This is a genomic window from Flavobacterium sp., from assembly GCF_044373165.1.
GTDB lineage: Bacteria > Bacteroidota > Bacteroidia > Flavobacteriales > Flavobacteriaceae > Flavobacterium.
The window spans coordinates 1-81,200 of the sequence record NZ_JBILQL010000003.1 but is presented as its reverse complement, the minus strand read 5'-3'; the positions used below and the strand labels follow the sequence as shown (position 1 = coordinate 81,200).

Here is an 81,200-nt window from a genome sequence, read left to right as displayed (position 1 = left end):
TATCTGTTCTTGTACGAACTTCTTTTGGCAACTCACTCATTTCAGCGATACCGCCTGCGTTGTCAGAGATTGGTCCGAAAGCGTCGATGGCTAATTGCATAGCCGTTGTGGCCATCATAGCTGAAGCTGCTAAAGCCACACCGTAGAAACCAGCGAAAGCATAAGAAGCCCAGATAGCACCGGCAAATAATAATACGGTTGGGAAAGTAGAAATCATACCAGTAGCTAAACCTGCGATTACGTTAGTTCCTGCACCAGTTGAAGATTTTTGTACAATAGCCAAAACCGGTTTTGTACCTAAACCTGTGTAGTATTCCGTAACAGAAGAGATAACTCCACCTACTACTAATCCAACGATAGTAGCGTAGAACACTCTCATAGAAGAGATTTGTTGTGCGCCTTCACCGAAGAATTCCATAGTCATAACTTCAGGCAACATATATTGCACTAAGAAGAAACAAGATACTGCTGTTAAAATGATAGAAACCCAGTTTCCAACGTTTAATGCTCCTTGTACTTGTTTTTCTTTAGCGTCATCACTTGATATTTTAACTAACATCGTTCCGATGATAGAGAATAAGATTCCGAAACCGGCGATTGCCATTGGCAATAAAATAGGACCAATTCCACCGAAAGCGTCTTCGATTTTTCCGCCCATATCTTTAATTACGTAGTTCCCTAAAACCATCGCAGCCAATACAGTTGCCACATAAGAACCGAATAAATCGGCACCCATACCCGCAACGTCACCTACGTTATCTCCAACGTTATCTGCAATAGTAGCAGGATTTCTTGGATCATCTTCAGGGATTCCTGCTTCAACTTTACCTACTAAGTCGGCACCAACGTCAGCCGCTTTGGTATAAATACCACCACCCACACGAGCAAACAAAGCGATAGATTCCGCTCCTAAAGAGAAACCGGCTAACGTTTCTAAAACGATAGTCATGTCTTCGGTAGAAGTCCAAACCCCATTCATGAAGTAACGGAAGAAAATAATAAAGAAACCAGTCAAACCTAATACGGCTAAACCTGCAACGCCTAATCCCATCACTGTTCCACCGCCAAAAGATACTTTTAAGGCTTGTGGTAAGCTGGAACGAGCGGCTTGTGTTGTTCTTACATTGGTTTTAGTAGCGATTTTCATCCCCATATTTCCGGCTAATGCAGAAAATACAGCTCCAAAAATAAAGGCCACTACAATTAATATATGTGTAGTAGGAACTACAAAAGAAATTCCGGCCAATACAGCACTGGCAATCAGTACAAACACAGCTAACAATCTGTATTCTGCTTTAAGGAAAGCCAAAGCACCTTCGTAGATGTAATCTGAAATCTCTTTCATTTTACCATCTCCGGCATCTTGCTTCAAAACCCAAGCTCTTTTTGCTGCCATAAAAAGCAGACCAATTATCGCCATAACTATCGGCACATAAATCATCATTGATTCCATAAATATAATTTTTGTTATAAATTTTATCGGTCGCAAAAGTAACAAAACTTTAACAAAAAAAAACAATATCACGAATGAATATTAGTTCAATTGGTATACATGATTTTTACAGCCTCTTTTTTTATTTGAGGTTTTAAAATATTGTGTAGTGATACAAAAAAACTATTTTTGAAAAAATATTTCAGTACTTCATGGACATTAAAACGCTTTCTATCATCATTCCGGCTTATAACGAAGGGCCAACTATTTACAAAATACTGGACAAGGTTAAAGCGGTTTCTTTGCTTAACAGCATTGAAAAAGAGATTGTTATAGTAAACGACTGCAGTACTGACAACACCTCAGAAAGTGTAGAAAATTATATTAAAAACAATCCGTCGCTAAATATTAACTTTGTTCAACACTCTGTAAACAAAGGCAAAGGTGCAGCATTGCATACCGGAATTAAAAATGCTTCCGGAGAAGTAATTATCATTCAGGATGCCGATTTGGAATATGATCCGAATGAATACAATATATTATTAAAGCCTATAGTTGATGATGTAGCCGATGTGGTTTACGGCAGTCGGTTCATGGGTGGAAAACCGCATCGCATTTTATTCTTTTGGCACAGTATCGGGAATAAATTCCTTACTTTTTTGAGTAACATGATGACCAATTTGAACTTAACCGACATGGAAACTTGTTATAAAATGTTTCGTTCAGACATCATCAAATCGCTTACCTTAAAAGAAAACCGATTTGGTTTTGAACCGGAAGTGACCGCCAAAATTTCAAAAGTACCCGGCATTCGAATTTATGAAGTTGGCATCAGTTATTACGGAAGAACCTTTGAAGAAGGAAAAAAAATAGGCTGGAAAGATGGATTCAGAGCTATCTACTGTATTTTAAAATATCGTTTTTTTAAATGATTGTTGTCTCTCGAAATACATTGCTGTTTTGGCTTATAATGGGATTTGTCCTTTTGGTCAAAGGGTACTTTCTCTTCAATACTTTTCACAATGGTGACTTCAGCGAAACAACTATTTCAAAAAGCGGTGATGCCGGTCATTATTTTAAAATTGCCAAAAATATCAGCGAATTTCAAAGCTATGCAGACAACAGCACTTCAATAGCTAACGAATCTGCTACATGGCGCCCACCGGTTTGGCCTTTTACCTTATCGTTGTTTTTTTATATCACTTCAAACCCACTTGTCTTGTTATTTCTTAAAGTTGGTTTTGAAACATTAACATTAATCAGTATCATTTGGTTTTTCAGCAAAAAAAACAACTACTCCATAGTATTTTTCGGGGTTTTATTATTGCTTCTTATAGAGCCTCAATACCTCAAATATTCAGCTACATTTCTGTCGGAAAGTTTCACAGCGGTATTGGCTTTACTACTTACTTTTCTCTTTTTAGATCTACGAAAAGACAAGTCTTATCATATCCTTATCCCTATCATAGCCGGATTAACAGTACTAAGCCATCCGGTTTCCGTTTTTTTTGTGGTGACACTTTTTTGCATTTACCTTTTATGTAATGTCAAAAATAATCTCAAAAAGTGTTTCATACATGGTATTCTTTTCAGTGTAATTGTATTGTCGTGGCCCATTCGAAATGCTGTTGTTTTTCATAAAGGATTATATTTAACCGCTTCCCAAGGCGCAACCTTTGCCAAAGGATGGAATGAAAAGGTAATAACCGATTTTACCAATGTTGACGGTGATTTAGCCGATGAAAGTCTGAACTTAAAGTATGTCAATCCTACTGACTTGAAAGAAAGTGGTAAAGGCGTTTTGGAATACAGTCAGCTGTATCAAAAAGGCACTTGGAATTTCATCAAAAGTTTATCCTTTTCGGAGCAAATTAACATTGCTTTCAAAAAATTAAAATCCAATTTTAATCCTTTTCCTGAAAAGCCAAAAGCCGGCTTTTTTGAGCGTCTGTCGGTAGTCTTCAGAATATTGTATTTGGTAACTTTTAGCCAACTTTTAGCCAGAATCATCAGCCGAAAAAAGTTTGATTTTAATTCCCAACGCGACAAAGCTTTTGCAATAGTCTTAGCGGTATTGTTGGGTCAAACTTTAATGTCAATATACATCTACACGGGTTTCCGATTCAATGCGGTTTACTCTTTGACATTGTTGTTGTGCTTTATCCTTATCAATCACCATTGGGCAACCGACAAAATCTATCGTTTCGTTAAAAAATAAATTGACGGTTTCGTTTTACCAAATAATGGTGCCACAAAAAGTAGGTAGCCATGGTTCGGTATGGTTGCCATTTTTTTGCTATTTCGAGCATAGCATCTTTTTGCTCCAAACCGTAAAGCTCTTTGATGGTATTGACTACGGCTACATCACCTATCGGAAGTATATCGGGTGATTGCAATGAAAACATCAAATACACATCGATCGTCCAATGACCGATTCCTTTAATTTTGATTAATTCATTTCTGACCTCATCAGGCTGTTTTTCAGAAAAAGATTCCAACAGCAAACTTTTATCAATTATTGCTGTTGCCAAAGCTTTGAGGTAAGTGTTTTTTTGTCTACTTACACCACAAGCGCGAAGGGTTTCTTCTGATGCTGACAGTATAAATTCTGGAGAAACTTGGCCTAAAACATTTTCAATTTTAAGATAGCAAGCCCGAGCCGATTCTATGGAAACTTGTTGTTCCAAAATGAGTTTGCAAAGGGTTTGAAAACCTTCAGGTCTGGATGGAATAAAAGGTTTACCGTATTGTTGGTACAAACCGTGAAAAACGGGGTCATTTTCTATCAAAAAGGCAATCGCCGGCTCCATTTTAGAAATAGAATCCGAATGATCCTTTGATTGTAAAGTTGTCGGTATCCGGAATGTTTCTGTAATTGGCTCGCCAAGCAAAATCCAAACGGAACACTTTAAAAATATTTCCGATTCCGGCGCTATATTCCCAATAAGGTTTCTCCGGCGCTTGGTAAACTAAGCCTGAGGCATTGATGGCTCTGTTTTCCTCTGAGACCGTTCCGTAAACACCTCTAACACCAACAATCTCTCTAAGATTCAATTTTCTGATGCCCGGAATTCGAGCAAATATCTTTCCGTTAAAATTGTGTTCCCATTGAAAAGTAGCATACTCATCAGCTACAAACTCGTAGAAATTCAAGTTGCTGAAAGTATTTTGAATAATGAAATACGTTTGGTTTCCCGGAACCACGCTCATTAAACCTAATGGTATTTGACCGAAAGTTTTTCCTAATTCCATGGTAAAATTAGAACGTCCTAACGGACCAATAACAATAGGTTGCTTATAGTACAATTGTATTTTTTGGTAATCAAAATCGCTGTCGATAAAGCCTTTGAAACCTTGACTGTAATTGATAAAGAAGCGGCTGTACGGACTGTCTATTTCACGACGTTCTACACCGTAACCGATGGTTTTTCGTTTAGGCGTGAATTCCACTTGCAAGTTCAACTCTGATTGTTTTACCTCGCTGGCGGTTGTAGTGAAAGTATCATCGGTAAAGTAATTTAAACTAAAAGTATCCGAAGCTGACTCTAAAGTTCGATAGGAAAACCCCAGTTGGAAAATGAAGTTCTTCATCGGTTCCATTTCGATTGCCAAAGTACTCAAATTGATATTGGTTAGCTTGCCATTAGCACCGGTTGTAAACAAACCTGAAGAAGCATAACTTCTGCCTAAAACATCATTGGTCGTGGTTAAACTGGCGCCAATTTGCTCTACATCTCTTCTGTTTCCTCCTGAGATGATGATGCGGTTTTTCTTGTCCACCATCCATTTCCCGGATACGCCGTATTTAAATTTATTATCGTCGAAACCATACGCAGTATAAGCTTGAATTCTCCACAGATCATTCGGCCCGAAATAGGTTCTTCCGCCGGCTCTTAGTCGCCAACCTTCTACCTCATTGAACCCAACTGTAGAAAATATGGGTCCGTAGTCTAATTTCCATTTAGGTATTTCGATGTAACCGCTTCCTAAAATTGAAACCAAGCTGTACATTTGTTTGAAACGCTTGACCGTTTTTAAAGTGTCAATCATCTTATAAATTCCAACCTCATCTTTGTTGAGTCGCTCAAAACGATTCTCTTCCCAGTAGTCATCGGATTTAGCATAAACTGAATTGTCTATATAATTGACTTCCTCTTTATAAAATTTCTCAGGTTTTTTTTCATCGAATTTGAAATTGCGGTACAAAGTGGTTCTTTTGCCGTAAACGCCTTTGGATTCTTCTTTTTTGCGAAGAGCGAAATCCGACATCATATAATCACGAGTCGGCAAGAAAACTGAATCGTTTAATACTTCAAATTCCTGTTCGATATAAATGTCTTTTACCCAGTTGATGTTGGCGCTTTTGGTTACCGCCATATTGATGGTTTTGATGGCAAAAGTGGAATCGTTAACCCAGAAATCGCCTTTAAAAGTCAGTTCGTTTTTACGACGCGGATAAAATACAATATTGTAACACCATTTGTTGTCAATAAAAGCCGTATCGGTTAATACATAATTATATACATCTATTCCGGTACGCGATAACGGACTCACAAAACTCTTATCGAAAAAGTTCAGATAGTTATCGTATACATCAAAATCATTGTACAAGTCTTTGATAAACATATTTACACCATCGCCGTTTCCTAAGCCCGAATTTTTATTGGCTTTGAGGATTTCTTTGGTCTTCTTGGCTTCATTATCCCCGTAAAAATCCGAAAGCGATTCGTTGATAAAAATCGGCAAATAGGTTTTACCCGTAACGCTGGACGTGTCTATGTTTTTGAAGACAAACTCCATGCCTTTGAAGAGTTTGTTTTTCATGAAAGCACTGTCGATGGTATTCATATCAAATTCTACCTTCTCATACTTTTCGTATTGGTATTGTTTGAACATTTTCAAACCGTTTTTACGCCGGCGTTCCCATATTTTACGCAAAATATCTAAGGCCGGATTGTCTTTTTTAGAAGTTTTTCCGGCATAAATCTTCACTTCTTTAAGCGCATTGCCTTCGGTTAAAATGACTTTAAAATCGTAATTAACCAACTTCGGCAATTTCACTTCTTTGTCGGGAAATCCAACAAAAGAAACAATAATAGCGGTGTAAGTATCCGGTGCTTCTATGTAGAATCGGCCGTCTTCATTGGAAACTACTCCAATTTGAGAGCCTTTGAAAACGATGTTGGCGTAAGGTACCGGTTGGTTGGTGTTATCGAGTACAATACCACTAACCTTGGTTTGGGCCGAAAGACCACAAGCCAAAAAGAGAACAAGTAACGTAAATATCTTTTTCATGAGCAAAAAAAAACTTCATCGAATTTTGTAAGATGAAGTTTCAAATATAGTTATTTAGACAATTAGATTTTTGACATTTTAAACATGTTAGATTTTTTTATACTTCTTACAATCTAAACTGTCTTAGGGAATCAAATCAGTCTATTTATAGGTTACTTTTTTCACCGCTTTTATTACATCTTCGGCATTTGGCAACCATTCTTTCAACAAGGTTGGTGAATAAGGAGCCGGTGTATCTGCTGTTGTAATTCTTTGGATAGGCGCATCCAAATAATCGAAAGCTCTTTCCTGAACCATATAGGTAATTTCAGAAGCTACACTGGCAAAAGGCCAAGCTTCTTCTAAAACAACCAAACGATTTGTTTTCTTAACAGAATTGATGATAGCATCGTAATCCATTGGACGCACGGTTCTCAAATCGATGATTTCACAAGATATACCTTCTTTGGCCAATTCATCGGCAGCGGCAAAAGCCTCTTTGATAATTTTACCGAAAGAAACAATGGTTACATCCGTTCCGGCTCTTTTGATATCAGCTACTCCTAACGGAAGTGTGTATTCTTCTTCCGGCACTTCGCCTTTGTCACCGTACATTTGCTCCGATTCCATAAAAATCACCGGATCATTATCGCGTATAGCCGATTTCAATAATCCTTTGGCATCATAAGGTGTTGAAGGTACAACCACTTTAAGGCCCGGCGTATTGGCAAACCAATTCTCAAACGCTTGAGAGTGTGTAGCCCCTAATTGACCGGCAGAAGCGGTTGGACCGCGGAATACCATCGGCATTGGGAATTGTCCGGCAGACATTTGACGCATTTTTGCAGCGTTGTTAATAATTTGGTCAATTCCGACCAAAGAGAAATTGAATGTCATGAATTCTACTATAGGTCTGCAACCATTCATAGCCGAACCTACTGCTATTCCGGCAAAACCCAACTCTGCAATTGGAGTATCAATTACTCTTTTAGCACCGAACTCATCCAACATTCCTTTAGAAGCTTTGTAAGCACCATTGTATTCGGCCACTTCTTCACCCATTAAATAAACTGACTCGTCGCGACGCATTTCTTCACTCATCGCCTCGGCAACTGCTTCTCTAAATTGTATCGTTCTCATATTTCGGTTTGTGTTACTGTCTGTAATTTTTGAAAGGCAAAAATAAAAATTAAATACGATTAAAAAACATTTCTGAAGCTTAATTAACTGTTCCTTCAGATGTCAAATTCATCAAGCCAATTTTAACCCGCTACGAAATCGATTGAAATTTGAAAAAATATTATGCACGCATATAAAAATTAAAAATATATTTTATACTTTTACGGTCAGAAAAAAATTCACTTAATAAACACGACAATGAAAATATTAGTTTGCATCAGTCACGTGCCTGATACTACTTCAAAAATCAACTTTGTTAACGGTGATGCGGAATTTGACACCAATGGCGTACAATTCGTAATCAACCCTAACGACGAGTTCGGACTAACCAGAGCCATTTGGTTCCAGGAACAGCAAGGAGCCAATGTTACCGTAGTGAATGTTGGTGGCGCTGATACTGAGCCTACCTTGCGAAAAGCATTAGCCATAGGTGCTAATGAAGCCATTCGTGTAAACGCTACGCCTACTGACGGTTTCTTTGTAGCCAAACAATTAGCCGAAGTCGTAAAACAAGGTGCTTACGATTTAGTAATCTGCGGAAAAGAATCTTTAGATTATAATGGTGGAATGGTTCCCGGTATGTTAGCCGGTTTATTAGACTACAACTTTGTAAACTCTTGCACCGAATTGACTGTAGATGGAAATTCAGCCAAAGCCGCACGTGAAATTGATGGTGGAAAAGAAACTATTACTGCTGCTTTACCTTTGGTTATTGGAGGTCAAAAAGGTTTGGTTGAAGAAAAAGACTTACGCATTCCCAACATGCGCGGTATTATGACAGCAAGAACAAAAGTATTAACTGTTTTAGAACCGGTTGGTGCCAATGTAAACACCAAAGCAGTAAAATTTGAAAAACCGGCTCCTAAATCGGCTGTGAAATTATTTACCGCTGACGATTTAGACGGATTGGTAAATGCACTACACAACGAAGCAAAAGTTATCTAACAGTCGAAAGTCGAATGTCAAAAGTCGAAAGTCGAAAGAAGTATTTTCTTTATGACTTTAGACATTAAAACTTTAAGACACAAAAATAAAAATTATGTCAGTATTAATATACGCAGAATCGGCCGACGGAAAATTCAAAAAAGTTGCTTTTGAATTGGCGTCTTATGCTAAAAAAGTAGCCGAATCATTAGGAACATCAGTTACTGCTGTAACTGTAAACGCAGGAAATGTATCAGATTTATCACAATACGGTGTAAACAAAGTATTAAAAGTTACCAATGATAAATTAGGTGACTTTAATGCGAAAGCATATGCCGATGTTGTAAAACAAGCGGCACAAAAAGAAGGTGCTAAAGTAATTTTGTTGTCTTCAACTACCGATAGTTTATACATGGCGCCGTTAGTGGCCGTTGGTTTAGATGCAGGCTTCGCTTCTAACGTAGTAGGCCTACCGCTAAGCACTTCGCCTTTTCAAGTTAAAAGAACCGCCTTTTCTAACAAAGCTTTCAATATTACAGAAATTACTACCGAAGTAAAAGTATTAAGCTTGGCCAAAAACTCTTACGGTGTATTTGAAAGCGCAGCTTCTGCTTCTGAAGAAGATTTTGCTCCACATTTGAACGAAGCTGATTTCAATGTGAAAGTAGCTTCAGTTGAAAAAACAACCGGTAAAGTAACCATCGCCGATGCAGATGTAGTAGTGTCCGGAGGTCGCGGTTTAAAAGGCCCTGAAAACTGGGGCATGTTAGAAGAATTGGCTTCTGTATTGGGCGCAGCCACCGCATGCTCAAAACCGGTATCCGATTTAGGTTGGAGACCGCACAGTGAACACGTTGGCCAAACCGGAAAACCGGTAGCGACCAACTTGTATATTGCTGTAGGTATTTCGGGAGCTATTCAGCACATCGCCGGAATCAACTCTTCAAAAGTAAAAGTGGTAATCAACAGTGATGCAGAAGCGCCATTCTTCAAAGTAGCCGATTATGGTATTGTAGGTGATGCTTTCGATATTTTACCTCGCTTAACTCAAAAACTAAAAGAGTTCAAAGCCCAAAACGCTTAAACTTTTAACAATACTTATCAAAGAGCCGTTGAAAACAAAATTTTAACGGCTCTTTTTTTATCTCATCCATTTTCAGAAGCGAAAAGTTTTTGTTACTTTGCAGTCCATATTCCTGCCATACACTGCAATCTTTTTGTGTATTTCCCTTCCGCTTCCGCTACAGGGCAATCCAAAAAAAGGATTTCCGTTGCTGTCAGGGCTAAGAAGGGAATTGTATTGAACTTTTGGAAACTTATTCGTCTAATTTTCAATTCTGAAATCCAAAATCTAATATCAGCAATCTAGAATCTAAATGAGTTTAGTAAAACTAACCATAAAAGGAATATCCTATAGCCAAACCCAAAACGGTGCTTACGCCCTGATTTTAAATGAAGTAGACGGCGAAAGAAAATTACCCATAGTTATTGGTGCTTTTGAAGCGCAATCTATTGCCATTGCTTTAGAAAAAGAAATCAAACCCCCGAGACCGTTAACCCATGATTTATTCAAAAGTTTCGCCGACCGATTTGATATTGTGGTTAAACAAGTGATTATTCATAAATTGGTAGACGGTGTTTTTTACTCCAGTATCATTTGCGAACGCGACAAAATAGAGGAAATCATTGATGCCCGAACTTCAGATGCCATTGCTTTGGCGCTCCGTTTCAACGCTCCGATTTTTACCTACAAAAACATCTTGGATAAAGCCGGTATTTACCTAAATACCAATCCGGCTGACCTTGACAATCAAAATGCAGAAGATGATGGCGTGCTATCAACTCCGGAAACTTTCGGATTAGACAGCGAAGGTAATGCCGGTGACACTTATGTAAGCATGAGTCTTTCCGAATTGCACGAAGCTTTAGAAAAAGCTGTTCAAGACGAAGATTACGAAAAAGCAGCGAAGATTAGAGACGAAATATCGAAAAGAGAATCATAAAAGAGCAATCAGCCATAAGCCTTTAGCAGTTAGCTAAAAGCTGAACGCTGAACGCTGAACGCTAAAAGCTATAAAAAATGAAGCAGTACCACGATTTAATGCGACACGTTTTAGAAAACGGTTGCCAAAAAGGAGACAGAACCGGAACCGGAACCAAAAGTGTTTTCGGCTACCAAATGCGTTTTGATTTAAGCGAAGGCTTTCCGATGGTAACCACAAAAAAACTGCACTTAAAATCGATAATCTATGAATTGCTTTGGTTTTTGAAAGGCGACACTAACATTGGCTATTTAAAAGAAAACGGTGTTAAAATTTGGGACGAATGGGCTGATGAAAACGGCGATTTGGGTCCGGTATACGGGCATCAGTGGCGCAATTGGAACAGCGAAGAAATTGACCAAATCACCGAATTAATTGACACTTTAAAAACCAACCCTAATAGCCGACGCATGTTGGTTTCGGCTTGGAATCCTTCCGTTTTGCCGGATACTTCTAAATCATTTGCAGAGAATGTGGCCAATGGCAAAGCCGCTTTACCACCCTGTCATGCGTTCTTTCAGTTTTATGTCGCCGATGGAAAGTTGTCTTGTCAATTGTACCAACGAAGTGCCGACATTTTCTTAGGTGTACCGTTTAATATTGCTTCTTATGCTTTGTTTACGATGATGATTGCCCAAGTTTGCGAATTGAAAGTGGGCGAATTCATTCACACTTTTGGCGACGCACACATTTACAACAACCATTTCGAACAAGTAGAATTGCAGCTGTCACGCGAACCAAGACCTTTACCAAAAATGATTTTAAATCCGGAAGTGAAAAACATCTTCGACTTCACTTTCGAAGATTTCACTTTGTTGGATTATGATCCGCATCCGCATATCAAAGGACAAGTAGCGGTATAAACAAAAAAATCCGTCTCGAAACCGAAACGGATTTTTACCTAACCAAAACTAAAACCTATAGTGCCAAAACACTATTTTCTGAACCGGCAAATTCGTTATAAGCATAACTGTCTGCCTGTGGATCATTTACATAAGAACCGTCCACTAAATATTTAAATTCGAAAGAATTGTCTTTGGGTAAATCAAAAGTTGCTTTAAAAGTGCCGTTTTTCAATTTAGACAACTCACCTTCAGCCGGATTCCAATTGTTAAAATCCCCGATAACTGCTGCAGCATTTGCTTCTTTTGCTTCGATTGAAAAGGTAACTTTAACAACCGGTTTTGTTTTTATAACTTGTTTCTTGATAGCCATAACTATTTCATTTATAGATTACTGAGGCAAAGTAAAGCGATTTTTTTATAGGTTTTACAAGTCGAATTATTTTTACGAGATTTGTAAAAAGTGTAGTCATTTAAAAGAAGATTTACAATTTATATGCCTATAAATTTTACATCCGCCATTAAGAAATCGGTTTCGTAATGCATTATCACGAAAACAGATTTTCCCATTTTAAAAATAAATTTTACCTTTAAGGCACAAATTTCGTCTTATGGAGCCCAATCAACACGAATTATATGAGTACGCACGTGACCGAATCAGGCAAAAAAAACGTTTATTTCAGCATTTTATAGTTTTTGGTATTGGCTGTGTATTTCTGTTTGCGGCCAATCATTTGCTTTCTTATCACGATGAAACCAATTGGTGGATTTGGGTAGCCAGTTTGTGGTGCTGTCTATTTGTATTTCATCTTATCAAGGTTTTGGTGACCGATAGTTTTATGAATAAAAACTGGGAACGGGCACAAATAGATAAGCTCATGTTGAAGCAACATAAAAAAATAGAGCAACTCAAAAACGACTTAGAAAATTCCAAACCCAATCCATAATGATTACAGTAATCGCCGCTGTGGCGGAAAACAATGCCTTAGGAAAAGAGAACCAGCTGCTTTGGCATCTGCCCGATGATTTTAAAAGATTCAAAACACTAACTTCGGGACATTACATTATTATGGGTCGAAAAACATTTGAAAGTTTCCCGAAACCACTTCCCAACAGAACTCATGTTATTGTTTCCCGCCAGTCGAACTATCAACCGGAAGGCTGTATAGTAGTTAATTCATTAGAAAAGGCAATCGAAGTCTGCCCAAAAACCGAAGAAGTATTTGTGATTGGCGGCGGTGAAATTTACCGTCAATCAATCAAAGTTGCCGACAAACTCGACTTGACCAAAGTACATTTTTCTTTTGAAGCCGATACTTATTTCCCGGAAATCGACTTTACTCAATGGCAATTGGTTTTTGAAGAATTCCATCCGAAAGACGATCGACATGACTATGCTTTTACCTTTCAAACATATTTGAGGAAGTAATGTATACAAAGCGGTTTATTCAAGAACTTATTTTTACTTTTTCAAAGCGCTGAAATTAATGAACTTTGCAAGTCTGTACTTTAATAGCGTATATTTGCAGAAAATTGCAACAATGTCAAAGCAAATCACTCCTTACAAAGAATCTACCCTTGGTAAAAAAGAACAAGTTACCCAAATGTTCGACAACATCTCGGGTGAATACGACGGTTTAAATCGAGTAATTTCATTGGGAATTGATATGAAATGGCGCCAAAAAGTCATTGCTTTGGTCAAAGCCCAAAACCCAAAAAACGCTCTTGATATTGCCACCGGAACCGGAGATTTAGCCATTATGATGGCAGAAGCTACAGCCGCAGAAAAAATCATTGGCTTGGATTTGTCTGTAGGCATGTTGGATGTTGGAAAGAAAAAAGTACTGCAAAAAAATTTAGCCGACAAAATCGAGATGGTGGTTGGCGACAGTGAAAACATTCCTTATCCCGACAATTATTTTGACGCCATTACCGTTTCTTTCGGCATCAGGAACTTTGAAACCTTAGAAAAAGGATTAGCAGAAATTTACCGAGTACTCAAACCCGGCGGTCTTTTTGTAATTTTAGAAACTTCGGTGCCAACAAAATTTCCATTCAAACAAGGGTATGCTTTTCACACCAAAGTGATATTGCCATTGGTTGGCAAGTTATTTTCCAAAGACAACAGCGCTTACGGTTATCTTTCGGAATCGGCCAGTCATTTTCCGTTTGGGGAAGCTTTAAACAATATTTTAAGGAAAGTTTCGTTTATGGACTGTAAAGCCATGCCACAAACCTTTGGTGTAGCCACAATATATACCGCTACCAAAAAATAAAATATGTACTTTAGCCAAAGCATGAAAAAGTTAATTGTCCTATTTATATTGATTACTTCAGCTTCCCAAGCGCAATTCGGGAGAAGTACTTTTGCCAAAGATCCTATCATTAACTTGGAGAATTTTGATAAGCAAAGAGTTTATTGGGGTTATTTTTTGGGCTTTAGTACTTTCGATTTTAAAACCGACTACAAAGTACCGGGACAAGATATCAATGTCAAAGGCAATACCGGTTTTAATGTAGGATTAGTGGGTGTTTTACGACTCCATGAATATTTAGAATTGCGTTTTGAACCCGGATTATATTATGCCAGCCGAACCTTAACTTATGATGGGTTTACAAGCGACAGAGACGCCATTCGAGAAGTAAAAGCTACTTACATAGACTTTCCTTTGATGCTTAAATTTTCCTCGCTCCGAACCGGAAACGTAAGGCCTTATTTGTTAGGTGGCTTAGGAACAACCTTGAATTTGTCGAGCAATTCAAAGTCTAAAGATGATAACTTGGAACAAAAATTCAGGGTAAAGCCATGGACTCAAAATTACACCTTTGGTTTCGGTATTGATTTGTATTTTGAATACTTTAAATTTTCACCTTCTATCCGTGGTGTTTTCGGTTTTAATGATGAACTGATTCGCGATGACGATCCAAACAGTCCTTGGACCGGTAATATAGAATCGTTAAAAACCCGTGCGGTTTTAATCAACTTTACTTTCCATTAAGAATTTCTTCTAAACTCGCTTAAAAATATAGCGGTCGCAGTAGCAACATTTAAGCTTTCGGTTTGTTGAAGGTCTCCAAATCTCGGGATGGCAATTCTGTTTTTGATGTTTTTCTCCAAGGCTGATGAAATGCCATTGGCTTCGTTACCAAAAATTAAAATACCTTCAAAAGGCAAAGTTTCCTTATAAATATTGTTTCCATCCATAAAAGTTCCAAAAACCGGTAAAGGCGTTTGGGCCACAAATTCATTCAAATCCAAATAATTCACCTGAACGCGTGTAATAGAACCCATTGTAGCCTGAACTACCTTAGGATTGAAAACATCAACTGTTTCTTCTGAACACACCAATTGTTTTACCCCAAACCAATCACACAGGCGTATGATGGTTCCTAAATTTCCCGGATCTCTAATATCATCCAAAGCTACTATGAGTCCATTATTAACAACTTCTTTCTGTTTCGGAATATGAAAAACAGCCAAACAGGAACTGGGCGAATGGAGAGCCGAAATCCGTTTCATATCGGCTTCTTTGATTATGGTTTTTTGAGCAGTCGGTACAGTGTCAAAAATACTTTCGGTTACAAATAAATGTTCAAGCATGATATTTGATTGCAACAATTCCTGTATTACTTTTACCCCTTCAGCTATAAACAATTGATGCTCGTTTCTGTATTTTTTTTGTTGAAGACTTGTAATTAATTTTATTTGGTTTTTACTAACCATAAAATACTGTATTTTTGAATTAAATATATACACCTTTTGAAAAAGAGTCTCACAAAAATATTACTATTTATTCTAATTGGACTAATTATCTTTGGATGCAACTCTACTAAAAGAGTTCCAGACGGAAGAAAGCTCCTCACCAAAAATGACATCTATGTTGATGACAAAAAAGACAATTCTGAGGATGTTTTCAATCAATTGTACCAAAAACAAAATAGTGCTATTTTTGGATTTCCGCTTAGATTGAACATTCACAATTTGGCCAAAGCCAAATCAGATTCGCTATTCAAAGCCAAAATGATTCAAAATCCAAAGCGTTACTACAGAAAAGCCAAATGGTTATCCAAAAAACAAGTAAAGCGTCTCGGAGAATCTTTCTTGTATTCGGGTATAGATAACTTTTTAAGAAAAACAGGTGAAGCGCCCGTAATTTTAGACACCAGCAGTACTCGTAAATCCCTCAAAAGATTGCGTTCTTATTACTTTAATCGCGGCTATTTTGACGTTTCAACACAATTCAAAATTGATACCCTTAGTGATAAAAAAGTAAAATTGCGGTATGACATTAAAACCGGCAAGCCTTACATCATAGACAGCTTAAAAAGCTATATTTCGAGTCCGTCATTGGATTCAATTTACCAATCCAAAAAACAAAACTCTTTGCTAAAATCAAAACAAAAGTTTGAAACTGCAGTTTTTGATGAAGAAAGAAAACGAATTACAGAAGACTTCAGAAACAACGGCGCCTATCGATTCCAACAAAACTATGTAACTTTTGACATCGATACTTTAAAAAAGACAAATGTAGCCAATGTTGATTTGGTGATAGAAAACGAATCTATTCGAGTGGAGGACAGTTTAAAAACGCAACCTTTTGCATTGTATAAAATCAGCAAAGTCAATATTTTTACTGATCACAGCCCAACAAATGTTACTGCGCCAATCAAAGATAGTGTGGTGTATAACGATTTTACACTCTACAGCACCAACAAACTTAAATACCGTCCTAAAGCCATTACTGACGGGATTTTTGTAACCAAAGGCAATTATTTCTCCGATTTCAGGTCTTCTATTACTTCAAGGTATTTGAGTAATCTTAAAGTTTTCAATTATCCACTGATTCAATATGTGGAAGACAAAACTCAAAAAAACAGTTTGATTGCCAATGTTTATTTAACCCCAAGAAAAAAATACACTTTTGGTTTTTCGACCGATTTTACCCATTCAAACATACAGGATTTCGGGATTACCGGAAACACTTTTTTAGGCATTCGAAATGTTTTTAACGGAGCAGAAACTTTTGAAATAGGATTTAGAGGCAATATTGGCTCTTCCAAAGATTTGGCCAATCCTAATAATACTTTCTTCAACATCTCGGAAATTGGGGTGGATGCCAAATTGAATTTTCCGCGTATTTTTCTGCCGTTCAAAACAGACAAAATCATTCCGAAAACCATGATTCCTTTCACTACTTTGAGTGTAGGTTATGCTAAGCAAACCAATATCGGTCTCGACAAACAAAATTTCACCAGTTCCTTAACATACAATTGGACACCCAAAAGAAATACCAACTTCAAGCTGGACTTAATCAATATTCAGTTTGTAAAAAACCTTAATCCTTCTAACTATTTCAACATTTACCAATCGTCTTACAATACTTTGAATGAAATAGCCCAAAATTACTTACCGGCTACTTCTCCTTATTTTAATCCAGAAACAGGTACATTATTCATTGAAGAAGGAACCAACGGCTTCTTGAATGATGTCGCTAACGGCAATGTTTCGCTTTCGCTGGCAGACGCCAAATCATTGTTAAGTATAGTAGAAAGAAGACAAAGACTGATTGAAAACAACTTGATTTTTGCTACTAATATTTCCTATACCAAAACTTCCAAAAAAGACATTTTAGACAACGAATTTTACGCCTTCAAAGCCAAAGTAGAATCGGCCGGAAACCTACTTTCCTTTTTGGCACGAGCTGCCAAACAGTTACAAAACCAAAACGGAGCGAATACCTTTTTGGATGTTGAATTCTCACAATATTTTAAAACTGAATTTGAATACATCAAACATTGGGATTTGAGTCGAAAGAAAGTTTTTGCCACCAGAGTTTTTGCCGGAATTGCTATTCCATATGGTAACTCTGAAGACGTACCGTTTTCCCGAAGTTATTTTGCGGGAGGAACTAATGACAACAGGGCTTGGCAATCATATAGTCTTGGACCTGGCGCCAGTGGAAGCTTCCTTGATTTTAACGAAGCGAACATGAAATTGGCCCTAAGTGCTGAATTTCGTTTCAACATTTTCCAACAACTCAACGGCGCACTTTTTACTGATATTGGTAACATTTGGAACGTATTGGACAATTCTAAAAACGAAGCGGCAACTTTCGAGGGCATACAATCGCTTCAAAACATTGCCATCGGAAGTGGTTTCGGCTTCCGATATGACTTTAATTTCTTTATTGTCAGATTGGATTTAGGATTCAAAACTTATAACCCATCAGAGTTTGTTAACGATAAATGGTTTAAAGAAATGCGCTTTAATAAATCGGTTTTAAATATTGGAATAAATTACCCTTTCTAAAATCAGAAATTATTATTTTTGTAACCTTAACTTTTAAAACGACACAAAACAATGGCTCACAATATCAAGCCCGGAGTAGCTACAGGAGACGAAGTTCAAGCAATTTTTAACTACGCCAAAGAAAAAGGATTTGCTTTACCGGCTGTAAATGTTATCGGATCAAGCACAATAAATGGTGTTTTAGAAACAGCCGCCAAATTAAATGCTCCTGTAATCATTCAGTTTTCAAATGGCGGAGCACAATTCAATGCCGGAAAAGGACTTTCAAATGCAGGAGAAAAAGCAGCCATTGCCGGTGCAGTTGCGGGAGCTAAACACATACATACTTTGGCAGAAGCTTATGGCGCCACTGTAATTTTGCATACTGACCATTGTGCCAAAAAATTATTACCTTGGATTGATGGCTTACTAGACGCTTCGGAGAAACATTTTGCCGAAACCGGAAAATCGTTATTCTCTTCTCACATGATTGATTTGTCAGAAGAACCATTACATGAAAACATCGAAATTTGTAAAGAATACCTATCTCGTATGAGCAAAATGGGTATGACTTTAGAAATCGAATTAGGTATTACAGGTGGTGAAGAAGACGGTGTAGACAACTCTGATGTTGACAGTTCAAAATTATACACCCAACCGGAAGAAGTAGCTTTCGCTTATGAAGAATTGATGAAAGTATCTCCTAAATTTACTATCGCGGCAGCTTTCGGAAACGTTCACGGTGTTTACAAACCGGGTAACGTTAAATTGACTCCGAAAATCTTGAAAAATTCACAAGATTATGTTCAAAACAAATTCAACACAGGTCACAACCCCGTTGACTTTGTATTCCACGGTGGTTCAGGTTCTACTTTGGAAGAAATCAGAGAAGCTATCTCTTACGGAGTAATCAAAATGAATATCGATACGGATTTACAATTTGCCTTTACCGAAGGCATCCGAGATTATATGACTTCAAAAATTGATTATTTAAGAACCCAAATCGGAAGTCCGGAAGGCGCCGATTCCCCTAACAAAAAACACTACGATCCAAGAAAATGGATTCGTGAAGGAGAAGTGACTTTCAATACAAGATTAGAGCAAGCTTTTGCCGACTTGAATAACGTAAACACCTTATAAAGTACGAAGTACAAAGTACAAAGTACGAAGTAGAAAAAACAGAATAGTAATAATATAGTGTTGGAACAGAAGAGTGATTACTTCTAACTTCCAACTTCTAACTTCTAACTTAATTATGGCTTGGTTTAAAAGAACAGAAAAAGGGATTCAAACTCCTACTGAAAATAAAAAAGATGTGCCGAAAGGGCTTTGGTACAAATCCCCAACAGGAAAAATTATCGATCAAGACGAATTGGCCAGAAACTTATGGGTTAGTCCGGAAGATGATTTTCACGTTAGAATTGGCAGTAAAGAATACTTTGAGATTTTGTTTGACAACAACGAATTCAAAGAGTTAGATGCGAAAATGACTTCAAAAGACCCTTTGAACTTTGTGGATACTAAAAAATATTCCGACCGTTTAAAAGACGCTATTGACAAAACCGGATTGAAAGATGCAGTTCGCACCGGTGTAGGTAAATCTAAGGGTAAAGATTTAGTAGTTTGTTGTATGGACTTTGCCTTTATCGGTGGTTCTATGGGTGCTGTAGTAGGTGAAAAAATTGCCCGTGGTATTGATTATGCCATCAAACACAACACGCCTTTTGTAATGATTTCTAAATCAGGTGGTGCCCGTATGATGGAAGCCGCTTATTCTTTGATGCAATTGGCCAAAACTTCGGCTAAATTAGCCCAATTGGCAGAAGCAAAAATCCCTTATATTTCTTTGTGTACCGATCCTACTACCGGAGGCACAACCGCTTCTTACGCTATGTTAGGCGATATCAATATTTCGGAGCCGGGCGCTTTGATTGGCTTTGCCGGTCCGCGTGTAGTACGTGATACTACCGGAAAAGATTTACCGGAAGGTTTCCAAACGGCAGAATTTGTTTTAGACCATGGTTTCTTAGATTTCATTGCCCACAGAAAAGAATTGAAGAACAAAATCAATTTATACTTGGATTTAATTTTAAATCAAGACATCAGAGATTAATAACCTCAATCAACTCAAAAAAAAAAGACACAAAATTTTACATACTGTGTCTTTTTTTTTATGCTGAATTATAAATAAACGCAACTACATTCCACTCCGAATAGCCTCCACCGGATCCAATTTAGAAGCAGAGATTGCCGGTAAAATACCGGATATGAGTCCGACTATAACGGACAAGCTCGTTCCTATTATAATATTGGAGAAGCTCAGTACAAATTCAAAATCGAGAATGTTCGTCAACAACATAGCCAATAACCATACTATCAACAACCCGATAGCGCCGCCAATCAAACAGAGAATAATGGCTTCAAATAAAAACTGGAATAAGATGAATTTATTTTTGGCGCCTAACGATTTTTGAATCCCAATTAAATTGGTTCTTTCCTTAACAGAAACAAACATGATGTTGGCAATTCCAAAACCGCCTACTAAAAAAGAAAAAAAGCTGATGATAATACCACCAATTCTCAAACTGCCCAAAAGACCGTCGATAACATCGGTTAAACCAGATAAAACACTAACAAAAAAGTTATCAATATCTCCTTGCTTTACGCCTCTGTAAGTTCGTAACTTTTGAGAAATATCACTTTTTAACGCTTCTATATCGGTTCCTTTTTCGGGTTTAATAACAACAACCGGTAAAGCTTGCGGATTGTTGTCGCCATAAATTCTTCTTAAAAAAGTGGCCGGTAAAAAAGCCGACGTATCATCACCTCCGCCTATTTCAATTGCTGAACTTCCTTTCTTTTTAGTTACACCGATAACCGTAAATTTCTGTCCGTACATTCTAACCGATTTGCCAATAGGACTAAATCCGTCGAATAAATTTTGAGCTATATCATACCCTAAAACCACTACTTGTTTACCGGAATAAGACTCGGCTTCGTTAAAAAAACGTCCTTCAGAAAACTCCATACGCTGAATGTCTACAAACTCAGATGTCACGACCACCATATTTACACTTTCTGAAGTTCTTGATTCAAAAGTGATATTTTGATTAGTGGTAAAATACTGAAAACAAGAGTTTTCTACATTTTTCATAGCCGTTTTCATGTACTGATACTCTTCAAAAGTAACATTGGGGAACTGCTCTCTTTTCCAACGCGGCACATCGGTTGGTCCAAAAGACATACTGGTTAAATACATGGTGTTTTTGTCTAAAGTACTCAAATCACTTTGGATTTTTTGATCTAAAGAGTCAACCGCAGCCAAAACCGCAATGATAGAAAAAATACCAATGGTTACTCCCAATAAAGAAAGCATGGTTCTTAGTTTGTTGTTTCGCAAGGCATTCATGGCAAAAGCAAAACTTTCTTTGAGCAGTCTTAAATAAAGTAACATAGGGTTGATTTATCTACGGGTAAATTTCCATAAAATTAATGGAAATCCCTATTATTTTTTGTTTCGATTTATTTGTGTCAAAAAACAACAGATTGTTACAAATCAAACTTGAATATTGCTTTTAAAAAAACTACTTTTGCGGTCTTATACTAAACAACTTTTTTACACTTACAACACAACACACATGAACACTACAAAAACAATCCAATCGGCATTAATCTCAGTCTTTTCCAAAGACGGTTTGGAGCCGATTGTTCGCAAATTACAGGAGCAAAATGTTACTATTTACTCTACCGGCGGAACCGAAGAGTTTATCAATCAACTCGGCATTCCTGTAGTTCCGGTGGAAGACGTAACCTCCTACCCTTCTATTTTAGGAGGTCGTGTGAAAACCTTACATCCTAAAGTATTTGGCGGTATTTTGAACCGTCAAGACAACGAAAGCGATGCACAACAAATGATTGATTACCAAATTCCACAAATTGATTTGGTGATAGTTGATTTGTATCCATTCGAAAAAACAGTAGCTTCCGGTGCAGGTGAAGCTGACATCATAGAAAAAATTGATATTGGTGGCATTTCTTTAATTCGCGCTGCTGCCAAAAACTTTAAAGACACAGTAATTGTGGCTTCGGTAAATGAATACGGATTTTTATTCGATTTGTTGGACACACAAAACGGCACAACAACTTTAGAGCAAAGAAAAACGTTAGCAACCAAAGCTTTCAATGTTTCTTCACATTACGACGCTGCCATCTTCAATTATTTCAACAAAAATCATGAAGAAGCAGTTTTAAAAATCAGCGAACAAAAAGGTCAAGTGTTGCGTTACGGGGAAAATCCACACCAAAAAGGATTTTTCTTTGGCGATTTCGATGCTATGTTTACCAAATTACACGGTAAAGAATTGTCATACAACAATTTGTTAGATGTAGATGCCGCGGTGAATTTGATATTAGAATTCAAGGAAAACGAACCGACTTTCGCAATTTTGAAACACAATAATGCTTGTGGTTTAGCGACCAGAAACACTATGAAAGAAGCGTATTTGGCTGCTTTGGCTGGTGATCCGACTTCGGCTTTCGGTGGTGTATTGATTGCCAATGGAGCGATTGACGAAAGTACAGCCAACGAAATCAACAGCTTATTTTGCGAGGTGGTAATTGCGCCAAGTTTTGACGAGAAAGCCATAGCCATCCTTTCAGAAAAGAAAAACAGAATTATTTTAGTTTTAAAAGAAACCGCTTTACCGCAAACCAATGTGAGAACCTGTTTGAACGGTGTTTTGGTGCAAGAAAGAAACAACATCACAGACAATAAATCACAGCTAACTTACGTTACTAACACTAAGCCAACCGAGCAAGAAATAGCAGATTTGCTTTTTGCCTCAAAAATTTGCAAAAATACCAAGTCGAATACGATAGTGTTAGCAAAAAACAGTACATTAGTAGCATCGGGTACCGGACAAACCTCAAGAGTAGATGCTTTGAAACAAGCCATTGAAAAAGCCAATTCGTTTGGATTTGATTTGAACGGAGCCGTAATGGCCAGTGATGCTTTTTTCCCTTTTCCGGATTGTGTGGAAATTGCTCACAACTCAGGGATTACGGCAGTTATTCAGCCCGGAGGTTCTATAAAAGACGAGTTAAGCATTAATTTTTGCAACGAAAATAAAGTTGCAATGGTATTTACAGGAACACGTCATTTTAAACATTAATTTGTTTAACTTTGTGCGTTAAAATTTATATAAACATTTAAACCCTTAAAAGACTTATGGGATTTTTTGATTTCATGACCGAGGATATTGCCATTGACCTTGGTACAGCCAATACTCTGATAATTCATAACGACAAAGTTGTAATTGATAGCCCATCAATTGTAGCCCGTGATCGAATATCAGGCAAGATCATAGCCGTTGGAAAAGAAGCCAATATGATGCAAGGTAAAACCCATGAAAACATAAAAACCATACGTCCGTTGAAAGACGGGGTTATCGCCGATTTTGATGCTTCTGAAAAAATGATCAGTATGTTTATCAAAAGCATACCGGCTTTAAAGAAAAAAATGTTTACTCCGGCTTTGCGCATGGTGGTTTGTATTCCTTCCGGTATTACCGAAGTAGAAATGCGTGCGGTAAAAGAGTCGTGTGAACGCGTAAACGGTAAAGAAGTCTATTTGATTCACGAACCTATGGCTGCGGCGATTGGTATCGGTATCGACATTATGCAACCCAAAGGGAATATGATTGTAGATATCGGTGGTGGAACTACCGAAATTGCAGTAATTGCTTTGGGCGGTATTGTTTGTGATAAATCGGTTAAAATTGCCGGTGACGTTTTCACCAACGATATCGTATACTACATGAGAACCCAACACAATTTATTTGTGGGAGAAAGTACTGCCGAGAAAATCAAGATTACCATTGGAGCAGCAACTGACGATTTAGAAACACCACCGGATGATATGTCGGTACAAGGTCGTGACTTATTGACCGGTAAACCAAAACAAGTGGAAGTATCGTTTAGAGAAATTGCTAAAGCGCTGGACAAATCCATACAACGTATCGAAGATGCCATTATGGAAACCTTATCTCAAACACCACCGGAATTGGCTGCCGATATTTATAATACCGGTATTTATCTAGCTGGTGGAGGTTCGATGTTAAGAGGTTTGGACAAGCGTATATCTCAAAAAACAGATTTGCCGGTGTATATTGCTGAAGATCCGTTAAGAGCCGTTGTTCGCGGTACCGGAATGGCCCTTAAAAACATCCCGAAATTCAGAAGCATATTGATAAAGTAATGTTGGTTGTTAAAATACCCAACACTGAATACTGAACACTGAACCCTAGAAAAAGATGCAGCAAATATTTAATTTTATTTTAAAAAACAGTAATCGCTTACTGTTTTTGCTGCTTTTGGTCATATCGCTTTCGCTCACTATTCAGTCGCATTCTTATCACAAGAGCAAAATCATTAGCTCCGCTAATTTCTTTACCGGTGGCATTTATGAAAGAGTGAACAACATAAACGAATACTTCAGTTTAAAATCACAAAACGAAGAGTTGGCATTGGAAAATGCTCGTTTAAAATCGTTGTTGTTCAATCAAAAAGACACTACCAAACTTCCTGAAATTGATACTATCAAAGGCGTCAAAAAAACGGATATTATCGTTTCTAAAGTGATACGAAACTCTTACAGTGTTTTTGAAAACTATCTTACCATTAATAACGGTTCGGCATCTGGAATCAAACGCAATATGGGTGTTATTAATAGTGCGGGGATTGTAGGTATAGTGGATAAAACCTCAAAAAATTATGCGACAATTATCAGCATTTTAAATGTGAAATCGCAAATCAATGCCAAAATCAAAAAGTCAAATCATTTCGGCTCTTTGGTTTGGAACGGAAAAAGCACCGGATTTGTTCAATTGATTGATGTTCCGAGATTGGCCGGCGTGAGAAAAGGTGATACCATCGTAACCGGTGGACAATCTATTATTTTTCCGGAAAATATTGGTATCGGAACCATTGAAAAAGTCTATATTGATGATGTAACCAACTATTACACCTTAGACATTAAGTTGTTCAACGACATGACTAACCTCGGCCATGTTTATATCATCAAAAACAAAGACTCCGATGAGATTACCCATTTAGAAAATCAAACTAAAAAAGATGAATAGTGCTTTACTCGGAAATATTGCTCGCTTCATTTTGTTGCTTTTTGCACAAGTGTTGATTTTTAACCGAATTGATTTATTTGGGTTCATTAATCCGTTTCCTTATATCCTGTTTATTATTCTTTTTCCGGTAAACGGAAACAAGACCGGACTTTTAGCAGCGAGTTTCTTCCTAGGTATATTGATGGATATGTTTTGTAATTCGGGAGGCGTTCATGCCGCGGCATGTATTACTTTAGCCTACTTCAGACCGGCAATTTTTAAATTTTCGTTCGGATTAAGTTATGAATACCAAACCGTAAAACTCAATGACGTCATTACGCCGGAACGTTTTTCGTTTTTATTGATTGCTGTAGTTTTGCACCATTCAATTATGTTTTTACTTGAAGTATTCAAGTTAAGCTTCTTGTGGGAAATATTACTTCGTACTTTTTTGAGTACTATCTTTACCCTTATCACTTGTATTATTATAATTTACATTATAAAGCCCAGTAAGCGATGAGAAAAGTTTTATTGCCTACCATCATTTTAGTGGGAACCTTTTTATTGGCACTGCGATTATTTTATTTACAGGTAATTGATGACTCGCTAAAATTAAAATCCGATAACAACGCCATCAAAATTAAGTATGAGTATCCGGAAAGGGGTTATGTGTATGACCGAAACGGAAAACTGTTGGTAGCCAATCAGCCATCTTACGATATTATGGTAATCCCGAAAGATGTTAAGGATATTGACACTACTGAGTTTTGTAAACTACTCAATATTACCAAAGAAGACTTTCTGAAAAAAATTGCCAAAGCCAAAGTTTACAGTCCGCGTTTGCCTTCTTTATTTTTAGCACAACTGAACAAGAAAGAATACGCCGCTTTTCAAGAAGTACAGCGAAACTTTAGTGGTTTCTACATTCAGAAACGTTCTCTCCGTGATTATCAGGTAGCTTTTGGCGCTAACATCTTTGGTTTTATTACACAAGTCAACGAAAGTATCATCGAAAAAAACAAGTATTACAAAAGCGGTGATTTAATTGGTAAACAAGGAGTTGAAGAAAGTTATGAAGAAATTCTTCGAGGTATTAAAGGCGTAAAATACATTCAACGCGACAAATACAACAGAGAAATTGGCTCTTACAAAGAAGGTCGATTTGACACTATTGCAGAGCAAGGAAAAGACATTAACCTGACCATTGATGCCGTTTTACAACAATATGGTGAGGAATTAATGATTAACAAACGCGGCGGCATAGTGGCTCTAGAACCCAAAACCGGAGAAATACTGGCTTTGGTAACCGCGCCTTCTTATGATCCTGCAATCTTGGTTGGCAGACAGCGGTCTAAGAATTACACGATGTTGTACCACGATTCGATTGCAAAACCTTTGTATGACCGTGGATTATTAGCTCAATATCCACCGGGTTCGCCATTTAAAATTCTTACGGGATTGATTGCTTTACAAGAAGGAGCCATTGATTTGAATACTTCTGTAGTTTGTAATCACGGTTTTAGTTTTGCCCCGGGAAGATTTATGAGATGTCACTGTCATGGTGGTGTGGTTCAATTGCATCGCGGTATTTATGAATCTTGTAATACTTTCTTTTCTACTTCTTACATGCGTACTTTAGACAAGTTCGGCAATGCTTCTGTTGGTGTTGATGTTTGGAGTAAACACTTGAAAACATTTGGTTTGGGAGAATTTATGGGTTACGATTTACCAACCGGAAGAAGAGGAAATATCCCAAATTCTAAAACTTATAAAAAGATCTATCCGGGTTGGCGTTGGAGTAGCAAAACGATAGTCTCAAATGCTATCGGGCAAGGTGAAGTATTGATGACGCCTATTCAATTGGCCAACATGATGGCTACAGTAGCCAATAGAGGTTACTATTATACACCTCACATCATAAAAAAAATCAAAGGTGAAGTCATCGATAAAAAGTTCAGAACAAAACACGTAGCTACTGTAGACAAAGAACATTTTGAAACGATGGTAAGCGGATTGTTTGATGTTTATAATTTTGGTACCGCCAGCGGATTAAAAGTTGAAGGCATTGAGATTTGCGGTAAGACAGGAACTGCGGAAAACTTTACTATTATAGACGGCAAAAGAGTTCAGTTGAAAGACCACTCTATATTTGTGGCTTTTGCTCCCAAAGACAATCCGAAAATTGCGATTGCTATTCTAGTAGAAAATGGTGGTTATGGAGCCACAATAGCCGGACCAATTGCCAGTTTAATGATTGAAAAATACATCAGAGGGAAAATCACTCGCAAAGATTTAGAAACGAGAATATTGGCTCGCGACTTACAACCGGAATACAATCGATATATTAAAAATCCGGTTAGAGATACTTTAATCAATGTTACCAAGACCAATACACTTTTAAAACCTACTGCCAAAGACAGCAGTGCAGGCCAAAAGAGTACCGCCTCACAAGGATAATTTCAGCTTATGAAAAATCAAAGTGTTACAAATAATTTAGATTGGATTAGTGTAGTAATCTACTTGGCATTAGTGATATTGGGTTGGCTGAACATTTACTCATCTTCCCTATCATCTATTGAAGGAGAAACTTCTATTTTTGATTTCAGTCAGATTTACGGAAAGCAGTTTTTATTCATCTTGTTCTCACTGCCAATCATATTTATAGTGTTGTCGGTAGATGCCAAGTTTTACGAAAAATATTCCAGTATCATCTTTGCGGTATCATTGCTATCGTTAATCGGACTTTTTGCCTTTGGAAAAACCATTGCCGGACAGCGATGTTGGTATGGCATCGGAAGTTTTACATTGCAACCTTCAGAGTTTGCCAAGGCCGCCACTTCATTGGCTTTAGCTAAATATTTAAGTGATGTTCAGGTCAATTTAAAAGATTTGAATCGGCAAATTCAAGCCATGGTCATCATCTTTCTGCCGATTTTATTGATTTTACCTCAACCCGATCCCGGAAGTGCTTTAATCTATAGTGCCTTTATTTTGGTTTTATATCGCGAAGGTTTGCCTTCATGGTACTTATGGACAGGATTTATCGCCATAATTTTATTTATATTGGCCTTACTCTTGAAGCCACTGGTGATTATCGGAATTGCATTAGCTATTATTTTGTTTATTTATTATCGCAGCCGCATTATCAATAGAAATTGGATCTTAAGCGCTATTATCTTAGTGGGTATTTCGGGCTTTGTATTCTCGGTTGATTATGTTTTCGAAAATGTGTTCAAGCAACACCACCGCGACCGTTTCAATATTTTACTGGGTAAAGAAGTAGACATGAAAGGCGTTGGATACAACACTAATCAATCGGAAATTGCCATTGGTTCCGGCGGATGGTTTGGTAAAGGCTATTTAGAAGGCACACAAACCAAAGGCGGATTTGTACCCGAACAACATACCGATTATATTTTTACCACTGTTGGTGAGGAATGGGGTTTTATAGGCTCCTTGTTTGTTATTGCCTTATTTGTGATACTAATTGTTCGAGTTATTTATTTAGCAGAGCGACAGAAAACCAAATTCAGTCGGGTTTACGGCTATTGTGTAGCATCCATATTGTTTATCCATTTCTTTGTGAATATCGCCATGGTTGTAGGTGTATTTCCTACCATTGGCGTTCCGTTGCCATTCTTCTCATATGGTGGTTCGGGTTTGTGGGGTTTTACCATTTTGCTTTTTATTTTCTTAAAAATGGATGCTAATAAAGTAAATGAATGGTAAAAGCGGAATAGTTTTTGTAAATTTGAGATTACACTAAATAATACTCATTATGAAAACAAAATTGCCCTTAACGTTTTTGTTGCTTTTAGGAAGTTATTCACTGTCGGCACAAGCAGTAAAAGACACCCTTTCAAAAACAACTGATTCAATCGCGTTAAAACAAATTGAACTGCAAAAAGTAGCCCAAGAAAAAACGTTAACCCCTGAAGAAGCTGCTGCTATAAAAAAAGCTGCGGATCAAAAACAGAAACAAGCAGAGAAAATGAAAGCCGATGCTGAGAAGCAAGCTCAAAAGCTCGAAAAAGAACAGCGCAAACTGGAAAAAGAACAAAAGCGCTTTGAAAAAGAGCAAAAGAAAATTGCTTCCGCCGAAAAGTCGCTGATAAAATCAAAAGAAAAACTGGTTAAAGAGCGAAACAAACTCGAAAAAATGCAAACTAAACTGGAAAAAAGCAAACGAAAAGGCAAACTTTCCGACATTGAGATTGAAAAAGAAAACATCGAAATCAGTAAGCAACAAATTAAACTAAAAGAGATTCAAGAAGACATTGACAAAGCAGAAAAGAAAGTCAATAAACTGAGAAACTAATAAAAAAAGCCACCAAATAAAATTGGTGGCTTTTTCATTTTATGATCAAGAATTAAGATTTAATAACTACCTTTTCTTTCTTTAATTTATTGGAAAGCCCTTTACTGTTTTCCATTTGTAAATCGTTTAAGATGTGAATAGCTTCTTCTATGTAAATATCTTTAGACAAGCCTTCATGCCATCTTTCACGCTTTTCTTTCAACACATTATCCTTATTCATGGCTTCTAACTCATACGGAAGCGAATTGAAAACAAACTCGTTTTTGTAATCGGCTATTGGTTTGTACTTTTTGTTCTTTTCTTCTAAAGCTTTTTGCTCAGCTTTAAATTTATCAATATTTAAACTGAAGACGTTTTCTTTATTTCTTTCGTCTAACCATTTGGCATTGTCATCAATCAATTGCAGCTGAGAATTGGCTTGCATGCGCGCTTTGCTCTTTTTAATGGCTTGCTCAAAATTGTTTTGTTTGTCCCAAATGGTATAATTAGCAGGGTCAATTTTATCCCAAGGCATGGCGTTTTCAATATCGCGCTCACCCATTTTCAAATAAGCATATTTGTCTGGAATGGCAATATCGCTTTTTACACCTTCCAACTGAGTAGAACCACCATTGATACGGTAGAATTTTTGAGTCGTTGTTTTCAAAGCCCCTAAATCGCCATAAGTACTGCCACGAACAAACTGATTCAAATCGATTACATTCTGAACGGTTCCTTTGCCATAAGATTGCTTACTTCCAATAACCACACCGCGTTTGTAATCCTGTATGGCGGCCGCTAAAATTTCGGAAGCCGAAGCAGAAAACTCATTAATCATAACCACCAACGGTCCGTCCCATTGTACTTTTGAATCACGGTCGTATAATACTTCTTTCTTACCAGCAGCCGACTTGATTTGTACTATCGGACCTTGCTCAATAAACAATCCGGCAATATCGACAACGGTTTTTAAAGAACCACCGCCATTATCTCTTACATCCATTACAATTCCTTGTACACCTTCATTTTTCAAACGCTCTACTTCGATAGCCACATCTTTGGCAGCATCTCGGCTATTTTGGTCTTCAAAATCGATGTAAAATTTAGGCAAATAGATAATCCCGTATTTATAACCATCTTTTTCAACCACACTCGATTTAACATAGGTTTCTTCTATCTCTACCTCATCTCTAATGATGGTGATGACCTTGATGGTTCCGTCTTGCTTTTTAACGGTCAATCGAACTTCAGTTCCTTTTGGCCCTTTGATTTTCTTAACCACATCATCCAAACGCATGCCCACTACATCAACCGGTTCGCCATTGGCTTGCGCAACTTTTAAAATGATATCACCCGATTCTAATTCTTTTCCTCTCCAAGCCGGACCACCTGAAATCAATTCAGAGATTTCAGTAAAATCGTTTTTCTTTTGCAAGCGAGCACCGATACCTTCCAATTTCCCACTCATACTCAAATCGAAACGCTCTTTTTCATTAGGCGCAAAATAAGAAGTATGCGGATCAAATCGGGATGAAATCGCATTGATATAAATAGAGAACCAATCATTTCGGTCTAAATCTTTAATGAAATTGAAATTGTCGTTTAAAGAATTTAAGGTCGACTCTCTGGATTCTTTCTCCATTTGCTCGAAAGACTTAGGCGTTTCATTTTTACCTGCCTCAGTATTTTTCTTTTTGTCTTCTTCTAACTTTTGTTTTTCAACTAAAGTGGATAAGGCAGAAAGTTTTACTTGCAAGCGCCATCTTTCTTTCAGTTCTTTGGTCGATTTGCAATAAGGTATTTTTTCATAATCAGCATTGAATGTTTCATCAGCTTTATAATCAAAAGGTTTGGCTAAAACATCTTTGTAGTAACTTTTACTTTCATCCATTCGTTGCATTAAACGGGTATAAGTGAGGTCGAAAAACGACAAATCTTTATTTAGAATTTGGTCGTCGATTTGCGTTTCATAGTTAGCAAACTCATCGATATCCGATTGCAAAAAGAAGCGCTTAGAAGGATCTAAAGCATTCAAATAATCTTTGTAAACCCCTTTAGAAAAATTGTCGTCAATGGCGGCCGGACTGTAATGTCCTTTTTCAATAACAAAAGTCAACAGTTCAATTAACAACTTATCTTTCTCCGGATCAGATTCTTTTTTACTTGGAAATAAACTAAATCCCAACAAGGCTACTGATAGTGCAAGAACTACCAATAGTATTTTATAATTTCTTTTCATAAACTGCATTATAACGTTCATTAATTATTTTTCTAAATTAAACAAAAAACCATGCCAAGAGTTTTCAATCAGACTAAATTTTTGTTAAAAAGCACTTTTTGGTTTGATGACTTTGTCAATTGCTTCAAAGTTATAAAAAAATGTAGCGCTGTAAAGCCTCAAATTGGTTAATTTTGTATGTTCAGTTTGACGCTTATTAGCCAAACTTTGTTACAAAAAAATTCAAAAGATGATTCAAAAACCTACTATATTAGTCACCAACGATGACGGCATCAATGCTCCGGGAATCAGGGCTTTAATTGCTGTTATGGCCGAAATCGGAGATGTTATTGTTGTGGCACCCGACAGTCCGCAAAGTGCTATGGGACATGCCATCACAATTAACAATACCTTGTATTTGAATAAAATTTCAGCTGAAAATGCTATTGTAACCGAATACGCTTGCTCCGGCACACCGGTTGATTGTGTCAAATTGGCGGTGAATGAAATTTTGAAAAAGAAACCCGATTTGTGTGTTTCCGGGGTGAATCACGGTTCGAATTCGTCGATAAATGTGATTTATTCAGGCACCATGAGTGCGGCTGTAGAAGCCGGAATTGAGGGAATTCCAGCCATTGGCTTTTCATTGTTAGATTACAGTTGGAATGCCGACTTTGAAACCATCAAACCTTTTATCAAAAAAATTGCTTTAGAAGTTTTGTATAAAAAATTACCGGAAGGCACGGTTTTGAATGTCAACTTTCCGAAACTTCAATACGAACACATCAAAGGCATTAAAATTTGCCGTCAGGCGAAAGCCATTTGGATGGAGAAATTTGACAAAAGACAAACCCCTTACGGCAAAGATTATTATTGGTTGACCGGCGAATTCATTAATCAGGACAAAGGCGAAGACACCGATGAATGGGCTTTGGCTCATGGATACATTTCGGTAGTTCCGGTACAGTTTGATTTGACTGCACATCATGCCATTCAACAATTAAACACTTGGGATTTATAACCTTTTGGCAACAACAATAAAAAAATGCAATAACGAAAGCTTATGAAATATTACATCATAGCCGGCGAAGCTTCGGGTGACTTACACGGTTCCAATTTAATGAAAGCACTGTATCAGGAAGATGCTTCGGCTGACATTCGTTTTTGGGGTGGTGATTTAATGCAAAGTGTAGGCGGTACTTTGGTCAAACATTATCGCGATTTGGCTTTTATGGGATTTGCCGAAGTAGTGATGAACTTGAAAACCATTTTGAACAATATTAGCTTTTGCAAAAATGATATTGAAAAGTTCCATCCCGATGTCATTATTTTTATCGATTATCCCGGATTTAATATGCGCATCGCTCAATGGGCGAAAAAACGCGGTATTAAAACCCATTACTATATTGCTCCTCAGATTTGGGCTTGGAAAGAAAACCGAATCAAAGCCGTTAAAAGAGATTTTGACAAACTTTTTGTGATTTTACCGTTTGAGAAAGATTTTTTTGAAAAGAAACATCATTTTCCGGTAGACTTTGTTGGGCATCCTTTAATTGATGCCATTCAAAACCGAAAACCAACAGATGAAAATGAATTCCGAAAAGAATACCAGTTAGACGAAAGACCCATTATTGCTTTATTGCCGGGAAGTAGGAAACAGGAAATTGCCAAAATGCTCAGCGTGATGCTCAGTGTGGTGGATGATTTTCCTGCTTATCAATTTGTAATTGCAGGAGCGCCTAGTCAGGAATACAGTTTTTACCAACAGTTTTTATCCCAAAAAAATGTAAAGTTCATTTCGAATAAGACTTATGATTTATTGAGTGTGGCCAGAGCAGCTTTGGTGACTTCAGGCACTGCAACTTTAGAAACAGCCTTATTCAAAGTTCCTGAAGTGGTATGTTATAAAGGAAGTTGGATTTCCTATCAGATAGCGAAACGTATCATTACTTTGAAATATATTTCTCTGGTCAATTTAATCATGGATGAAGAAGTGGTAACTGAGTTAATACAAGAAAAATTCAATACTGAAAACTTGAAAAAGGAGTTGGAGAAACTCTTAGACGAAAGTCATCGAAAATCACTTTTAGAAAAATACCATCTATTGGAAAACAAACTCGGCGGCATAGGTGCGAGTAGCAAAACTGCTAAATTTATTATAAATGATTTAAAGTAGTTTTGATTCCAATACCTAATTTTTAACTTTGCAAAAAAGTTTTCTTTATCAAAAAACACCTTTACATATTGTTCTTTTTCACGCTGCTTATCGCTTGTAAACCGGCGGCTACTATAGTGACTTCTAAAGAAGTTGCCGTAAAAAAAGGGCTGTATACCGAACCTAAACTGGTTACCACAACTGAGGCTAAAAGTCAGGAAAAGAAAAAGAAAAACACCAATACTGTGGTTGCTTCTAAATCTGCGGCACCTTCTACCGTGATCAAAAAAGCAGGCATTGACCCTCAGAACGAACTTGATATTTTTATTGATAATGAAGACACCAGCTATTTAGTCAAGCAGTTAATCAACAGCGCTTCAGATAATTTAGGCGTTGGTTATCGTGGTGGCGGAACCACTAAAGACGGGTTTGATTGCTCGGGTTTGATTTATTCAACCTTTAAAAAATTCGACATTACTTTACCACGCTCTTCTCACCAAATGGCCACTATTGGTACTAAAATAGATTTGAAAAGTGCTAAAAAAGGTGACTTGATTTTCTTTATCAATCGAGGACAAAGAAGAATCAATCACGTAGGTATGGTGGTTGAAGTTACTGACGAAGAAGTCAAATTTATCCACTCCTCTACCCAAAGCGGCGTAATCATCTCTTCCACCAAAGAACCTTATTATAATAGAACTTTCGTACAAATTAATAGGGTTTTATAATAATTTTCTTGTAAGAAAAAGATTTATCATGTAATTTAGTAGCATGAAAATCTTACAATTTCCATTAACCCGTATTTGCCTTTTCTTTGTTTTGGGATTGGTCTTGTATCAAAAAGGCTTCCATCCCAAACCAACGGCTCTTTATTTTTTGCTCTTCATCGGACTGGGTTTGATGATGCTTTTGCATTACCATCAGAAAAAAAGTAGCGCCCAAATTGGTTTCGGATTGATAGTTTCAGTCATCGCAATAACCATCGGATTATCAACAGCGGCTTTTCATCAGGAGAACAAAAGCTTTTATCATTACACCCAACAAACCACAGATCAAGTTCCGTATAACTTTCGGTTAATAATTCATGAAAAATTAAAGAACACGCTCAAAAACGAAAGATACGTTGTGATTTTAGAGCGAATTGAAGACCAAAAAAGCGAAGGCAAACTTATCTTGAACATCCGACATTCTGATCAAAACAAAACTTTAGCTATTGGAAGTTGTGTGAATGTGGATGGCATACTATACAATAATAAACGGCCATTTAATCCGAACCAGTTTGATTATAGTAAGTACTTAGAAAACAAACAGATTTACGCCCAAGTTTACACCTCGTGGCCAAAGCTGAAAGTAATTAAAACCGAAAAAACTCTTTGGTCGAAATTTTCCAATTTCAGGACTACTATCATCGAAAATTTAAAACAGTCTAACTTTGATTCAAAAGAGTTAGCAGTCATGGTAGCTTTGTTACTTGGCCAACAGCAAGAAATTGACGCCGAAACTTTAAAAGACTATCAGTTGGCCGGAGCCGTTCACATCTTGTCAGTTTCCGGATTGCATGTGGGTTTCATCATGATCTTTATTGGTTTTCTTTTAAAGCCCATTCCAAATACCCTCAGGAACAGCTATTTTAAACTGCTGGTCATCATTTTGGCTTTGTGGAGTTACGGTATTTTGGCCGGTTTAGCTCCGTCAGTAGTGCGCTCGGTGACCATGTTTTCCTTTGTAGCCATAGGCCATCATTTGCGTCGCAGCGTCAATGTTTACCATACTCTTTTGGTTTCTATGTTGCTGATATTGCTTTGGAAACCTTCCTTTTTATTTGATGTTGGATTCCAATTGAGTTATTTGGCTTTATTTTTTATCCTTTGGATGCAACCTTTGTTAGCTGATTTTTGGCACCCTAAAAACAAAATCCTTCGGTACTTTTGGGACATCCTAACCGTTTCCTTTGCAGCTCAATTGGGCACTTTACCTTTAAGCCTTTACTATTTTCACCAATTCCCGGGTTTGTTTTTTGTGACAAACGTTGTAGTACTGCCATTATTGGGGATTATTATGGTGGTAGGCTTACTAGCAGTAATCATTGGATGCTTTGGGGTTGTTCCGCAATACCTGATTGTTCCGTTGGAAATGATGATTGCCTTGCAAAACAAATGCATTGAATGGGTGGCTTCATTAGACACGTTTGTTTTTAAAAATATTGGCTTTACCTATGAGATGCTTTGGGCGGCATATCTTATGATTATGTTATTTGTACTTTGGTTAGAAAAACCAACTTACAAAAAAGCCATGATGACTTTGATTGGAATGGTAATACTACAGTCCATTTTTATTCATAATAAATATAGCATAGAAACCAGTCAAGAAATGATTGTATTTCATTTGAAGAAAAACACTATGATTACCGAACGCAGGAATAGCAACTTAACCGTTTACGGAAACGACAGCCTGCAAAATTCGATAAAAGACAATCAGAATTTACAATCTTATTTGACTGCAAATTTTACTGAGCAAACAAAAACCAAATCTTTACAACATTTGTATTACTTCCATTCGAAAAAAATTCTTTTGATTGACAGTAGTATGATAACTTTTCCTGAGATTAAACCGGATATTCTTATTATAGTAAATTCTCCCAAAATCAATTTAGAAAGGTATATTTCAAAGTACAAGCCAAAACAAATTATAGCCGATGGTTCCAACTATAAAAGTTACATCCGGTTATGGAAAGCTACCTGCCATAAAGCCAAAATCCCTTTTCACAATACCGGTGAAAAGGGATTTTATAAGATTTAATTCGGTTTGAATTATGATTTTTTATTGCCCAAAATTTTATTAGCTCCCTCCAACCAAGCACTTGGCCCACCAGCTACATAACCGGTACTTCCTATTTGCTCTAAGTTTGTTTTGCCATCCTTTTTAGAAGCGTTTACAAACCATACCGTAGGATAACCACGAACGCCTAAGGCTTGTTGCAATTCCATGTTTTGTTTTACCAATTCCGGATTTTGCGGTGTTCTTCTTGGAAAATCTAATTCTACCAAAACTACATTGTCTTTGGCCCATTTGGCAAATTCAGGCGTTTTTAAAACCTCTTTTTGCAAACGAATACACCAACCACACCAATCACTTCCGGTGAAAAATAATAGCAAAGGCTTTTTCGTTTTTTTGGAAATCTCCATGGCTTTATTCATATCGGTTTGCCAAGTTAACTCTTGAGCATTTATCGTTAATGATCCTAAAACCAAGCATAATGTAAGGATTACTTTTTTCATTTTAAATTATTTTTTACAAATATATACAAAAACAATACCAAGTACTGTCGACTATTTTACATCTTGCATTAATTTTTTGACTAATGGTGAAATGGCTATTAGTAAGATTCCCGCGGCTAAGGCATAAATTGCCAATTGCTGATAACCCTCAGCATAAGTGTTTAATTTTTCTAAATTGGAGGCGTTTTCAGAAGCTTCAGCGATGTTGGCGCCCAACAATCCGGCAAAATACTGACCGTAAGCACTCGCCAAAAACCACATCCCCATAATTACAGCTTGTGTTTTTTGGGGTGATAGTTTGGTCATGGCTGACATACCGATCGGCGACAAACAAAGTTCTCCGAAGGTAATGATGAACCAGCCGAATGTGAAAATCCCCAATGAGGTTCTTCCATTAACATCGGCAAAGAATTTTGTGTAATAGAAAATCCAAAAACCAGCCGCTAAGAATATAAAGGCTAAACCAAATTTTATAACGGTGTTCGGTTCGATTTTTCTTTTGGCCATCCACAACCAAACCAAACCTACTAGTGCAGCAAATCCGATAACGAACAAAGAGTTGGCAGAATTATTCACCCCGTTAGGGCTGAGTTCTAAACCTAAAATTTCATTGTTCAAATTGTTGGCGGCAAACAAGCTTAAGGAACCTCCACTCTGCTCAAAAAAAGCCCAAAAGAAAATAGAGAAAATGATGAAAACCAAAGCCGCTAACAACTTTTTATTCTCGACTATGGAGAAGTTCTTCATTTCATAAAACAAATACAAAATCGAAGCCGGTCCTATAACCATCATGAAATAATCTGTATACTCTGTGTTGGCCACCATGATGATGATGATTGGTACAATGGCCAAAGAACCCACAAAAGTTAGTATTTCGTATAATTTTCTTTTCGACTGCTCTAAATTCATCAAAGGTGACAAACCTATATTTCCAAGGCTTTTTTGAGTTTGAGTAAAGGTTAGCAAACTGATAATCATTACTATTGCAGCAAATCCGAAACCTACATTCCATCTTAAATTTTCAGGAACTAAAGATTTCCAAAGTGACCCTTCGGCTACGGCAATACAAATGTATCCGCCAATTAAAGCCCCCAAATTTACACCCATGTAGAAGAAGGAAAATCCGGCATCTCTTCTGGGATCACCGTCTTTGTACAATTGTCCTACCATGGAAGAAATATTAGGTTTAAAAAAACCGGTCCCTACTATGGTAAAACCCAATCCGATAAAAAAGAAACTTTTAGGGTCTACGGCCAATATCACACTGCCGATAATCATTAAAATACCGCCCCAAAAAAGCGATTTCCTCAAGCCTAAAATTTTATCGGCAAACAACCCGCCAATAAATGTAAAGGCATACACCCAAGCTTGGGTTGCCCCATATTGCAAATTGGCTACTTTTTCATTCATGGCCAAATGCTGCACCATGAAAACAACCAACATCCCGCGCATGCCGTAGAAACAAAAGCGTTCCCACATTTCACTGAAGAACAAATACCAAAGTTGCTTTGGATACTTTCCTTTAAAATTTTGAATTTCCTCTATTGTTGTCATCTTAATTAATTCCTTTTTCTTTCATTACTTTATTCAACTGTTTCAGCAAAGCAAACATCAATAAGGTGGCAAACATCAACAAAGCAAAGTTGACCCAAAAGAAATTGGCTTTGTCATCATAAGTATCCCACAAACTGGCTAAAACGCCCGACATTTTATTCCCGATAGAAGTGGATAAAAACCAACCGCCCATCATTAAAGAAGTGATGTTTTTGGGAGAAAGTTTAGATACAACAGACAATCCCATCGGACTCAAAAATAACTCTCCAATAGTAATTACACCATAGTTGGCTACCAACCACCAAACCGAAACTTTCTCAGTCCCATTATTACCAATATGAACGGCAGCTACCATAACCAATACTGATAAAGCTGAGATTAATAGGCCGAAAGCAATTTTAGTTGGTGTACTCGGCTCTTTTTTTCTACTGCGCAAAAAGGTGAAAAAAGCCACTACCAACGGGGTTAAAATGATTACCCAACCCGGATTGATAGACTGACTCAAATTAGTGGCCCAAATACTGATTTTACTTCCCTCTTCGGGTTTCTTTTCCTCTTTTACATTTCTGAAATAAATGGGATAATCTACCACTTTTTTGACTTCGCCATTCTCTTTTTGAAGTCGGAATCCGGCGTCATACAATTCGGTTGTATCCTTTTTGTATTCGATTTCTTTGGCTAGTTTTAAACCATTGAAAACTGTTTGGGTTGTCCCGGTAATTTCTCTGTCGGTGTAACGGTCGGCCCAAGTATTTAGTGCGGAACCATTCAATTTGAATACAGCCCAAAATAAAATAACCACCGCAAAAATGGCTAATAAAGCACCTATAGGACGCTTGTCTTCCGTTTTGGCTTTGAAATACAAACTACCGTAGAAGAAAATTACCGGTATACAAGCAAAAATAAAGGCATCTGTACTGTCAGAACCAAAAATATAACTGTTCAAATTTGTCTCAGATTGCACACCTTTAATCAACCAGCCAATTACTCCAAAAATCACAGAAGGTAAAAGGATAAATAATACAATCTTATAGAAAGGCATGTCGCCTTCTTGTACGCCTTTTTTCTCTGTTTTATCACCATAATGTTTGGTTCCCATTAAGAAAACAATCACGCCTATAAACATCCCGACACCGGCAGCCATAAAGGCGTATTGCCAGCCCAGTAATATTTGTAACGCTGCTCCAAAGAAATTACAAATGAAAGCTCCTACGTTGATTCCCATATAGAAAATGTTGTAACCTTCATCTTTCTTATCCTTATATTGCTCGTCGTTGTAGAAATTCCCTAAAAGGGTAGAGATATTGGGTTTAAAGAATCCGTTACCCAGAATGACCAAAGTCATCGCTATATAAAGCATCGTTATATCATGAATTCCCATCAGCATATAACCCGTTCCCATCATCAATCCGCCGATTACAATTGACTTTTTATAGCCAAAATACCTATCGGCGACCAATCCACCAATAAAAGGAGTTAAGAAAACTAAGGCAATAAAAGTACCGTACAAATCGGACGCTTCTTTCTCGGTCATGGCAAATCCGGCCTCGACATCTTTAAGGTATAAGGTAAAAATACCGATCATTAAATAGTAACCGAATCGCTCCCACATTTCGGATAAAAACAAATAAGGCAGTGCTTTAGGATGACTTTTCCACATAATTTTTTCGATTTAAAAAAACAAACCTACAAGGATTACTTGTAGGTTTGAAAGATATAAAAATATTTTAATATGTAATACCTAAGTGATGCCGTTCATCATTTTCTTCAATCTTGGTGATAACAATGCCAATATAATGGCTGCAATACCACACAATACAACAAACACCATGAAAAACTCATACAAGTTGTGAATTTCAAAACCGGCAAATGTAGTGTTTTCAAGAGGCAATTGTTCTTTTTCAAACAAGGCAACTTGTTCCGGAGTCAAAGTGATTTTTTTATCCAAAACATCTTGTAAGTTGATGCCTAGTTTTTCTGCTTTGGCAAATTTATCACCCGTAGCAGGAATGATAGCTCCTAAGGAACCTGCTAAAGCGTAACCGGCCGCATTTGAGATAAAGAACACTCCGTACAATAAAGACGCAAATCTTTTTGGCGCCAATTTACCCACTAAAGACAATCCAATAGGTGACAAACAAAGTTCCCCTAAAGTTTGGATAAAGTACAATAACATTAACCATTTAATGGCCAATAACCCTGAATTCCCTAAATCTTTTACATTGTGTGCAATGATGAAATAACTCAATGCTATCAAGGCCAAACCTATGGCTTGTTTTAAAGGTGATACCGGCTCTTTTCCGTTGGCTCTGAGTTTGTCCCATAATAAACTGAAAGGCAAAGCCATCATCACCACAAAAATTCCGTTAAAAATTTGAACCATTGAAGGCGGCATGTTCCAACCGAAAATATTTCTGTCCGTTTGGTTATCTGCAATAAAGGTCAAAGACGAACCGGCTTGCTCAAAGGCTGCCCAGAAGAAAATAATAAAGAATGAAACTATGTAAATCACCCAAATTCTTTGTCTTTCAATTTTGGTCTCAGCTGAACTCATGATTAAATAAGCTAGTGAAATCCCGGCAGAATAAATAAACGGATAAATAATACCCTTAATCAACTGCCCCATTTCTACGGAAGTAAAACCAAATTCTCCCACCAAAATGTATCGGAAAACAAAAAACAAAGCCGCGAATAAAACGAAAGCAATACCGATTGATTTACCGGTGAATTGTGCTGTTTGTGTTTCTCCTTCTTCATAATCGTCTGCCGTATTATTTTTAGGCAAACCTCCAATTGGTCGACCTTCCGGAGTAACTACATATTTATTTTTCAACAAAAAGAAAGTAATTGTTCCGATAATCATGGCAATTGAAGCTGCCAAGAATCCCCATTTGAAAGCAAAAATATCACGAACCCCGGTTTCAGCATCCTTAACATCTCCAACCCACGGACAAATAAACTGCCCTAAAAAGGCGCCGATGTTAATTCCCATGTAGAAAATAGTAAAAGCGGAATCCAATTTATTTTTTTCTTGTTTTGGATACAAACTACCCACCATTGAAGAAATATTTGGTTTAAAGAAACCGTTTCCAAAGATGATAATAAACAAGGCTATCCACATGAACATTTTAGCACTACCCATACTGGAATCAAAGGTAGAAGCACTGATAAACAACAAAAACTGCCCGATGGCCATTAAAGTTCCACCCAACATAATGCTGTATCTGTTACCTATGTATTTGTCTGAGATGAATCCTCCCAAAAGTGGTGTTAAATAACAAAGCGCTAAAAATCCACCGTAAATAATAGCTGCATCTGCCTCTTTAATCAATAATGAATTCACCATGAATAAGGTCAGAATCGCTCGCATTCCGTAGAAGTTGAATCGTTCCCACATCTCGGTCCCGAATAGCACCCAAAGTCCTTTTGGATGGCCTGTTTTTACTGTAGTTTCACTCATAAAATTGGTTTTAGTTTATTGGTTGATTATAAATTTTCTTTGATGAAATTGGTCATTTTATTGTACAACTGGATTCGGGTTTTGCCTCCGTAAATCCCGTGGTTTTTGTCGGGATAAATGGCCCAGTCGAATTGTTTGTTGGCTTGTACCAAAGCTTCCACCATTTGCATAGTGTTTTGTACATGAACGTTATCGTCGGCGGTTCCGTGAATTAAAAGGAATTTACCTTTCAATTTACTCACATGATTAATAGGCGAATTATCATCGTATCCGCTTGCGTTCTCTTGAGGTGTTTGCATGTATCTTTCGGTATAAATACTGTCATAGAATCTCCAGTTCGTAACCGGAGCAACCGCAATAGCCATTTTGAAAACATCTGCACCTTTAAACAAACAATTGCTGCTCATAAATCCGCCATAAGACCAGCCAAAGATACCGATTCTGGTTTTATCCACATAGGCATAATTTCCGATGACTTTAGCGGCATCAATTTGGTCTTCTACTTCGTATTTTCCTAATTCTTTTTGGGTGCACTTTTTAAACTCAGCGCCTTTAAAACCGGTTCCTCTTCCATCCACACAAGCAACAATATAGCCTTGTTGCGACAACATCATGAACCAATAATCGTTGGCATTCAACCATTGATTGGCTACTTGCTGTGAACCGGGACCGGAATATTGAAACATGAAAACCGGATATTTTTTGGAAGTATCAAAATCTTTCGGTTTGATCATCCAGGCGTTTAACTTATGTCCTTTTTCGGTCGTTAATTCAAAAAACTCTTTAGCCGGCAAATCGTATTTCTTTACTTTTTCCGCTAAATTTTTATTGTCGATGATCGTTTGAATCAATTTGCCGTCTTTAGCATTGTTTAAGGTGTGAACGGTAGGCTGACTTACGCTGGAGTAAGCGTTGATAAAATATTGGAAATTAGGACTGAAAGTAGCATTGTTAGTTCCAATTTGACTGGACAACTTTACTTTATTTTTTCCGTCTAATCCAATTCGGTATACATCGCGAACAATGGAACCATTTTCCACCGATTGATAGAAAACCGTTTTCGTTTTTTCATCAAAACCATAGTAAGCGGTTACTTCCCATGGTCCTTTGGTAATTTGATTTTTTAACTTCCCGGCTTTGTCGTATAAATAAATGTGATTATAACCGTCTTTTTCGGAAGTCCAAATAAAACTGTTGTCTTTCAAAAAGGTAAGATTATCGGTTACATCCACATAAGCTTTGTCTTTTTCATTCAAAACTACCTTGGCTGTAGCGGTATTGCCATCCACAAACAACAAATCTAAATTGTCTTGATGACGGTTTAATACTTGTGCTGAAAGGATATTAGCATCGTTAGTCCATTTTAAACGGGCAATGTAGAAATCCTTATAATTATTCAAATTGACAGTTTTGGCAGCATTCGAAGCCAGGTCATAAATATGCAAAGAAACCAAAGCGTTTTTCTCTCCGGCTTTTGGGTATTTGAAAGTTTCTACAGTAGGATACAAGTCTTTTTTGAAAATATTCATCGAAAACTCCGGCACTTCGCTTTCATCGAAACGAATGTAAGCCAATTTTTTGCTGTCGGCACTCCAATCATAAGCTCTAACGAAGGCGAATTCTTCTTCATAAACCCAGTCGGTAATTCCGTTGATGATACTGTTTTTCTTGCCGTCGGTTGTCACTTGCGTTGTTTTTCCTGAAGCAATATCATAAATGTAAAGGTTGTTGGCTTTAGCAAAGCCAATTTTAGTTCCGTCAGGAGAAAAAGTTGGTTCCTGAACTTGTTCTAATACTTTGGTGAGTTTTTGAGTGGTTAAATTGAATAAAAAATAATCTGCCGTAAACGAATGGCGGAAAATCGGATTGGTATTATTAGCCAAAAGCAACTGTTTTTCGTCAGCGCTAAAAACAAAACTATCGATACCACTAGCTAATTCAGGGAATTTTTGGGTATCGATAATTGTATTTACTTTTTTAAGAGTGGCAAAGTCGTATAAGTCAATTTGCATGCTGCGCGTACTTCTGTCAAAGTTCAAAACAGCATACTGATTGGTGTTTTTCATAGCGAAAAGTTCTTCCATGTTTTCGGCTCTGAAGACACCACCGTAAATTTCTTCTACACTAATTTTTTGTTGAGCTACTGTTACCCAAGCGGATAATAGCAAAAGGACTAGAACTGATTTCGATTTCATTGTTATAATGACTGGTTAAAGATGTCAATTTTAGTGAAAATTTTACAATTGACCTCTTATTTTAATGTTAAATGCAATTTTGTGAAGCTTTTTTACTTGCAAAATTGCTGAAAACAAAAACCCCGATAATTTCTTATCGGGGTTTTAAAGTGGTATCTCCAGGAATCGAACCAGGGACACATGGATTTTCAGTCCATTGCTCTACCAACTGAGCTAAGATACCTTATTTTACTTTACACCGATGGCTATGCCTACTGTGTTGCGGGTGCAAATATAGAATGATTTTTAATTTATCCAAAACAAATAATAAAAAAAATCTATTCGTACCTTAGCCTCATTAAAAACCTTACCATGCTTTTAGCCATCGATGTTGGGAATACCCGAATTAAAAGCGCTGTCTTTGAACACAATACTCTTTTAGAAGTATTTTTTTTCGAACACCAAGAAGTTGTCGAAAAAATAAATTTTATTTTAAAACTATACCCTAAAACCGCAGTAGTAGTTGTTTCGTCGGTGGGACATTTGAATCCAAATACCTTCGATTACCTTAAAAACCATTTCAAGGTTTACTTCATTTCTCGACAGTGTAAATTCCCTTTTCAAAATTTATACAGTTCCCCTGAAACATTGGGAATAGACCGTATGGTTTTAGCCGCCGGAGCGGTTTTGCAATTTCCGGATCAAAACCGATTGATAATCGATGCGGGCACTTGCATTACATACGACTTTATTAATGAGCAAAACCAATATCTGGGTGGAGCGATTTCTCCTGGAATAAGGTTACGCTACGAATCGTTGCATCAATTTACTGCCAAACTGCCTTTACTGGATAAAAAACAACCTGAAAATCAAATCGGTAATTCCACCAACGAATCTATACATTCCGGTGTAGTAAATGGTATTGCACATGAAATTGACGGGTTTATCAATGAGTATCAGTCACAATACGCTAAATTTATCATAATTTTAACGGGAGGCGACGCAGATTTTTTGGCTAAACGATTAAAAAATACCATATTTGCCAATTCAAATTTTCTATTGGAAAGTTTGAACCAAACATTTCAATACAATCAAAATGATTAAAAAAATTGTAGTAAGTTTCAGCTTACTTTTTTCATTGACATCTTTAGCCCAAGAAGGAACCTCTTCTCCCTACTCTTTTTACGGAATAGGCGATATAAAATTTAAAGGTGCTGTAGATACACGTTCAATGGGTGGCTTAACTGTTTTTTCAGACAGTATCCATTTAAACCTTCAAAATCCGGCACATTTAGCCAGTTTAAAACTAACCTCATTTGCTGTTGGTAGTACTTATGCGACCACAAGACTTCAAACTGAAACCTCCGAAGGCAAAGCCCGAAGAACTTCTTTAGACTATTTGGCTGTTGGAATTCCGATTGGAAAATTCGGATTAGGTTTTGGTCTTATGCCCTATTCCTCTGTTGGTTACAAAATTCAAACCCTTACGGATGATGAAACGCCCATTTTTTCAAGACACGTTGGTATTGGTGGCGTAAACAAAGTTTTTGCCGGTCTTGGTTATAAAATGACCAAAAGCCTTACTATTGGTGCCAATGCTCAATATAATTTTGGTACCATTGAAACAACAGGTTTAAGATACCTAGAAAATGTTCAATATGGTACTCGTGAAAATAATTTTTCAGACGTACAAGGATTTAATGTTGACTTTGGATTGGCCTATCAAACAAAATTGACTCAAAAATTATCTTTTTTCAGTAGCTTAATATACACACCCGAATCAGAATTAAGGTTAAACAATTCGAGAAGCATTGAACTGATTCAATTTTTAAATTCCGGATCAGTTAGTGTTGTCCAATCTGAGGACATAGAAGTTAATGACACAAAAATAAAAATGCCTTCAAAATTTACATTAGGAAGTGGCATTGGGCAATTAAAAAAATGGATGTTAGGCGGAGAAGTTACTCTCATTAACAATAGTGTAGTTACAAACCGATTCACAGATATCGAAGAGGCTACTTTTGAAAACTCAACTCGTTATGTACTCGGTGGTTATTTTATTCCTAATTACAATTCTTTCTCAGGATATCATAAAAAGATTGTTTACCGTGCCGGTTTGAGATACGAAAATACCGGTTTGGTATTGCAAAATAAATCCATTACTGATGCAGCTATGAATTTAGGATTCGGGTTGCCTTTGGGCGGTACCTTTTCGAACATCAACATCAATTTTGAGTACGGTAAACGCGGTACAACTTATTATAATTTAGTAGAAGAAAACTACTTCAACATCAGTGTTGGTTTATCCTTTAGCGATAAATGGTTTATAAAACGTAAATTTGACTAAATTCTTGTCTTTATGAAAGCACTTTTTTCTTTTTTGAGTCTATTGGTTTTAACAATATGCCAAGCGCAAAAGTACGATTGTGCAACCAAAGCAAAAGAATATCAAGAGCTTCTCAAAGCCAAAGATTTTGGTGCTTCCTATGATGTTTGGTCTGAAGTCAGTAAAAAATGTCCCAAAGAAAGTGACGCTTTATATACCGATGGATTGACCATTTTACAATACAAAATTGACAATGCAGCTAATCAAGAAAACAAAGAAAAGTTAGTCAGAGAAGTATTGAACCTTTACGATCAATTTTACAAAAATTTTCCCAATGCAATTCCGGCTTATGAAGTTAACAAAGCCATGGCTTTGCACAACAATCAAATAGATTCCAAAAGCGAAATACTGCTTTTGATGGAAAGTGGATTTGCCAAAGCGGCTAAAGAGGTTAAAGATGCCAATGCCATCTATACCTTTTTTAGCATGTGCTACGAAAAACACAAAGCAGGTGACGCAAAATACAATGCTGATACTACTTTAGACAGGTATACTTTAGTTAATTCATTATTGACAGAACTTCAAAATGCTGAAGTCGAAAACACCAATGATTACAAAACTGCGCAACGCGGCATTAATGCATTGGCAAAAGATTTGGTAAGTTGTGACAATTTGGAGGCTTATTTTGATAAAAATTACAACGCCAACAAAGACAATACAACTTGGCTAACTACTGCACTGACCAATATGTCTGCTAAGTGTAGTGCTAAGCCGATTTTTAACACCATGGCAGAAAAATTGCACGCTTTAAAAGTCACTTCTAAGTCAGCTTACTTTATGGCATTAGCCTCCTTGAAACAAAGAAAGTTTGAAGAATCAGTACAATTTTACAACCAAGCAGCCGATTTAGAAACCAATCCACTTGAAAAGGCAAAAATCTACTTTACTTTGGGAACCGGTTTATTGGCGAATGACATGCCTAAGTCGAGAGAAACCTTAAACAAAGCATTACAATTCGACCCGAAAATGGGAAGAGCACACCTTTTCATCGCGCAACTCTATTCCTACAGTGCTGAAGAATGCGGTAAAACAGATTTTGAAAAGAAAGCTGTATTTACCTTAGCTGCTCAAACCGCCAAAAAAGCAGCCCTTGCCGACCCTAAATTAAAAGCCGCAGCTGATAAAATGGCGGAAGATTTTGCCCCTCAAGCATTGACAGCTGCTGATATCAGCCAAGAAAAAATGAATGGCAAAGCGCTAACCATAGGCTGTTGGATTAATGAAACCATTACTTTTCCGTCCAAATAATGCCTGTGTTTTTAAGAAATAGTCTTCTACTGATTGCTGTCCTTTTTTGCCTCCTGATTGTTTCTTGCGAAGGCAATTTTAAAGAAGTGCAAAAAATGGGCGTGTCCGAATTTACACCAAGCGGAGATGCGGATTCTATCAATTTAAAGTATACTGATTCCGGACGAATCACGGCCAATTTAATCAGTCCGAAAATGCTTGATTATGCTACTGTTGAATACCCGTTCACTGAATTTCCTAATGGGATGCATTTGACATTGTTTGACAAAAACGGCAAGCAAACATACATTGATGCCAAATATGCTATTTCGCACAAAACCACCAATATCATTGATTTGCAAGGCGATGTTAAAATCTCCAACCAAAACGGTGAACTTTTGGAAACCGAGCAATTGTATTACGATCAAAAAAACGAATGGTTTTTTACCGAAAAAAAGTTTAAATTTACTTCACCAAAAGGTGTTTCTTACGGAGAAGGAATCGACTTTAGCAAAGACTTTAAAAAAGTAAACTCACAAAAAATATCCGGACAAGTCCAATCAGAATAGTTATGAATTATCTAAAATTTACACAATACGCCTATTTAATTGCTGCTGTTTTATTTGCAGTTGAAGCTTTCACTCAATACCAAGCCGGAGAAACAAACAAAGCCATTATAATGGCAATCTTTACTTTTGTTGGCGTTTTTATGTTTTTCTTCCGAAGAAATTACGCCAAGAAATTTGCCGAACGCAACAAAAAATCATAGTCCATGGAGGTCGGAATCATCATTGTATGCTTGATCCTTTCCGCCTTTTTTTCCGGTATGGAAATCGCTTTTGTTTCTGCCAACAAAATTTATCTGGAAATAGAAAAAAAGCAAGATGACTTTATTTCAAAAATCCTGACCAAACTCACCGAAAAACCTTCAAAGTTCATCGCTACTATGTTGGTGGGCAACAATATTGCTCTGGTAATCTACGGATTCTTTACGGGTGATTTATTAATGCGTTGGTTTGAAAACTTAGGCTTACAACTTACCGACTTATCCAATTTATTACTGCAAACTTTGGTGTCAACTCTTATAGTGTTAATCACATCAGAGTTTCTGCCAAAAGTTTTTTTTCAGATCTACGCCAACAGTTTTCTAAAGTTTTTTGCGGTTCCTGCCTATTTCTTTTATTGGCTGTTTTACTATATTTCATCTTTTATCATTTGGATATCTGATTATATACTAAAACATTTTTTTAAAACCGACGGTGATCAAATCACGCTTTCTTTCAGCAAGATAGAATTAGGCAATTACATCTCGGAACAAATGAATGCTGTAGACGATCACGAATCAGTTGACTCTGAAATTCAAATTTTTCAAAATGCATTAGAATTTTCAGGCGTTAAAGCACGCGATATCATGACACCTCGCACCGAATTAGTAGCCGTAGACCTTTACAGTTCCGTGGCTGATTTACGTCAGCTTTTTATCGAAACAGGTTATTCTAAAATATTGGTTTATCTTAACACCCTTGATGACATTGTTGGTTATGTCCATTCTTTCGAACTTTTCAAAAAACCAAGAAGCGTCAAGTCAATTATGATTCCGGTGGAGTTTGTTCCTGAAACCATCTTCATTAAGGATGTGATGAACCTGCTTACCAAAAAGCGAAAAAGTGTTGCTGTAGTTTTAGATGAATATGGCGGAACTTCCGGTATCATTACCATGGAAGACATTGTAGAAGAACTTTTTGGGGAAATTGAAGATGAACATGATTCCGACGAGGCATTGACAGAAAAGCAAATCGACCAGAACACTTATTTGTTCTCAACAAGACTTGAGGTTGCTTATCTTAATGAGACCTATAAATTAAATATTCCCGAAAGTGATTCGTACGGTACTTTAGGTGGATTTATTGTTGATTTTTCCAAAGAAATCCCTCAAAAAGGGGAACAAATTTCCATTGAAAATTTTCAATTCACTATAGAAGAAGCTACAAATAAGAAAATCGAATTGGTCAAATTAGCAGTATTGGATTGATTTATGTAAAAAAATTAAAAAATAGTTGAAATTATAACTTGGTCATTGTTATTATTTCACAGATAATTGTATTTTCGCAAACTGAAATAAAATTTAACAAGAATAAAAATGGCAGTTTTATCAAAAATTAGAAATCGCTCAGGATTACTTTTATTGGCAATTGGATTTGCGTTATTCGCATTTATTATAGGGGAAGCAATTCAAAGTGGCGGATTTAACAGACAACCGAGAGAAGTTGGAAGTGTAAATGGAAAAGATATTGCTTATGAAGACTTCAGACTCAAAGTAGCTAACCTTGAAAAAAACAATCAAAACGGTCAACCGATGAGTGCTATCCAAGCTTCAAACCAAATTTGGAATCAAGAAGTAAGCATTGCGTTACTTTCTGCTGAATTTGAAAAACTTGGTTTGCGTGTGGGTAAAAAGCACATTATGGAAGTATTCAAAGCAGATCCGAATATCGGACAAAACCCTGCATTTCAAAATGCAGCCGGAAAGTTTGATGAGAAAAAATTCGAAGATTATTTCAAAGCCAATCCGGAAGGAATGAATGCTTTTAAAGAAAGAGAGAAAAATGCTGAATTGAATGCAAAATATCAAATTTACAACACTTTGGTTAAAGGTGCTTTGTTCACCACAAATGCAGAAGGTAAATTCAAATACGAAGCAGAAATGAATAAAGTTTCCTTTGACTTCGTAACAGTTCCTTACTCTTCTATCAAAGACAGCGATGTTAAAATCACTGATGAAGAGATTGTGGCTTACATGAAAACCAAAGAAAAGAAATTCAAAGCCGAAGAGTCACGCGAAATTGAATACGTTTTAATTGAAGACAAACCGTCTGCAGCAGATGAAACTGAAATCAAAAACAAAATCAACAGTTTGTTATCTACTCGTATTGAATACAAAGACGGCAAAAACGATACGATTCCGGGTTTCAATGCCACTATAAACAACGCTGAGTTTGTAAACATGAACTCTGATATCCCTTTTGACTCTACTTATATTGCCAAACAAGATTTACCGGCAGAACATGCTGAACAATTGTTCTCATTGGCAACTGGTCAAATTTACGGTCCTTACCAATTCAATAACTACTACTGTATTTCGAAAGCGTTAGGCAGAAAAGCAGGTGCCAAATCTAAAGCAAGTCACATCTTAATTAGTTGGGAAGGCACGCAAGTTCCGAACAAAAAAGAAAAAAGAACCAAAGAGCAAGCAAAAGCAAAAGCTGAAGGTTTATTGGCACAAGCACAAGCCAACCCATCAATGTTTATGATGTTAGCGATGTCGAACTCTGATGATTCTTCAGCGCAACAAGGTGGTGACTTAGGCTATTTTTCACCGGGTCAAATGGTAAAACCTTTTAATGACTTTGTGTTCAATAATCCTATTGGAAAAATTGGTTTAGTGGAAACAGAATTCGGTTACCACGTAATCAATGTAACAGATAAGCAAGATGCTGTTCGCTTGGCCACCATTGCTCAAAAAATTGAACCGTCGGAAGCTACTACCGATAAAATATACACTCAAGCGACTAAGTTTGAAATGGATGCCGCTTCTAAAGACTTCGCTGCTTTAGCCAAAGAAATGAAGTTAACGGTAAGTCCTTCTGTAAGAGTAAAAGCTATTGACGAAAGTTTTGGTCCGATAAGCAACCAAAGACAAATTGTAAAATGGGCTTTTGACAAAGAAACTGATCTTAATGGTGTAAAACGTTTTGAAATAGTAAATGTTGGTCACATCATTGTGAAATTGAAAAAAATCAACGAGAAAGGTTTAATGGCTGTAGAAGACGCACGTCCTCAAGTTGAATACCTATTGAAAAACAAGAAAAAAGCGGAAATGATCAAAGCCAAAATGAATGGTAGTTCTTTAAACGCTATCGCTGCTTCAAACAAAGTTACTGTAGTCAATGCAGTAGATTTAACTATTGAAAGTCCATCAGTGCCCGGCGCCGGATTTGAACCAAAAGTAGTAGGAACAGCATTTTCTTCTAAAGCGGGTCAAGTTTCTAAACCAATTGACGGAAACTCAGGAGTGTATGTATTGGTAACCAAAACGGTAACTAAAGCTCCAGCTGTTAAAGATTACAAAGAATATGTAGCTAAACTAAAACCACAAGTTTTAGGCAATGCCGGCAGATTTATGCAAGCCTTGAAAAACGATGCTGATATCGTAGACAACAGAGCTACTTTTTATTAATAGTATAGCAATAAAAGCATAAAAAAACCTGTCTTTTCAGACAGGTTTTTTTTATAATATCATTTCGTGATAAGGAATCACGATGTCAAATCCTCTTTCATTAAAATATCCTGTCGGATTCTCTTTGGAGATGCTCAACACAAAATCGCCACCCCAAGCACCGAGACTTTTAATGACACCATCAAAATCTTCAAAGAGCGTTTCTTTAACCGTAGCCAACTCTAAAATATTACTTAACTCTATTTCGTGTTGCGCTAATGCCAAGGCAAACTCTTTGGGATGTTGCGCTGCCACTACTGTTTGTGTAAGCGCATTGATGACAGGAATGGTTTTGCGAATATCCGCTTGGTTGTTGTAATAAGACGCAATAGCATTTTTACTGTTTTGCTTTTTATTCAAATAAACAAAGAAGATTTTATCCGTAAACTTTGGGTTGAACCCAACAATTTCCACTACCGGTTTTTCATTAACAATTTGGTACAAAATCCCGGCGTTATTTTGGGCACAGGCAATATCATAACCACTACCGCCAAAACTTCTTTTTAACAGCTCAAACGCATCTATTTGCAACCATTGAGCAATATTATTAATTAACGTAGAAGAAGTTCCTAAACCCCATGATTTGGGAAACGTCAATTCGGTACTAATTTGGTATCCTTTTGAAGTGGTAATAAAATCGGAATGCATCAGATAAGCTTCATGGAGAATCTCTATTAAAGTGTTTTTAATACTTTTTGCATCATCATGACGTTCATTACTAACTATGGCGTCAAACGGGATGTTATCTTCAAACCAAATACTGCCATCGCTGTCATAACTCTTCCATTGAATGGTATTGTTATACCCTTGTTCGACAATTAAATTTTGACCGTATTTTGTAGGTAAAGCGAAGGCTTTAGCGCCGTCGAGAACCAAATATTCTCCGGTAATTAACAATTTTCCGTTGCTGTAAAAGGTTTTCTTCAAAAGATTATTTTCTTAAATTTTCAATGAATGAAACAACAGCCGCATGTGAAATCGTATTGTTTTCAAAATGGGCTTTAATCTTATTTCGTTCTTCCGGTGTAGTTTGAAATTGATTCAGGATATTATTGATGTGCATTTTCATGTGTCCTTCCTGAATTCCGGTAGTGGTTAAAGAACGTAAGGCTGCAAAATTTTGGGCCAATCCGGTAACGGCAACAATTTGCATCAACTCCGGCGCAGAGGGTTTTCCTAATATTTCCAAAGCCATTTTTACTAACGGATGCAATGAGGTCAATCCGCCAACGGTTCCTAATGCCAACGGAATTTCCATCCAAAAAGTAAAAATACCGTTCTCTATTTTGGCATGAGACAAACTAGCATATTGTCCGTTTCGGGAGGCATAAGCATGAACACCGGCTTCAACGGCGCGGAAATCGTTTCCGGTGGCTAAAACCACAGCATCAACTCCATTCATGATTCCTTTATTATGTGTTACGGCCCGGAACGGTTCAATTTCGGCTATGCGAACTGCTTGAACAAATTTATCAGCAAATTCCTTTGGGTTTTCGATCTTCTTTTCGGCCAAGTCCTCAACTTTGCAAGAGACTTCAGCGCGCACTATACAATTCGGCACATAATTCGACAAAATACTCATCACAACGGTAAGGTTCTTTTCGGCTTCGTTAAATGCTGCATAATTTTGCGCGGCTTCTTTTAAAGACTTTGCCAATTGCTCTAAGCACGAATTGATGAAGTTGGCACCCATGCTATCTTTGGTTTCAAAAGTGGCATGCAATTGGTAATAATGGGCTAATTCCGCTGTTTTATTTCGAAGTCCCAATCCTAAAATTCCGCCACCACGCTTTTGCATGTTTTTGGTAATGCTTTCCGTCGAATCGATTAAAGTTGCTTTTACTGTATCAAAAAAAGTTTGCAACTTAGCGGTATCGCCTTGGAACAAAAAATGAACTTGTCCTATCTTTTGAGTATTCAAAACCGTAGCTTTAAATCCGCCACGCGTGCTCCAAAACTTTGCTGATTTGGCTGCAGCAGCCACAACCGAACTTTCTTCAATGACCATTGGCACGGCATAATACTTTCCATTGATGAGAAAATTAGGGGCAATCCCCATCGGTAAATAGAAATTGGTAATGGTATTTTCTATGAATTCATCATGCAATTGCTGCAACTTGACATCGGTGTTCCAATACTGTTTGATAGTAGTAATCGCTTCGTTAGGATTACTGAAATATTCGTTGGCAATCCAATTGATTTTTTCTTCTTTGGACAATTTGGAAAAACCGGCAACTGCATTATTCATATCGAAAAATAAAAGTTTATGAGCTACAAAGATAAGTTATAGCGTTTGAATTTGTGCTCCAAAAAAAAGTAGAAATTATTGTGGTTTTGGTTCCGCAGTAATCGGTTGCGGGACTTCGCCTTCGTATTCGGTTTCTTGTAAATCTTCGGTTTGTTTGCCTAAACGCACTTTAGGTTCGTCTTGGGTTCCGGTTACTTTTATCGGAATACCGATGATACCGAATGGCGGTAATCCCAAACGCATTTTAATATTCAATTTACCGTCAAAACTGGTTTGGCCTTCAATTCGTGGACGGAAACCGGCCACTTTGAATTTGAAACGCTCAATATTGATGATGTTGTTTTTGATGGTAGTTTTGATGTCTACTTGAGACACATCAGGGTTTTTGATAGCGTCTTTGCCTGTTTTTTTACTTACGGCACCAAACATTTTAAAGCCTTTCATTTTGACTTTCTTCACCGATAAAACGCCTGAACCGGTTAACGATGGATAAATCGGCTGCATGGTATTGTTTAAAATCCCGGCTACTTTGTAATCTAAGGAAACAATTCCTTCGGCACTTTCGGCTGCGGAAGCCATTTCTCGGAACATTTTCACCTCGTTATAAGCGCGTTTGATGTCGAATTCTTTGGCTAGAATTTTAAAATCGAAAAAGGCTTTCTCTGTGGATTGGCTTCCGTAAACCAAATCCATTTTGACATTGGAACCTATTAAATCAAAGCCGGATTGTTTGAGTTCCAATTGGCCTTTGTTGATTTTCATTTGGCCTTTCAAATTGTCAATCGCCAATCCTTCAAAATTGATTTTATTGGCAATAGCATTAAACTGCAAATCAAAATTAGACGGAATTACCACCACTCCGGTTTCAACAATCGGCTCGGTTGTTTTGGTGGAATCGGCAACGGTTAGTGTTGTGGTTGGCATCATAAACTCATCCACATTGATATAATCCGCATGCAACTGGAAATTCCCTTTCAGGATGGCTTTATCGGTCAAAACAAAATCAATTACATTTTGCAGGTAGCCGTTCATTTTAAAATCGGACTGTCCATACGCCGCCATGAAATCATTAAAGTTCATTTTGTCTTGGTTGAATACAAAAGTACCTTCTTTGATGATAAACGGTTTGGGTAAATATTCCGAAGTGGTTTTGATGTTTTTCAACTTCAAAGTGCCTTGGTTTTGTAAGTTGGCATATCGGCCGTTCATGGCGTCATTTTGTGAACCTTTGAAAGACACATCGGCATTGACATAGCCTTCCAATTCCAATCCTTTTTGAGAAAATACTTTATAGATTTTGCCCAAGTCTAATTCGCCTTTGGCTTTGATATCATACTTGATATTTTCAAAATTTTGCAACTTGGCATTGACAAAAATGGGTTTGCCTTCAAATTCAAAAGAAGCCGGCGTAATGTTGATGTTCAAATCTTCCAACGAACCTTTTTGGTCTAAAATGGTCGCCACTACATTGATTTTCTGAATCGGATTTGGGTAATAATCGGTTTTGACGTAACCGTTTTTGAAGTTGATTTTCCCGTTGGTTACCGGAATTTTGTTGTTCTTCTTGTCGTAAACACCTTTGGATTTGATATCCATGTTTAAGATGCCGCGCAAATCCATATGTTCCAAACCGAAAGCTTTGTCCATTAGGGCCAAATCGATTTTGGTATTGATTCTGGCGTTGATATTGGGTTTCGACAATCCTTCCGTTTTGATGATGGCTTTGACGAAATCTTTATCGACATTGAAGAAAACAGAATCGATATTGACTTTTAGTTTTTCGGTGTCTAATGCCGGTAATTTGGCGTCAAAATTTAAGAAGATATTCGACACCGGAAATGGAGCATCTTTGTAGGCTATCAAACCGTCTCTGATTTTCATGTTGAACGCCACATCGGGTTTTTGATTTTTAGAAGCGATGTATTTCCCTTTTAGAGTAAAAGACAAATCGGTGCTGCCTTTGACTTTGGTTTTATCCAACCAGGTTACATAAGCCGGTGGCAATGCAGTGAAGAAATCGTTGAGCTTGCTGTCTTCGGATTTGATATTAAAATCCATATCATAGCCATTGCTGAGGAAATCGAATTTACCGTTGAATTCTACCGGAAGCTTGTTGATTTTTAAGTTGTTTTGTTGGAAGACAAAGGCCAAGGAATTGGTGTTGATTTTGGTAATCAAATCGGCTTTGACTTTTTTGTTTTTCAGGTATTGTTGTCCATCGTACGTAAAATCAAAATTCTCGATTTCTGCTTCTGTATAGATATCAAAAATGGCTTGGTCTAAGTCGCCGTTGCCTATATAATTAAACCCTTTGGCGTCGATTAAAATTTTAGTTGATTGATCATTGTATACCAAGTGACTGTCTTCGATAGCAATTTTATCAAGGCGAAGTGAAGTATTGCCGGTAGTGTCTTTTTTAGTGGTTTTTTCTCCGGAAATATAAACGTTATAATTGGCTTCGCCTTTGGCATTCACTTTAACATTCATTAAAGCATTGGACACAAAAACCTTATCAATTACAACACTCTTATCAAAAATCAAAGAACTGATATCGATTCCGAAGGCCATTTCATTGGCGGAGAGTAAAGTTTCCTTTTGGTAAGGGGCTGATCCTTTTAAAGAAAAATCTGTTAGTGTTAAAGTTAACGACGGAAAATGATTAAAGAAAGAAAGCTTGGCTTCTTTAAAATCGAGTTCACCGTTTAGTTTTTTATTGGCAAATCCTTTTACTTCTTCAGCGATTTTTCCGGGGAATAGAATTGGTATCAAAAACAACAAAAGGATGATAGATCCGAAAGTGATTCCTGTAATCTTTAAAATCCTGACTATTATTGACTTTGAAGGCTTTTTCATGAATCAAAAATACAATTCATTGCAGAGACAAAAAAATTTAAGGGGAAAATTTTTATAAAAACAAAAGCCACGTAAAAAAACGTGGCTCTTGCAAATAATTATATAACTAATCTAACCTTATTGTTTAATCAATTTCATGGTGGATGAATTGTTATTGGCATCAATAGCTTTCACTAAGTAAACACCGCTGGTCAAATCATTAACATCAAATTGATAGTCTTCGGAAGTAATATTGTCAAATAATTTTACTCGTTGACCTGTGATTGAGTATACTTCAACTTTGGACACTTGACCTTTAATGTTGAAGTTTCCAGAAGTTGGATTTGGATACAAACTAATATTATTCAACAAATCAAATTCATTCGTACTTAAAGTTGAAGGTTGTTGATTACCATAAATTCTGTATCCACCGGGTTCAATTGAAATACTTTGAGAGGTTGAAGTAACATTGATTGTTGAGTTATCCATTAAATTATACCAAATCCCTGTGAATGGGAATCCGCCTGATGTGTTTAAAATATTATCAGAAAAATTGGTTCTAACAAATACATAGCTCAAGGCTGAAGTTTGTGTTGTACTTGTCCACACATCAATTCTTGGGCTTCCCAGTACATTAAAATTCCAAGCATATTGACCATTTTCAAAAACATTTTCATTGATTTTTAAATCAATTTGACGTGCCCATTGGTTATAAACATTAGCTCTGGCAGTATTTTGCAACCAATTTTCTGTCCATTGAGGTTGTGGTTTGGTATCTAATTTACAGCCGTCATTAAACTGTACTGTACCATTACTACAAGTAAACAATGATTTATCCCAACCTAAATCACCGAAATGCCAGATCATTTTAGGTCCAGGCACCATGAATAACATTGAACCCATAGCCGGCAATCTTTGTAATACTTTAGACAAGTTTCCTTGTGTTTGCCCGCTTTCATTTAAAGCTTTATAAACAACACGCTCTTCATCATGACTTTCTGCATAACCAATAAATCTGCTTGTTGGTTCGGCAACTCCGGAGATATCTCCAAAATTACCTTTCAATAAATTGGCATAAGGATCTGTCATTTTACGCCATTGCATAATTCCTTTAGAATCGCCGGTGCGTTGGTAATTAGCCCATTCATTTTCTTCATCAGAAGAACCACCTGTTCCTAAATGTTCAAAAATAACTAATGAATTTGGATCAGCGGCCCATTGATTGTCAGCATACCATTTCATCTTGGCTACACGGTCTGAACGATATCCGTTAGTACAGGTTTCTTGACCACCAGAAACATTCGGAGGACATTGTTGGGTAAATCCTTTGGTTAAATCCCAACGATAACCGTCAATTTTAAATTCATTAATCCAATATTGTATGGTTCTTAAAGCGTAGGTGTTGGTTAAATTTCCGCCAACTCCGGTTTCTCTAAAATGATTTAAATCACTACCAACACTATAAGAATGCATGGCATCTTGATTTACGTATGGATTTTCAGATGAGACTCTAAAACCTGTTCCATTGGCCCAACCATCATTATCTGTGTCTAACATCCACATTCTTTCTAAAGGAGAACGACCAAAAACGTGATTTAGAGCTAAATCTAGAATAACAGCTATCCCATTTTGATGGCATAAATCTATAAACTCTTTCAGTTTTGTAGGAGGACCATATCTTTTATCTAGAGCCATATGGAAAACCGTATTATATCCCCAACTCAAATTGCCTTCAAACTCCATTACAGGCATTATCTTAATGGCGTTGATATTTAAGTTTTTAAAATAGTCTATTTTGTTAATCAAATCTTGATAAGATCGATTAGCATCGAAGTCACGCACTAAAACTTCATAAAAAACCAAATCCTTTTTCTTTGGTTTTACAAAATTAGTTGTAGCACTACTCCAATTGTAGCTAAACAAAGTATTAGGTCCGGTTTGCAAAACAGAGACCTCTCTTTCTTGTCCTGCAGGATACTCCGGTAGATTAGGAAACACGCCTAATGAAGCTATTTCCGGATCATCAAATGGAGATAGCACTAAAGTAGAAAATGGATCAGCTGTTTTTACAACAGCGGGAGAATTAACAGGTCTACTGGTAACATCACAAACCCAATATTGATAAGTATACACTTGACCGGGAGTTAAATCGGTAATGGTAAGCCAAAACTTTCCTGAAGTTGGATCTTTTTTCATAGCCGAAGCCGCATTAGGTTGCCAGTTATTAAAACTTCCGGCAACATAAACAAAATCTTTAAAAGGAGCATTTAAAACTAAAGTAGCGGTGGTAGGATCATTAGAATCATAATTAATACCGTCTACCATTCCACTTGGCAATGTACCATTAATGGTGCCCGGATTAAAAAGATAAGTAAATCTTTTTGTAATGGTTGTTGCACCTTGTGTAGCTTCTAAGGTAAAAATAGTATTTTGAGACACCAAAGGACCGGCAGTAAAAAAGGTGGTTGTAGTTGGACCGTTGGTAATTACACCATTTCCTCTTAAAGTATATGTTGCTGCACCTCCAGAATTACTGGCAACAACACTAGCATTAGTTGGTGTGGAAACAATCGTAATACTATTCTCGGCAGGGGCAGATAAAGTTACTTGAAATGCTCCAACATTAAAAATATTGTCATTGGTTTTTTTATCCCCGGAACCGTCTTTGGCTTTTACTAGAAACCCCATTCTTCCAAAAACTGTATTATTGTAAAACGTTTGAGGAACAAAAGTCATTGTATAAGTGTCTGATCCTGAATTATAGGTCATTCTGTTGGTTTCTGATGAAGAAGCCCATGTACCATTGGTAGGACAATCGCCGATAGCATTTCCATTAGCATCTTGCATCCAAGCCCAAAGATACAGAGCATTCCCTGTTACACCCCAAGTAGCTTCATTAATTTGACTTCCTTGTACTGTAATAGTAATTTGTTGATTTCTTTCAAAAGGGTTTGGTGAAACTGTTGGAGTTATATTTTGAACTTGTGCCTGAATAGCAAAAGTTGAAAACATTAAAAATATTATTAACTTTTTCATAGTGTTTTATTTTAAAAAAACATTCCCCGCCATAGTAATGACGGGAAATATTTTGAAATATATTTTATAATTTTAATTAGGGATCAAACGCAAGTTATAATTTGCTGAATTTCTAACATCTAAAACTATTTTATAGTTACCCGCTGAAGGCACTTTCATATTACCTCCTCCAATTTTAATTGTATTGGCGGAAGTTGATGTAAGTGTTTCCATATTTCCTGAAACTGTACCCATTTTCTCAGACCAATCATCTTTTAAACGAATTAAAAATTCATCTTGAGCTAAGGTTAAGTCTAAAGTATACATTCTGAAATAAGGCGAAGAAGGATTGGTATCAAAATCCATGTAAGTTGGAGTTCCCCAACCATTTGGAGTAGCAGCACCAATCATAGCCACTTGTCTTTTTGCCATAGTGTATGTTTGAGCAGGCCAATTCACAGTAAAGAAATAAGTCCCGGCTCCATCTGTTGGTTTAATGTTTGAAGCCGTACCTAAAACACCTGAAAAAGCACCGGATGGGTTGCTCTCACCTTTATCTCCTACCCAATCAGGTACCGGAGTGAATTTGAACTCAGGAGATGCATTATTCATCCATACAAATCCTTCATATTTACCGTCATTTGCCTTAGAAAATAATTTAGGCGCGTTGCTTGGTGTCCAATCCGAAAAGCCACTTGCTCCTCCAAAATTACCCGGAACATATAATCTGTCAAACTCATCAAAAGCATCATAGGCTGTAACCGTAATAGTGGCTTCTTGAGAAATTGCATCCGGGATATTATTGTCTGAAGAGTTTAATTGACCTCCAAGAATCCCAATAATTCTTACCTTATAACTTTCTGATACTCCAATTCCGGCAGAATTAGCAGATAAAACCAAATTGTTAAATTGTCTTACTGTCATCATCTTTTCGAAAGTAGCACCTGCAACAGAACTATAATTTCCTAAATCAAATGAAGGAATATTATCTCCGGTAAATGTTTCAGATGCTTTTACCATCTGAAGTTTGTATTGTGTAGCAGCACGGAAACCAAAGTCTGCCGAAGTCCATGAAGCCGTAAATACTTCTTCCCCCGCGTTGACAGCAAGTAAGGTGTATGAGCCGTCTGTTGGAGCTGACAATGTTATGTCTTCGCTCGTCTTACCAATTGGATCTTTGCTTTCATCAGAGCATGAAAATACTCCAAAGGCAATGATTGCAATTAATAATGTTTTATTAATTATACTTTTCATATTATTTCTTTTAAAGATTAATAACCAGGATTTTGGGTTAAATTTGGATTTGCATCCAATGCCGTTAATGGTAGAGGGAATACTTTATAAGTATCCGGAATAGCAGTTCCGTTTAATACATTACCTTTCCATGGCCATAAATAACTGCCTCCGGTGAATTTACCAAAACGGATTAAATCTGATCTTCTGTGTCCTTCGAAATTCAATTCTCTCGCTCTTTCATCTAAAATAAAATCTAAAATCAAATCCGATTGAGAAATTGCAGTAGCACCTGATCTTGTTCTAACGCTATTAACATAAGCAAGAGCTTGGGAAGTTGAACCTCCTGTTGCGCCTCTTAAAACACATTCAGCATACATTAAATATGCATCAGCCAAACGGAACATAGGGAAATCTGTACTTGAGAAACCGGTGGCTGTACTTGGCCCTGAAAAATTACTATTTCTAAACTTAGTGGAAGGATATCCGTTTACCCATACTTTGTAATCATCCATTTCAAAAGTATGACCGGCAGTCCAGAATAATTGAGCTCTAGCATCTGAAGATGTATTCAAATTTCCAAACAAACCATACCATGCTTTAGTGGCTCTGTGGCCTCCCCAACCTTGATTTGCCCCGAAGAAACTCAAAGGCATCGTATCAGAATTTAAACTCCCATTAACAAGGTAAGTAGTATTTCCAAAACTTTGGCTGGTTAATGCATCAGCAATTAAAGGGAAGATTATTTCTGGTGATGTATTGTTATCTCCGGAAAAATTTTGAACAAAATTAGGTGCTAAAGTATAGCCTCCTTCAGTAATTACTTTATTTACAAAAGTCAAAGCATCATTATATCTTTCTGTACCGGTATAAACACCGGCATTCAAATACAATTTAGCCAACAACATTCTACAAGCTGATCTATTTGCTCTACCATATTGATTAGTCATAGGCAAATCATTTTCTATAGCTAATAATTCGCTTTCAACATAATTGAATAATTCAGTTCTACTGGCTTCAGGTAGTGGTGAGGCTGTACCATAATTTTCAGTAGTAACCAAAACTCCTTTACCAAAACAATCAATCATATAATAATATGCCAATGATCGCAAGAAACGCAATTCACTAATATACAACTCTTTATTTTGAACATTTGTGTTATTTAATGCTAAAATAAGATTAGTTGTTTGTGGAACAGTGTAATAAACTCTATCAAAAAGATATCTGAAAAATTTATTGTTCTGCGTCCAATTGGAAGTAGTCGTTAGCTGATCTAGTCCATCATCACCCCAACGATTTTTCATGGCATCAGCCGAAAAGTCTTGTAAATTGATGATCCCTCTCAAGAAACCACTTTCTCCGGCGTCATTTGTTTGAATATCAGAACTACCTGGTCCACTTGGTCCTGTCAAGGCAAAAGTGGCATACATTCTAGACAACAATCCTTGAGCAGCATTTGGATCTTGCTGTAATAAATTCTCAAATGATTGTTCTACCAATGGCTTAGTATCCAACTCATCAGAGCAAGAACTAAAAGCCAAGATTAAAAAAGCCGCGGCTAAATTTCTAATTATTTTTTTCATAGTCTATTTTTTAAAATTCAATATTTACTCCCATGTTAAAGACTCTAGGTCTTGGGTAGAAATTACTATCTATTCCGTTGAAATTTTCAGGATCTTGACCGGAATATTTAGTAATCAAAAACAAGTTATTGGCTCCAACATACAAACGCATAGAAGCTGATTTAACCAATTTATCAAACTTGTATCCCAAAGAGATGCTTTCACAACGTAAAAAAGTAGCATCATTGATGAAATAATCTGATATAGCAGTATTACCATTTGTATTGGCAAAAGGAGAAATTCCACTTAAATTATTGTTCAAAGCTTGACCGCCTGCATTTGGTCTTGGTCTATCATTCCAATCATATTGGTAATCAACAGCATTAAACACATTTCCTCCTAATTGTCCTCTGAAACTGGCATTAAAATCAAAGTTTTTATAGTTAAATGTAGTTCCAAAACCGAAAGTCCAATTCGGAATTAAATTAACATAATATCTATCATCATCTGTAATGCTTCCATCGCCATTTCGGTCAACAAAAACTTCAGGAATTGGATTACCTGCATTATCGTATACTTGCTCAAAAACCCAAGCAGCTTGTGGTTGTTGGTCTACTACATGATAAGTTAACTGACGACCAATTCCAGGCAAAGCTCCACCAGATTCTACTTGAACTCTCGAAGCACCTTCAATTCTGTCTACATTACCTATATTATAAGCAAAATTCGCATTAACCGACCAATTCATATCATCTGAAGAAAGAACTTTAGTTGTCAAGTTAACCTCAATCCCTTTATTAGTCATATCAGCACCATTTTTAGTAAATGCGTTAGTTAAAAACTGTCCCGGAGGGAACGGTGCTCTTATCAACAAATCAGTAGTTTTTCTAACATAAGCATCAATACTACCTGATAAAATTCCGTTTTTGAACAAATCAAAATCTAACCCAATGTTAGTGGTAGCCGTTTTTTCCCAAGTTAGATTAGGATTAAAAGCATTCGCCGAATATATATTTACTCCCGGTAAGTATTGCCCTGAAGGGTCACCCGGAGAGAACAAGGCCGTGTATGGATAGTAACTTTCGTTTCTAATATCACTGTTACCGGTTACACCATATCCCAAACGCAATTTTAAATCATTAAACAACTTAGAGTCTTTTAAGAAACTTTCTTCTTTCATTTTCCAAGCTACACCAGCTGCCGGGAAATAACCCCAACGTCTGTCAGAAGGGAATAATGAAGAGGCATCTGCTCTCATAGTAAAGGTGAACAAATATTTGTCTAGTAAATCAATATTCATTCTACCAAAATAAGATTCCATTGTCATCTTACCATAATATCTGTTATTGCCATTTTGTGGATTAACAAGTTCTTCTCTTACACCACTAACTAAATTGTAAATGTAATTTTCTTTTATGCCTTGGTTTACAAAACTTTGGAATGAATGACCAACTTGTCCTTCGAATCTGGAAACAAATCCTGTAAATTTTTTCGAATACATTAGATAAGCATCCATCGTTTTGTTGTCAATGGTTTGACGCTCTCTGAAATTTACTCCCGGATTAAATACATAAGTGTCTGAAACAGGTGTTGTGTTAACAATTCTATATGTTTCTAAGGCTCTATCCGAAAAACTCTCTTTAATACTAGATTGAGATGTTTCAATACCTAAGTTTACAACTGCTCTCAACTCAGGTAAAAAATGCATTTTGTAATCAAACTCAATATTTCCTAAGAACTTATCAATACTTTCAGGACGATCACGTTGCATTAATCTGGCAAGCGGATTCAACTGTCCTTCTATACGATAAACACCATCCCAACCTACAGTATTAGGATTGGTAACTTGTTGATAGTATGCATTAGCCCCGCCAAATCTATTGTCAGGTGTTGCATCACCGTAAACTGGTTTAGTAGGATCCATATTTAAAGCCGCACCAATATTAGCTCCAACATCAATGGCATTCTTTTTAGAACTAAATCCTTTAGCATTAACATCCACTTTTAAATGTTTGTTGAAAAAACTTGGAGTAACTTTAAATCCAGCTGAAATTCTGGAATAGTCATTTGTTTTGATAATACCTTCTGTATTGTTATAACCAATGGAAGCTCTGAATGGCACATCTCCAAATATAGCCGCTTTAGCACTAAAATTATGGTCTTGACTAAAACTGTTTCTGAAAATTTGATCTTGCCAATTTGTATTGGATAAAATTCTACCTTCAATGACATCAGGCGTCGCAGGGTTGTCGGTTAATGAATTTGTTGGATCATCAATTCCTAAAAAATTTACTAAATCAGGATGTTGACTAACTATAAAATCTCTGAATTCATTCCCGCTTTTAACATCAATTAACTTATTCGCTTTTGAGGAAGAAAAAGTTGAAGAGTAGCTAAATTGCGGTGCACCCGTTGACCCTTTTTTGGTAGTAATAATGATAACACCATTTGACGCTCTTGAACCGTAGATTGCCGTTGCAGACGCATCTTTTAAAATCGTAAAGGTTTCAATATCATTAGGATTAATCATTGATAGCGGATTGCCTTGACCAGCCGCTAAACGATTATCAATAGGCACATTGTCAATTACAATTAATGGTGCTGCCTCTGCTTTCAAAGATGACAAACCACGTATTCTGATGTTTGGAGCAGAGTCCGGCTGACCACCATCGTTAGTAATTCTAACACCGGCAACCTTACCCACTAATAGTTGGTCTGCCGACAGGATGGCTCCTCTGTTAAAATCTTTGGCTGTGATTACGGATACTGAACCTGTTGCATCTTTTTTCTTAGCAGTACCATACCCAACTTGAACTACAACTTCTTGTAATTGGTTAGCACTTTCTAACAAGTTAATGTTGACTGTTTTTTGTCCGGAAAAAGTAACCGTTTGTGAGTCATAACCTATGTAAGAGAAGACAATTTTGTCTCCGCTTTTTAGGCCTCCTAACTGGAATTTTCCATCAAAATCTGTTGTGGTGCTGCTGTTCGCACCTTGAACAATTACATTTACGCCCGGTAATGGTTGGTTTGATCCACTATCAACAACAACTCCACTCAAAGTACTTTGTGCAAGAGCACCAAAAGGGAGAAGCAGGAATAAAAATAACAACTTTTTGTAAATTGTTTTCATACGTTTTGTTTAGGTTAAAAATTTAATTTTGTGCGTATACTTATACTTCGAATGTTAAATTTATGTAAAAAATTCATTCGGCAGAATAAACGCTTGTTAAATATGGCTCGAAAACGTTTTCGTGTTGAAAACTTTTCCATAATTTCATTATTTTAAGTACAAAATTGACAGAATAAAAAATAACCTATATCTTTATTCAGAAAACACTATTTACCTCTTCCAATCCGATGAAAAGAAAAGTTACCCTCAAACAAATTGCCAAAGAACTTGATGTGTCAATCTCAACGGTTTCCAAATCATTGAGGAATAGTATGGAAATTAGCGAAGATACCCGTCAAAAGGTTCAGGCATTTGCCAAATTATACAACTACAAACCCAACAATATTGCCCTGAGTTTAAAAAACAAAAAAACCAAAACAATTTGCATCATTATTCCTGAAATTATCCATCATTTTTTTGCTACGGTTATTAGCGGTGTAGAACATGTTGCCAATGAAAATGGCTACAACGTTTTGGTTTGTTTGTCTGACGAATCCTTTGATAAAGAAGTGATTAATATGGAAATGTTGGCCAATGGAAGCATAGACGGTTTCATCATGTCGCTATCAAAAGAAACCCAACTAAAGAAAGATTTTCATCACATCGTAGAAGTAATCAATCAAGGAATGCCGGTGGTAATGTTTGACCGTGTAACCAATGAAATTCTTTGCGATAAAGTGATCATCGATGACAATCTTGCAGCCTTCAATGCCACTCAACATTTAATAGACAAAGGCTTTAAAAAAATCGCACTGATTTCAACCATTGATTATGTAAGCGTTGGAAAATTAAGAACCGAAGGCTATATCAAAGCCTTAAAAAATAATGACTTGAAAGTAGATGACAATCTAATTTTAAAAATAGAGGACACTGAAAACTTCGAAGACGCAATAGCCAATCTCCTGAACAACAATGAAATTGATGCTATTTTTGCAGTAAATGAATTGTTCGCTGTCACCGCCATAAAAGAAGCCAACAAACTGGGCAAAAAAGTGCCGGAAGACATTTCAATTATTGGATTCACAGACGGTATTATCTCTAAATATTCTTCCCCAAGTATCACAACCGTAAGTCAAAATGGCGTAAAAATGGGCGGTAAAGCTGCCAAAATGTTGATTGAAAGACTCGAAGCTGATGAGGAAGATGAAGAACAATACAGAACGGAAGTGATAGAAACCGAATTAGTAGAGAGAGAATCAACAAAATAGTTTTTATCAACAAAAAACGTTTGCGCTACTATGCAAATTCATTTTTTTTAAGCGGTATAGTCACATTATAAATTCTTTATTATCTTTACCGCAATTATCAAAGCTTATACTTTACTTCGAAAACAAATTAAAGTTTTGATAAGCAAAGCGCTTATCGTATTACAAACCAATAAATTACGATAATGGAAAAGCGTAAATTAGGTTTCTGGGAAATCTGGAATATGAGTTTCGGTTTCTTAGGGATACAGATGGGTTTTGCCCTTCAAAATGCTAATGCCAGCAGAATTCTTCAAATTTTTGGTGCCGATGTCCATGAATTATCTTGGTTTTGGATAATTGCCCCATTAATGGGATTGATTGTTCAACCTTTGATTGGTCATTACAGCGACAATACTTGGGGAAGATTCGGCAGAAGAAAACCTTACTTTTTAACGGGCGCTTTATTAGCTTCTATCGGTTTAATACTGATGCCACAAGCCGAAATTTTTATCGCTTTCATGCCAGCCTTGTGGGTTGGTGCCGGAATGCTGATGATCATGGATGCTTCTTTTAACATCGCTATGGAACCTTTCAGAGCCTTGGTGGGAGATAATTTAAGAGCCGACCAACACACTTTAGGATTCAGTGTCCAAACTGCCTTAATTGGAATAGGAGCGGTCGTTGGTTCTTGGCTTCCTTATGTGTTAAACGAATGGTTTGGCATCAGCAATTTACCAACAGCAGACTCTGCAGTTCCCGAAAACTTAATTTATTCCTTTATCATCGGAGCATTGGTACTGATTGCCACTATTCTTGTAACAGTCATAACAACCAAAGAATACGCTCCCGAAGAACTGGCTAAATTTCGAGATGAAAAAGAGCATCTTGAAGCTATGGGCGATGAAAAAGAATCCAAACTGTCGGATATCTTTACCGATTTTACCAAGATGCCGGAAACCATGCGTCAACTGAGTTGGGTGCAATTTTTCTCTTGGTTTGGTCTCTTCGGGATGTGGGTATTTACCACACCTGCCATCGCACAACACATTTACGGATTATCGGTAAGCGATACTAAAAGCCCGGAATTCCAATCAGCAGGAGATTGGGTTGGAATCATCTTTGGAGTTTACAATTTTGTATCCGCCATCGTAGCCTTCTTGCTTCCTTACATTGCAAAACAAATCGGAAGAAGAAAAACCCACGCCTTATCCTTGGTTTTAGGAGGAATTGGTTTGATTTCTATGTATTTCATGCCTAACAAAGAAGCATTGATATTCTCCATGGTATTGGTAGGTTTTGCTTGGGCTAGTATTTTAGCCATGCCTTACGCTATTTTAGCCGGTTCAATTCACCCGAAAAAAATGGGAGTTTACATGGGAATATTCAATTTCTTCATTGTTATCCCGCAAATTATCAACGCTTTAATTGGTGGTCCATTAGTAAAATATGTCTACGGCGACCATGCTATCTATGCTTTAGTAATGAGTGGTGTTAGCTTTATCATTGCCGCATTTTTAGCCTTAAAAGTTAAAGACAGTAAAGACAGTATTTAATGAGTAAAAAAGCATTCATTTTCGACCTTGACGGCGTAATCGTAGACACCGCTAAATACCATTTTTTAGCATGGCAAAAATTAGCGCAAGAATTAGGCATCGAATTTACACCCGAACACAACGAAGAATTAAAAGGCGTTAGCCGCATTCGTTCTCTTGACATCATATTAGCATTAGGCAATGTCCAAGCTTCTCAAGAAGACAAAAACAAATGGTTAATCCAAAAAAATGAAGAGTATTTATCCTATCTCGTTGATATGGATGAAAGCGAATTACTACCGGGAGTAATCAACGTACTCGAATTTATCAAAGAAAAAAAGCAACTGATTGCCTTAGGTTCGGCGAGTAAAAATGCCCGACCTATTTTAGAAAAAACTGGTATTTTACACTTTTTTGACGCCATCGTTGATGGCAATGATGTAGCCAATGCCAAACCCGACCCGGAAGTTTTTCTGAGGGCTGCAAAATTAGTAAAGGTTAACAATAAAAACTGTATCGTTTTTGAAGACAGCGTAGCCGGTATTCAAGCCGCCAATATTGCCAACATGATCAGTGTGGGTATAGGCGATGCCGAAATATTACACGAAGCAAAATATAATTTTAAAGATTTTACGTTTATGGATCTTTCTTTTATAGAAGCACTCCTCGACTAAAATTGAATGATAAAAGGATAATAAAAAAACAACAATGAACCAAGATTATATCAAACCAGACAACTGGTCAATCATTGAAGAAGGATTTGATTTAGACAGAGTAAAATCTTCAGAAAGTTTATTCAGTATCGGTAACGGTGCCATGGGACAACGTGCCAATTTTGAAGAGTTCTATTCAGGAAACACTTTCCAAGGAAGTTATATCGCCGGGATTTATTATCCGGACAAAACCAAAGTGGGTTGGTGGAAAAACGGCTACCCGGAATATTTCGCCAAAGTATTAAACGCTCCGGTTTGGATTGGAATCTTAGTAGAAATCAACGGTGAAACCTTGGATTTAGCAACTTGTAAAGTAAGCCATTTCAAACGCGAACTCAACATGAAAGAAGGTTGGTACCATCGCTCTTTCTCCGCCACTTTGAATAACGGAATCGAAATCGATGTCAATGTCAGACGATTTCTTTCATTAGACTTAGATGAATTGGGCGTAATCAAATACGAAATCACGCCAAAAAATCATGATGCTACAATCGTTTTCAAACCTTATTTGGACGCCGGAGTACACAATGAAGACGCCAACTGGGAAGAAAAATTTTGGGAACCATTGGAAACCCAACACCACAATAACGAAGCTTTTGTTGTAGCGCGCACTTTTAAAACCCATTTTGAAGTAGCCACTTACATGCACAACAGCTTGTTTATCAATGAAGAAAATCAAAACGCCGAACCAACTTTCGTTGATACTACTTCTGATAAAGTAATCTTTACCTACGAACAACTGGTCTCAAAAGGGCAAACCATTGCGTTTCAAAAACTAGGCGGTTACACCGTTTCTATGAATCATGCCTCTGCCGAATTGATTCCGGCTGCGCAACAGGTTATCCAACAAGCTTTGGCTTTAGGGTATGCTAATTTATTGCAAAATCAAATCGAGGCTTGGGCCAAAATTTGGGAAATGAGCGATATTACTATCGAAGGTGATGTGAAAGCCCAACAAGGAATTCGATTCAATATTTTCCAATTGAACCAAACCTATTTAGGGAAAGATTCTCGCTTGAATATCGGCCCGAAAGGATTTACCGGAGAAAAATACGGCGGTTCAACTTATTGGGATACCGAAGCGTATTGTATTCCTTTTTACATGGCAACCAAAGACCAACAAGTTGCGCGAAACCTTTTGGCTTACCGCTATAACCAATTGGACAAAGCCATTGAAAATGCCGAAAAACTTGGTTTTAAAAATGGCGCCGCTTTGTACCCAATGGTAACCATGAATGGGGAAGAATGCCATAACGAATGGGAAATCACTTTTGAAGAAATCCATAGAAACGGAGCCATTGCTTTTGCAATTTTCAACTACTACCGTTTCACCGGAGATTACAGTTATATTCCAGAAAAAGGATTGGAAGTGTTAATCGGCATTGCCCGTTTTTGGCACCAAAGAGCTACTTTCTCAACTTATAGAAATCAGTACGTAATTTTAGGGGTAACAGGTCCGAATGAATACGAAAACAACGTAAACAATAACTTTTACACCAATTATATTGCCAAATGGTGTATCGATTATACCATCGAGCAAATTGAAAAAGTAAAACAAGAATACAGCTCTGATTTTACAAGAATTATGAGCAAAGTAAACTTAGACCAAGCCGAAATATTACATTGGAAAAAAGTGGCCGACCACATGTATTTCCCTTATTCTGAAGAACACGACGTGTATTTACAACAAGACGGTTTCTTAGACAAAGAATTGGTCAAAGTACACGATTTAGACAAATCACAACGACCAATCAACCAAAAATGGTCTTGGGACAGAATCCTGCGTTCACCTTACATCAAACAAGCTGATACTTTACAAGGTTTCTACTTTTTCGAAGACCATTTCAGCAAAGAACAGTTGGAAAAACATTTCGATTTCTACGAACCTTTTACCGTTCACGAAAGTTCATTATCGCCTTGCGTTCACTCGATTCAAGCTGCTGTTTTAGGCAGAATGGAACAAGCCTATACTTTTTATTTAAGAACTTCACGTTTGGATTTAGACGATTACAACAAAGAAGTCGAAGAAGGTTTACACATCACCTCAATGGCCGGAACCTGGATGAGTATTGTGGAAGGTTTTGGCGGCATGCGTGTGAAAAATGACTCGTTACATTTCGAACCAAGAATTCCAAAAGACTGGAATGGCTATTCGTTTAAAATCAATTTCAGAAACCAGATTTTGAAAGTTTCTGTTCACCAAAACGAAACCAACTTTACCCTGGAAGGCGAAACAGCGATTTCGGTTTTCGTTAACGGCAAAGAAGTTTTAGTGGAGCCGAATAGTTTGGTGACTGTATAATTTTTAACATTAAGAAATTTAGAGAAGTTAAGGTTTTCATTAAGTTTTATTGATATGCCTTAACTTCTTTTTTTTATAAATAAAATGACTAAGAAAGAAGTAACACAATTAAGCTATGAGATTGTAGGTTGTGCTATAACAGTTCACAAAACTCTTGGTCCGGGTTTACTTGAAAGTGTTTATGAAAAATGTCTTAAGGAAGAATTAGAGTTTCAAGGATTTAAAGTTGAAACACAGCAAAAAGTAAAACTTGAATACAGAAATGCTCAAATAGAAACTGAATTAAGACTTGATTTATTAGTAAATGATACTATTATCGTTGAAATAAAATCAATAGAAAATCTATTACCTGTTCATGAAGCACAACTGTTAACCTATATGAGTTTATTAGAAAAACCTCAAGGATTACTAATAAATTTTTACACAGACAACATAACCAAATCTGTAAAACCTTTAGTAAACGAATACTTCAAAAACCTTAATGAAACTTAATGCAAAAAACTTAACTTCTTAATGGTAAAAACTAACAATATGAAAAAACTACTCTTCGTTTTATTGTTTTCAGTTTCGGCTTTCGCCCAAGTAGACAAAGTTGAACCACCGTTTTGGTGGAATGACATGACACATTCTGATTTGCAAGTTTTGTTTTACGGCAAAAATATTGCCCAAAACGAGGTGACTGTTTCCAACGGCATCGTAATCAAAAGCATTCAAAAAACCGAAAACCCGAATTATCTTTTCGTAACCATTGAAACCAAAAATAGTCCGGCTCAGGATTTGGTTTTTACCTTTAAAAACGGTAATAAGTCTTTCACCCAAAACTATTCGCTTAAATCAAGAAGAGAAAATTCTCGCTTTCGCAAAAGCTTCGACAGCTCGGATATGATGTACTTAATCATGTCAGATCGCTTTGCCAACGGCAATCCCAACAACGACAGCAACGACCAACTTACCGAAAAAGCCAACCGAAGCAATAAAGACGGACGCCATGGTGGCGATATCGAAGGTATTATCAAAAAATTAGATTACATCAAAGCATTAGGCGCAACTGCCGTTTGGCCAACACCGCTTTGCGAAGACAACGACGAAAGAGGCTCGTATCACACTTACGGTCAATCCGACGTATACAAAATTGACCCTCGTTTCGGAACCAACGAAGATTATGTTCGCATGAGTGCCGAATTACACCAACGCGGCATGAAAAACATCATGGATTACGTCACCAACCATTGGGGTTACAAACATTGGATGATGAACGATTTGCCAACTTATGATTGGCTACACCAATTTCCGGGATTCAAACAAACCAACTACAAAATGACGACCCAATTTGATCCAAATGCGTCAGCAATTGATGCCAAAAATTGTATGGACGGCTGGTTCGTCAAATCGATGCCCGATTTAAATCAGAACAATCCTTTAGTATTAAATTATCTGATTCAAAATGCCATTTGGTGGATTGAATATGCCGATTTAGACGGATTCCGAGTAGACACTTATCCTTATGCAGACAAACAAGGTATTGCTGCATGGACCAAAGCCATCACCGATGAATATCCTAATTTTAATATCGTAGGAGAAGCTTGGTTGTACAATCATGCCCAAATTGCTTATTGGCAAAAAGACAGCAAAGTGGCCGCCATCCAAAGTTACAATTCCCATTTGCCTTCCGTAATGGATTTCATGTTACAAGGCATAATTAGTGGCGGCGTTTTTAATGAAAATAAAGGCAATTGGAACGAAGGCGTAATCAAATTGTACGACAGTTTTACCAATGACTTTTTGTATCCGGACGTAAATAAAATTTTGCTCTTCGCCGAAAATCACGATACCAATCGCCTCAATGAAGTGTATAAAAACGACTTCAAAAAATACCAAATGGCTATGACAATTATTGCCACTGTTCGAGGTATTCCGCAAATTTATTATGGCTCCGAAATTGGTATGGCAGGCGACAAAAACAAAGGGGACGGCGACATCCGCAGAGATTTTCCAGGCGGATGGAATGGCGATACCAACAATGCGTTCACCAAAGTGGGTAGAACCGAAGAACAAAACAAATATTTTGATTTTACCGCTAAACTATTCAATTGGCGTAAAAACAAAACGGTAATCCACAACGGCAAAACGACACATTACATTCCTGAAAACAATGTTTATGTGTATTTCCGTTACAACGAGAAAGAGAGTGTTATGGTTGTGGTAAACAATAATGAAGAAAAACAAACTTTCAAAACCAATAGATTCCAGGAAAATCTAAAAAATTACCCTTCAGGAAAAGATGTGTTAAGCGACGCTTCTTTTGATTTAAAAAATGATATTACTATTGAAGGCAAATCGGTTTTGGTACTGGAATTAAAATAATTTAAACCATTAAGAAGTTAAGAATGAAATAAGTTTCATTAAGTCTTAACTATTCTTAATGCAAGAAACTTAACTTCTTAATGTTAAAAAGAAAATGAAGAAACTTTTTCTATTATTACTAATTACCGCTATTGCATTCGCCCAGAATGCCAATAGAAATTACCTTTCACACAGCTGGAAAAACAATCTATTGGAAGTAAAAACTTCAGACGGAACTTATCGCATCAAACCGTACTCGGATAAAATCATTGAAACGTCTTTCATCCCAAACGGCGAAGTATTCAATCCGAATTCACATGCCGTAATCAAAACACCGGAAAAAGTTTATGCCAATGTTTCAAAATCAGCTACTGCTATCTCGCTGGTAACCAACAACATTACGGTAGTCATCAACAAAGCACCTTTCCGCATTACTTATTCGAATCAAGGCAAGGTTTTACTGTCTGAAAAAAACGGTTACTTCAAAAAAGACAGCACCGAAGTTTTACAATTCAATCTGGACAATTCTGAAGTTTTATTTGGCGGTGGCGCAAGAGCTCTGGGCATGAACCGTCGCGGGAATCGTTTAGCGTTGTACAACAGAGCCCATTATGGTTATGAAACCCGAGCCGAGCTAATGAACTTCTGTATACCTTTGGTTTTGTCGTCCAAATTATATGCTGTGCATTTCGACAACGCGGCGATAGGCCATTTGGATTTAGACAGTAAAAAGAACAATACGTTAGAATACGAAACCATTTCGGGCCGAAAAACCTATCAAGTCATTGTAGGCGATACTTGGGAAGATTTGGTAACCAATTATACCGATTTAACCGGAAAACAACCGATGCCGGCTCGTTGGACTTTAGGCAATTTCTCCAGTCGTTTTGGCTATCATACGCAAGAGGAAGTAGAAAAAACAATTAACCGATTCAATTCCGACGGCATTCCGGTAGATGCGATTATCCTCGATTTGTATTGGTTTGGCAAAACCGTTCAAGGCACGATGGGGAATCTCGATTGGGACAAAGACCAATTCCCGAATCCCGAAAAAATGATAGCCGATTTGAAGGCGAAAGGCGTAAAAACCATTTTAATCACCGAACCTTTCATTTTAACTACCTCATCGAAATGGCAAGAAACCGTCGATAAAAAAATATTAGTGACCGATAAATCCGGAAAACCGGCCACTTGGGATTTCTACTTCGGAAACACCAGTGTAGTCGATATTTTTAAACCCGAAGGAAAAGATTGGTTCTGGACTATCTACAAACGCTTAATCAACCAAGGCGTTGGCGGCATGTGGGGCGATTTGGGCGAACCGGAAGTTTTCCCTTCCAAAGCCATGACCATTGCCGGAAAAGCAGATGAAGTGCACAATATTTATGGTCACCATTGGGCCAAATTAATCGCTGACGGTTACCAAAAAGATTTTCCAAACCAAAGACCATTTATCCTGATGCGCGCCGGTTATTCGGGTTCGCAACGTTTCGGAATGATGCCTTGGAGTGGAGACGTTTCCAGAAGTTGGGGCGGATTACAATCCCAAATGGAAATCGCAATGCAAATGGGAATGCAAGGCATGGCTTATATGCACTCGGATTTAGGCGGATTTGCAGGCGATTATTTCGACAACGAACTGTATTTGCGTTGGTTGCAATATGGCGTTTTCAATCCGATTTTCCGACCTCATGCGCAAGAAGACGTAGCGTCTGAAGTGACTTATAAAGATGTTCATACGAAAGCTAAAGCCAAAAAATCGGTTGAGTTGCGTTACCAATTGATGCCTTACAATTACACTTTGACTTTCGATAACAACCAAAAAGGAACACCGTTAATGCGACCGTTATTCTTTGAAGAACCAACGAATGAAAAGTTACTCAACGAAAAGGAAAGCTATCTATGGGGCAATGCCTTTTTGGTAAAACCAATTACCAAAGCCGGCGTAACTTCAACAGAAGTGTATTTCCCAAAAAGCAACAATTGGTTTGATTTTTATTCAGGAAAAAAATTCAATGCCGGTACTACTGAAACTGTAAAAGTGGAAGAAACATCTATCCCAACTTTCGTTCGCGGTGGTAGTTTTATTCCAATGATTGAAACCATACAAAATACATCAAAATATTCGGTGGACAACTTCAATTTACACTTCTATTTTGACGAAACGGTAAAAAATTCCAGCGGAAAATTATACAACGACAACGGCGAAACTCCGCAGGCTTTTGAAAAAGGACAGTATGAAATGTTGAATTTCAATAGCAATAACAATGGCAAAGAATTGGTTATAAAACTAACGGCAACCGTTGGCAAAAACTATACGTCAACCGACAAAACTGTTTCAGTATTGATTCACAACATTAAAGCCAAACGCATCTTTGTTAACGGACAAGAAATGGTTTTCAAAACCTTTAACGAACCTATACAAATTCCGGTAACTTGGAAAAAAGGCACAACTCCTGAAATTAAAATTGAATACTAGATTTATGAAAAACATACTGCTTACCCTATCCGCTACTCTCCTATTGATTGGTTGTAATTGTACCAAAGAAGCGACTTCAAAACAAACAGTTTCCTCTCAAACACCTTTCATTTGGGAAAGTGCCAATGTCTACTTTCTTTTAATCGATAGATTCCAAAATGGGAACACAGCCAACGATAAAATCATCAATCGCAACAAACCAACCGGCGTGTTGCGTGGCTTTGAAGGAGGCGATATTCGCGGGGTAATTCAAAAACTGGACGAAGGTTATTTTACGAATCTCGGAATCAACGCCATTTGGATGACACCGGTGGTAGAGCAAATTCACGGTTCAGTAGATGAAGGCACCGGAAACACTTATGGTTTTCACGGGTATTGGACGAAAGATTGGACAGCAGTCGACCCAAGTTATGGTACGAAAGCAGATTTAAAGGAGTTAGTAGATAAAGCCCACGCCAAAGGCATCAGAATAATGTTGGACGCAGTAATCAATCACACCGGTCCGGTAACCGAATTGGATCCGGTTTACCCAAGCGATTGGGTTCGCACTTCGCCTAAATGTACTTACCAATCTTACGACACTTACATCAATTGTACACTAGTAGAAAACCTTCCTGATGTTAAAACCGAAAGTAACGAAAACGTGGCTTTACCGCCCATGTTAGCTGAAAAGTGGAAAAAAGAAGGTCGCTATGAAGAAGAAGTAGCCGAATTGGACGCGTTCTTCAAAAAAACCGGTTATCCTCGCGCACCAAAATATTACATCATGAAATGGCTTTCGGATTATATCACCGATTATGGGATTGATGGTTACCGAGTGGATACCGCCAAGCATACCACTGAAGATGTTTGGGCCGATTTCAAAAAAGTATGTGATAGGGCTTTCGCCGAATTCAAAAAGAACAATCCGACTAAAGTATTAGACAACAATAGTTTCTTTACCGTTGGAGAAGTTTACGGTTATAATATCGGAGCTAAAAAACAATATGATTTTGGGGATAAAAAAGTGGATTATTATGCTAACGGTTTCACCGGATTAATCAATTTCGACTTTAGAAATGAAGCCAAAATGAACTACGAAGCGTTGTTCTCCAAATATTCCAACATCTTGCAAAACGACTTAAAAGGCAACACGGTAATGAACTACGTAACGTCACACGACGACGGCTATCCTTTTGATAAAAAACGAGAAAAAATCTTTGAAGCCGGAACCAAATTATTATTAACCCCGGGAATTTCTCAAGTCTATTACGGAGACGAAACTGCTCGTTCCCTAGAAATCGCAGGCTCACAAGGCGATGCTACTTTGCGTTCGTTTATGAATTGGGACGATTTAAAAGTAGACCGCATCAAAAACCAATTGTTGATGCACTATCAACTATTAGGAACCTTTAGAAATAACCATCCTGCGGTTGGCGCCGGTGTTCACCAAATGATTTCACAAACCCCTTACGTTTTCAGTAGAAGTTATACAAATAGAAATTACAATGACCAAGTAGTAGTTGGATTGGATTTGCCAATAGGCAAAAAAGAAGTCTCCGTCGGAACTGTTTTTGCCAATGGCACTAAAGTGAAAGATGCTTATGCTAATGTAACAACTGTGGTAGAAAATGGCAAAGTGATTTTGGACACCAATTTTACTATTGTTTTACTAGAGAAATTGTAACCGGAAAATTTTACCATAAAGAAGTTAAGGGAAATTAAGATTTCCATTAAGGCTTAACTAAACTTAATGGAAACCTTAATCTCTTAATGTTGAAAACCATGCTCAAAATAGGTCATCGCGGAGCGAAAGGTCATCTAGCCGAAAATACTTTGGCTTCCTTTCAAAAAGCTATTGATTTGGGCGTTGACATGATTGAACTGGATATTCAACTAAGTTTGGATAAAATCCCTATGGTCATCCACGATACAACTGTTGACCGAACGACTTCGAGCACTGGTTTAGTGACTGATTTTAGTGCCAAAGAATTACAGCAATTAGGTATTCCCACTTTGGCAGGCGTATTCGAATTGGTTCAAAATCGATGTGACATTAATGTTGAAATCAAAGCGTTTTCTGCTACGCAAAGCGTTTTGAATTTGATTGCCAAAAATATTTTCGACAAAAACAAAATCCTGATTTCCAGCTTCGATTGGAATGCTTTGCAGGAAGTTCGGTTTCACGATGAGAACATTAGAATTGGCGTTTTAACGGAGACTGATTTAGACTTGGCGCTGGCTTTCGCCAAATTTATAAAAGCGTATTCGATTCATCCTTATTACCATTTGTTAACCGCGGAAAAGGTTCAGAAAATCAAAGACAAACAGTTTAAAGTTTTTCCATGGACGATAAATGAGCCGGAAGATATTACCTTTGTCCAATCGTTAAACGTTGACGGTATCATCACCGATTTTCCGGAAAGACTATGAACTCAAACTATGACATTATAATTGTAGGCGGCGGTGCGGCTGGTTTTTTTACGGCCATCAACATCGTTGAAAACAATCCGAAACTGAAAGTCGCCATTTTAGAACGCGGCAAAACCGTGTTGGAAAAAGTCCGTATTTCCGGCGGCGGAAGATGTAATGTCACTCACGCTTGTTTTGTGCCAAATGATTTGGTCAAATTTTATCCGCGTGGCGAAAAAGAATTGCGCGGTCCGTTTCACCAATTTTGTTCGGGCGATACGATTGAATGGTTTGAAAAGCATGGCGTCGAATTGAAAATTGAAGACGATGGCAGAATGTTCCCGACTTCAGATTCCTCTCAAACCATCATCGACTGTTTTTTGGGCTTGACCCATAAATTAAAAATTGAGGTCCTAACCGGTCAAAGTGTACAATCGCTTTTTCACGGAGACAATTACTGGAAAGTGGAAACGCATCACGAAACCTATTCTTGCCAAAAATTAGTCATGACCACCGGTAGCAATCCTAAGATTTGGGAACTGCTCGAAAGCATGAACCATACTATAATTCCACCCGTGCCTTCCCTATTCACTTTTAATATCAAAGATGCTCGCATTAAAGATTTGATGGGCGTTTCGGCATTTGCTAATGTAAAAGTAAAAGGCACTAAACTGGAGGCTTCCGGACCATTATTGATTACCCATTGGGGCATGAGCGGACCGGGAATTTTGAGACTTTCGGCTTGGGGTGCGATTATTTTGGCAGAGAAAAAATACCAGTTTGTAATCGAAATTAATTGGCTCAACGATGTCACTTTTGAGGAAGCTATAGACATTTTGAAAGAACTCAAACAAGAACATGCTAAGAAAGTCGTGAATAAGAAATCGCCTTTTGACTTTCCTAACCGACTTTGGGAAAGCTTGGTTTTGGCTTCCGCGATTGATAACGAAACCAAATGGGCCGATTTGACTAAAATGCAATTGACAAATTTGGCGAACCAACTCACCAACGGCCAATTTCAAGTGAATGGCAAAAGCACTTTTAAAGAAGAGTTTGTTACCGCTGGTGGCGTCGACTTAAGAGAAATCAACTTCAAAACGATGGAAAGCAAGTGGCACGAAAACTTATATTTTGCCGGAGAAATTGTCAATATCGATGCGATTACCGGCGGATTTAATTTCCAAAATGCATGGACTAGCGGGTTTATTGTGGCTAATTCGATTATCACATCATGAAAAAAACAATTGCTATTTCATTCCTCCTTTCAGCACTTCTTTTATTGGGAAGTTGTAAGGCTTCAAAGCCAAATGGTTTTCAATTGACTAAAAATTACCAGCCGGATGATCTCGAATTGTATCAGGCAATTGTAAAACAAGACAGTGTATTCTTTGACGCTTACAATCATTGCGACACAAAATTTGAAATCTATGCGGATTTCTATGCAGATGACATCGAGTTTTACCACGACCAAGGCGGTTTATCCGACTCCAAAAAAGACATCCTTGAAGGAACTAAAAAAAATATTTGCGGTAAAGTCACGCGAACGCTCGTTCCGGGCAGCATAGAAGTTTATCCTATTAAAGATTACGGTGCTATTGAAATTGGACTACATTCTTTCAGCAATAACACCAATCCACCGAACGAGCCCAAAAAAATCAGTCGCTTTACTATTTTTTGGAAGCTAATCAATGGGCAATGGAAAATTGCTAAAGTGATTAGTTTACATTAAATGCAAATTAATTATTTAACCACCAAATACTGGCATTCAAAACGGTTGCAAAACTCACCCATCCCAAATAAGGAAGCAATAGCAATGCCGCCGTTCTGTCAATTTTTTTGAATTGGTTGTAGGTTTCAAATATCATTAACCAAAGCAACACAATTTCTATTAAGGCCAACAAAGGATTGTGCAAACCAAAAAACAAATAAGACCAAAGGGCATTCAAACCTAATTGAATGATAAAAAACATAAAAGCTTTTTTTACAGTCGCTTCATCCGTTTCAATTCGGTTCCAAATCATCCCACCGGCAACACCCATCATAATGTACAATACTGTCCAGACCGG

At 37.2% G+C, this 81,200-nt stretch carries 63 protein-coding genes and 1 tRNA gene; 42 read left to right on the top strand and 22 right to left on the bottom strand.

The annotated features are described in order from the left end of the window. A partial coding sequence (locus tag ACIQ32_RS01145; protein WP_396193812.1) for a sodium/proton-translocating pyrophosphatase occupies positions 1 to 1,453 on the bottom strand: 1,453 nt, incomplete at its 3' end. A gap of 191 nt (positions 1,454 to 1,644) precedes the next feature. Between ACIQ32_RS01145 and ACIQ32_RS01140 the strand changes: the two genes are divergently transcribed. Next, complete coding sequence (locus ACIQ32_RS01140; protein ID WP_396193811.1) at positions 1,645 to 2,364, top strand: glycosyltransferase family 2 protein; 720 nt, start codon at positions 1,645 to 1,647, stop codon at positions 2,362 to 2,364. Next, entirely contained in the window at positions 2,361 to 3,650 is a 1,290-nt protein-coding gene (locus tag ACIQ32_RS01135) for a glycosyltransferase family 39 protein (protein ID WP_396193810.1), read from the top strand. Before ACIQ32_RS01140 ends, ACIQ32_RS01135 begins: the two co-directional genes overlap by 4 nt. Here the strand turns inward: ACIQ32_RS01135 and ACIQ32_RS01130 are convergent. The 3 genes from ACIQ32_RS01130 to ACIQ32_RS01120 form a co-directional block, all read right to left on the bottom strand. After that, complete coding sequence (locus ACIQ32_RS01130) at positions 3,640 to 4,242, bottom strand: DNA-3-methyladenine glycosylase family protein (protein WP_396193809.1); 603 nt, start codon at positions 4,240 to 4,242, stop codon at positions 3,640 to 3,642. The two genes, ACIQ32_RS01135 and ACIQ32_RS01130, sit on opposite strands and share 11 nt — an antisense overlap. 1 nt (position 4,243) lies before the next feature. Then, positions 4,244 to 6,727, bottom strand: coding sequence for a DUF5686 family protein (locus tag ACIQ32_RS01125; protein ID WP_396193808.1), 2,484 nt, complete (start codon positions 6,725 to 6,727; stop codon positions 4,244 to 4,246). 141 nt (positions 6,728 to 6,868) lie between these two features. Continuing rightward, positions 6,869 to 7,873 (bottom strand): pyruvate dehydrogenase complex E1 component subunit beta, encoded by a 1,005-nt coding sequence (locus ACIQ32_RS01120; protein WP_396193813.1) that lies wholly within the window; start codon positions 7,871 to 7,873, stop codon positions 6,869 to 6,871. Positions 7,874 to 8,083: 210 nt separating this feature from the next. Here ACIQ32_RS01120 and ACIQ32_RS01115 point away from each other — a divergent pair, with 210 nt between their 5' ends. From ACIQ32_RS01115 to ACIQ32_RS01100, 4 genes are all read left to right on the top strand, one after another. Continuing rightward, positions 8,084 to 8,830, top strand: a complete 747-nt coding sequence (locus ACIQ32_RS01115) for an electron transfer flavoprotein subunit beta/FixA family protein (protein ID WP_396193807.1) — start codon at positions 8,084 to 8,086, stop codon at positions 8,828 to 8,830. Between the two features lie 94 nt (positions 8,831 to 8,924). Next, positions 8,925 to 9,893 carry an electron transfer flavoprotein subunit alpha/FixB family protein gene (locus ACIQ32_RS01110; RefSeq protein WP_396193806.1) on the top strand — a complete coding sequence of 323 codons (969 nt, stop codon included), beginning with the start codon at positions 8,925 to 8,927 and terminating at the stop codon, positions 9,891 to 9,893. A gap of 292 nt (positions 9,894 to 10,185) precedes the next feature. Continuing rightward, a complete protein-coding gene (locus ACIQ32_RS01105) occupies positions 10,186 to 10,812 on the top strand; it encodes a bifunctional nuclease domain-containing protein (protein WP_396193805.1) in 627 nt (208 codons plus the stop codon). 77 nt (positions 10,813 to 10,889) lie between these two features. After that, positions 10,890 to 11,714, top strand: a complete 825-nt coding sequence (locus ACIQ32_RS01100; protein ID WP_396193804.1) for a thymidylate synthase — start codon at positions 10,890 to 10,892, stop codon at positions 11,712 to 11,714. A 55-nt stretch (positions 11,715 to 11,769) separates the two neighbouring features. Here the strand turns inward: ACIQ32_RS01100 and ACIQ32_RS01095 are convergent, their stop codons facing one another. Next, on the bottom strand, positions 11,770 to 12,066 hold the full coding sequence (locus ACIQ32_RS01095; protein ID WP_396193803.1) for an isoamylase early set domain-containing protein: 297 nt from the start codon (positions 12,064 to 12,066) through the stop codon (positions 11,770 to 11,772). Between the two features lie 238 nt (positions 12,067 to 12,304). Between ACIQ32_RS01095 and ACIQ32_RS01090 the strand changes: the two genes are divergently transcribed. The 4 genes from ACIQ32_RS01090 to ACIQ32_RS01075 all read left to right on the top strand — a co-directional run bounded on the left by ACIQ32_RS01090 (position 12,305) and on the right by ACIQ32_RS01075 (position 14,692). Continuing rightward, positions 12,305 to 12,640: a 2TM domain-containing protein gene (locus tag ACIQ32_RS01090; RefSeq protein WP_396193802.1), complete on the top strand. Its 336-nt coding sequence runs from the start codon at positions 12,305 to 12,307 to the stop codon at positions 12,638 to 12,640. Beyond that, entirely contained in the window at positions 12,640 to 13,122 is a 483-nt protein-coding gene (locus ACIQ32_RS01085; protein WP_396193801.1) for a dihydrofolate reductase, read from the top strand. Before ACIQ32_RS01090 ends, ACIQ32_RS01085 begins: the two co-directional genes overlap by 1 nt. 112 nt (positions 13,123 to 13,234) lie before the next feature. Further along, positions 13,235 to 13,969 carry a bifunctional demethylmenaquinone methyltransferase/2-methoxy-6-polyprenyl-1,4-benzoquinol methylase UbiE gene (ubiE, locus tag ACIQ32_RS01080; RefSeq protein WP_396193800.1) on the top strand — a complete coding sequence of 245 codons (735 nt, stop codon included), beginning with the start codon at positions 13,235 to 13,237 and terminating at the stop codon, positions 13,967 to 13,969. Between the two features lie 21 nt (positions 13,970 to 13,990). Next, the gene (locus ACIQ32_RS01075) at positions 13,991 to 14,692 is read left to right on the top strand and encodes a porin family protein (RefSeq protein WP_396193799.1); all 702 of its coding nucleotides are present in this window, start codon (positions 13,991 to 13,993) and stop codon (positions 14,690 to 14,692) included. Here the strand turns inward: ACIQ32_RS01075 and ACIQ32_RS01070 are convergent. Next, positions 14,689 to 15,417, bottom strand: a complete 729-nt coding sequence (locus tag ACIQ32_RS01070; RefSeq protein WP_396193797.1) for a TrmH family RNA methyltransferase — start codon at positions 15,415 to 15,417, stop codon at positions 14,689 to 14,691. The genes ACIQ32_RS01075 and ACIQ32_RS01070 overlap by 4 nt on opposite strands. A 36-nt stretch (positions 15,418 to 15,453) precedes the next feature. Between ACIQ32_RS01070 and ACIQ32_RS01065 the strand changes: the two genes are divergently transcribed. The 3 genes from ACIQ32_RS01065 (at position 15,454) to accD (ending at position 20,095) form a co-directional block, all read left to right on the top strand. Further along, positions 15,454 to 18,003 carry a BamA/TamA family outer membrane protein gene (locus tag ACIQ32_RS01065; protein ID WP_396193796.1) on the top strand — a complete coding sequence of 850 codons (2,550 nt, stop codon included), beginning with the start codon at positions 15,454 to 15,456 and terminating at the stop codon, positions 18,001 to 18,003. 51 nt (positions 18,004 to 18,054) lie between these two features. Then, entirely contained in the window at positions 18,055 to 19,122 is a 1,068-nt protein-coding gene (gene fbaA / locus ACIQ32_RS01060) for a class II fructose-bisphosphate aldolase (RefSeq protein ID WP_396193795.1), read from the top strand. Positions 19,123 to 19,237: 115 nt separating this feature from the next. Then, positions 19,238 to 20,095 (top strand): acetyl-CoA carboxylase, carboxyltransferase subunit beta, encoded by an 858-nt coding sequence (gene accD, locus ACIQ32_RS01055; RefSeq protein WP_396193794.1) that lies wholly within the window; start codon positions 19,238 to 19,240, stop codon positions 20,093 to 20,095. An 84-nt stretch (positions 20,096 to 20,179) separates the two neighbouring features. On the opposite strand, the gene ACIQ32_RS01050 is transcribed toward accD, so the two are convergent. Continuing rightward, on the bottom strand, positions 20,180 to 21,436 hold the full coding sequence (locus ACIQ32_RS01050) for an ABC transporter permease (protein ID WP_396193793.1): 1,257 nt from the start codon (positions 21,434 to 21,436) through the stop codon (positions 20,180 to 20,182). A 184-nt stretch (positions 21,437 to 21,620) separates the two neighbouring features. Between ACIQ32_RS01050 and purH the strand changes: the two genes are divergently transcribed. The 7 genes from purH to ACIQ32_RS01015 are packed head-to-tail and all read left to right on the top strand — an operon-like array spanning position 21,621 to position 29,418. Next, positions 21,621 to 23,153 carry a bifunctional phosphoribosylaminoimidazolecarboxamide formyltransferase/IMP cyclohydrolase gene (gene purH / locus ACIQ32_RS01045; RefSeq protein WP_396193792.1) on the top strand — a complete coding sequence of 511 codons (1,533 nt, stop codon included), beginning with the start codon at positions 21,621 to 21,623 and terminating at the stop codon, positions 23,151 to 23,153. A 56-nt stretch (positions 23,154 to 23,209) separates the two neighbouring features. Beyond that, complete coding sequence (locus ACIQ32_RS01040; RefSeq protein ID WP_290872724.1) at positions 23,210 to 24,238, top strand: rod shape-determining protein; 1,029 nt, start codon at positions 23,210 to 23,212, stop codon at positions 24,236 to 24,238. 55 nt (positions 24,239 to 24,293) lie between these two features. Further along, positions 24,294 to 25,121 carry a rod shape-determining protein MreC gene (mreC, locus tag ACIQ32_RS01035; protein ID WP_396193791.1) on the top strand — a complete coding sequence of 276 codons (828 nt, stop codon included), beginning with the start codon at positions 24,294 to 24,296 and terminating at the stop codon, positions 25,119 to 25,121. After that, a complete protein-coding gene (locus ACIQ32_RS01030) occupies positions 25,114 to 25,620 on the top strand; it encodes a rod shape-determining protein MreD (protein ID WP_396193790.1) in 507 nt (168 codons plus the stop codon). The genes mreC and ACIQ32_RS01030 overlap by 8 nt, the downstream gene beginning before the upstream one ends. Beyond that, positions 25,617 to 27,557 carry a penicillin-binding protein 2 gene (mrdA, locus tag ACIQ32_RS01025; RefSeq protein ID WP_396193789.1) on the top strand — a complete coding sequence of 647 codons (1,941 nt, stop codon included), beginning with the start codon at positions 25,617 to 25,619 and terminating at the stop codon, positions 27,555 to 27,557. Before ACIQ32_RS01030 ends, mrdA begins: the two co-directional genes overlap by 4 nt. Positions 27,558 to 27,566: 9 nt before the next feature. After that, positions 27,567 to 28,829 carry a rod shape-determining protein RodA gene (gene rodA, locus ACIQ32_RS01020; RefSeq protein ID WP_396193787.1) on the top strand — a complete coding sequence of 421 codons (1,263 nt, stop codon included), beginning with the start codon at positions 27,567 to 27,569 and terminating at the stop codon, positions 28,827 to 28,829. Between the two features lie 49 nt (positions 28,830 to 28,878). Beyond that, entirely contained in the window at positions 28,879 to 29,418 is a 540-nt protein-coding gene (locus ACIQ32_RS01015) for a hypothetical protein (protein ID WP_396193786.1), read from the top strand. Between the two features lie 52 nt (positions 29,419 to 29,470). Here ACIQ32_RS01015 and ACIQ32_RS01010 read toward each other — a convergent pair whose 3' ends face one another. Further along, positions 29,471 to 31,657, bottom strand: coding sequence for a carboxy terminal-processing peptidase (locus ACIQ32_RS01010; protein WP_396193785.1), 2,187 nt, complete (start codon positions 31,655 to 31,657; stop codon positions 29,471 to 29,473). Positions 31,658 to 31,865: 208 nt separating this feature from the next. On the opposite strand from ACIQ32_RS01010, the gene surE reads away from it, so the two are divergent. The 4 genes from surE (at position 31,866) to ACIQ32_RS00990 (ending at position 36,569) form a co-directional block, all read left to right on the top strand. Next, the gene (surE, locus tag ACIQ32_RS01005) at positions 31,866 to 32,636 is read left to right on the top strand and encodes a 5'/3'-nucleotidase SurE (protein ID WP_396193784.1); all 771 of its coding nucleotides are present in this window, start codon (positions 31,866 to 31,868) and stop codon (positions 32,634 to 32,636) included. A gap of 42 nt (positions 32,637 to 32,678) precedes the next feature. After that, complete coding sequence (gene lpxB / locus ACIQ32_RS01000) at positions 32,679 to 33,791, top strand: lipid-A-disaccharide synthase (RefSeq protein ID WP_396193783.1); 1,113 nt, start codon at positions 32,679 to 32,681, stop codon at positions 33,789 to 33,791. A 68-nt stretch (positions 33,792 to 33,859) separates the two neighbouring features. Next, a complete protein-coding gene (locus tag ACIQ32_RS00995) occupies positions 33,860 to 34,498 on the top strand; it encodes a C40 family peptidase (RefSeq protein WP_396193782.1) in 639 nt (212 codons plus the stop codon). A 43-nt stretch (positions 34,499 to 34,541) separates the two neighbouring features. Next, positions 34,542 to 36,569: a ComEC/Rec2 family competence protein gene (locus tag ACIQ32_RS00990; RefSeq protein ID WP_396193781.1), complete on the top strand. Its 2,028-nt coding sequence runs from the start codon at positions 34,542 to 34,544 to the stop codon at positions 36,567 to 36,569. Positions 36,570 to 36,580: 11 nt separating this feature from the next. Here ACIQ32_RS00990 and ACIQ32_RS00985 read toward each other — a convergent pair whose 3' ends face one another. The 6 genes from ACIQ32_RS00985 to ACIQ32_RS00960 all read right to left on the bottom strand — a co-directional run bounded on the left by ACIQ32_RS00985 (position 36,581) and on the right by ACIQ32_RS00960 (position 44,480). Further along, positions 36,581 to 37,048: a thioredoxin family protein gene (locus ACIQ32_RS00985; RefSeq protein WP_396193779.1), complete on the bottom strand. Its 468-nt coding sequence runs from the start codon at positions 37,046 to 37,048 to the stop codon at positions 36,581 to 36,583. A gap of 51 nt (positions 37,049 to 37,099) precedes the next feature. Next, positions 37,100 to 38,602 (bottom strand): peptide MFS transporter, encoded by a 1,503-nt coding sequence (locus ACIQ32_RS00980; protein WP_396193778.1) that lies wholly within the window; start codon positions 38,600 to 38,602, stop codon positions 37,100 to 37,102. Position 38,603: 1 nt separating this feature from the next. Further along, a complete protein-coding gene (locus tag ACIQ32_RS00975) occupies positions 38,604 to 40,262 on the bottom strand; it encodes a peptide MFS transporter (protein WP_396193777.1) in 1,659 nt (552 codons plus the stop codon). Between the two features lie 81 nt (positions 40,263 to 40,343). Beyond that, positions 40,344 to 42,062 carry a peptide MFS transporter gene (locus tag ACIQ32_RS00970; RefSeq protein ID WP_396193776.1) on the bottom strand — a complete coding sequence of 573 codons (1,719 nt, stop codon included), beginning with the start codon at positions 42,060 to 42,062 and terminating at the stop codon, positions 40,344 to 40,346. Positions 42,063 to 42,088: 26 nt separating this feature from the next. After that, positions 42,089 to 44,257 carry a S9 family peptidase gene (locus ACIQ32_RS00965; protein WP_396193775.1) on the bottom strand — a complete coding sequence of 723 codons (2,169 nt, stop codon included), beginning with the start codon at positions 44,255 to 44,257 and terminating at the stop codon, positions 42,089 to 42,091. A gap of 150 nt (positions 44,258 to 44,407) precedes the next feature. Further along, a tRNA-Phe gene (locus ACIQ32_RS00960) sits at positions 44,408 to 44,480 on the bottom strand. 128 nt (positions 44,481 to 44,608) lie between these two features. Here ACIQ32_RS00960 and ACIQ32_RS00955 point away from each other — a divergent pair. The 7 genes from ACIQ32_RS00955 (at position 44,609) to ACIQ32_RS00925 (ending at position 52,086) form a co-directional block, all read left to right on the top strand. Continuing rightward, entirely contained in the window at positions 44,609 to 45,340 is a 732-nt protein-coding gene (locus ACIQ32_RS00955; RefSeq protein ID WP_396193774.1) for a type III pantothenate kinase, read from the top strand. Continuing rightward, positions 45,333 to 46,583: a hypothetical protein gene (locus ACIQ32_RS00950; protein ID WP_396193773.1), complete on the top strand. Its 1,251-nt coding sequence runs from the start codon at positions 45,333 to 45,335 to the stop codon at positions 46,581 to 46,583. The genes ACIQ32_RS00955 and ACIQ32_RS00950 overlap by 8 nt, the downstream gene beginning before the upstream one ends. Before the next feature lie 12 nt (positions 46,584 to 46,595). Then, positions 46,596 to 47,870: a hypothetical protein gene (locus ACIQ32_RS00945; protein ID WP_396193772.1), complete on the top strand. Its 1,275-nt coding sequence runs from the start codon at positions 46,596 to 46,598 to the stop codon at positions 47,868 to 47,870. After that, positions 47,870 to 48,418, top strand: coding sequence for an LPS export ABC transporter periplasmic protein LptC (gene lptC / locus ACIQ32_RS00940; RefSeq protein ID WP_396193771.1), 549 nt, complete (start codon positions 47,870 to 47,872; stop codon positions 48,416 to 48,418). The genes ACIQ32_RS00945 and lptC overlap by 1 nt, the downstream gene beginning before the upstream one ends. A gap of 2 nt (positions 48,419 to 48,420) precedes the next feature. Then, positions 48,421 to 48,618, top strand: coding sequence for a hypothetical protein (locus ACIQ32_RS00935; protein WP_396193770.1), 198 nt, complete (start codon positions 48,421 to 48,423; stop codon positions 48,616 to 48,618). 3 nt (positions 48,619 to 48,621) lie between these two features. Beyond that, positions 48,622 to 49,881 (top strand): hemolysin family protein, encoded by a 1,260-nt coding sequence (locus ACIQ32_RS00930; protein WP_396193769.1) that lies wholly within the window; start codon positions 48,622 to 48,624, stop codon positions 49,879 to 49,881. Between the two features lie 108 nt (positions 49,882 to 49,989). Further along, positions 49,990 to 52,086, top strand: a complete 2,097-nt coding sequence (locus ACIQ32_RS00925) for a peptidylprolyl isomerase (RefSeq protein ID WP_396193768.1) — start codon at positions 49,990 to 49,992, stop codon at positions 52,084 to 52,086. 51 nt (positions 52,087 to 52,137) lie between these two features. Here ACIQ32_RS00925 and ACIQ32_RS00920 read toward each other — a convergent pair whose 3' ends face one another. From ACIQ32_RS00920 to ACIQ32_RS00890, 7 genes are all read right to left on the bottom strand, one after another. Beyond that, on the bottom strand, positions 52,138 to 53,052 hold the full coding sequence (locus ACIQ32_RS00920) for a GYDIA family GHMP kinase (RefSeq protein ID WP_396193767.1): 915 nt from the start codon (positions 53,050 to 53,052) through the stop codon (positions 52,138 to 52,140). Between the two features lie 4 nt (positions 53,053 to 53,056). Next, positions 53,057 to 54,373, bottom strand: coding sequence for a hydroxymethylglutaryl-CoA reductase, degradative (locus tag ACIQ32_RS00915; protein WP_396193766.1), 1,317 nt, complete (start codon positions 54,371 to 54,373; stop codon positions 53,057 to 53,059). A gap of 75 nt (positions 54,374 to 54,448) precedes the next feature. Then, positions 54,449 to 57,226, bottom strand: a complete 2,778-nt coding sequence (locus ACIQ32_RS00910; protein WP_396193765.1) for an AsmA-like C-terminal region-containing protein — start codon at positions 57,224 to 57,226, stop codon at positions 54,449 to 54,451. 117 nt (positions 57,227 to 57,343) lie between these two features. Beyond that, a complete protein-coding gene (locus ACIQ32_RS00905; protein ID WP_396193764.1) occupies positions 57,344 to 60,241 on the bottom strand; it encodes an alpha-amylase family glycosyl hydrolase in 2,898 nt (965 codons plus the stop codon). 72 nt (positions 60,242 to 60,313) lie between these two features. Further along, positions 60,314 to 61,474, bottom strand: coding sequence for a SusE domain-containing protein (locus ACIQ32_RS00900; RefSeq protein ID WP_396193763.1), 1,161 nt, complete (start codon positions 61,472 to 61,474; stop codon positions 60,314 to 60,316). A gap of 17 nt (positions 61,475 to 61,491) precedes the next feature. Further along, positions 61,492 to 63,036, bottom strand: coding sequence for a RagB/SusD family nutrient uptake outer membrane protein (locus tag ACIQ32_RS00895; protein ID WP_396193762.1), 1,545 nt, complete (start codon positions 63,034 to 63,036; stop codon positions 61,492 to 61,494). Positions 63,037 to 63,046: 10 nt separating this feature from the next. Then, the gene (locus ACIQ32_RS00890) at positions 63,047 to 66,148 is read right to left on the bottom strand and encodes a SusC/RagA family TonB-linked outer membrane protein (RefSeq protein ID WP_396193761.1); all 3,102 of its coding nucleotides are present in this window, start codon (positions 66,146 to 66,148) and stop codon (positions 63,047 to 63,049) included. Positions 66,149 to 66,375: 227 nt separating this feature from the next. Here ACIQ32_RS00890 and ACIQ32_RS00885 point away from each other — a divergent pair, with 227 nt between their 5' ends. From ACIQ32_RS00885 to ACIQ32_RS00835, 11 genes are all read left to right on the top strand, one after another. Next, positions 66,376 to 67,395 (top strand): LacI family DNA-binding transcriptional regulator, encoded by a 1,020-nt coding sequence (locus ACIQ32_RS00885; RefSeq protein WP_396193760.1) that lies wholly within the window; start codon positions 66,376 to 66,378, stop codon positions 67,393 to 67,395. Between the two features lie 182 nt (positions 67,396 to 67,577). Beyond that, positions 67,578 to 68,927 (top strand): MFS transporter, encoded by a 1,350-nt coding sequence (locus ACIQ32_RS00880; protein WP_396193759.1) that lies wholly within the window; start codon positions 67,578 to 67,580, stop codon positions 68,925 to 68,927. Then, positions 68,927 to 69,580 (top strand): beta-phosphoglucomutase, encoded by a 654-nt coding sequence (gene pgmB / locus ACIQ32_RS00875; RefSeq protein WP_396193758.1) that lies wholly within the window; start codon positions 68,927 to 68,929, stop codon positions 69,578 to 69,580. Before ACIQ32_RS00880 ends, pgmB begins: the two co-directional genes overlap by 1 nt. Positions 69,581 to 69,614: 34 nt before the next feature. Next, positions 69,615 to 71,921, top strand: coding sequence for a glycoside hydrolase family 65 protein (locus tag ACIQ32_RS00870; RefSeq protein WP_396193757.1), 2,307 nt, complete (start codon positions 69,615 to 69,617; stop codon positions 71,919 to 71,921). A gap of 84 nt (positions 71,922 to 72,005) precedes the next feature. Continuing rightward, entirely contained in the window at positions 72,006 to 72,413 is a 408-nt protein-coding gene (locus ACIQ32_RS00865) for a GxxExxY protein (protein ID WP_396193756.1), read from the top strand. Between the two features lie 39 nt (positions 72,414 to 72,452). Next, complete coding sequence (locus ACIQ32_RS00860; RefSeq protein WP_396193755.1) at positions 72,453 to 74,285, top strand: glycoside hydrolase family 13 protein; 1,833 nt, start codon at positions 72,453 to 72,455, stop codon at positions 74,283 to 74,285. Positions 74,286 to 74,379: 94 nt separating this feature from the next. Continuing rightward, positions 74,380 to 76,743: a TIM-barrel domain-containing protein gene (locus ACIQ32_RS00855; protein ID WP_396193754.1), complete on the top strand. Its 2,364-nt coding sequence runs from the start codon at positions 74,380 to 74,382 to the stop codon at positions 76,741 to 76,743. A 4-nt stretch (positions 76,744 to 76,747) separates the two neighbouring features. Continuing rightward, a complete protein-coding gene (locus tag ACIQ32_RS00850) occupies positions 76,748 to 78,409 on the top strand; it encodes an alpha-amylase family glycosyl hydrolase (RefSeq protein ID WP_396193753.1) in 1,662 nt (553 codons plus the stop codon). A 98-nt stretch (positions 78,410 to 78,507) separates the two neighbouring features. After that, positions 78,508 to 79,155: a glycerophosphodiester phosphodiesterase gene (locus ACIQ32_RS00845; RefSeq protein WP_396193752.1), complete on the top strand. Its 648-nt coding sequence runs from the start codon at positions 78,508 to 78,510 to the stop codon at positions 79,153 to 79,155. Then, a complete protein-coding gene (locus ACIQ32_RS00840; RefSeq protein ID WP_396193751.1) occupies positions 79,152 to 80,369 on the top strand; it encodes an NAD(P)/FAD-dependent oxidoreductase in 1,218 nt (405 codons plus the stop codon). Before ACIQ32_RS00845 ends, ACIQ32_RS00840 begins: the two co-directional genes overlap by 4 nt. After that, positions 80,366 to 80,863 carry a nuclear transport factor 2 family protein gene (locus ACIQ32_RS00835; protein WP_396193750.1) on the top strand — a complete coding sequence of 166 codons (498 nt, stop codon included), beginning with the start codon at positions 80,366 to 80,368 and terminating at the stop codon, positions 80,861 to 80,863. The genes ACIQ32_RS00840 and ACIQ32_RS00835 overlap by 4 nt, the downstream gene beginning before the upstream one ends. 7 nt (positions 80,864 to 80,870) lie before the next feature. Here the strand turns inward: ACIQ32_RS00835 and ACIQ32_RS00830 are convergent. Beyond that, positions 80,871 to 81,200 (bottom strand): TspO/MBR family protein (locus tag ACIQ32_RS00830; protein ID WP_396193749.1); only part of this gene is annotated, 330 nt, incomplete at its 5' end.

Coding starts and splice junctions, on each gene's coding strand:
- ACIQ32_RS00975 (WP_396193777.1), bottom strand. CDS start 40,262: ATGTGGAAAAGTCATCCTAAAGCACTGCCTTATTTGTTTTTATCCGAA.
- ACIQ32_RS00890 (WP_396193761.1), bottom strand. CDS start 66,148: ATGAAAACAATTTACAAAAAGTTGTTATTTTTATTCCTGCTTCTCCCT.
- ACIQ32_RS01125 (WP_396193808.1), bottom strand. CDS start 6,727: ATGAAAAAGATATTTACGTTACTTGTTCTCTTTTTGGCTTGTGGTCTT.
- ACIQ32_RS00850 (WP_396193753.1), top strand. CDS start 76,748: ATGAAAAACATACTGCTTACCCTATCCGCTACTCTCCTATTGATTGGT.
- fbaA (WP_396193795.1), top strand. CDS start 18,055: ATGGCTCACAATATCAAGCCCGGAGTAGCTACAGGAGACGAAGTTCAA.
- ACIQ32_RS00980 (WP_396193778.1), bottom strand. CDS start 38,602: ATGACAACAATAGAGGAAATTCAAAATTTTAAAGGAAAGTATCCAAAG.
- ACIQ32_RS01115 (WP_396193807.1), top strand. CDS start 8,084: ATGAAAATATTAGTTTGCATCAGTCACGTGCCTGATACTACTTCAAAA.
- ACIQ32_RS00880 (WP_396193759.1), top strand. CDS start 67,578: ATGGAAAAGCGTAAATTAGGTTTCTGGGAAATCTGGAATATGAGTTTC.
- ACIQ32_RS00840 (WP_396193751.1), top strand. CDS start 79,152: ATGAACTCAAACTATGACATTATAATTGTAGGCGGCGGTGCGGCTGGT.
- ACIQ32_RS01015 (WP_396193786.1), top strand. CDS start 28,879: ATGAAAACAAAATTGCCCTTAACGTTTTTGTTGCTTTTAGGAAGTTAT.
- ACIQ32_RS01095 (WP_396193803.1), bottom strand. CDS start 12,066: ATGGCTATCAAGAAACAAGTTATAAAAACAAAACCGGTTGTTAAAGTT.
- ACIQ32_RS00925 (WP_396193768.1), top strand. CDS start 49,990: ATGGCAGTTTTATCAAAAATTAGAAATCGCTCAGGATTACTTTTATTG.
- ACIQ32_RS01130 (WP_396193809.1), bottom strand. CDS start 4,242: ATGGAGCCGGCGATTGCCTTTTTGATAGAAAATGACCCCGTTTTTCAC.
- ACIQ32_RS01090 (WP_396193802.1), top strand. CDS start 12,305: ATGGAGCCCAATCAACACGAATTATATGAGTACGCACGTGACCGAATC.
- ACIQ32_RS00930 (WP_396193769.1), top strand. CDS start 48,622: ATGGAGGTCGGAATCATCATTGTATGCTTGATCCTTTCCGCCTTTTTT.
- ubiE (WP_396193800.1), top strand. CDS start 13,235: ATGTCAAAGCAAATCACTCCTTACAAAGAATCTACCCTTGGTAAAAAA.
- ACIQ32_RS00855 (WP_396193754.1), top strand. CDS start 74,380: ATGAAGAAACTTTTTCTATTATTACTAATTACCGCTATTGCATTCGCC.
- accD (WP_396193794.1), top strand. CDS start 19,238: ATGGCTTGGTTTAAAAGAACAGAAAAAGGGATTCAAACTCCTACTGAA.
- ACIQ32_RS01140 (WP_396193811.1), top strand. CDS start 1,645: ATGGACATTAAAACGCTTTCTATCATCATTCCGGCTTATAACGAAGGG.
- pgmB (WP_396193758.1), top strand. CDS start 68,927: ATGAGTAAAAAAGCATTCATTTTCGACCTTGACGGCGTAATCGTAGAC.
- ACIQ32_RS01110 (WP_396193806.1), top strand. CDS start 8,925: ATGTCAGTATTAATATACGCAGAATCGGCCGACGGAAAATTCAAAAAA.
- ACIQ32_RS01105 (WP_396193805.1), top strand. CDS start 10,186: ATGAGTTTAGTAAAACTAACCATAAAAGGAATATCCTATAGCCAAACC.
- ACIQ32_RS00985 (WP_396193779.1), bottom strand. CDS start 37,048: ATGAAAAAAGTAATCCTTACATTATGCTTGGTTTTAGGATCATTAACG.
- ACIQ32_RS00915 (WP_396193766.1), bottom strand. CDS start 54,373: ATGAATAATGCAGTTGCCGGTTTTTCCAAATTGTCCAAAGAAGAAAAA.
- ACIQ32_RS00895 (WP_396193762.1), bottom strand. CDS start 63,036: ATGAAAAAAATAATTAGAAATTTAGCCGCGGCTTTTTTAATCTTGGCT.
- ACIQ32_RS00990 (WP_396193781.1), top strand. CDS start 34,542: ATGAAAATCTTACAATTTCCATTAACCCGTATTTGCCTTTTCTTTGTT.
- surE (WP_396193784.1), top strand. CDS start 31,866: ATGATTCAAAAACCTACTATATTAGTCACCAACGATGACGGCATCAAT.
- ACIQ32_RS01135 (WP_396193810.1), top strand. CDS start 2,361: ATGATTGTTGTCTCTCGAAATACATTGCTGTTTTGGCTTATAATGGGA.
- ACIQ32_RS00900 (WP_396193763.1), bottom strand. CDS start 61,474: ATGAAAAGTATAATTAATAAAACATTATTAATTGCAATCATTGCCTTT.
- ACIQ32_RS00845 (WP_396193752.1), top strand. CDS start 78,508: ATGCTCAAAATAGGTCATCGCGGAGCGAAAGGTCATCTAGCCGAAAAT.
- ACIQ32_RS01085 (WP_396193801.1), top strand. CDS start 12,640: ATGATTACAGTAATCGCCGCTGTGGCGGAAAACAATGCCTTAGGAAAA.
- ACIQ32_RS01075 (WP_396193799.1), top strand. CDS start 13,991: ATGAAAAAGTTAATTGTCCTATTTATATTGATTACTTCAGCTTCCCAA.
- ACIQ32_RS00860 (WP_396193755.1), top strand. CDS start 72,453: ATGAAAAAACTACTCTTCGTTTTATTGTTTTCAGTTTCGGCTTTCGCC.
- rodA (WP_396193787.1), top strand. CDS start 27,567: ATGAAAAATCAAAGTGTTACAAATAATTTAGATTGGATTAGTGTAGTA.
- ACIQ32_RS00910 (WP_396193765.1), bottom strand. CDS start 57,226: ATGAAAAAGCCTTCAAAGTCAATAATAGTCAGGATTTTAAAGATTACA.
- ACIQ32_RS00905 (WP_396193764.1), bottom strand. CDS start 60,241: ATGAAAAAGTTAATAATATTTTTAATGTTTTCAACTTTTGCTATTCAG.
- ACIQ32_RS01050 (WP_396193793.1), bottom strand. CDS start 21,436: ATGTTACTTTATTTAAGACTGCTCAAAGAAAGTTTTGCTTTTGCCATG.
- ACIQ32_RS01010 (WP_396193785.1), bottom strand. CDS start 31,657: ATGAACGTTATAATGCAGTTTATGAAAAGAAATTATAAAATACTATTG.
- ACIQ32_RS00950 (WP_396193773.1), top strand. CDS start 45,333: ATGATTAAAAAAATTGTAGTAAGTTTCAGCTTACTTTTTTCATTGACA.
- lpxB (WP_396193783.1), top strand. CDS start 32,679: ATGAAATATTACATCATAGCCGGCGAAGCTTCGGGTGACTTACACGGT.
- ACIQ32_RS01070 (WP_396193797.1), bottom strand. CDS start 15,417: ATGGTTAGTAAAAACCAAATAAAATTAATTACAAGTCTTCAACAAAAA.
- ACIQ32_RS00835 (WP_396193750.1), top strand. CDS start 80,366: ATGAAAAAAACAATTGCTATTTCATTCCTCCTTTCAGCACTTCTTTTA.
- ACIQ32_RS01100 (WP_396193804.1), top strand. CDS start 10,890: ATGAAGCAGTACCACGATTTAATGCGACACGTTTTAGAAAACGGTTGC.
- ACIQ32_RS00955 (WP_396193774.1), top strand. CDS start 44,609: ATGCTTTTAGCCATCGATGTTGGGAATACCCGAATTAAAAGCGCTGTC.
- ACIQ32_RS00885 (WP_396193760.1), top strand. CDS start 66,376: ATGAAAAGAAAAGTTACCCTCAAACAAATTGCCAAAGAACTTGATGTG.
- purH (WP_396193792.1), top strand. CDS start 21,621: ATGAACACTACAAAAACAATCCAATCGGCATTAATCTCAGTCTTTTCC.
- ACIQ32_RS00945 (WP_396193772.1), top strand. CDS start 46,596: ATGAAAGCACTTTTTTCTTTTTTGAGTCTATTGGTTTTAACAATATGC.
- ACIQ32_RS00965 (WP_396193775.1), bottom strand. CDS start 44,257: ATGAAATCGAAATCAGTTCTAGTCCTTTTGCTATTATCCGCTTGGGTA.
- ACIQ32_RS00870 (WP_396193757.1), top strand. CDS start 69,615: ATGAACCAAGATTATATCAAACCAGACAACTGGTCAATCATTGAAGAA.
- ACIQ32_RS00970 (WP_396193776.1), bottom strand. CDS start 42,062: ATGAGTGAAACTACAGTAAAAACAGGCCATCCAAAAGGACTTTGGGTG.
- mreC (WP_396193791.1), top strand. CDS start 24,294: ATGCAGCAAATATTTAATTTTATTTTAAAAAACAGTAATCGCTTACTG.
- lptC (WP_396193771.1), top strand. CDS start 47,870: ATGCCTGTGTTTTTAAGAAATAGTCTTCTACTGATTGCTGTCCTTTTT.
- ACIQ32_RS00935 (WP_396193770.1), top strand. CDS start 48,421: ATGAATTATCTAAAATTTACACAATACGCCTATTTAATTGCTGCTGTT.
- ACIQ32_RS00865 (WP_396193756.1), top strand. CDS start 72,006: ATGACTAAGAAAGAAGTAACACAATTAAGCTATGAGATTGTAGGTTGT.
- ACIQ32_RS01030 (WP_396193790.1), top strand. CDS start 25,114: ATGAATAGTGCTTTACTCGGAAATATTGCTCGCTTCATTTTGTTGCTT.
- ACIQ32_RS01040 (WP_290872724.1), top strand. CDS start 23,210: ATGGGATTTTTTGATTTCATGACCGAGGATATTGCCATTGACCTTGGT.
- mrdA (WP_396193789.1), top strand. CDS start 25,617: ATGAGAAAAGTTTTATTGCCTACCATCATTTTAGTGGGAACCTTTTTA.